Annotated in this window: 100 protein-coding genes, 3 tRNA genes and 1 riboswitch (2 of these 104 running past the window's edge); of the genes, 61 read left to right on the forward strand and 42 right to left on the reverse strand. The window is 55.7% G+C overall.

Going from position 1 to position 115,343, the window contains the following annotated elements; translation table 11 throughout:
- The 5 genes from tatC to ACZ5FM_RS05450 form a co-directional block, all read left to right on the forward strand.
- On the forward strand, positions 1 to 656 hold the 3' portion of the coding sequence (tatC, locus tag ACZ5FM_RS05430) for a twin-arginine translocase subunit TatC (protein WP_250982700.1). It extends 157 nt beyond the left edge of the window; 656 of the gene's 813 nt are visible here — the last part of the coding sequence; its start codon lies beyond the left edge, outside the window; the stop codon is at positions 654 to 656.
- Between the two features lie 98 nt (positions 657 to 754).
- The gene (gene serS, locus ACZ5FM_RS05435) at positions 755 to 2,038 is read left to right on the forward strand and encodes a serine--tRNA ligase (protein WP_250982699.1); all 1,284 of its coding nucleotides are present in this window, start codon (positions 755 to 757) and stop codon (positions 2,036 to 2,038) included.
- A 21-nt stretch (positions 2,039 to 2,059) separates the two neighbouring features.
- Positions 2,060 to 2,836, forward strand: a complete 777-nt coding sequence (gene surE / locus ACZ5FM_RS05440) for a 5'/3'-nucleotidase SurE (RefSeq protein WP_250982698.1) — start codon at positions 2,060 to 2,062, stop codon at positions 2,834 to 2,836.
- An 8-nt stretch (positions 2,837 to 2,844) separates the two neighbouring features.
- Complete coding sequence (locus ACZ5FM_RS05445; RefSeq protein ID WP_409515557.1) at positions 2,845 to 3,486, forward strand: protein-L-isoaspartate(D-aspartate) O-methyltransferase; 642 nt, start codon at positions 2,845 to 2,847, stop codon at positions 3,484 to 3,486.
- A gap of 276 nt (positions 3,487 to 3,762) precedes the next feature.
- A complete protein-coding gene (locus ACZ5FM_RS05450) occupies positions 3,763 to 5,367 on the forward strand; it encodes a peptidoglycan DD-metalloendopeptidase family protein (RefSeq protein ID WP_464039921.1) in 1,605 nt (534 codons plus the stop codon).
- Between the two features lie 93 nt (positions 5,368 to 5,460).
- On the opposite strand, the gene mobA is transcribed toward ACZ5FM_RS05450, so the two are convergent.
- From mobA to moaA, 4 genes are all read right to left on the reverse strand, one after another.
- A complete protein-coding gene (gene mobA, locus ACZ5FM_RS05455; RefSeq protein WP_464039922.1) occupies positions 5,461 to 6,081 on the reverse strand; it encodes a molybdenum cofactor guanylyltransferase MobA in 621 nt (206 codons plus the stop codon).
- The gene (locus tag ACZ5FM_RS05460; protein ID WP_464039923.1) at positions 6,074 to 7,303 is read right to left on the reverse strand and encodes a multidrug effflux MFS transporter; all 1,230 of its coding nucleotides are present in this window, start codon (positions 7,301 to 7,303) and stop codon (positions 6,074 to 6,076) included. Before ACZ5FM_RS05460 ends, mobA begins: the two co-directional genes overlap by 8 nt.
- Before the next feature lie 79 nt (positions 7,304 to 7,382).
- Entirely contained in the window at positions 7,383 to 8,273 is an 891-nt protein-coding gene (locus tag ACZ5FM_RS05465; protein ID WP_259144990.1) for a DMT family transporter, read from the reverse strand.
- A 147-nt stretch (positions 8,274 to 8,420) separates the two neighbouring features.
- Positions 8,421 to 9,410, reverse strand: coding sequence for a GTP 3',8-cyclase MoaA (gene moaA / locus ACZ5FM_RS05470; protein WP_464040422.1), 990 nt, complete (start codon positions 9,408 to 9,410; stop codon positions 8,421 to 8,423).
- A gap of 210 nt (positions 9,411 to 9,620) precedes the next feature.
- Here moaA and ACZ5FM_RS05475 point away from each other — a divergent pair, with 210 nt between their 5' ends.
- From ACZ5FM_RS05475 to ACZ5FM_RS05485, 3 genes are all read left to right on the forward strand, one after another.
- On the forward strand, positions 9,621 to 9,989 hold the full coding sequence (locus ACZ5FM_RS05475) for a gamma-butyrobetaine hydroxylase family protein (protein ID WP_464039924.1): 369 nt from the start codon (positions 9,621 to 9,623) through the stop codon (positions 9,987 to 9,989).
- Positions 9,990 to 10,112: 123 nt separating this feature from the next.
- Complete coding sequence (locus ACZ5FM_RS05480) at positions 10,113 to 11,927, forward strand: monovalent cation:proton antiporter-2 (CPA2) family protein (protein WP_275640991.1); 1,815 nt, start codon at positions 10,113 to 10,115, stop codon at positions 11,925 to 11,927.
- A gap of 65 nt (positions 11,928 to 11,992) precedes the next feature.
- On the forward strand, positions 11,993 to 12,601 hold the full coding sequence (locus ACZ5FM_RS05485; RefSeq protein WP_250982693.1) for a pyridoxamine 5'-phosphate oxidase family protein: 609 nt from the start codon (positions 11,993 to 11,995) through the stop codon (positions 12,599 to 12,601).
- Between the two features lie 118 nt (positions 12,602 to 12,719).
- On the opposite strand, the gene ACZ5FM_RS05490 is transcribed toward ACZ5FM_RS05485, so the two are convergent.
- Positions 12,720 to 13,787 carry a GGDEF domain-containing protein gene (locus tag ACZ5FM_RS05490; protein ID WP_250982692.1) on the reverse strand — a complete coding sequence of 356 codons (1,068 nt, stop codon included), beginning with the start codon at positions 13,785 to 13,787 and terminating at the stop codon, positions 12,720 to 12,722.
- A gap of 339 nt (positions 13,788 to 14,126) precedes the next feature.
- Positions 14,127 to 15,518, reverse strand: a complete 1,392-nt coding sequence (fumC, locus tag ACZ5FM_RS05495) for a class II fumarate hydratase (RefSeq protein ID WP_250982691.1) — start codon at positions 15,516 to 15,518, stop codon at positions 14,127 to 14,129.
- A 481-nt stretch (positions 15,519 to 15,999) separates the two neighbouring features.
- Here fumC and ACZ5FM_RS05500 point away from each other — a divergent pair, with 481 nt between their 5' ends.
- On the forward strand, positions 16,000 to 17,868 hold the full coding sequence (locus tag ACZ5FM_RS05500) for a L,D-transpeptidase family protein (RefSeq protein WP_464040423.1): 1,869 nt from the start codon (positions 16,000 to 16,002) through the stop codon (positions 17,866 to 17,868).
- A 75-nt stretch (positions 17,869 to 17,943) separates the two neighbouring features.
- Here the strand turns inward: ACZ5FM_RS05500 and ACZ5FM_RS05505 are convergent, their stop codons facing one another.
- On the reverse strand, positions 17,944 to 18,633 hold the full coding sequence (locus ACZ5FM_RS05505) for an HAD family hydrolase (RefSeq protein ID WP_464039925.1): 690 nt from the start codon (positions 18,631 to 18,633) through the stop codon (positions 17,944 to 17,946).
- 184 nt (positions 18,634 to 18,817) lie between these two features.
- On the opposite strand from ACZ5FM_RS05505, the gene rpiA reads away from it, so the two are divergent.
- From rpiA to ACZ5FM_RS05525, 4 genes are all read left to right on the forward strand, one after another.
- Positions 18,818 to 19,516 carry a ribose-5-phosphate isomerase RpiA gene (gene rpiA / locus ACZ5FM_RS05510; protein ID WP_192487695.1) on the forward strand — a complete coding sequence of 233 codons (699 nt, stop codon included), beginning with the start codon at positions 18,818 to 18,820 and terminating at the stop codon, positions 19,514 to 19,516.
- Positions 19,517 to 19,532: 16 nt separating this feature from the next.
- Complete coding sequence (locus ACZ5FM_RS05515; protein ID WP_192487696.1) at positions 19,533 to 20,093, forward strand: DUF2059 domain-containing protein; 561 nt, start codon at positions 19,533 to 19,535, stop codon at positions 20,091 to 20,093.
- A 136-nt stretch (positions 20,094 to 20,229) separates the two neighbouring features.
- Positions 20,230 to 21,618 (forward strand): glutathione-disulfide reductase, encoded by a 1,389-nt coding sequence (gene gor, locus ACZ5FM_RS05520; RefSeq protein ID WP_464039926.1) that lies wholly within the window; start codon positions 20,230 to 20,232, stop codon positions 21,616 to 21,618.
- A gap of 166 nt (positions 21,619 to 21,784) precedes the next feature.
- Complete coding sequence (locus ACZ5FM_RS05525) at positions 21,785 to 23,161, forward strand: class II 3-deoxy-7-phosphoheptulonate synthase (protein WP_192487698.1); 1,377 nt, start codon at positions 21,785 to 21,787, stop codon at positions 23,159 to 23,161.
- Between the two features lie 91 nt (positions 23,162 to 23,252).
- Here the strand turns inward: ACZ5FM_RS05525 and ACZ5FM_RS05530 are convergent, their stop codons facing one another.
- The 5 genes from ACZ5FM_RS05530 to sfsA form a co-directional block, all read right to left on the reverse strand.
- Positions 23,253 to 24,986, reverse strand: a complete 1,734-nt coding sequence (locus ACZ5FM_RS05530; RefSeq protein ID WP_464039927.1) for a TadG family pilus assembly protein — start codon at positions 24,984 to 24,986, stop codon at positions 23,253 to 23,255.
- Entirely contained in the window at positions 24,987 to 25,409 is a 423-nt protein-coding gene (locus tag ACZ5FM_RS05535) for a TadE family protein (protein ID WP_464039928.1), read from the reverse strand. It abuts the gene before it with no gap.
- 159 nt (positions 25,410 to 25,568) lie between these two features.
- A complete protein-coding gene (gene radC / locus ACZ5FM_RS05540) occupies positions 25,569 to 26,411 on the reverse strand; it encodes a RadC family protein (protein WP_464039929.1) in 843 nt (280 codons plus the stop codon).
- 3 nt (positions 26,412 to 26,414) lie between these two features.
- The gene (gene map, locus ACZ5FM_RS05545) at positions 26,415 to 27,251 is read right to left on the reverse strand and encodes a type I methionyl aminopeptidase (RefSeq protein WP_192487702.1); all 837 of its coding nucleotides are present in this window, start codon (positions 27,249 to 27,251) and stop codon (positions 26,415 to 26,417) included.
- A gap of 31 nt (positions 27,252 to 27,282) precedes the next feature.
- On the reverse strand, positions 27,283 to 28,005 hold the full coding sequence (sfsA, locus tag ACZ5FM_RS05550; protein ID WP_464039931.1) for a DNA/RNA nuclease SfsA: 723 nt from the start codon (positions 28,003 to 28,005) through the stop codon (positions 27,283 to 27,285).
- A gap of 218 nt (positions 28,006 to 28,223) precedes the next feature.
- Between sfsA and ACZ5FM_RS05555 the strand changes: the two genes are divergently transcribed.
- The gene (locus ACZ5FM_RS05555; RefSeq protein WP_250982682.1) at positions 28,224 to 28,625 is read left to right on the forward strand and encodes a hypothetical protein; all 402 of its coding nucleotides are present in this window, start codon (positions 28,224 to 28,226) and stop codon (positions 28,623 to 28,625) included.
- A gap of 384 nt (positions 28,626 to 29,009) precedes the next feature.
- Here the strand turns inward: ACZ5FM_RS05555 and fnrN are convergent, their stop codons facing one another.
- The gene (gene fnrN, locus ACZ5FM_RS05560; RefSeq protein WP_192487705.1) at positions 29,010 to 29,735 is read right to left on the reverse strand and encodes a transcriptional regulator FnrN; all 726 of its coding nucleotides are present in this window, start codon (positions 29,733 to 29,735) and stop codon (positions 29,010 to 29,012) included.
- A gap of 197 nt (positions 29,736 to 29,932) precedes the next feature.
- Between fnrN and hemN the strand changes: the two genes are divergently transcribed.
- The 9 genes from hemN (at position 29,933) to ACZ5FM_RS05605 (ending at position 39,324) form a co-directional block, all read left to right on the forward strand.
- The gene (gene hemN / locus ACZ5FM_RS05565) at positions 29,933 to 31,282 is read left to right on the forward strand and encodes an oxygen-independent coproporphyrinogen III oxidase (RefSeq protein WP_464039932.1); all 1,350 of its coding nucleotides are present in this window, start codon (positions 29,933 to 29,935) and stop codon (positions 31,280 to 31,282) included.
- A 118-nt stretch (positions 31,283 to 31,400) separates the two neighbouring features.
- Positions 31,401 to 31,685 carry an acyl carrier protein gene (locus ACZ5FM_RS05570; protein WP_192487707.1) on the forward strand — a complete coding sequence of 95 codons (285 nt, stop codon included), beginning with the start codon at positions 31,401 to 31,403 and terminating at the stop codon, positions 31,683 to 31,685.
- Between the two features lie 108 nt (positions 31,686 to 31,793).
- Positions 31,794 to 32,270 carry a 3-hydroxyacyl-ACP dehydratase FabZ family protein gene (locus tag ACZ5FM_RS05575; RefSeq protein ID WP_192487708.1) on the forward strand — a complete coding sequence of 159 codons (477 nt, stop codon included), beginning with the start codon at positions 31,794 to 31,796 and terminating at the stop codon, positions 32,268 to 32,270.
- A gap of 185 nt (positions 32,271 to 32,455) precedes the next feature.
- Complete coding sequence (locus ACZ5FM_RS05580; protein WP_464039933.1) at positions 32,456 to 33,652, forward strand: beta-ketoacyl-ACP synthase; 1,197 nt, start codon at positions 32,456 to 32,458, stop codon at positions 33,650 to 33,652.
- A 12-nt stretch (positions 33,653 to 33,664) separates the two neighbouring features.
- The gene (locus tag ACZ5FM_RS05585; RefSeq protein WP_250982678.1) at positions 33,665 to 34,951 is read left to right on the forward strand and encodes a beta-ketoacyl-ACP synthase; all 1,287 of its coding nucleotides are present in this window, start codon (positions 33,665 to 33,667) and stop codon (positions 34,949 to 34,951) included.
- Between the two features lie 150 nt (positions 34,952 to 35,101).
- Positions 35,102 to 36,130: a zinc-binding dehydrogenase gene (locus ACZ5FM_RS05590; RefSeq protein WP_464039934.1), complete on the forward strand. Its 1,029-nt coding sequence runs from the start codon at positions 35,102 to 35,104 to the stop codon at positions 36,128 to 36,130.
- 5 nt (positions 36,131 to 36,135) lie between these two features.
- Positions 36,136 to 37,065, forward strand: a complete 930-nt coding sequence (locus tag ACZ5FM_RS05595; RefSeq protein WP_312945935.1) for a lipid A biosynthesis lauroyl acyltransferase — start codon at positions 36,136 to 36,138, stop codon at positions 37,063 to 37,065.
- Positions 37,066 to 37,323: 258 nt separating this feature from the next.
- Entirely contained in the window at positions 37,324 to 37,998 is a 675-nt protein-coding gene (locus ACZ5FM_RS05600) for a PAS domain-containing protein (protein ID WP_259144966.1), read from the forward strand.
- Between the two features lie 639 nt (positions 37,999 to 38,637).
- On the forward strand, positions 38,638 to 39,324 hold the full coding sequence (locus ACZ5FM_RS05605; protein WP_259144964.1) for a PAS domain-containing protein: 687 nt from the start codon (positions 38,638 to 38,640) through the stop codon (positions 39,322 to 39,324).
- A 63-nt stretch (positions 39,325 to 39,387) separates the two neighbouring features.
- On the opposite strand, the gene ACZ5FM_RS05610 is transcribed toward ACZ5FM_RS05605, so the two are convergent.
- A complete protein-coding gene (locus ACZ5FM_RS05610) occupies positions 39,388 to 40,188 on the reverse strand; it encodes a TSUP family transporter (protein WP_312943932.1) in 801 nt (266 codons plus the stop codon).
- 173 nt (positions 40,189 to 40,361) lie between these two features.
- On the opposite strand from ACZ5FM_RS05610, the gene ACZ5FM_RS05615 reads away from it, so the two are divergent.
- The 5 genes from ACZ5FM_RS05615 (at position 40,362) to recJ (ending at position 46,904) form a co-directional block, all read left to right on the forward strand.
- Positions 40,362 to 41,321 (forward strand): nucleoside hydrolase, encoded by a 960-nt coding sequence (locus ACZ5FM_RS05615; protein ID WP_464039935.1) that lies wholly within the window; start codon positions 40,362 to 40,364, stop codon positions 41,319 to 41,321.
- Positions 41,322 to 41,683: 362 nt separating this feature from the next.
- The gene (locus ACZ5FM_RS05620; RefSeq protein ID WP_192487893.1) at positions 41,684 to 42,904 is read left to right on the forward strand and encodes an LL-diaminopimelate aminotransferase; all 1,221 of its coding nucleotides are present in this window, start codon (positions 41,684 to 41,686) and stop codon (positions 42,902 to 42,904) included.
- A 71-nt stretch (positions 42,905 to 42,975) separates the two neighbouring features.
- Positions 42,976 to 44,295 (forward strand): homoserine dehydrogenase, encoded by a 1,320-nt coding sequence (locus ACZ5FM_RS05625; protein ID WP_464039936.1) that lies wholly within the window; start codon positions 42,976 to 42,978, stop codon positions 44,293 to 44,295.
- 239 nt (positions 44,296 to 44,534) lie between these two features.
- Positions 44,535 to 44,738 carry a hypothetical protein gene (locus tag ACZ5FM_RS05630; RefSeq protein ID WP_250982671.1) on the forward strand — a complete coding sequence of 68 codons (204 nt, stop codon included), beginning with the start codon at positions 44,535 to 44,537 and terminating at the stop codon, positions 44,736 to 44,738.
- Between the two features lie 363 nt (positions 44,739 to 45,101).
- Positions 45,102 to 46,904 carry a single-stranded-DNA-specific exonuclease RecJ gene (recJ, locus tag ACZ5FM_RS05635; protein ID WP_464039937.1) on the forward strand — a complete coding sequence of 601 codons (1,803 nt, stop codon included), beginning with the start codon at positions 45,102 to 45,104 and terminating at the stop codon, positions 46,902 to 46,904.
- A 71-nt stretch (positions 46,905 to 46,975) separates the two neighbouring features.
- Here the strand turns inward: recJ and ACZ5FM_RS05640 are convergent, their stop codons facing one another.
- The 7 genes from ACZ5FM_RS05640 to ACZ5FM_RS05670 form a co-directional block, all read right to left on the reverse strand.
- Positions 46,976 to 48,034, reverse strand: a complete 1,059-nt coding sequence (locus tag ACZ5FM_RS05640) for an outer membrane protein assembly factor BamB family protein (RefSeq protein ID WP_464039939.1) — start codon at positions 48,032 to 48,034, stop codon at positions 46,976 to 46,978.
- Between the two features lie 189 nt (positions 48,035 to 48,223).
- A tRNA-Glu gene (locus tag ACZ5FM_RS05645) sits at positions 48,224 to 48,298 on the reverse strand.
- A 223-nt stretch (positions 48,299 to 48,521) separates the two neighbouring features.
- Positions 48,522 to 48,596, reverse strand: a tRNA-Glu gene (locus ACZ5FM_RS05650).
- Positions 48,597 to 48,833: 237 nt separating this feature from the next.
- On the reverse strand, positions 48,834 to 49,607 hold the full coding sequence (locus tag ACZ5FM_RS05655) for an amino acid ABC transporter ATP-binding protein (protein WP_275641007.1): 774 nt from the start codon (positions 49,605 to 49,607) through the stop codon (positions 48,834 to 48,836).
- A gap of 11 nt (positions 49,608 to 49,618) precedes the next feature.
- Positions 49,619 to 50,776 carry an amino acid ABC transporter permease gene (locus ACZ5FM_RS05660; protein ID WP_312943939.1) on the reverse strand — a complete coding sequence of 386 codons (1,158 nt, stop codon included), beginning with the start codon at positions 50,774 to 50,776 and terminating at the stop codon, positions 49,619 to 49,621.
- A 4-nt stretch (positions 50,777 to 50,780) separates the two neighbouring features.
- On the reverse strand, positions 50,781 to 51,974 hold the full coding sequence (locus tag ACZ5FM_RS05665; protein ID WP_464039940.1) for an amino acid ABC transporter permease: 1,194 nt from the start codon (positions 51,972 to 51,974) through the stop codon (positions 50,781 to 50,783).
- Between the two features lie 87 nt (positions 51,975 to 52,061).
- Positions 52,062 to 53,087: an amino acid ABC transporter substrate-binding protein gene (locus ACZ5FM_RS05670; protein WP_464039941.1), complete on the reverse strand. Its 1,026-nt coding sequence runs from the start codon at positions 53,085 to 53,087 to the stop codon at positions 52,062 to 52,064.
- Between the two features lie 336 nt (positions 53,088 to 53,423).
- On the opposite strand from ACZ5FM_RS05670, the gene ACZ5FM_RS05675 reads away from it, so the two are divergent.
- A complete protein-coding gene (locus ACZ5FM_RS05675; RefSeq protein ID WP_464039942.1) occupies positions 53,424 to 54,611 on the forward strand; it encodes a cystathionine beta-lyase in 1,188 nt (395 codons plus the stop codon).
- Between the two features lie 91 nt (positions 54,612 to 54,702).
- Here the strand turns inward: ACZ5FM_RS05675 and ACZ5FM_RS05680 are convergent, their stop codons facing one another.
- Both ACZ5FM_RS05680 and ACZ5FM_RS05685 read right to left on the reverse strand, forming a co-directional pair.
- Positions 54,703 to 55,869, reverse strand: a complete 1,167-nt coding sequence (locus ACZ5FM_RS05680) for an FAD-dependent monooxygenase (RefSeq protein WP_464039944.1) — start codon at positions 55,867 to 55,869, stop codon at positions 54,703 to 54,705.
- A gap of 31 nt (positions 55,870 to 55,900) precedes the next feature.
- Positions 55,901 to 56,149, reverse strand: a complete 249-nt coding sequence (locus ACZ5FM_RS05685; protein WP_192487726.1) for a zinc-finger domain-containing protein — start codon at positions 56,147 to 56,149, stop codon at positions 55,901 to 55,903.
- 152 nt (positions 56,150 to 56,301) lie between these two features.
- Here ACZ5FM_RS05685 and ACZ5FM_RS05690 point away from each other — a divergent pair, with 152 nt between their 5' ends.
- The 3 genes from ACZ5FM_RS05690 to ACZ5FM_RS05700 all read left to right on the forward strand — a co-directional run bounded on the left by ACZ5FM_RS05690 (position 56,302) and on the right by ACZ5FM_RS05700 (position 58,458).
- Entirely contained in the window at positions 56,302 to 57,090 is a 789-nt protein-coding gene (locus tag ACZ5FM_RS05690) for an alpha/beta fold hydrolase (RefSeq protein ID WP_464039945.1), read from the forward strand.
- Between the two features lie 209 nt (positions 57,091 to 57,299).
- Positions 57,300 to 58,124, forward strand: a complete 825-nt coding sequence (cysE, locus tag ACZ5FM_RS05695) for a serine O-acetyltransferase (protein WP_250982662.1) — start codon at positions 57,300 to 57,302, stop codon at positions 58,122 to 58,124.
- A 130-nt stretch (positions 58,125 to 58,254) separates the two neighbouring features.
- Positions 58,255 to 58,458: a DUF3126 family protein gene (locus ACZ5FM_RS05700; RefSeq protein WP_192487729.1), complete on the forward strand. Its 204-nt coding sequence runs from the start codon at positions 58,255 to 58,257 to the stop codon at positions 58,456 to 58,458.
- Between the two features lie 94 nt (positions 58,459 to 58,552).
- Here the strand turns inward: ACZ5FM_RS05700 and ACZ5FM_RS05705 are convergent, their stop codons facing one another.
- A complete protein-coding gene (locus ACZ5FM_RS05705; RefSeq protein ID WP_259144954.1) occupies positions 58,553 to 59,425 on the reverse strand; it encodes an ATP-binding protein in 873 nt (290 codons plus the stop codon).
- A gap of 207 nt (positions 59,426 to 59,632) precedes the next feature.
- Between ACZ5FM_RS05705 and yajC the strand changes: the two genes are divergently transcribed.
- The 5 genes from yajC (at position 59,633) to ACZ5FM_RS05730 (ending at position 64,449) form a co-directional block, all read left to right on the forward strand.
- Positions 59,633 to 59,980 carry a preprotein translocase subunit YajC gene (yajC, locus tag ACZ5FM_RS05710; RefSeq protein ID WP_192487731.1) on the forward strand — a complete coding sequence of 116 codons (348 nt, stop codon included), beginning with the start codon at positions 59,633 to 59,635 and terminating at the stop codon, positions 59,978 to 59,980.
- Between the two features lie 58 nt (positions 59,981 to 60,038).
- A complete protein-coding gene (secDF, locus tag ACZ5FM_RS05715; RefSeq protein ID WP_250982660.1) occupies positions 60,039 to 62,591 on the forward strand; it encodes a protein translocase subunit SecDF in 2,553 nt (850 codons plus the stop codon).
- Positions 62,592 to 62,601: 10 nt separating this feature from the next.
- On the forward strand, positions 62,602 to 62,991 hold the full coding sequence (locus ACZ5FM_RS05720; protein ID WP_192487733.1) for an Mth938-like domain-containing protein: 390 nt from the start codon (positions 62,602 to 62,604) through the stop codon (positions 62,989 to 62,991).
- A 71-nt stretch (positions 62,992 to 63,062) separates the two neighbouring features.
- A complete protein-coding gene (locus ACZ5FM_RS05725; RefSeq protein ID WP_464040424.1) occupies positions 63,063 to 63,872 on the forward strand; it encodes a phytoene/squalene synthase family protein in 810 nt (269 codons plus the stop codon).
- A gap of 82 nt (positions 63,873 to 63,954) precedes the next feature.
- On the forward strand, positions 63,955 to 64,449 hold the full coding sequence (locus ACZ5FM_RS05730) for a hypothetical protein (protein ID WP_246787657.1): 495 nt from the start codon (positions 63,955 to 63,957) through the stop codon (positions 64,447 to 64,449).
- Between the two features lie 21 nt (positions 64,450 to 64,470).
- Here the strand turns inward: ACZ5FM_RS05730 and trmFO are convergent, their stop codons facing one another.
- From trmFO to ACZ5FM_RS05745, 3 genes are all read right to left on the reverse strand, one after another.
- Positions 64,471 to 65,922 carry a methylenetetrahydrofolate--tRNA-(uracil(54)-C(5))-methyltransferase (FADH(2)-oxidizing) TrmFO gene (gene trmFO / locus ACZ5FM_RS05735; protein WP_464039946.1) on the reverse strand — a complete coding sequence of 484 codons (1,452 nt, stop codon included), beginning with the start codon at positions 65,920 to 65,922 and terminating at the stop codon, positions 64,471 to 64,473.
- A gap of 279 nt (positions 65,923 to 66,201) precedes the next feature.
- Complete coding sequence (locus tag ACZ5FM_RS05740) at positions 66,202 to 66,345, reverse strand: DUF1127 domain-containing protein (protein ID WP_192487735.1); 144 nt, start codon at positions 66,343 to 66,345, stop codon at positions 66,202 to 66,204.
- Positions 66,346 to 66,651: 306 nt separating this feature from the next.
- Entirely contained in the window at positions 66,652 to 66,798 is a 147-nt protein-coding gene (locus ACZ5FM_RS05745; protein ID WP_192487896.1) for a DUF1127 domain-containing protein, read from the reverse strand.
- A 780-nt stretch (positions 66,799 to 67,578) separates the two neighbouring features.
- Here ACZ5FM_RS05745 and ACZ5FM_RS05750 point away from each other — a divergent pair.
- From ACZ5FM_RS05750 to ACZ5FM_RS05760, 3 genes are all read left to right on the forward strand, one after another.
- Positions 67,579 to 67,663 (forward strand) — tRNA-Leu (locus ACZ5FM_RS05750).
- 189 nt (positions 67,664 to 67,852) lie between these two features.
- Positions 67,853 to 69,274 (forward strand): trigger factor, encoded by a 1,422-nt coding sequence (gene tig / locus ACZ5FM_RS05755; RefSeq protein WP_192487736.1) that lies wholly within the window; start codon positions 67,853 to 67,855, stop codon positions 69,272 to 69,274.
- Between the two features lie 474 nt (positions 69,275 to 69,748).
- Entirely contained in the window at positions 69,749 to 70,381 is a 633-nt protein-coding gene (locus ACZ5FM_RS05760) for a hypothetical protein (protein ID WP_464040425.1), read from the forward strand.
- A gap of 20 nt (positions 70,382 to 70,401) precedes the next feature.
- On the opposite strand, the gene sthA is transcribed toward ACZ5FM_RS05760, so the two are convergent.
- From sthA to ACZ5FM_RS05775, 3 genes are all read right to left on the reverse strand, one after another.
- On the reverse strand, positions 70,402 to 71,808 hold the full coding sequence (gene sthA, locus ACZ5FM_RS05765; RefSeq protein ID WP_250982656.1) for a Si-specific NAD(P)(+) transhydrogenase: 1,407 nt from the start codon (positions 71,806 to 71,808) through the stop codon (positions 70,402 to 70,404).
- Between the two features lie 292 nt (positions 71,809 to 72,100).
- Positions 72,101 to 72,637: a DUF1003 domain-containing protein gene (locus tag ACZ5FM_RS05770; RefSeq protein ID WP_250982655.1), complete on the reverse strand. Its 537-nt coding sequence runs from the start codon at positions 72,635 to 72,637 to the stop codon at positions 72,101 to 72,103.
- 66 nt (positions 72,638 to 72,703) lie between these two features.
- A complete protein-coding gene (locus tag ACZ5FM_RS05775) occupies positions 72,704 to 74,671 on the reverse strand; it encodes an LTA synthase family protein (RefSeq protein WP_464039947.1) in 1,968 nt (655 codons plus the stop codon).
- 198 nt (positions 74,672 to 74,869) lie between these two features.
- Here ACZ5FM_RS05775 and ACZ5FM_RS05780 point away from each other — a divergent pair, with 198 nt between their 5' ends.
- Positions 74,870 to 76,549, forward strand: a complete 1,680-nt coding sequence (locus ACZ5FM_RS05780; RefSeq protein WP_464039948.1) for an NAD+ synthase — start codon at positions 74,870 to 74,872, stop codon at positions 76,547 to 76,549.
- A gap of 137 nt (positions 76,550 to 76,686) precedes the next feature.
- Here ACZ5FM_RS05780 and ACZ5FM_RS05785 read toward each other — a convergent pair whose 3' ends face one another.
- A complete protein-coding gene (locus ACZ5FM_RS05785; protein ID WP_464039949.1) occupies positions 76,687 to 77,064 on the reverse strand; it encodes a glyoxalase superfamily protein in 378 nt (125 codons plus the stop codon).
- Between the two features lie 182 nt (positions 77,065 to 77,246).
- On the opposite strand from ACZ5FM_RS05785, the gene ACZ5FM_RS05790 reads away from it, so the two are divergent.
- The gene (locus ACZ5FM_RS05790; protein WP_464039950.1) at positions 77,247 to 78,077 is read left to right on the forward strand and encodes a TolB family protein; all 831 of its coding nucleotides are present in this window, start codon (positions 77,247 to 77,249) and stop codon (positions 78,075 to 78,077) included.
- Between the two features lie 40 nt (positions 78,078 to 78,117).
- Positions 78,118 to 78,302, forward strand: a riboswitch (cobalamin riboswitch).
- 79 nt (positions 78,303 to 78,381) lie between these two features.
- Positions 78,382 to 79,068 carry a 5,6-dimethylbenzimidazole synthase gene (gene bluB / locus ACZ5FM_RS05795; RefSeq protein ID WP_464039951.1) on the forward strand — a complete coding sequence of 229 codons (687 nt, stop codon included), beginning with the start codon at positions 78,382 to 78,384 and terminating at the stop codon, positions 79,066 to 79,068.
- Positions 79,069 to 79,102: 34 nt separating this feature from the next.
- Here the strand turns inward: bluB and ACZ5FM_RS05800 are convergent, their stop codons facing one another.
- Positions 79,103 to 80,185, reverse strand: coding sequence for a DUF2865 domain-containing protein (locus ACZ5FM_RS05800; protein ID WP_464039952.1), 1,083 nt, complete (start codon positions 80,183 to 80,185; stop codon positions 79,103 to 79,105).
- 178 nt (positions 80,186 to 80,363) lie between these two features.
- On the reverse strand, positions 80,364 to 82,673 hold the full coding sequence (locus ACZ5FM_RS05805) for an NADP-dependent malic enzyme (protein WP_192487744.1): 2,310 nt from the start codon (positions 82,671 to 82,673) through the stop codon (positions 80,364 to 80,366).
- Between the two features lie 199 nt (positions 82,674 to 82,872).
- On the opposite strand from ACZ5FM_RS05805, the gene ACZ5FM_RS05810 reads away from it, so the two are divergent.
- Positions 82,873 to 83,703: a UDP-2,3-diacylglucosamine diphosphatase gene (locus ACZ5FM_RS05810; RefSeq protein WP_192487745.1), complete on the forward strand. Its 831-nt coding sequence runs from the start codon at positions 82,873 to 82,875 to the stop codon at positions 83,701 to 83,703.
- A gap of 97 nt (positions 83,704 to 83,800) precedes the next feature.
- Here the strand turns inward: ACZ5FM_RS05810 and ACZ5FM_RS05815 are convergent, their stop codons facing one another.
- On the reverse strand, positions 83,801 to 84,181 hold the full coding sequence (locus ACZ5FM_RS05815) for a winged helix-turn-helix transcriptional regulator (protein WP_464040426.1): 381 nt from the start codon (positions 84,179 to 84,181) through the stop codon (positions 83,801 to 83,803).
- Between the two features lie 152 nt (positions 84,182 to 84,333).
- Here ACZ5FM_RS05815 and ACZ5FM_RS05820 point away from each other — a divergent pair, with 152 nt between their 5' ends.
- Positions 84,334 to 84,729, forward strand: coding sequence for a DoxX family protein (locus ACZ5FM_RS05820; RefSeq protein ID WP_464039953.1), 396 nt, complete (start codon positions 84,334 to 84,336; stop codon positions 84,727 to 84,729).
- A gap of 25 nt (positions 84,730 to 84,754) precedes the next feature.
- Complete coding sequence (locus ACZ5FM_RS05825) at positions 84,755 to 85,498, forward strand: SDR family NAD(P)-dependent oxidoreductase (protein WP_464039955.1); 744 nt, start codon at positions 84,755 to 84,757, stop codon at positions 85,496 to 85,498.
- Between the two features lie 40 nt (positions 85,499 to 85,538).
- Here the strand turns inward: ACZ5FM_RS05825 and dgcA are convergent, their stop codons facing one another.
- Positions 85,539 to 86,522, reverse strand: a complete 984-nt coding sequence (gene dgcA, locus ACZ5FM_RS05830) for an N-acetyl-D-Glu racemase DgcA (protein ID WP_464039956.1) — start codon at positions 86,520 to 86,522, stop codon at positions 85,539 to 85,541.
- Between the two features lie 141 nt (positions 86,523 to 86,663).
- Here dgcA and ACZ5FM_RS05835 point away from each other — a divergent pair, with 141 nt between their 5' ends.
- The 4 genes from ACZ5FM_RS05835 (at position 86,664) to ACZ5FM_RS05850 (ending at position 90,713) form a co-directional block, all read left to right on the forward strand.
- Complete coding sequence (locus ACZ5FM_RS05835) at positions 86,664 to 87,827, forward strand: MlaE family lipid ABC transporter permease subunit (RefSeq protein WP_464039957.1); 1,164 nt, start codon at positions 86,664 to 86,666, stop codon at positions 87,825 to 87,827.
- A gap of 4 nt (positions 87,828 to 87,831) precedes the next feature.
- Complete coding sequence (locus ACZ5FM_RS05840) at positions 87,832 to 88,686, forward strand: ABC transporter ATP-binding protein (protein ID WP_192487750.1); 855 nt, start codon at positions 87,832 to 87,834, stop codon at positions 88,684 to 88,686.
- Between the two features lie 8 nt (positions 88,687 to 88,694).
- Positions 88,695 to 90,065 carry an MlaD family protein gene (locus ACZ5FM_RS05845; protein ID WP_464039958.1) on the forward strand — a complete coding sequence of 457 codons (1,371 nt, stop codon included), beginning with the start codon at positions 88,695 to 88,697 and terminating at the stop codon, positions 90,063 to 90,065.
- Positions 90,066 to 90,164: 99 nt separating this feature from the next.
- Positions 90,165 to 90,713 (forward strand): ABC-type transport auxiliary lipoprotein family protein, encoded by a 549-nt coding sequence (locus ACZ5FM_RS05850; RefSeq protein WP_250983226.1) that lies wholly within the window; start codon positions 90,165 to 90,167, stop codon positions 90,711 to 90,713.
- Positions 90,714 to 90,739: 26 nt separating this feature from the next.
- On the opposite strand, the gene ACZ5FM_RS05855 is transcribed toward ACZ5FM_RS05850, so the two are convergent.
- The gene (locus ACZ5FM_RS05855) at positions 90,740 to 91,111 is read right to left on the reverse strand and encodes an Hpt domain-containing protein (RefSeq protein ID WP_250982645.1); all 372 of its coding nucleotides are present in this window, start codon (positions 91,109 to 91,111) and stop codon (positions 90,740 to 90,742) included.
- 468 nt (positions 91,112 to 91,579) lie between these two features.
- On the opposite strand from ACZ5FM_RS05855, the gene ACZ5FM_RS05860 reads away from it, so the two are divergent.
- Both ACZ5FM_RS05860 and ACZ5FM_RS05865 read left to right on the forward strand, forming a co-directional pair.
- On the forward strand, positions 91,580 to 98,062 hold the full coding sequence (locus ACZ5FM_RS05860; protein WP_464039959.1) for an apolipoprotein A-IV repeat region-like domain-containing protein: 6,483 nt from the start codon (positions 91,580 to 91,582) through the stop codon (positions 98,060 to 98,062).
- Between the two features lie 191 nt (positions 98,063 to 98,253).
- On the forward strand, positions 98,254 to 98,574 hold the full coding sequence (locus ACZ5FM_RS05865; RefSeq protein WP_192487755.1) for a 2Fe-2S iron-sulfur cluster-binding protein: 321 nt from the start codon (positions 98,254 to 98,256) through the stop codon (positions 98,572 to 98,574).
- Between the two features lie 837 nt (positions 98,575 to 99,411).
- Here ACZ5FM_RS05865 and ACZ5FM_RS05870 read toward each other — a convergent pair.
- The gene (locus tag ACZ5FM_RS05870) at positions 99,412 to 100,032 is read right to left on the reverse strand and encodes a DUF922 domain-containing Zn-dependent protease (RefSeq protein WP_441296634.1); all 621 of its coding nucleotides are present in this window, start codon (positions 100,030 to 100,032) and stop codon (positions 99,412 to 99,414) included.
- A gap of 104 nt (positions 100,033 to 100,136) precedes the next feature.
- Here ACZ5FM_RS05870 and folP point away from each other — a divergent pair, with 104 nt between their 5' ends.
- Genes folP through folK form a run of 3 tightly spaced genes read left to right on the forward strand, consistent with a single transcriptional unit; the run spans position 100,137 to position 101,873 of the window.
- Positions 100,137 to 101,003 (forward strand): dihydropteroate synthase, encoded by an 867-nt coding sequence (gene folP / locus ACZ5FM_RS05875; RefSeq protein ID WP_464040427.1) that lies wholly within the window; start codon positions 100,137 to 100,139, stop codon positions 101,001 to 101,003.
- The gene (folB, locus tag ACZ5FM_RS05880) at positions 101,000 to 101,365 is read left to right on the forward strand and encodes a dihydroneopterin aldolase (RefSeq protein WP_464039960.1); all 366 of its coding nucleotides are present in this window, start codon (positions 101,000 to 101,002) and stop codon (positions 101,363 to 101,365) included. Before folP ends, folB begins: the two co-directional genes overlap by 4 nt.
- Complete coding sequence (folK, locus tag ACZ5FM_RS05885; protein ID WP_464039961.1) at positions 101,358 to 101,873, forward strand: 2-amino-4-hydroxy-6-hydroxymethyldihydropteridine diphosphokinase; 516 nt, start codon at positions 101,358 to 101,360, stop codon at positions 101,871 to 101,873. Before folB ends, folK begins: the two co-directional genes overlap by 8 nt.
- Positions 101,874 to 101,897: 24 nt before the next feature.
- On the opposite strand, the gene ACZ5FM_RS05890 is transcribed toward folK, so the two are convergent.
- The 4 genes from ACZ5FM_RS05890 to ACZ5FM_RS05905 form a co-directional block, all read right to left on the reverse strand.
- Complete coding sequence (locus ACZ5FM_RS05890; RefSeq protein ID WP_464039962.1) at positions 101,898 to 102,452, reverse strand: hypothetical protein; 555 nt, start codon at positions 102,450 to 102,452, stop codon at positions 101,898 to 101,900.
- 167 nt (positions 102,453 to 102,619) lie between these two features.
- Positions 102,620 to 103,681 (reverse strand): YcjF family protein, encoded by a 1,062-nt coding sequence (locus ACZ5FM_RS05895; RefSeq protein WP_464039963.1) that lies wholly within the window; start codon positions 103,679 to 103,681, stop codon positions 102,620 to 102,622.
- Positions 103,678 to 105,141 carry a YcjX family GTP-binding protein gene (locus ACZ5FM_RS05900; protein ID WP_464039964.1) on the reverse strand — a complete coding sequence of 488 codons (1,464 nt, stop codon included), beginning with the start codon at positions 105,139 to 105,141 and terminating at the stop codon, positions 103,678 to 103,680. The genes ACZ5FM_RS05895 and ACZ5FM_RS05900 overlap by 4 nt, the downstream gene beginning before the upstream one ends.
- A 111-nt stretch (positions 105,142 to 105,252) precedes the next feature.
- Positions 105,253 to 105,777 carry a SixA phosphatase family protein gene (locus ACZ5FM_RS05905; RefSeq protein ID WP_246787659.1) on the reverse strand — a complete coding sequence of 175 codons (525 nt, stop codon included), beginning with the start codon at positions 105,775 to 105,777 and terminating at the stop codon, positions 105,253 to 105,255.
- A gap of 245 nt (positions 105,778 to 106,022) precedes the next feature.
- Between ACZ5FM_RS05905 and dksA the strand changes: the two genes are divergently transcribed.
- Positions 106,023 to 106,442, forward strand: coding sequence for an RNA polymerase-binding protein DksA (dksA, locus tag ACZ5FM_RS05910; protein WP_192487762.1), 420 nt, complete (start codon positions 106,023 to 106,025; stop codon positions 106,440 to 106,442).
- A gap of 101 nt (positions 106,443 to 106,543) precedes the next feature.
- Here dksA and ACZ5FM_RS05915 read toward each other — a convergent pair whose 3' ends face one another.
- Complete coding sequence (locus ACZ5FM_RS05915; protein WP_464040428.1) at positions 106,544 to 107,890, reverse strand: flagellar biosynthetic protein FliO; 1,347 nt, start codon at positions 107,888 to 107,890, stop codon at positions 106,544 to 106,546.
- 320 nt (positions 107,891 to 108,210) lie between these two features.
- Between ACZ5FM_RS05915 and cckA the strand changes: the two genes are divergently transcribed.
- From cckA to ACZ5FM_RS05940, 5 genes are all read left to right on the forward strand, one after another.
- The gene (gene cckA, locus ACZ5FM_RS05920) at positions 108,211 to 110,817 is read left to right on the forward strand and encodes a cell cycle histidine kinase CckA (protein ID WP_464039966.1); all 2,607 of its coding nucleotides are present in this window, start codon (positions 108,211 to 108,213) and stop codon (positions 110,815 to 110,817) included.
- A 69-nt stretch (positions 110,818 to 110,886) separates the two neighbouring features.
- On the forward strand, positions 110,887 to 111,606 hold the full coding sequence (locus ACZ5FM_RS05925) for a helix-turn-helix transcriptional regulator (protein WP_464039967.1): 720 nt from the start codon (positions 110,887 to 110,889) through the stop codon (positions 111,604 to 111,606).
- A gap of 177 nt (positions 111,607 to 111,783) precedes the next feature.
- The gene (gene clpS, locus ACZ5FM_RS05930; protein ID WP_250982636.1) at positions 111,784 to 112,140 is read left to right on the forward strand and encodes an ATP-dependent Clp protease adapter ClpS; all 357 of its coding nucleotides are present in this window, start codon (positions 111,784 to 111,786) and stop codon (positions 112,138 to 112,140) included.
- Positions 112,141 to 112,150: 10 nt separating this feature from the next.
- Positions 112,151 to 114,652: an ATP-dependent Clp protease ATP-binding subunit ClpA gene (gene clpA, locus ACZ5FM_RS05935; RefSeq protein WP_464039968.1), complete on the forward strand. Its 2,502-nt coding sequence runs from the start codon at positions 112,151 to 112,153 to the stop codon at positions 114,650 to 114,652.
- Between the two features lie 134 nt (positions 114,653 to 114,786).
- Positions 114,787 to 115,343, forward strand: the 5' portion of a protein-coding gene (locus ACZ5FM_RS05940; RefSeq protein ID WP_464039969.1) for an AzlC family ABC transporter permease. 199 nt of this gene lie beyond the right edge of the window; only the first 557 of its 756 coding nucleotides appear in the window; the start codon lies at positions 114,787 to 114,789; the stop codon falls past the right edge of the window.

Here is a 115,343-nt window from a genome sequence, read left to right on the forward strand (position 1 = left end):
AGTGGGCAGTGACCTGGGCAGGACTTGACCTTTCCAAGGCAGAACTCATCTACACCGCCCCGCAGGAATTCTTCTTCACCCAGGTGAAGGTGGCGATGTTCGGCGCGATTGTTATCGCGTTTCCGGTTATTGCCTCGCAGCTCTACAAGTTTGTGGCGCCCGGCCTCTACAAGAATGAGCGCGCGGCATTCCTGCCATTCCTCATTGCATCGCCGATCCTGTTTCTGATCGGTGCAGCGCTCGTCTATTTCTTCTTCACGCCCATGGTCATGTGGTTCTTCCTTGCCATGCAGCAGTTGCCGGAAGAGGGCGAAGTTGCCATTTCTCTGATGCCGAAAGTGTCGGAATATCTCAGCCTGATCATGACGCTGGTGTTGTCGTTCGGTCTGGTGTTCCAGCTTCCTGTCGTTACCACGCTTCTGGCCCGCGTTGGTCTGCTCACCAGCCAGACGCTCAAGGACAAGCGCAAATTCGCCATCGTGATTGCCTTTGTCGTGGCCGCCGTTCTTACGCCGCCCGATCCGCTTTCCCAGATCGGTCTTGCGCTGCCTGCGATCATTCTCTACGAGATTTCCATATACTTGGCTCGACTCGTGGAGAAGAAGCGGGAGGCGGAAAATGCAGGCAGGGAGCTCGAAGCCTCCGAAGACGCCTGACGTTTTGTCCGGCATGCTATTTTTCATGAGCCGGGCTTCAAGCCCGGCTTTTGCTTTTTTGAAGTAACCGCAGGCAAACCGAACAGTCTGGAACGACAATGCTCGATATTAAATGGATACGCGAAAACCCCGAAGCTCTGGATGCCGCCTTGGCAAAGCGCGGCGCGGAGCCTCTTTCTTCCGGTTTGATAGTGCTTGATGAAAAGCGCCGTGCCGTTATTCAGAAACTTCAGGAAATGCAGTCCCGTCGTAATGCCGCCTCCAAAGAGATTGGCGCAGCCATGGGGCAGAAGAACTTCGAGCTTGCTGAAAAGCTGAAAGCCGAAGTTGCCGAGCTGAAAGAAACCATGCCACAGGCAGAAGAAGAGGACCGCCAGATCACGGCAGAACTCAACGACGCCCTGTCGCGCATTCCCAATATTCCCTTTGATGACGTTCCTGTCGGCAAGGACGAACACGACAACATCGTTGCGCGTGTGGTTGGCCAGAAGCCAGGCTGGAACCATGAGGCGAAAGAACACTTCGATATCGGTGAAGCGCTTGGCTACATGGATTTCGAACGCGCTGCCAAATTGTCCGGCGCCCGCTTTACTGTTCTGACCAGCCAGATTGCACGATTGGAACGGGCGCTTGGCCAGTTCATGATCGACCTGCATACAGGCGAGCACGGTTACACCGAAGTGTCGTCGCCTCTGCTTGTGCGCGATGACGCAATGTTCGGAACCGGTCAGTTGCCGAAGTTCTCCGAGGACCTGTTCAAGACCACGGATGGCCGCTGGTTGATCCCGACGGCTGAAGTCACGTTGACCAACCTGGTGTCGGGCGAAATTCTCGATCAGGAAAAGCTGCCGCTGCGCTTTACGGCGCTGACGCCATCCTTCCGGTCGGAAGCCGGTTCTGCCGGTCGTGACACCCGTGGCATGCTGCGCCAGCACCAGTTCTGGAAGTGCGAGCTGGTTTCGATCACCGATGCGGAAAGCGCTGTGGAAGAGCACGAGCGCATGACGGCCTGCGCTGAAGAAGTGCTGAAGCGTCTTGGTCTGCATTTCCGCACCATGACATTGTGCACCGGCGACATGGGCTTTAGCGCACGCAAGACCTATGACCTTGAAGTGTGGCTGCCGGGCCAGAACGCTTACCGCGAAATCTCGTCCTGCTCGGTGTGTGGTGATTTCCAGGGTCGCCGTATGAACGCCCGTTACCGGGGCAAGGAAGACAAGGCGACGAAGTTCGTTCACACGCTGAACGGTTCCGGCACAGCTGTTGGCCGCTGCCTGATTGCCGTTCTCGAGAACTACCTGAACGAAGACGGCTCTGTCACAATTCCAGACGTGCTGCTGCCATATATGGGCGGTCTGACCAAGATCGAAAAAGCAGCCTGATACTGCCGAAAGGGTATATGAATGCGCATTCTTCTGACCAATGATGATGGTATCCACGCCGAAGGGCTGGCTGTGCTTGAGCGCATTGCGCGCAAGCTCTCCGACGATGTGTGGATTGTCGCACCGGAAACGGATCAGAGTGGTTTGGCGCATTCATTGACGCTTTCCGAGCCGCTGCGTCTGCGCAAGGTTTCCGACAAGCATTTTGCCCTGCGCGGTACGCCAACCGATTGCGTCATCATGGGCATTCGCGAAGTGTTGCCCGGCAAACCTGATCTGGTGCTGTCGGGTGTAAACTCCGGCGCCAACATGGCTGACGACGTGACCTATTCCGGCACCATCGCCGGCGCCATCGAAGGCACGCTGCAGGGCGTGCGTTCATTTGCGCTGAGCCAGGCCTATGCTCACACCGATGACGGTGACCGCATCGTGCCGTGGGAAGTTGCAGAAACCTATGCACCTGACCTGATCAAGAAGCTGATCGATGTCGACCTGCCGGATGGCACCTTCCTTAATCTCAACTTCCCCAACTGCGCGCCGAAAGACGTGCAGGGCGTGACCGTGACCGATCAGGGCAAGCTGGACTTCGGTCTGACCGTTGAAGAGCGCAAGGATGGCCGTGGCCTTCCTTATTACTGGCTGCGTTTTGGCGAGCGTCTGGGCACGTTCCGCGAAGGCACCGATATTCATGCCGTCAAGAACGGCAAGATCTCTGTAACGCCTCTTAAACTCGACCTGACAGATTATACGGTCAAGGATCGTGTTGCCCAGGCGCTTGGTTTTGGAGTTGCAGATTGAAATCGCCAATGATCGAAAAAGAGGGGTTTGCTGCTCTGGTCCTGCGTCTTCGGGCCGAGGGCATCTCCGATATCGATCTGTTGACGGCAGTCGAGCAGACACCACGCTCGCAATTCGTACCATCGCAATTTGCCGACGATGCCTATTCCACCCGAACTATCCCGATTGATTGCGGATCGTTCATGGAAGGCGCCGATATGGCGGTTAAAATGCTGGCCCGTCTTCAGGTGAAGCCGGGGCAGCGTGTACTGGAAATCGGAACGGGCAGCGGTTTTACCGCCGCCGTTCTTGGCCGCATGGCAGAACGTGTCGTCTCTATTGATCGTTACAGGACCCTGGTTCAGAGCGCCCAGAAGCGTATGGAAGGCCTTGGCCTTCGTAATGTCGTGACCCGCCTTGCCGATGGCAGCAATGGTCTGACAGGCGAGGGCACCTTTGACCGTATTCTGATTACGGCAGCCTTTACCACCTTTCCACGCTTCATGGCCGAACAGCTCGTTTCCGGCGGCGTTTTGATTGCGCCGCTGATGGTGGATGACGAGCGTTGCGTGATGATGCGTTTGTCAAAAACCGGCAGCCGTTTTGAGCGCGAGGATATGTTCGAAGCGCCTTATTTGCCGCTTATCCCGCATATGGCGCGCCATATCTGATTTTTTCTGTCGCAATTGCTGTTTTTTAAGGCTTTGAATTCAAACAAGGAATTCAGACTTCGCCTTGCTTTTTGCCATGTCTTAATTGTCATGGTTATCGAATTGTCAAAAAAACTGCGCGGAATTTAAGCGTCTTAACCGCGTAGTAATACTAACGCGCTTTAATCATATCCATAGACGCATGGTTTTTCCGTTCTCGGGAAATGGGCCTTGCAAGAAATGAGTTTGCGCCGAGGCAGTCAGTTTCGGCGGGTTGGCGTCAGTGTAGATCGAGTCATGCGTATGAAGAATTCGCCCAAAATCGGAAAATCAGTCGCAAGAGTTTTGGTTGCAATCTCGCTGGCAGGCGTGGTTACGGGCTGTAGCTCGGATGCCACCCGGTTCAGCGGTCTGTTTTCCAATGAAACGGATACGATGACCACTGCATCAATCCCTTCCAGAAACGGTGCAGGTGCCTACGGTCAGGCACCGATCCCGATGGGCGATGTCAATGGTTCATCGATGGCATCAGCTCAGCCTGCCTACGGTAACAACAATCAGAATTATAACCAGCCATACCAGAACAACTCTGGTAATTACGGCTCGGTGCAAAGTTCCAGCGCACGGGTGGCCTCTTCGCCATCGACGATCCAGCGCTCGGAACTGACAGCTCCATCCGCAGGCAACACGCTTCGCGAACCGCAGTCGCGTAATCAGGCGATGGCACAGCCATTCCCGTCGGCCAACCCGCAGCCTGCCGCACCGGCGGTTGTTGCGCAGGCTCCGGCTGCACCGCGTGCTGTTGACCAGCTTTCCACCGCGTCAACCAAGCCGTCTTCAAATGGCTGGAATGCGCAGGGTGGCCCAAGTGTGACGCTGCGCCAGGGTGAAACCATTGCGACGCTGTCCAAGCGTTATGGTGTGCCTGAAAAGGAAATCCTCAAGGCCAATGGACTGACGACGGCTTCTGCCGCGGCACCTGGCCAATCGATCACCATTCCAACCTTCGGCACGCCACGTAATGCAGCCAAGGCCGCTGCGGACAACGTAAATCTCGCCAATGACGGCAACCTGCCGGCACCAACCCGCCAGAACGATCAGAACCTTGCTGTTCTGCCGTCGGCTGCTGCTGCCCGCGACAAGGCATCCGGCGAAGCTGCAAAGCTGACACCTCCAGGTGGCAAGCCTCTGCCGCCAACCGGTGGCTACAAGGTGCAGCCAGGTGACAGCCTTGCCAAGATTGCCAAGGCAAATGGTGTCAGCGTTGCTGCTTTGAAGGCTGCAAATGGCCTGTCGAATGAGAACATTCGTATCGGCCAGACGCTTCAGATGCCGTCTGCCAACACCGACAATGTGAAAACTGCGTCGATCACGCCGAAGGAAACACCAGTACAGCCGGAAGCGCCTGCAAAGACTGAAAGCGCGGTTAAGTCGCCTGAGCCTTACAAGGCGCCGGTCGCCACTTCGACAGTCGGCGAGATCGAGAAGAAGTCCGACGTGGCATCGATTGCTCCGGCCGCAACAGGCATCGGCAAATACCGCTGGCCGGTTCGTGGCGCCGTCATCTCCGGCTTCGGTGAAAACGTCGATGGCAATCGTAACGACGGTATCGATATCTCGGTTCCCGAGGGTACGGCGATCAAGGCCGCTGAAAACGGCGTGGTTATCTACTCCGGTAACGGTCTGAAGCAGCTCGGCAACACGGTTCTGGTTCGTCACGACGATGGCAAGGTGACTGTTTACGGCCACGCTTCCGCCCTCAACGTACAGCGCGGCCAGAAGGTGCAGCGCGGCGATACAATTGCGACATCGGGCATGAGCGGCAGCGCGAAACGCCCACAGGTTCACTTCGAAGTGCGCAAGGATGCGACGCCGGTGAACCCATCAGGATACCTTGAGTAGGTAGTGCGTCTCAGGGAAGAAAAAGCCGGGCTTTAGCCCGGCTTTTTTGTGTTTATAGGCATGTTCCTTGGCGCCGATTTAGGCGCATTTACTTCAGTCCAGCGTATCCAGAAATGCCTGCGCAATGGAAAGCTCGTCCGGCGTGTTGATGTTGAAAAACGGATCAATCGACGCGGTGACGCTTTCAATCTTGGGAAATGAAATGCCAAGCGTTGCATGGCGGCCAAGAAAGTTACGGATACGACGGTTTTCATCCACCGCCAGCCATTGCTCAAGATCATCGGCAATGGCGACTGGCCACAGACCGAACACCGGATGCACCTGACCGGCAGATGCGGCAATGATGACCGTGCTGTCGTCGGTCATGTAAGACCGCAGTTGGGCTTCCAGAGTGTCGGGAAAGAACGGACTGTCGGCCGGTACTGTCAGCATGTGGCTGGCGTCCGGTGCCACGGTCGCCATGTGGCGCAGTCCAGCCAGAACGCCTGCCAGCGGCCCGGCATGGCCCAGTTTGGTATCAGGCACCACAGGAAGGCCAAACTCGTCTGCCCAGTCATGGGGTGCGTTCAGCGCAAGGTATGAGACTTGCGGGCGAATGCGCTCGATGACATGCGAGAGCAGGGGGCTGTCGCCCAGTTGCTTGAGCGCCTTGTTGCTGCCCATGCGGCGGGAAAGGCCGCCAGCGAGAATGAGGCCGGGAAGATTTTTATGCATTGTCGTCTCGTTGTGACAGGCTGGCTTCCTGCCGTTCGGCTTTGCGCGTGAAGTATGTTGCGTAAAGGGCGAGAAGCCCGGTTGCAACCATCATGAACAGCAGCGGCTGTGTGCCGGAGGTTGGCGATAGCAGCGAGGTTGCGATAACAGACAGCGCAGCACCACCGCCAATCGTTAGCGCACCACCGAGACCGGAGGCAGAACCCGCCAGATGCGGTTTTACGCTGACCATGCCGGCATTGGAACTTGGCAAGGTCACGCCATTGCCAACACCGATCAGCGCCAGCGGCATGAAGAAGGCGTAAGGGCTGTGCAGGCCCGTATTGGCAAGGACGATGGCGATGACAATTCCGGTCATGGCGATGAGATTGCCGGACACCATCATGCGGATGATACCGATGTCACTGGCATAACGGCCGGAGATGAAGTTGCCGAGCATATAGCCCGCCGCCATGAAGAAGAATTGCACACCCAGCATCGCCGGTGTCAGGCCGTAAAGTGTGCTGCCAATGAATGGCGCACCACCGAGAAACGAAAAGAACAGACCGGACGAAAATGTCGAGGTCAGCGCGTATCCCCAAAACAGCCGTGATTTGAGAAGTTCAGGCCAGGCCTTGAACTGTGCCGAAAAACTGGTCGACTTCTGGCGGTTGGTTTCACCAAGATCAAAATAGACAAGCACGATCACCAGCATCGTCAGGCCCATCAACAGCAGGAAACTTGCCTGCCAGCCGCCGATATCATTCAGGACACCACCAATCATCGGGCCAACCATCGGCACGACAGACATGCCCATCGTCACGTAACCGATCATCGAGGCGGCCTGATTGGCCGGCACCATGTCGCGCACCACGGCTCTGGCCAGCACGAAACATGTCGCGACACTGGCCTGCGCAAAACGCGCCACCATGAACACACCGACATTGGGCGCCAGAAAACAGACCAGCGTTGCAATGCACATGATGCACAGGCTGACCAGCATCACCGGCCGTCTGCCAAACAGGTCAGACAGCGGGCCGACAACCAGCTGCACGCAGGCTGTTGCGGCGAGATAACCCGAGATCGACAGCTGCATGACGGCATATTGTGTCTCGAAATGCGCGGCCATGGCCGGCAGCGAGGGCAGAAACACGTTCATGCTGAGGGCAGAAAGCCCGGCCACCATAACCAGCGTGAAAATATGTGGCGGTGTTTTTCTGTTCAGAAAACCTACGTCAGTCAATTCATTACTCCTGACGCGTCACCGCCCTCAACGGTTGCGGATAGGGCTGGTTTGCGTCATTCCGGCATAACGGGGATTTTCAGGAATCCTTGGCCGATTTCATCAGATAGCGTCGTCTCTCGCGATAGAACGTGTAAATGCCGGATGCAATGACAATCGCTGCACCGATCAAGGTCCAGATGTCGGGTTTTTCCTGAAAAACCAGAATGCCAATCATCAGCGCCCACAGCAGGCTGGTGTAGCGGAACGGCGCGACGAAGGAGATTTCGCCCGAGCGCATGGCGAAGATCACCGTCTGGTAGCCGGAGAGCACCAGGATGGACGCGACGGCAAGATGGCCGATGACACTCCATTCCATCGGCTGCCAGCCACCCATCGGCACGATCAGCAATGCGCCAAACGCCGTATTGGCAGTTGCGGTAAACATGCTGATGGTCAGCGACGGTACGTCGGCATACATGCGCCGCGTCACCAGATCACGACAGGCCGTGACGAACACGGATGCAATTGCCAGCAATGCACCGGTGGTAAAACCTTCCGACCCCGGCCGAATGATAATCAATACACCGGCAAAACCGATACCAATAGCAACCCAGCGCCGCCAGCCCACCGGCTCGCCCAGAAAAAGTGCAGCCCCCAGCGTCACCACCAGTGGCAAGGACTGCATGATTGAGGAAATGCTGGCAAATTCCACTTGGCCGAGTGCGGTCAGAAACAGGACCGTGGCGGTAATCTCACTAACTGTCCGCAACAGCACTAGTGGTCGAAACAGTGTTTTGATGGGCCTCAGGGCGCCAAAATATTTGGCGAGCGCGATAATCATCACTGTGGTCATCACGCCGCGTACGAACATGATCTGGCCGGTATTCATGAATGGGGTGACGGATTTCACCAATGCATCGTTGATGGTGAAGCTGGCCATGGCAAGTGCCATGAACATCGCGCCTCGGGTATTTTCCGTCATTGCCATTACAGTAGAGCCTCTCCCGCCCGAATCCCCTCGGACACGGGCCAGTAGTAGCCAATCGATCATGGCTGTGCGAGGTCAGCGAGGCGGGAAAACGTCTGGTTGTGGTGACGAATTAAATAAGCAATATACAATGCGCGAGCGACGTGCTCAGCCGCCGGTAACACTCATGTGGCGGGCGACAGCTGGGCGCTTGTGTGTGCGGTCAATGATGAAGTCATGCCCCTTCGGTTTGCGCAGGATTGCCTCGTCAATGGCATTGGACAGCAGGCCATCATCCTCGCTGGCGCGAAGTGCGGTGCGCAGGTCTGCGGCATCGTTCTGGCCAAGGCACATGTAAAGTGTGCCGGTGCAGGTCAGACGCACGCGGTTGCAGCTTTCACAGAAATTATGAGTCAGCGGCGTGATGAACCCCAGACGGCCGCCGGTCTCTGTAACTTTGAAATACCGGGCAGGACCGCCGGTTTTGTAGGCAATGTCTGACAGCGTGAACTGTTCTTCCAGCTGCGTGCGCAGTTGCGACAGCGGCAGATAACGGTCGGTGCGATCTTCCTCGATCTCACCCATCGGCATGGTTTCAATGACGGTGAGGTCCATGCCGCGTCCATGCGCAAAACGCATCATCTCGGGAATTTCAAACTCGTTGAAATCCTTCAATGCAACCGCATTGAGCTTGATCTGCAGACCAGCCTTCTGGGCGGCATCAATGCCTTCCATGACCTTGGAGAAATCACCCCAGCGCGTAATCTGTTTGAACTTGACCGGGTCCAGCGTATCAAGCGACACATTGATGCGGCGCACGCCACAGTCGTAAAGTTCGTCGGCATTGCGTGCCAACTGCGACCCATTGGTGGTCAGCGTCAGCTCGTCAAGCGTGCCGGCATAGACATGGCGGCCGAGATTGCGCACCAGTTCCATGATATTCTTGCGCACCAGCGGTTCGCCGCCGGTCAGGCGCAGCTTACGCACACCCTTTTGAATGAAGGCGGAACAGAGCCGGTTCAGCTCCTCCAGCGTTAATAGGTCTTTCTTGGGCAGGAAGGTCATGTGTTCCGACATGCAATAGGTGCAGCGGAAATCGCAGCGATCTGTCACCGACACACGCAAATAGGTGACCGCACGCCCAAAAGGATCGATCATGGGTTCTGAATTTGGTGTCAGGGCTTCGGTTTTTCCGACCGGTCCCAAAAAGCTGTTCAACGTGCCAACTCCTGCTTCGAACACATGTTCAATGTGATACTGTTTCAGGCCAAGCCAAGGTGTTCGTTGCGCGTGTTTTATCTAGAGACTTGCTTATAACGAAACAAGACCATAACTGTGAAACACTACAAGACATTAGGGAAATGAACAATGAGTGATCCTTGGCCCACCGAATTGAAGGTCTCACAGGATCGCCATCTGCTGTCTGTTACCTTCGATGACGGTGCGCAGTATAAAATCCCGGCGGAAGTGATGCGGGTTCTGTCGCCTTCGGCAGAAGTGCAGGGGCATGGCCCCGGGCAGAAGGTAACGGTGCCTGGCAAACGCAATGTTGCCATTCGCAATATGGTCGCCGCTGGAAATTATGCTGTTCGCGTCGTTTTTGACGATGGTCATGACAGCGGTATCTTTACGTGGAAATATCTGCTGGAACTCGGTCGTGATGGTGACAAGCTGTTCGCGGCTTACGAGGCTGACTTGGCAGAAAAAGGACTGAGCCGCGAGCCGCGCCGCCGTTAAGGCTGCAGGTGGCAAACGGCAGATACTGATTATTCCTTTCATACGAGGGCGCTTGAACCGACCGGTTCTGATCAGAAGCGCTCCAGACGTCATTTATACATATACGCACAGGTGAGGTGAACTTTGGCGGTTGAAGCAAACGGCAATGATTTGTTGCAGGTGGTGGTGCTGTTGAGCGCAGGCGTCGTTGCCGCCCCGTTGTTCAAAAAAATCGGTTTGGGCTCCGTGCTTGGTTATCTGGCCGCCGGTCTTGTCGTTGGTCCCTTTGGGTTTGGGTTCTTTTCGGATTCGCAGGCCATCCTGCATATCGCCGAACTTGGCGTCGTAATGTTCCTGTTCGTCATCGGGCTTGAAATGCAGCCGTCGCGGCTGTGGTCGATGCGCAAGGACATTTTTGGTCTTGGGGCATTTCAGGTGCTGGCCTGTATGGCCGGCCTGACGGTCATTGGCGTCAGTCTTGGTTATCCCGCCATTCCGTCTTTCGTGGCTGGGACCGGCTTCGTGCTGACCTCTACTGCCATTGTGATGCAGATGCTGCAGGAACGCGGCAGCATGTCGACGCTGAAAGGCCAGCGCATCATCTCCATCCTGCTGTTTGAAGATCTGGCGATTGTGCCACTTTTGGCGCTGGTGGTGTTTCTCGGCAGCGGCGGCGAAGAAGTCACCGCATCGCAGAGATGGCTGTCGATTGGAATTGGCCTTGCAGCCATCGCAGCATTGATTGTTGCCGGTCGTTATCTGCTCAATCCGTTTTTCCGCCTACTCGCCGCCTCCGGTGCACGGGAAGTCATGACTGCCGCTGCCCTTCTGGTGGTGCTGGGATCTGCTTTGTTAATGCAGATGAGCGGGCTTTCCATGGCCATGGGTGCATTTCTGGCCGGTGTGCTGCTGTCGGAATCGTCATTCCGCCACCAGCTGGAGGCCGATATCGAACCCTTCCGTGGTATCCTGCTTGGCCTGTTCTTCCTGGCTGTCGGCATGGCAATTGACCTGACCGTCATCGCCCAGAATTGGAAGATCGTCGTTGCCAGCGTGATCGGCTACATGGTGCTGAAGTCCGTCATCATCTACGGCGTGGCGCGTATTCTCGGCACCTGCAAACGTGAAAGCCTCGAGCGTGCGGTGCTGATGGCGCAGGGCGGCGAATTTGCCTTTGTGCTCTACGCCGCCGCCATTGCTGCCGGCATCTTCAACCGCGAAGAAAATGCGCTGTTGACCGCAACCATCATCATTTCGATGATCCTGACACCGCTGATGGTGATTTTGCATGATCGTCTGGTTCCTGCTGCCGTGCCAGATACCCATGATCTGGACCTGCCGGAAAATGTCGAAGGCACGGTGCTGTTGATCGGCTTTGGCCGTTTTGGCCAGATTGTCAGCCAGCCCTTGCTGGCGCGCGGTTACACGCTGTCGCTGATTGACCGTGATCCGGAATTTATCCGGGAAGCCGCCGAGTTCGGTTTCAAGGTCTATTACGGTGATGGTTCACGCTCTGAAATCCTGCATGCTGGCGGTGCTGCCACCGCCAAGGCTGTACTGATCTGCGTGGACGACAAGGAAGCGGCCATCCGCATTGCTGAGATCGTCAAGCACGAATTCCCGCTGGTGCCGGTGCTGGCGCGTGCCTTTGACCGCGCCCACGCTATCGATCTGTTAAATGCCGGTGTTGATTACCAGATCCGCGAGACGCTGGAATCGGCACTGAACTTCAGTGAAGAAGTGCTGAACGTGCTCGGTGAAGACATGGAAGTCGCAGCACGGCTGGTCGAAGAATTCCGCGATGTTGACCAGGAACGCTTCGCGCTTGAAGTTGTCGGCGGCATCTACGCTGGCCGCTCGCTGGTGCGTGGCAATGCCCAGCCGGCTGACCTTGTTGCAGCAAGAACGGCAAAGAAACGTGCGCAGCAGGAAAGCGCCAGTGCAGAGGCGAGGAGATGACGGTTTACCGTCATTCTCCTGTCATGTGACGGTGCTTTCACACATGCATGAAAAGGTGAGGACAGATGAGTATCATACAGTCGGTTGAAGAATTGCAGGCCATTTATAATGGCGTTTCAGAAGCGTCGGTCGCCAAGGTCACGGAACGATTGACCGCCGAATACCGGCTGATGATCGAAACCTCGCCCTTTGTCGCTCTGGCAACCGTTGGTCCTGAGGGCATGGACTGTTCGCCGCGTGGCGACCGCGGCGGTGTCGTGCGGGTTGCCGATGACAAGACGGTGCTGTTGCCCGACTGGCGCGGTAACAACCGTATCGATTCCCTTCTCAATGTGGTTCGTGACCCGCGCGTCGCGCTGATGTTCCTGATCCCCGGTTCCAACACCACCATGCGCATCAATGGCAAGGGGCAGGTGTCGATTGATCCGGCATTGCTGGAAAGCTTCGTGATGGATGGCAAACATCCACGCACCGTTTTGGTCGTGAGCATTGATGAGGTGTATTTCCAGTGCGCCAGAGCCTTGATGCGCTCGGAACTGTGGAACCCGGAGCACTTTGTAGACCCGGCGACATTGCCGACACCCGGTACCTTGCTGAAGGCTGCCAAGGCAGACTTTGACAAGGACACCTATGACAGCACATGGGCTGCTCGTGCGGCCGTCACCATGTGGTGATGCGCCGTTTGCGGCGGACAGGACAACAGCCTGATCAATAAGACGACGACCAATAAAAAGAGCCTGTCATGCTTGGGACATGACAGGCTCTTTTCATTCTGGATGTTGGTGCTGGTTACTACTTGTAGATCAACCAGTTCTTGCCAACGTAATTCTTCTGCATGCCTTCTTCAAAGAAAACGCTGCGGTTACGCCCGGTTTCCTTGGCATGGTAAAGTGCGGTGTCAGACTGTGCGTAGAGCTCGCCAGGACCAGAGGCTTGCGAGCCCATGGCGTAGCCGATCGAGATATTCACAGGGCCGTAATCCGTGCCCGAGCGCGAGTTGCGGAACGGTGTATTTTCCAGCGACAAGCGAATGCGTTCGCAGATCGTCATCACCTCATCGACATTGTTGCCTTCAAGGATGATTGCGAATTCTTCACCGCCGGTGCGGGCCACAAACACGTCCTTGCGAACATTGGAGCGGATAAGATTGCCGACGGTCGCGAGAATCTTGTCGCCAACCGGATGACCATAGGTATCGTTGATCCGCTTGAAGTGGTCGATGTCGAGCAACACGAGCGATGTCAGATGAAGGCCAATGGAACTGTCGAACAGGGAAGACAGCTTTTCATCAAAAGCGCGGCGGTTGGAAAGGCGGGTCAGCGAATCCGTATTGGCGATACGCTTGTATTCGTCCAGTTCCTGACGAACCTGGTTCATCTCTTCGGAATGGCGGCTGACGCTCTGTGCAGTCTTTTCACCATGGGCCGCGGTATTGCCGGTTGCATCCTGCAATACTTTGATCACGCTGCCGACAATATTGTTGCTGGTGATATTCTTGTTGGAAATACGCGCAACAGTTTCGACCAGCAGCTTGCTGTAGTTTTCCATTGAATTCTGTTCATGCTGCAAAAGCGAGAGCAGGGATTCCAGCTCAGAGCGAACCTTGTCATGCGCAGTTTCAATGATACGGCCGTGATTATGGTCAAAATACTGGTCGCCCAGCGCGTCGAGTTCCTCCTGCGTCGCCTTGCTGCCAAGGGCAGCCAGCTCGCGGGTGAGGGCAGGGTTAGAGCCAATATAGGCTTCATAAAATAGACTGTAATTGCGGGGTATAGGTGCCACGCCCATGCTGCGCATGGCATAGGTAATCTGACCGGCAATATCAGGAACCTGCGCCTTGGGCGTGGTTACTGTGCTCATCAAAGTCTCCAAATAATTCTAGGCTTAAATCATGCTAAATATTAGCACCCAATTTCTTTTGGAATATTTAATTTTGGTGATGTGTTCTATTATTTCGAAAATGATGATGTAAGTATAGTCGCAATTTAAGTTGCTGTTTTTATATTACTTTTGAGGTCATCAACCGAAGATTGTTTTTGCTTTAGCATTTTTCTTGTATAATTTTTTGCCATTGATTTTTCTTGGGTTAGTTTTGGGCATCAATGGTTTTTGCAATAACTCTAATACGTTGACGAAAATTGCCAAATAAAAAACGGCCCCGTTCCCGGAGCCGTTCGATGTATATCTTGTTCACTCGACTTACTTCGGGCCGATCATCTCTTCTGGACGAACATACTGATCAAACTCTTCGTTGGTCAGGTAACCGCCGCCGACAGCCTCTTCACGCAGCGTCGTGCCGTTCTTGTGTGCGGTCTTGGCAATCTTGGCGCAGGCGTCGTAACCCAGCTTGCTGTTGAGAGCAGTGACCAGCATCAGGGAGTTTTCAACGCCCTTGCGGATGTTGTCTTCGCGCGCTTCGATGCCAACAACGCAGTTGTCGGTGAAGGATACGGCAGCGTCGCCCAAAAGCTGGACGGACTGCAGGAAGTTGTACGCCATCATCGGGTTGTAGACGTTCAGTTCGAAGTGACCCTGGCTGCCTGCGAACGTAATGGCGGCCTGGTTGCCGAAGATATGCGCGCAAACCTGCGTCAATGCTTCAGACTGTGTCGGGTTGACCTTGCCTGGCATGATCGACGAGCCAGGCTCGTTTTCTGGCAGCGACAACTCGCCAAGGCCGGCGCGTGGGCCAGAGCCGAGGAAACGGATGTCGTTGGCAATCTTGAACAGGGCAGCAGCGGCAGCATTGATGGCGCCGTGCGAGAAGACCATGGAGTCGTGCGCTGCAAGCGCTTCAAACTTGTTAGGGGCGGTGACGAAGTCGAGACCGGTGATGGAAGCGATTTCTTCGGCAACCTTTTCAGCAAAGCCGACTGGTGCGTTAAGGCCGGTGCCGACGGCGGTGCCGCCCTGTGCCAGTTCGCAAAGGCCGGGCAGGGTCAGTTCAATGCGCTTGATGGCAGAAGCAACCTGTGCGGCGTAACCGGAAAATTCCTGGCCAAGCGTCAGCGGGGTGGCGTCCTGCGTGTGCGTGCGGCCAATCTTGATGATGTGGGCGAAATCCTTCGCCTTCTTGTCCAGTGCTGCATGCAGGTGCTTGAGGCTTGGCAGAAGGTGGTGAACGATCTCTTCGGCGCAGGCAATGTGCATGGCCGTCGGGTAGGTGTCGTTGGACGACTGGCTCATATTGACGTGATCGTTCGGGTGAACAGGCTTCTTGGAGCCCATCTCGCCGCCCAGCATTTCGATGGCGCGGTTGGAGATCACTTCATTGGCATTCATGTTGGACTGGGTGCCGGAACCGGTCTGCCAGACAACCAGCGGGAAGTGGTCGTTCAGCTTGCCGTCGATAACTTCCTGCGCTGCCTTGACGATGGTGTCGCCAACGGAGCTGTCCAGGCGGCCAAGTGCCATGTTGGCGCGGGCTGCGGCCTGCTTGACGATGCCCAGTGCACGAACAACCGAAAGCGGCTGCTTTTCCCAGCCAATCTTGAAGTTTCCAAGCGAACGCTGTGCCTGTGCGCCCCAATATCTGTCGCTTGCGACGTCGATCGGGCCAAATGTATCGGTTTCCGTGCGGGTGGCTGTCATCGGTCCTGCCTCTTAATGCTCAAATCCTCCGGCAAAACGGCACTTTTGCACGCCTTGCGCGCGCAGACATATAGAGCCATCCGCCCAGCATGGAAAGCCCATATGACCCTATCTTGAGTGTAACAATGGGGTTTGTCGAAAATCGAATATTCCGCGCCGTGGCATATCCGTCACATGGCGAATTTGCGTAAAAATCGCAGCAGTGCTGAGTTCATGATGTTTGTTATTTTATGTATAAGCCATCAAAAATAAAGGAAAATTTAACCATTTAATCCAACCCTGCAGGGAGTGCTGACGATGGTGCTTCCGTAACGGAAAGTTGAGGTGCTCGATGCCCCGCACTGTCGTCCGTTTTCTTTTCAAAAAACCGGTAATCGGTTAGACAGTCATTAAATAAATACAGGCGGAATCAGCTGCATTCCCGCCTTATGGTGTGAGGACGAAATTGCATACAGGATCTGGAAAAACATCGGCTGCGTTCATGCTGGCAGCCGGGCTTGCGTTCTCGGTAGCCATGCCTTCATCTGCTGGTGCTGTCACGCTGCTTGATCTCTTGCGCGGTGGTCCGGGCAAGCAGGGCGCACGTGAGCAGCAGGCGCTGCCCGGTGTTGTCACAGGCAACGGAAGCAGTGCTCGTGTCACAAATGATGCCGATCCTGAGCCGCTGCCGCGTATCGCTGGTCCGCGTTATTACACCTATAAGGCTGACGCGACCCAAACGGTGAAAACCACCGGTTTTGGCCAGGCCGACAATGAGGCGCGTTTCCTTGACAATGCCAAGGTCACCGCACCGGTTGATGTCGCCAAGGCGCTGGAAGCCTATTACGGTGCTGGCGGCAAAACGCTGTGGGTCACCAATGGCGAAGTCAATGAAAAGGCCAATGCCGTTCTCGAGTTCTTCGCAAGTGTTTCGGCAAGCGGTCTTGATCCGGCCGACTACATCATTTCCGTTCCTGCCAGCGACGTCACCGCCAGCATCAGCGAAACACCGGCAACAGCACCGGAAGAGCCGGTGCAGCAGCAGGTGAGCAGCACAAACGACGCTTACCAGCGCGCCTTGATGCAGTTTGAACTGTCGCTGTCGGCAAAGGTCCTGACCTATGTGCAGGACAATATGCGTGGCCGCATTGATCCAAATAAACTGTCCGGCTACCATGATTTCAAGCGCAAGACCGTCAATCTGGCGCCGGTCCTGAAGCTCTCGCGTCTCAGCACCGACATCACGGCCTATCTGCGCAGCCGCGAACCATCAAACCCGGAATACCTGTCGCTGAAGGCGGAACTGGCTGCACTGCGCGAGCAGGACGGCAACGAGCATGAGCGTATCGTTCTCTCCGACAACCTGCTGCTCAAGCCCGGCAACACCAATGCCGAGCTCGCCAGTGTCGTGAAGGCAATCCAGCACCGTTCGTCGGAAACCCTGAAACAGCAGCATTCCGAAACCTTCACCACCTACCAGCAGACCCCGGAATACACGCCGGAACTGGTGGAACTGGTCAAGGCCTTCCAGGGCGAACACGGCCTGAAGGCTGACGGCGTTATTGGCCGTGCAACGGTTCGCGCCATGATCGGCGACAGCAACGAAGCCAAGATCAACAAGGTCGTGGTGGCGATGGAGCAGGTGCGTTGGCTGCCGGCTGACCTCGGCCAGCGTTACGTCTTCATCAACCAGCCTGCCTTCATGGCCTATTACCACAATGAAGGTAAGGAAGAGTTCGGCATGAAGGTGGTTGTTGGCTCCAAGGCCAACCAGACCTATTTCTTCCAGGACCAGATCCAGACGGTAGAATTCAACCCTTATTGGGGCGTTCCGCAGTCGATCATCGTCAACGAAATGCTGCCGAAGCTGCGCAATGACCCATCCTACCTGGACCGCCTCGGTTATCAGGTTGAGGTTGGCGGCAAGCCGGTTTCGTCTTCCAGCGTCAACTGGTACGGCTCTACCAATGCCATTGCGGTTCGCCAGCCGCCGAGCAGTGACAATGCTTTGGGTGATCTGAAGATCCTGTTCCCGAATGCGCACGCCATCTACATGCATGACACGCCGGCCAAGAGCTTCTTCTCGCGCGACATGCGTGCGCTGAGCCACGGCTGTATTCGTCTGGTTGATCCGCGTCGCATGGCTGCGGCCGTGATGGGTGTTGGCATCAGCGAGATCGACCAGCAGATCGCATCCGGCAAGAATCGTGCGGTTCAGGTGCCGGTTAAAATTCCTGTTTACGTCTCCTATTTCACTGCATGGCCGAACAAGGATGGCAAGGTCGAGTTCTTCGACGACGTCTATGACCGTGACAGCTACGTCATGAAGGCTTTCGGCGTAACCAGCAAGGCACGCGGATCGTCGGTCTGAGACGACATCATCCAAAACAAAAGCGCCCGAAAGGGCGCTTTTTTTATGCGATAAATTCTAAGGCTCGGCTCGAGATCAGGCCGCCTTTGCGCGGTCGGAAATCAACTGTAGCAACAGTTCCGGTGTCAGTTTGTCAAACGAGCTGATCACGTAGGATGGGTCCAGCTGTTCAACCGGTATGTCGGTGTAACCGAAGGTCACGCCGATGGATGGAACGCCAGCGTTTTTGGCGGCCATGATATCGTTGACGCTGTCACCGATCATGACGCAATTGTCCAGACGACCCTTGGCAAGTTCCACGGTGCCGATGATATGGGCGGCATCGGGCTTGCGCACCGCAAAGGTGTCACCGCAGGTGATGGTCGGGAAATACTGGGTCAGATTCAACTGTTCCAGCAGTGGCATTGTCAGCACGGCCGTTTTGTTGGTGCAGACGGCGAGCTCGAAACCGGCGTCCTTCAGACGCAGCAGCGCCTCGATAATGCCGGGGTAGGGTTTGCTGTCACCGGGAATGTTCTGCTTGTAATAATCGATGAAGCGCAAAAACAGCTCTTCCAGCCGTTCGTCGGACAGCGGCTGTTCGCGCAGCGCATAGGCGCGCTTGATCATGGTTTTAGCGCCCTGGCCAACGAGATGCATGAGATCTTCGTAGGTCACAGGGGCAAGATTGTCTTCGGCGATTGTGCTGTTGAGGCTGGTGACGAGATCGGGTGCAGTATCGATCAAGGTTCCGTCGAGGTCGAAAATGGCAAGTGGCGCAGTCAAAGGCGTTCTCTATGGCTGGGATTGAATGTCATGGGGCTCACAATTCTGTGCAGCAGCCTAAGCAATGCCATGGGCATTTGCAATAAACTGCTGTCATCCGTGGTCTGTTCGCGCATAAGGGCTTTCGTTTGGCAAGCGAGGCGTGTAAACAGCACGCGAAGAAAACGACTGGAGATTTTGGCATATGGATGCCCGCCAGATGAAGATTAAAGCCGCCGAGGCTGCCTTGTCCTATGTTGAGGATGGTATGCGGCTCGGTATTGGCACTGGTTCGACAGCCGAAGAATTTGTCCGTTTGCTGGCCGAAAAGGTCGCGGGCGGTTTGAAAGTGCAGGGGGTCCCAACCTCCGAACGGACCGCGCGTCTGTGTGTAGAACTTGGCATTCCCTTGAAATCGCTTGAAGAATTGCCGCAGCTTGATCTGACCATTGATGGTGCGGATGAGGTGGATGGCAACCTTAGCCTGATCAAGGGCGGCGGCGGCGCATTGCTGCGTGAAAAGATCGTTGCAGCGGCATCGTCGCGCATGATCGTCATTGCTGACGAAAGCAAGGTTGTCGAAACGCTTGGCGCATTCCCGTTGCCAATCGAGATCAATGCCTTTGGACTTGCCTCTACACGTATTGCGATTGAGGCACTGGCATCGCGCCTCGGTCTGACGGGTGAGCTAAAATTGCGTGGAACAGAGGATGGTCCGTTCACGACTGACGGCGGCCACCTTATTTTTGACGCATCATTTGGGCGTATTCCTGATTCAGAAACGCTGGCGAACCAACTCAATGCGATTCCCGGTGTTGTGGAACACGGACTTTTCATCAATATGGCGTCGCTTGCCATTATTGCCGGCCCTGGCGGGGCACGTGCAATGCAAGCAAGAATATAACAGGAGCAAATATTTCATGATCAGAATAGCGGGACTGGGCCGCGCTGCCGCTGCTTCGATCCTTTTTTCAGGTCTCGTTTTCGGCTCTGCCGTACGGGCGCAGGAAATTTCGGAAGAGCACATCACTGCGGCTAAGCAGGCCATTGCAACGCTTGGCGTTACCGAGCGCTTCGATGCCATTCTGCCGGGCCTTGCCGAGCGTTTGAAGGCTCAGCTCATCCAGGCTTCGCCAAATGTTCAGGACGCGATCAGCCAGACGGTTGATGAAACTGCGCTGGCGCTGGCGCCACGTCGTGCCGACCTCGAGCGTGAAGCTGCTGCGACCTACGCAAAGACCTTCTCGATTGACGAGTTGAAGGCTATCAGCGCGTTCTACAACAGCGAAGCTGGCAAGAAGCTCCTGAAAGACGGACCGATTGCAACACGTGAACTGTTGAAGGCTGCTGACATCTGGGCATCCGGCATCAACCGCGATCTCAGCGAAAAGAGCATGGCTGAACTTCAGAAGGTTGCCGGTGCCGATCTCGCACCACTGCCAGCCGAAGGCGCTGCCCCGGCTGAAGCACCGAAGCCTTGATCTTCAGTTTTTCGTGAATTCATTAGCCCGGCCTCATGGCCGGGCTTTTCATTTGGTGTGTTGAATACCTATATCAGCAGCACACAGACGCAAGGATACCGGGGCCGTTTATCGGGTATCTTCACAGGGGTATATTATGACAGCTTATGACTATGACCTTTTCGTTATCGGTGGTGGTTCCGGTGGCGTGCGCAGCGCGCGCGTAGCTTCTTCGCTTGGTAAACGTGTCGCTATTGCCGAAGAATATCGTTACGGCGGAACCTGCGTCATCAGAGGCTGTGTTCCCAAGAAGCTCTTTGTTTATGCCTCGCAATTCCCTGAGCATTTTGAAGATGCCGCCGGTTTCGGCTGGACTGTCGGCGAACGTAGCTTTGACTGGAAAAAGCTCGTTGCCGCCAAGGATCAGGAAATCACCCGTCTCGAAGGCCTGTATCGCAAGGGTCTGGAAAACGCCAAGGCTGACATTTACGACAGCCGTGCCGAGCTGGTGGATGCCCATACCGTCAAGCTGGTGAAGACCGGTCAGACCTTCACGGCTGAACGCATTGTCATTGCCGTGGGTGGTACGCCCAATGAGCACAAGGCACTCAAAGGCCATGAGCTGACGATTTCCTCCAACGAGGCTTTTGATCTTGAAACGCTGCCGCGTTCCATCCTGATTGCTGGTGGCGGTTACATCGCTGTTGAATTTGCCAATATCTTCCACGGTCTTGGTGTGGAAACGACGCTGATCTATCGCGGCAAGGAAATCCTGTCGCGCTTCGATCTCGACATGCGCCGTGGCCTGCATGAGGCAATGGAAGCCAAGGGCATCCGCATCATTTGCTCTGACGTTATCGAGGAAGTGTCCAAGGCACCGGACGGTGGTCTTATCGCCCGCACCCTCAACAACGGCACGCTGTCGGTCGATACCGTCATGCTGGCACTGGGACGTGACCCCAATACCAAGGGTCTTGGCCTTGAAGCGGCAGGCGTGGCGTTGGACAAGCGCGGTGCGATTGTCGTGGACGAATATTCGCGTACCAACGTGCCAGGCATCTTTGCACTGGGTGACGTCACCGACCGGGTACAGCTGACGCCAGTGGCTATCCATGAAGCGATGTGCTTCATCGAAACCGAGTTCAAGAACAATCCGACCAAGCCGGATCATGATCTCATTGCCACCGCCGTGTTCTCGCAGCCGGAAATCGGTACGGTTGGTCTTTCGGAAGAAGAGGCGGCCTCCCGCTATCAGGAACTGGAAGTCTACCGCGCGCAGTTCCGCCCGATGAAGGCTACATTGTCCGGTCGCTCCGAGAAGACGATCATGAAGCTGATTGTCAATGCTGAGGACCGCAAGGTTGTTGGCGTTCACATTCTTGGCCACGAAGCTGGTGAAATGGCGCAGCTGCTTGGCATCACCCTCAAGGCCGGTTGCACGAAGGATGACTTCGACAACACCATGGCGGTGCATCCGACAGCGGCCGAAGAGCTGGTGACGATGTATTCACCGAGCTACCGGATCCGGAACGGCGAACGCGTCTGAATTCGGTTTTTCTGATATAATCGATTTACGGCCCCATCCGGGGCCGAAATGGTACTGATTGATGCAATGGCGACCTATGCAAGGGCGTCCGACAGGTTTATAAGCCGCCTCTATTTTGGCGAGGACGGCTTCCCGCATTGTGCGGGAAAGGAAACAGGTGAGTAAAATGGCACAGAATTGGAACCCGGCGAGCTGGCGACACAAGCCTATACAGCAGGTGCCTGATTATCCGGATCAGGACGCATTGCATGCAACTGAAGCCAAACTCGCAAAGTATCCGCCACTCGTTTTTGCTGGTGAAGCACGCCGTTTGACGCGCTCGCTGGCCAATGTTGCCAATGGCGACGGCTTCCTGCTTCAGGGCGGTGACTGTGCGGAAAGCTTTGCCGAGCACGGCGCTGATACCATCCGCGACTTTTTCCGCGCCTTTCTGCAGATGGCCGTTGTGCTGACCTATGGCGCGCAGCTGCCTGTCGTAAAGGTTGGCCGTATTGCCGGTCAGTTTGCCAAGCCACGCTCATCGAATGTCGAAGTGCTGGATGGCGTGACGCTGCCAAGCTACCGCGGTGACATCATCAACGGTATCGAATTCAATGAAGAGTCCCGCGTTCCGGACCCTGAGCGTCAGGTCATGGCATACCGCCAGTCGGCTGCAACGCTCAACCTGCTGCGCGCCTTCGCCATGGGTGGTTATGCCAACCTGGAAAACGTGCATCAGTGGATGCTCGGCTTCATCAAGGACAGCCCGCAGGGCGACCGTTACCGCAAGCTTGCGGATCGTATCTCTGAAACCATGGACTTCATGAAGGCCATCGGCATTTCGGCAGAAAACAATCCAAGCCTGCGCGAAACAGATTTCTTCACCAGCCACGAAGCTCTGCTTCTCGGTTACGAAGAAGCGCTGACACGCGTCGATTCCACATCGGGCGACTGGTATGCAACATCCGGTCACATGATCTGGATTGGCGACCGTACGCGCCAGCCGGACCATGCGCATGTTGAATACTGCCGTGGCATCAAGAACCCGATCGGCCTGAAGTGCGGTCCGTCCATGACGGCAGACGGCCTTCTGGAACTGATCGACATTCTGAACCCTGCCAACGAGGCCGGTCGCCTGACGCTGATCTGCCGCTTCGGTTATGACAAGGTTGCCGACCATCTACCGCGCCTCATCCGCGCCGTAGAGCGGGAAGGGCGCAAGGTTGTATGGTCGTGCGATCCGATGCATGGCAACACGATCACGCTCAACAGCTACAAGACGCGTCCATTCGAGCGTGTTCTGTCGGAAGTGGAAAGCTTCTTCCAGATCCACCGCGCAGAAGGCACGCATCCGGGCGGCATCCACGTTGAAATGACCGGCAATGACGTAACGGAATGCACAGGCGGCGCACGTGCCGTAACGGCAGACTCGCTGTCTGACCGTTACCACACTCATTGCGACCCGCGCCTGAACGCAGACCAGGCCCTGGAACTGGCTTTCCTTCTTGCCGAGCGCATGAAGGGTGGCCGCGACGAAAAGCGTCTCGCTGTCGCAAACGCCTGATCTGGACTGTAAGGTCTGACATAAAGAAAGCCGTCGGAGAAATCCGGCGGCTTTTTAGTTGGCTGTAGGAGAGTTCAGCAGAGGAGGAGAATTACTGCACGAGGGCAGGTTGCATGCAGCGCACATCCGTGACGCGTACATCAGCTTCACCGATCTTGATACCGAGTACCAGCAGCGTGTTGTAGAGCACGGTGTCGAGTGGTTTGGTAACCAGTGACAGGGTGTCTGCCAACGCTGATGTGACAAGGGTCGGTGTTCCCAGTGTCAGGAACAGAACTTTGATATCAAGATCGAGATTTTTAAGTAGCGACTGGATCAGCGACGTCGCCGTATCCTTGGTCGAGACATTCTTGACGGTGCCTTGTGTTATGTCCGCCTGCGAGAAGGTGACTTTGGTTTTGGTCATGTTGGAGGCGGTGATCTGCGCCTTGCCAAGGATTTTCAACAATGCTGAATCCACCACCGCAGCCTGCACGACGCGCGGCGTTTTGCCAAAATTGTTGAATGCCGATGTATCGACATCGCCAAGCGCAATATCGGCGGCACCCGGCACCACGTCGACGTCAACCGTGCCCTGACCGCCACCGGTGCAGCGAATGGCGGCAAGACGTGCTTCGGACTGCGCTAGATCGATATAGATTGGCACGCGCACCCGAAGACCGGCAATAGCGCTCAAGCCATCCACCGCCACTTCGACGGCCAGACGTGTCTGCGCAGTACGAACGATGGTTCCCTGTCCACCCACTGCCAGAGCCGGGGTGCCAACCGGCGCCTCGCCGATGGCCAGCTTGATCTTGGTTGAGGCAAGACCGGGAATGCCGGCGCCGAGGTCGACGGCAATCTGCTGGCTACCATTGGCGGCAATGGCCGAGGCGTTGAGAAGGTCAAAGACGCTGGCCATGACCTTCAGATTGTCGCCGGCACCAATCAGCTGCTCCTGCACGGGGCCAAGATTGAGGACTTGCGCCAGTTTCAGGGTCAGCTGGGTTTTGTTGGCGGCACGTTCCAGTGTCTTCAACACCGTGGCAACTGCCGGTTTGACGCCGGTGGTCTTGCCCAGCACACTCAACAATTTACCGTAGGTAATGTCGGTGTTCAGCAGGTCCTTATATGTACCTGCCGTTAGGTTAAGGTCGAGCGCCAGGGCATTGAGAACCTGCAAGGCATTGATGTCTGCATCGATCAGCGCGTTGTAATCCATGACATTCAGATTGACGGTCGTGCCGAGCAATCCGCCGAGAATCGCATTGAGCAGACCGTTATTGACACTGGTCAGCCGTGAACCGATCGAAAAGGCTGCCAACTGGTTGCCTGACGCCGTGCCGCTTGCCGAAATGGTCGGAGCACTGGCAAAGGCACCGGCAAAAAAGATCTCGCCTTTTTCGGTAATCGTCACCTTCAGCGCATTGGTCGGTGTCGCATTGGGCACGAAACGCTGGCCAACCGCGATATTGGGATCAGGCTCGTAGCGACCTTTGATCACTTCGGCATAACCATTGGCACTGGTAAATGGCTTTTGCGGATCAAAGGGCACAACGCCATTGGCGGTGATCAGGCCCGCCGGGCTGACGACGCCAAGATTAAGGTTGTTCAGCTTGAAATATTGAGCGACGGATTGCTCCGGATTGTTGATATCTGCGACACCGGATATCGCCGCGAGATCGGCGGCCTGCTGGGCTTGACGTTTCTGGACGGTCAGATAACCATAGTCCACGCCCAGCGCCAGAATGCCGATGAGAATAGGGGAAGTCAGTGCTGCCGTCAGCGCAATATTGCCGGATGTGTCGCCGCAGAAGCGACGGACGATCTTCTCAAGATACCACATTCAGACTCCTCCGATCCTGATCGTGGAAAATCGCTTGATGCTTTTTTCCGGCAGGGCATATGTATAAAGGTTCCAGATCGGCAGACCCCGGGCATCATACTCGATGGTCACAGTGAACTGGTTGGGATTGGACGGATCGCTTGCAACGGCAACGGTAAAGGCGTTCTTGTCGAGGAAAGCGTAGTTCAACGTGCTTTTCTTGACGAAATCCGTTGCCAGTGTTTCCCGTTCTTTTGTATTGAGCCCTGCAACAGCGGTGCGTGCAGCATCCGCCGCCACTTGCTGAACGGCATAGGCAGCCGTCAGGTAAATGCCGTATGCGATCAAACTTAGCAGGATGAGGATGAACATCGGGGCGATGATTGCAAACTCGACTGCCGATGCGCCTGATTTATCGGGCAGCACACTACGTATTGAATGCATGATGCGTCCTGTTTTTCGTTTTATTATTATATTCGAATATACTGACGCTTATGTGTTAAAGAATCGTTGATGCGCGAGCGGGCAGCAACCTGCGCGGGAAGCGCTGAATAGTTTTGTTTTTACAGTGTCTTGGAAAAGGGCAGCGAACACACGCTGACGTTAGATAAGGCCCATGCCCTTGAAGCTGATATGACCATCCTTGCCGATGATGATGTGGTCATGCACCGTAATGCCGAGCGGCTTTGCCGCCTCGATAATTGTGCGGGTCATGTCGATGTCGGCGCGGGACGGTGCGGGGTCACCACTGGGGTGATTATGCGCGAGGATCAAGGCGGTTGCCGACAGTTCCAACGCCCGTTTGATGACCTCACGCGTATAGACGGGCGTATGGTCAACCGTGCCTGTTCCCTGTACCTCATCGGCAATCAGCACATTGCGCTTGTCGAGAAACAGAATTCGGAATTGCTCGCGTGTCTCGTGCGCCATGGCGGCATGGCAATATTCGACCACTGCCGACCAGGAGCTTAAAATCTGCTTGTTGCGGATTTCGCTTTTCAGCGTGCGGTGGCCAATGGTCGAGATCAGCTTGATATCCAGCGCCACTGTCTCGCCAATGCCATTGACCTCCTGCAGCAGTGCCGCAGGTGCGCCAAACACGCCGCTTAATGTGCCAAACCGGGCAAGCAATGCCTTAGCAATCGGTTTGGTGTCCTTGCGCGGGATCAGCCTAAACAGCAGCAGTTCAAGGATTTCATAATCGGCAAGGGAGGTGTCGCCATTGTCGCGGTAGCGGCTGCGCAGCCGGTCTCGGTGGCCGTGATAATGATGGTCGACAGATGGGTCGGCCTTGGCTGGCGCTTTCGGTGTTCTCCCTGTCGCTTCGGGTATGCCGAAGAAAACACGTTCGTCGGCTTCCGTCAGGGAAAGGTCCAGACTTTCCTGCCCGGCAGAGGTTGAGGCAAGTGCTTCATGTTCTGCTGCTCGGGCAGGGTCTCTGGCCATGGATCAAGCCTTGAGCGGAGCAAGGCCTGGGCGGTCGAGGCCACCAGGCGACAGCGTGAAGATTTCACAGCCGGTCGCGGTCACTCCAACGGCATGTTCATATTGTGCGGTCAAGGAGCGGTCGCGGGTGACGGCCGTCCAGCCATCGGCCAGCACTTTGACATGCGGCTTGCCCAGATTGATCATCGGCTCGATGGTGAAGATCATGCCTTCACGCATTTCCGGACCTTCATGCGCTTCGCCATAGTGCAGGATGTTCGGCGTGTCGTGGAACAGCTTGCCAACCCCATGGCCGCAGAAATCGCGGACGACGGAGCAACGTGCCGCTTCCGCATGTGCCTGAATGGCGGCACCGATTGCGCCGGTGCGCGCGCCCGGACGGACAGCCGCGATACCCAGCATCAGGCATTCATGGGTCACTTCCAGCAGGCGCTCGGCAGCGCGCTTGATTTCACCCACCGGGTACATGCGACTGGAATCACCATGCCATCCATCGACGATATAGGTCACGTCGATATTGACGATGTCGCCATCGCGCAGCGGCTTTTCATTGGGAATGCCGTGGCAGACGACATGGTTGATCGATGTGCAGACCGACTTGGTGTAACCGCGATAATTGAGTGTGGCGGGCAGGGCGCCATGGTCCATGCCGAACTCGAACACAAAACGGTCGATCGTATCGGTGGCAACACCCGGTTTGACGATACTGGCAAGTTCATCGAGGCAGCGTGCAGTCAGCTGGCAGGCCTTTCGCATGCCCGCAAAATCCTCTGCATTATACAGCCGGATCGCCCCAGTATTCTTGAGTGGCGCAGAGGCTGCGTCGATATAGGTCACCATTGTCCGCTTTTCCTGTCGTTTTCTATACTGTTCATAAAACAGCAAGGCAGTGTTCGTCTATCGCAACCACCCCATCGACTGCAATTTCCAGCGGTGAAACACGACATTTTACCGCATAGGCTTCAACACCCTGCCGAATGGCGAGGTTGAAAGCCGCAGCGTAAACCGGATCTAGGTCAGAGCAAATCCGAAACTGGTCGCAGTCGTCGCGCTGGATCAGGTAGAGCATGACGGCACGGTGACCGGCCGTTACCATGTTGCCAAGCTCCTGAAGGTGTTTGGTGCCGCGCAGTGTGGCGGTATCTGGAAACTCCGCCAGACCGGGCTGACGCATGAAATGCACGTTCTTCACCTCGACATAGGCATCTGCACGGCCATCCGCTGACAGCAGGAAGTCGATTCGTGAGTTCTGGCCGTATTTCTGCTCGCGCCGCAATGTGTCGTAACCGGAGAGGGGGGCAATCACGCCGTTGCGGATTGCTTCTTCCGCCAGCCGATTCGGCATACCGGTGTTAATGCCGACGATTGTGCCGTCGGCTTCCACCAGTTCCAGCATATAGGCGTATTTCCGGGTGGGGCTGACGTTGTGTTGCGATAGCCATATGCGTGATCCGGGCTCGGTCAGGCCGCGCATCGAACCGGTATTGGGGCAGGAGCCGGTGATAAATGTACCATCTTCGAGTTCCGCGTCGAACAGGAAGCGTTTGTAGCGGCTGACAAGACGGGCGGGGACAAGGGGTGTGCTGAAAATCATGCGGCATATCTGGGCGTTTGGACATGAGGTTACAAGCCGATGCGTGACCCAGCTGTAGCCAAAGCAGCGATGAAGAATTGCTCCACAATATTTATAATCTTTGTATTTGCACATGCCAGGCGAAAACGAATACAAGTTGAGCCGCAGAGCCTGAATGATGAGCTGGCTGGCAAAGTGAAGAAGTTTTATCCTGCGGGATAATTGCCGGGACAAGATCGATGAAAAACAGTTTGATGATTGTCAAAGCAGGAACGCGACTGGTCCCCGGTGCTTTTGTTGCTGTGTTGCTGGCAGGTTGCACGACGCCACAGCCGGTCGATACCACTGCCTCTTTTAATACCCGCCCGGTTGCGCAGGTTGTTGGCCCGCAGCCGGTAAGTTCCCAGCCTGCGGTCAAGCAAGACACCGGCACGTACCCAACCTTCTCAAAGCCACTGACTTCGGCTGCCGACCAGATGTCCGACACTGAGGCCATGGAACTGCAAAAGCGTCTTTCGTCGCTGGCATCTGCCCGCAAGGCTGGCCGGGTCAGTGAGGCTGACTATCGCCGCCAGTTGCAGGAACTGCAAAACCTTGCCACGCATCACGGTGAGGATGCACAGGCGCAGATCGCGCAGTAATCCCTGTCCAAATTTTCTTGATATGATGGCGCCTTCACGGAATTCTCCGGGGCGCCATTTTTATGTTTAACCGGGGTTTAAAACGCCATCTGCGTTTTTACGTTTTGGCTTAATCGTTGAATTACTTGGTTTTTTAACGGCAAATCATGGTTTGCACGTTACAGTTCTCCCATGTCAATCAGGCCCTTCAGCAAGGCTTGAAGGGCGCTTGTCGCCGCCGGATCAGTGGCTGCGGTTTCTTGGGGACTGGGGAATGAAATTCGTTATCGCGGTGGTGCTGGCTTACGGAATCCTGTTTTCCGCAAGCGAAGCAAAGGCACCCTCTTTATTTATGATGCATAATTCGGCCGGAGTTTCGAGTTGGCAAATTCCGGGCCGGATTGCTCAGTCGTTGCCTGCCGCGTAGTTCAGGCGGTCGAGATCGCCCACGGTGACGTGACGATTGTTCTCGATGTGAATGACACCTTCCTTGCGCAGCTTGGTCATCTGACGGCTGACGGTCTCTATGGTAAGACCGAGGAAATCGGCGATATCGGCGCGTGACAAGGGCAGGTCGAAACTGGACTTGTCCTCATTTTCCGGATCGATATGGGTGGCAATCAGGTAGAGGAAGCTTGCGACCTTCTCCTGCGCAGACTTGCGACCTAGCGTCAGCATCCAGTCACGCGCTTCATCCAGTTCCTTCAGGGATTGGTCGTAAAGCTTGTGCTCCATCTGCGGTGACTGGTTGAGAATGCGGTCCACCACATTGCGCGGGAAGATACAGATGTTGACATCCGTCGCCGCCTCAACCGTTGTGTTGCTTTCACCGACAAAGGGCCGGCCAAGGAAGTCCGGTGCAAATTGCAATCCGACAATCTGCTGACGACCGTCAGACATCATCTTGGACAGCTTCACGACGCCGTTGAGAATATTGGCGTAAGTGGAAATAGATTCGCCCTGGCCAATCAGCTCATTGCCCGCCTCAAGCTTGCGTCGGCTGGAATGTTTGCTGAGTTCCATCAGCTGCGCAGGGCTCAGGGAGCTGCACACCCCGCCATGGCGGGCCTCGCAGGAGCGACAGACAACTGGCTCTTCCGAGTTATGAATGTTCTTAAGCAGCGTATCCATGAGGCAATATCCGATAGTTGCGGTAAAGTGCCGAAAAATCGGCACAAATTTACCCTTCCCAGTTTCTTGACGAAGCCGAATGTCCCCCTACGACTATCTTTGCGGAATGTACGCCTTGATTTGATCGAAGTCAAAGTTGCAAACTGTCGCAGACGCTACTTTCGGGTTATGTTTAGAATGGCCAAGGTAGAAATTGCATGTCGGAAAAGCTTCTCGAAAAATATTCCGGCGCGGTTCCGCGTTACACGAGTTACCCTACTGCACCCCACTTCCACGAGGGGGTCAGCTGCGGCATTTATGCGCAATGGCTGGGCAAATTGGGCGATAGCGACAATTTGTCATTGTATTTGCACATACCTTATTGCGATCGCCTGTGCTGGTTCTGCGCCTGTCACACCAAGCACACGCTGAAATATGAGCCGATTGCCAGCTACCTCACGTCACTGAAGCTTGAAATCGCAGCTGTCGGTCAGCGCATATCACGCGATGCCAGGGTAACGGCCGTGCATTTTGGTGGCGGTTCGCCAACCATGTTGAAGCCTGAAGATATGATTGATCTGATGGACTGTCTTCGCGCGGCGTTCAATTTTGCCGAGAACGCCGAAATCAGCGTGGAGATGGACCCCAACGATCTCGATGAGCCGCGATATGATGCGCTGGCCGCCATCGGCATGACCAGAGCAAGTCTTGGCGTGCAGGACTTCGACCCCAAGGTGCAGAAAACCATCAACCGCATTCAGACCTTCGAGCAGACGCGCTCGGTGGTGGAGGCGGTGCGGGCGAGGGGTGTACGTTCAGTCAATTGCGATATTCTTTACGGCTTGCCCTACCAGTCGCTCGACACACTGGCGGAAACCGTCAGATCAATCATCTCGCTGGATCCGGACCGCATTGCACTGTTTGGTTATGCCCATGTTCCATGGATGAAAAAACACCAGACCATGATCCCTGACGAAGCACTGCCTGATATTGTCGAGCGGTACCGGCAAATGACACTGGCTGGTGACATGCTGGTGGCGGCTGGTTATGTGGCAATCGGCATCGACCATTTTGCAAAGCCGGTCGATAGTCTGGCCGTTGCCTGTTCGAAGGGTGACCTCAAGCGCAATTTCCAGGGTTATACCGATGATTGTGCCACGGCGCTGATCGGTCTTGGTGCATCTTCGATCGGCAAGCTGCCACAGGGGTATGTGCAGAACATGCCGGCGACCGGTGAATATCAGCGCATGGCGGAAACCGACGGCCTGTGCGTTGTGCGCGGTATTGAACTCAGTGACGATGACCGGGTCCGCGCCTGGGTCATTGAGCGCATTATGTGTGATTTCGCCTTCGATTTTGCCGAACTGGAGCGTGAATTCGGCTGGGATCCATCTGGTATTGTTGCCGAAGCAAAACTGTTTGCGGCACAAAACAGCGATGGTATTGCGCAGATTAAAGGTCAGGTCTTCTCACTCACAGAGGCGGGAAAACCCTTTGCGCGCACGGTCGCTGCGGTGTTCGATAGTTACTTATCCACTGGAAAAGGTCGCCATTCGGTTGCTGTTTAAGCAACACATTGACAGCAAATTACACGTTCTTTGCTGGTACCCATTGGCTTTTCAACTTGATTTGCCTATGTGGTGCGTCTGATAAGCGTTATTTGAAGACAAAAGACAGACAAGGATTATGGGCGTGACAGCTACATTTGACAAGGTTGCCGACATCATCGCCGACACCAGCGAAATTGACCGGGAAACCATTACGCCGGAGAGCCACACAATCGACGATCTGGGCATCGACAGCCTTGATTTCCTCGACATCGTATTTGCGATCGACAAGGAATTCGGCATCAAGATCCCGCTCGAGCAGTGGACCCAGGAAGTCAACGAAGGCAAGGTAACGACAGAAGAATACTTCGTGTTGAAAAACCTCTGCGCCAAGATCGACGAACTGAAGGCCGCCAAGGGCTGATCTGTTCCGGCATCCGCAATTTTGTGGACCGCTGAGTGAGTTGAATATTGGTTTATATCCCTCACGCCGGAACCGGCGGGAGGGATTGTTTTATTAAGCGGAGGGCAAATGCTTCTCGAATATTTCCAGATGATCGACCACATCGAGTCTGTCGATAAAACGGCGCGCATATTGAAGGCGCGCTCAGTTGTGCCGGCAAAAAGCCCGGTTTTTGAAGGTCATTTTCCCGGAATGCCGCTTGTTCCCGGTGTTTTGCTGATTGAAACCATGGCGCAAGCCTCCGGCATGCTGGTTCTCAGCCTGACCGATTTTGCTGCCATGCCGTTTTTGATGACGGTTGACGGCGCCAAAATGCGCACTTTCGTGGAGCCGGAAGCGGTTCTGGATATCGAAGCGTTTCTGGAACATGAAGGTTCCGGTTTTGCTGTGACCAAGGCTAAGATCACCTCTGGTGGCAAGAAGGTCTGTGACGCGCAGCTGAAACTGCGCACCATGCCGTTCAGCGATATTCCGCTTGGTCCAATCGTCAAGAAACGCGCAGAAGAAGTGGGCCTGATGGCTGCTCTGGCCGCCTCTGAAGGTTGAAAAACGCGCTATCAGCCGGTTCGACCGGTGAATAAACAAGGTTTTGAAGGCCTCGTTCGGGCCTTCGCCATTGCCAAGTCGTTTTGTGCGGATTATTCGGCAAGCATGTAATGCCGCAAGCTGGCGCAAACGCATGAACAGCGGACGCGAACCGCGGTGGGTCCTGCAACCGCAGAGGATGACGTATGAGCAAATCTGACAATGATGTGGTGATAACAGGTGTTGGTATCGTGACCTGTCACGGTGTCGGTACTGAAGCGCATATCGCTTTGCTTTCCGCAAGTGTAGCGCCGGAAACGATTGTCGAGAGCGAGAAGTTCAAACCTTACCCGGTTCACCCTCTGCCAGAAATCGACTGGTCTACGCAGATCGGACGCAAGGATCAGCGCCAGATGGAAAACTGGCAGCGCATTGGCGTGTTTGCCGCAGGTCTTGCGCTGGATGATTCCGGTTTCAAGGAAGATGCTGACGCCTGCGCCACCATGGACATGATCGTAGCTGCCGGGGGCGGGGAACGTGACATCAACGTTGATACGCTGATCGTTGATGAAGCCTTGAAGCGCAACGACCGCGAAATTCTTCTCAATGAAAAGCTGACGACAGAATTGCGCCCGACGCTGTTCCTTGCCCAGCTTTCCAACCTGATGGCTGGCAATATTTCCATCGTGCACAAGGTCACCGGTTCGTCGCGTACCTTCATGGGCGAAGAAGCAGCCGGTATTTCTGCCGTCGAAACAGCCTTCCACCGCATCCGTTCGGGTGAATCGAGCCATGCGCTGGTTGGTGGTGCTTTCTCGGCCGAACGTCCTGACATGATTTTGTTGTTTGAAGCCATCAATGCCCACGCCCAGGGTGACTGGCAGCCATTGTGGTCGCGCGGCACTGATAATGGTGGTGGCATGATCACCGGTTCGGTTGGCGCATTCCTTGTTCTGGAATCGCGCAAACACGCCGTTGACCGTGGTGCAAAGATTTATGCCCGCATCGACGCGATCGAAGGTGACCGCGGCAACCGCGACGACGCCAAGATGGAAAAGCGCCTTGAGCGCCTGCTGTCTCCAGCCGGTGGCGCGACCGATACGCTTGTCCTGTCGGGCGCCAGCGGTTTCCATGACGTGACGAAGCGCGAAAAGGCTCTGCTGGAAAAGGCACTGCCAAACGCTGTTATCCGTGGTTACAGCGGTGTAACCGGCCACGCACTAGAAGCGCAGTTCCCGCTCGGCCTGGCACTCGGTGCGCTTGCGATTGAAAGCGGCGCAAAGCTGCCAGCCTTTGATGGCGCACAGGAAAAGCCGATGTCGACAAGCGCCAACACGGCAGTGGTTACAACCGTCGGCCACGTGCGTGGCGAAGGTGTCGCCGTTTTGTCCCGTGATGTTTGAGGAGTAAAAAAGATGGCATCATCCAGCTTCAAGGATCATCTCGGACGCCCAATCGTTGCCGTGACCGGCATGGGCATCATCACCTCGCTCGGACAGGGGCTTGAGGACAACTGGTCTGCATTGACATCAGGCAAATCAGGCATTCACAACATCACACGTTTTCCTACCGACGGTCTGTCGACCAAGATCAGCGGAACCGTTGATTTTATCGAAATTCCGGTGCCGAACTCGGTCGAGCGTTCTTACGCCTTTGCCCGCGAAACCACCATTGAGGCGCTGGCGCAGGCCGGTCTTTCGGGTGATTTCGGTGGCCCGCTGTTTTTGGCAGCACCGCCAATCGAACCGGAATGGAGCGCGCGCTTCGAACTGGCCGATCGTTCGCCACCGGCTGACCAGCCCGGCGATGCCTATAACCGATTCCTCGCGGCCATGCGCCAGCGTCCGGATGCCGCGTTTCAGGAAGCTGCCCTTTTCGGTGCCATTTCCGAGCGTCTGGCCGACCGGTTTGGCACACGTGGCCTGCCGGTAACGCTGTCCACGGCCTGTGCATCTGGCGCCACCGCCATTCAGTTGGGCGTTGAAGCCATTCGTCAGGGTCGTACAGACCGTGCGCTGACGGTTGCGACCGATGGTTCGGTCAGCGCCGAGGCGCTGATCCGCTTCTCGCTGCTGTCAGCCCTTTCCACGCAGAACGACCCGCCGGAAAAAGCGTCAAAGCCATTCAGCAAGGACCGTGATGGTTTCGTGATTGCTGAAGGTGCGGCAACACTGGTGCTGGAATCGCTCGAATCTGCCGTTGCACGCGGCGCCAAGGTTCTCGGCATCATCAAGGGCGCCGGTGAAAAGGCCGACAGCTTCCACCGCACACGCTCCTCGCCAGATGGCGCACCTGCTATTGCAACCATTCGTGCGGCTCTCTCTGATGCCGGTATCGCGCCAGAGGGCATTGGTTACATCAATGCACACGGCACTTCGACGCCGGAAAACGACAAGATGGAATATGGTGCGATGCTGGCCGTGTTCGGTGAAGGCCTGAAGGACATTCCATTGTCGTCCAACAAGTCGATGATCGGTCACACGCTGACGGCAGCCGGTGCGGTTGAGGCGGTGTTCTCGCTGCAGACCATGCTGACCGGCACCTTGCCGCCAACCATCAACTACACCAATCCCGACCCGGCCATCGCGCTCGACGTCGTGCCAAATGTGAAGCGGGAAGCGCAGGTCAGTGCCGTGCTGTCCAACTCCTTCGGCTTCGGCGGACAGAACGCAAGCCTTGTCATGACACGGGAACCGGCTTAATCGGTTTCCCAACGGCACCGGCCCGCATGACTGAACAGGTTCATGGGGTCGGATGTAGATATTCAAAAAGGGTGAGCGTCCCTTGTGTGTCATGTCAGACGCGCGGGCGCTCTCAAGCAAACAAAACGCCTCCGGGCGAAGGACTCTATCATGCGCGCCTTGCAACTCGTTGATGACCGTAAACTTGAAAGAGTGGAACTGCCGGAACCGGAAGCACCAGCACCAGGTGAAGTAACGCTTCGGGTCAAGGCTGTTGCGCTGAACCACATCGATGTCTGGGGCTGGCGCGGCATGGCATTTGCCAAGCGCAAGATGCCACTGACGATCGGCGCGGAAGCCTCAGGTGTTGTTGAGGCCATTGGTCCGGGCGTATCCAACGTTCTGCCAGGCCAGCTGGTGTCTATCTATGGCGCACGCATCTGTGGTCTGTGCAAGCCATGCCGTGAGGGCAGGGATAACCTGTGCGAACACGTTTCCGGCGTGCACGGTTTCCACCTTGATGGTTTTGCGCAGGAAAAAATCAACATTCCAGCTCGCCAGCTGGTACCTGCGCCACACGGTGTTGACGCTGTTGCTGCCGCACTCGCTCCGGTGACCTTCGGTACAGTTGAACATATGCTGTTTGACAATGCCAAGCTTGAGTCGGGCGAAACGATCCTGATCCATGCCGGCGGGTCCGGCATTGGTTCGGCTGCCATTCAGCTGGCCAAGAAAATGGGTTGCACCGTTATCACCACGGTTGGTTCCGACGACAAGATCGAACGTGCCAAGGCCCTGGGTGCCGACCACGTCATCAACTACCGTACCGACCGCTTCGAAGGCGTTGTGCGCAAGCTGACCAAGAAAAAGGGCGTTGACGTTGTGTTCGAACACGTCGGCAAGGACACATGGGCCGGTTCCATGTTCTCGCTGAAGCGTGGCGGCCGTCTGGTGACCTGCGGTTCGACGTCGGGTGTTTCGACCGACATCAACCTGATGATGCTGTTCCAGCAGCAGCTTAAGCTGCTCGGCTCCTTCGGTTGCCGTATGGAAAATATGGCCAATGCCATGCAGAAAATGGCGCGCGGCATCGTACACCCCGTTATCGACACCGAAGTGACCTTTGACGATATTGACCGTGCGTTGGAGCGCATGGAAACCCGTCAGGTATTCGGTAAAATCGTTCTCAGAATGGATTGATGCCCGTGAAGATGCTTGTGACGCGCATCGTCTTGGCGCTGATGCATTTTCGGCAATGGCTGATTGCGCAATTTGCGTTTGGCCTGCTGAATTTCCTGAAGCTGTTCCCGGCTGATCCGGCCATGCGTTTTGCGGAACGTTTTGCCAGGTGGGTTGGCCCCAAGACCAAGCGTCACAAGCTGATGCTCTATAATCTGGAGCGCGCATTCCCTGAGAAGTCGCAGCAGGAACGTCTCGATATCGCCATGGACAGTTGGGCCAATATGGGCCGTCTGGCGGCGGAATATGTATTTCTGGACCGGTTGTTCGACTTTGATCCGGAAAACACCACGCCAGGCCGCATTGAGGTCGAAGGTATCCCGATCTTCCTCGACCTGCGTGATAATCCGCGACCCTTCATCGTGTTTACCGCCCATACCGGCAATTTCGAACTTCTGCCGGTGGCAGGCTCTGCCTTCGGCCTGATGGTCACTGTACTGTTTCGCCCACCGAACAATCCTTACATCGCCGACAAGGTATTCAACTTCCGTCGTGCGCGTATGGGCGATCTTGTTCCCTCGCATGCCGGTTCATCTTTCGCGCTAGCGCGCCAGTTGGAACGGGGCGGTGGCGTTGGCGTGCTGGTTGACCAGAAGTTCAACAAGGGTCTGTCGACGCAGTTCTTCGACCTTGACGTGAAAACCAACCCGCTGGTTGCCAAGCTGGTTCGCCAGTTCAATTGTGAGGTCTATCCAGCCCGTTGCATCCGTTTGCCCGACAACCGCTACCGCCTGGAAATCGAGCCAAAGATAACGATCCCGGTCGATGAGAAGGGCAATGTCGATGTGGCCGGCACGGCCCAGTTGTTGAACGACAAGGTTGAAAGCTGGGTGCGGGAACATCCGGGCCAGTGGCTCTGGTACCACGACCGTTGGAACATCAAATCCAAGCTTTGAAATACCTATCGGCTCTCGAAAATCACGAAACCTTGGCACCAGCTTCAGAATATATAAAACCCGTGGATTTCGGCGGTTAACCACACCAAGAGTAGCGGTTTGTAAACGCTTCTGTTTTTGTGATATTAGTCGGTCATGGGTTTGAATGTTTTGGTTGATAGGTCTCAAGCATGTCCTGATCTCTGTGGAGGGACTGTGATTTCGGAGGTTCATCGATAATTGCATGCGGATTGCGATAATCTTCTCGGGAGAGTTGCGTTGAAGACTTTGGTTGAGCGGTTCTGGCAACAATATGCACGACTGAGACATGCGGTCGAAACCAACGACGCGACCGCCGTGGAGGCCCTCGATCGTGAGCTTGATCCGATCCTTGAAGCGATCATCCACAAGGAAACCCGAAACCCTGATGAGATCCGGATCCAGTTCCAGTTCGCAATTGATTTGCTGAACGAGGAGGCTGAGGATTTTGCTGGTGTCCAGCGCAACACAGAGTTGCTGAAAACTCTGGTAAACCGCTACATCGGCAAGGGTTATTCCCCCAACGACAAGGACGGCAAAGAGCACACCGTGCTGGATGAGGCATGGTTTGACGAGCAGTCCGACCGCATCATCGTGGTGTCTACGGATTACCGCATCTTCTATTGCAATGCTGCCAATGCCAGCCGCTATTCGCTGTCTGTCGCCGATATGCTCGGCAAGCACATTGCGGAGTTTGTCGGTCTGCACCGCTTCCAGCATGGCCTGAAGGAAAAGCTGGTTCAGTGCTTCCAGGGTGAGGCAACGCAGTTTACCTACGCGGAAGATAATGATGGTCGCACCATCGTCGTTTCGCTTGGTCTCACACCTTGCTACTCGTCATCAGGCACGCTTCTCGGTGCGATGATTGTTCTGCAGGAAGCAGCCGATCGCCGCAGACGTTCCGGCGCTGCCTGAAACATTTCTTTGATTATTCCTGACCGCAATTGCTGCAACCGACACCGGTCGCCGTGCGGTCAGCGTGTTGCTTCCGGACATTGAACTGATTCACAATTTGCCACACTTGTTTCATTATGAGACAGGTGAGGGCGGCTGTATGCCGATCTGGAATCCCCAATTCGGACAAATTCCCACATATTGATTTGTCTAAATTCTGTTTCAAAATTGCGACACTTTGGGTGCTTTCCAGTCAGTGATGATTTGTTTTTTGAAGTATCGGAAATTTATTTATTTAAAATTTTCACGTAAATCATGTCCTGTATTTTGAAATAAAGTAGAAAACAAATATCATTTTTTATGTTGATGCCTGTTTCGTCTGTTTTTGATTTTCATTGCGTATTGTTTTTGATTTTTCTGAATTATCCAGAGTGAGTTTCAGTAATATATTTAAGAAATAATATTGTTTGCTGTGTTTTTGCTTTTGCTAAATTCAAAAATTCTAATTCAGTCGTCATTTGACTGATTGAATGTGAGGGGTCGTCATGTTAGTGCCTTCCAGCAAAGAATGTGCGGGCATTTGACCATTCTCGCACACGGACATCCGTCGCATGTTTTCACCGCAGCGCGGATATCTGGCAGACCATTTTGGAGACTGGCATGTTGGGGCTTTTCGAAGCGTTTTCGACAAAATGTTTGCAATTGCAGCAGGCCGTATCTGCCGGACATGACGAACTGGTCCGGGCTCTCGACCGTGAGTTGGACCCGCTCATCGGCATCATCCTGTCCTACAAAGCGGAAAATGCCTATGAAATGCACATGCAGATGCAGTTTCTGGCGGCGCTGATCCGTGAAGATGCGGATGATCCGTCAAGCGTGCTGCGCCATTCTGCTGCCATGTCGATGCTGATCGACCGTTATTTCGCCGACAGCACCATGCAGGCTGAAGACGCTCGCCCCGCCATTGTCGAGACAAGAGCAAAACAGCAGGTCTATCCTGATATGCTGTTCAGCGAAGTTGTGCTGGATCTGCTGCCAGACCGGGTGGTGGTGATTACCACCGACTGCCGTTTTCTCTACGCCAACAAGCGTTATTCGAAATATTTCAACAGAACGCCACTATCTCTGATCGGCTCATCGATTTCAGAGTTGGTCGGCAGCGAATATTTTGAGATGAAGATCAAGCCGCGCCTTGATCGTTGTTTCGAGGGGGAAAGCCTTGATTATACCCATGAGCCGTGGGGGCAGGGCGAACGGATGGCCCGTTATCGTATGACGCCGCTTCGTTGTGCTGACCACCGCATTGCAGGTGCCATCGTTGTCATGCAAGACTTGCATGAGGCCTGAGGCACGGCAGTGCGCCGTGCCATTGTCTGGCTGGTTGATGGTCCCGCGACCAGCACCTTGTTTTCAGAAGCCGAAGACTGCCGTCATCCGCTCCCAGAGCGCTGGGTCGACCTGACCAATAATCAACCGTGCCGCCATGGCAAGGCAGGAGATGATCAGCAGCGGACGGATCAGCTTTGCGCCATTTTTCATGGCGAAGTGCGAACCAAGCTGCGCGCCAATGAACTGGCCGATGCCCATGACAAAACCGATTTTCCACAACACTGCACCGCTGATCGTGAACACGATGAAGCTGCCGACATTGGAACCGAAGTTCAAAAGCTTGGTGTGAGCTGTGGCTTTCAGCATGCCGTAACCGGCCAATGACACGAAGGCCAGCATGAAGAACGATCCGGTACCGGGACCAAAAATGCCATCATAAAAACCGATCAGCGGCACGACCGTGCAGCCGAACATAAAGGATGAAATGCGTCTGTGGCGGTCCTGATCGCTCAGCTGCTGTTTGAACGCAAAATAAAGCGCAATGCCAACCAGCAGGAACGGCATGATAAAACGCAACACTTCGGCCGGTACAAAGGCGGCTGCAATGGCGCCGAATACACCGCCCACCATCGACAAAAGCGCCATCGGCAATTGGCTTTTCAGGTCCACCAGACCGCGCTTGGTATAGGCGTAAGTGGCAGAAGCCGAACCGAACTGTGACTGCAGCTTGTTGGTGCCCAGCGCCTCAAGCGGTGGAATGCCCATGATCAGCATGGCCGGAATGGTAATCAGCCCGCCGCCGCCAGCAATGGAATCGATAAAGCCGGCAACAATGGCGACAACAAACAAGGTGGAAAGCAGGTGCAACGTGACGTCGGTCAAGGTGAGAATTCCGGGAGGGGCAAAAGATGACAGCGTTATTGTCACTGAAGCCGATGCTTGGCAAACGCTATTTCAGGTCACGTTAGGGATTGCGGATGCGCCGCTTATGATTAATGTGCCCGCACCCGGCGGCACATCAGCCGGCATAAAAAGATTTTGCGGAGCATACTGAAATGCATAAGGTGATATTTGATACGGATCCCGGCGTCGATGACGCAATGGCCCTGCTTTTCCTTCACAGGCACCCGGAGATCGATCTGATAGGCATCACCACGGTTTTCGGGAATGCGCCGATTGAGATCACGACGCGCAACGCGCTTTTCCTAAAGCAACAATGGGGCATTTCCGCACCAGTCGCCAAGGGTGCCAATGTGACGTTTGATCCGTCCCGTCCCGAGGGACATTGGCCAACCTTCATCCACGGTGAAAATGGTCTGGGCGACATCGATATCCCCGAGACCATCCACCTGCCGGTTGATCCGCGTCCGGCCCACCACTTCCTGATCGAAACGGTGAAGGCCAATCCGGGCGAGGTGACAATCATTGCGGTTGGCCGCATGACCAACCTCGCACTGGCATTGCGCGAAGATCCGGATTTTGCCGCACTGGTGAAAGATGTCATCATCATGGGTGGTGCATTCGACATTAACGGCAACGTATCGCCAGCCGCCGAAGCCAATATCCATGGCGACCCGGAAGCGGCCGATCTGGTGTTTACCGCACCCTGGCGCGTCACCATCGTTGGTCTGGATGTCACGACCAAGACCGTGATGACCTCCAAATTCATGGATGGCATGGCAAAAGCAGGCGGCAAGCCGGTGCAACTGCTGTCAGACCTGTCGCAGTTCTATATCGAGTTCTACAAGGAACGCACCGGCGACGGCATGGTCGTGCATGACAGCTGCGCCTGCGTTTATCTGGTGGCGCCGGAACTGTTTGAGACACGCAGCGGCCCGGTTCGCGTGGTATGCGGTGGTCTGGCCGATGGTGCGACCATCCAGAAACCGGATGGTCGTGGTTTCCCGCCAGGCTACTGGGATGGTCATCCAAGCCAGCTCGTTTGCACCGATATCAAGCCGGATGCGGTGCTTTCGCTCATCCGTTCTGTCATCGTGGACGGCAAGCACGCCTGATTGTCAGGCCGATTGCAGCAAAATGGCCGGTTTCCGGCCATGGTTGCCTTGCATTCAAACCAAAACTGGCGTTAAGCAAAAACGTGTTTACGCATCACTGCGTCGGATCGGCTGCCGTAAAAAAAGCTTATATCCGACACATCCATGCGCCACTTCATCTCAATGCAGATGACGATGTCCGGCGACATGGGATGGAGTGATCAGGCTGGCGCCAATTGACCGGTTAAATCGTTAGGATTTTCCGATCTTTGCGCTACAATACCAGAATCTGCAGGATGTGTTCGTGTCGGCAGGTTACTGTAATAAAAACGAACTTTCGCAAATGCGCCGGGCAGTGCTGGCGCATTTTCATGAGGAAGAAAATGGAAGAGTTTCACAAGGTCAAGCGTCTGCCGCAATACGTATTCGAACAGGTAAACCGTTTGAAAGCGAGCGCACGAGCGGGTGGCGCGGATATTATTGACCTTGGCATGGGAAACCCGGATCTTCCGACCCCGAAAGCGATCGTCGACAAGCTGTGTGAGGTCGTTCAGGACCCACGCACCCACCGCTATTCCTCGTCCAAGGGCATTCCCGGTCTTCGCAAGGCGCAGGCCGCCTATTACGCCCGTCGTTTTGGCGTAAAGCTCAACCCCGATACCCAGGTTGTTGCAACACTCGGCTCCAAGGAAGGTTTCGCCAACATGGCGCAGGCAATCACTGCACCGGGCGACGTTATTCTCTGCCCGAACCCGACCTATCCGATCCATGCTTTCGGATTCTTGATGGCTGGCGGTGTGATCCGCTCCATGAATGTCGAGCCGGATGAGACATTCTTTGGCCCGCTGGAGCGCGCTGTGCGCCACTCCATTCCAAAGCCATTGGCGCTGATCATCAACTACCCGTCCAACCCGACGGCGCATGTTGCGTCGCTTGATTTCTACAAGGATATCATCGCATTCGCCAAGAAGCATGACATCATCGTGCTGTCGGATCTGGCCTATTCGGAAATCTACTTCGACGAAAACAACCCACCACCATCGGTGCTGCAGGTTCCAGGTGCCATGGATGTGGCCGTTGAGTTCACCTCCATGTCCAAGACCTTCTCAATGCCCGGCTGGCGCATGGGCTTTGCGGTCGGTAACGAGCGTCTGATCTCGGCTTTGACCCGTGTAAAGTCCTATCTGGACTACGGCGCTTTCACGCCGATCCAGGTTGCCGCCACCCACGCGCTGAACGGCGATGGCTCCGATATTGCCGAAGTGCGCAATGTCTACCGCCGCCGCCGCGACGTTATGGTTGATACCTTCGGCAAGGCTGGTTTTGAGGTGCCACCACCGGCCGCCACCATGTTTGCATGGGCAAAAATTCCAGAAAAGTTCCGTCATCTCGGTTCGCTCGAGTTTTCCAAGCTGCTCGTCGAAAAGGCCGATATTGCGGTTGCTCCGGGTGTTGGCTTCGGCGAAATGGGCGATGACTATGTTCGTCTGGCTCTCGTTGAAAACGAACACCGCATTCGTCAGGCTGCGCGCAACTTGAAGCGCTTCCTGTCCACAGCTGATGAAACGATGCATAACGTCGTTTCTCTGAACGCTCACCGTTAATAACGGGGGCAACTCCCTGGGTGGCCGGTCCCGGCCACCTGTTATTACCAAAACAAATCAGGATTATACCAATGGCAGATTCATTGAGAATCGGCATAGCGGGGCTCGGCACTATCGGCTCGTCGCTTGTGCGCATCATCCAGCAGAGAAGCAACGAGCTTGCGATTACCTGCGGACGCGCGATTGAGATTATTGCCGTCAGCGCGCGCGACCGTTCGCGCGACCGTGGCATTGATCTCACCGGTATTACCTGGTTTGACACACCCGAGCAGATGGCAGCCGAAGCTGAGATCGATGTGTTCGTTGAACTGGTTGGCGGTGCATCTGGCCCTGCCAAGGCAGCAGTCAGAACAGCGCTTGCCCGCGGTCTCCACGTGGTGACAGCCAACAAGGCATTGCTTGCCAAGCACGGTGTGGAGCTGGCAACCACGGCAGAAGAGAAGGGCGTTCTCCTGAACTTCGAAGCTGCGGTGGCCGGTGGTATTCCGGTTATCAAGGCACTGCGTGAATCCCTGACCGGCAACCACGTGTCCCGGATCTACGGTATCATGAACGGTACCTGCAATTACATCCTGACCAAGATGGAGAAGGAAGGCCTGTCCTTTGAGACGTGCCTGAAGGAAGCGCAGCGTCTTGGTTACGCTGAAGCGGACCCAGCCTTTGACATCGAGGGCAATGACACCGCTCACAAGCTTGCCATTTTGACGACGCTGGCATTCGGCAACAAGATTGCAGCTGACGACATCTATCTCGAAGGTATCACAAATATCTCGATTGAAGATATCCATGCCGCTGCCGATCTCGGTTACCGCATCAAGCTGCTCGGCGTTGCACAGATGACTGAGTCAGGCATTGAACAGCGCGTTCACCCAACCATGGTGCCGCTGGATTCCGTGATTGCGCAGGTGGATGGCGTGACCAACGCTGTCGCCATCGAATCCGACATCCTCGGTGAATTGCTGATGGTTGGCCCCGGCGCCGGTGGTAATGCAACGGCATCTGCCGTTCTCGGCGATATCGCCGACATCGCCAAGAGCCGTCCTGGCATTCAGCAGGTTCCAGTCCTTGGCCGTCCGGCCAAGTCGCTGGAAAAGTACCGTCGCGCCAAGATGAAGAAACACGAAGGCGGTTACTTCATCCGCCTGACTGTCGCTGACCGCGCCGGCGTGTTTGCCAGCATCGCGACAAGCATGGCTGAAAATGGCATTTCGCTGGAATCGATCGTGCAGCGCTCGCGCGCCCAGACGCCGGATGCCCCGCAGACAATCGTGCTGGTGACCCACGCAACGATGGAAGATGCCGTTCGCAAGGCCGTCGCCTCCATCAAGAGCCAGGCTTACCTGACGGATGAACCGCAGGTCATCCGAATCGAGCGCACAAAGGCTGCCTGATTCGCGCCGCATTTCGGTTTTCGCACCGAATTTCGGTTCCATTTTGACATTATCGATGCCCTGCCGCTGGTTATGACCACGGCGGGGCATTCGCTTTTACAAAATGTGACTGCCATAAGCCCCGATAGCCGCCTTTGAGTACTCTATTTTGCTTACTCAGTAAGGAGTAAGGCTGGTCAAGGGCGTTAAGTGACAGTACCATGACATCAACTGAAATCACCAAGCGAGGGAGGCGCGTCGTGAGTTCAATTGTACTGTTCAAGGATATTGGTCCTGTCGAAAAGGCAGAGGTTCATCCTCTGCCAAACTTTTCGAACGACAATTTTGCCCTGTGTGAAAATGATGAAAGTTTCGCCCGACGTAACTGGGCGGTACTGACCATTCTGCTGTCCGTCGTGGCCAGCAGCGTCGGAGCCTTGGCTCTGCCGATTGTTCTGGGCTGATTTGACACGATAACAGCCACCATGTCTGAGGAGGGTGGTGGCTGTTGTGACGGTCTGGAAACTGCATGCTTTCCGGACTTATCCTAAAGCGGCGCACATCCATGATGTGCGTTGTTTTGGCTGGCGTAAAACGCCATGCCACGGCTTTGAATGTGACCAGCTTTGCAGCGCAAGCCTTGTCGTAAAGGCCGTTCGTGCATTTTGGTGATGCCATGCTTTAGGGCAGGTCATGTGTCCCAACAAAGTTTTCGGCCGCTCTTGCTCTTGAAACTCCCGCACGACAGAATAAATGCTCGTCTTTAAGACACGAAAGCTGTTTAACCGCTTTCATCATGTGTTGAGTTTGGCAGAGCAGGATAGTGAATGACGGAACCGGTCGATACCGTGCCACGTGCGTTTCTGGGTGTGGAGCGATCGGTCAGCGACCAGCGCTGGGTGTCACGGCTTGATCAGGCCGGGCAGAACCGCGCCCTCGCCATGGCGCAGCTTCACGGTATGCCAGAACTGATCGCCCGTGTGCTGGCCGGGCGTGGCGTTGCCGTTGATGAGGCACTGGAATTTCTCGACCCAACCATCCGTAACCTGATGCCCGATCCGCACACGCTGACGGATTGTGAACTGGCCGCCAATCGTCTGGCCGCCGCCATCGAGAAAAACGAAAAGATAGCCATCTTCGGTGACTATGACGTTGATGGCGCATCGTCGGCTGCCTTGATGTACCGCTTCCTCAATCATTTCGGGCTTGAGCCGGAAATCTATATTCCCGATCGTATTTTTGAAGGTTATGGCCCAAACCCCGCAGCCATGCAGCAACTGGCCGCCAATGGCGCCACGCTGATAGTGACGGTGGATTGTGGCTCCACCAGCCATGAATCGCTGCTGGCCGCCAAGCAGGCCGGCACCGATGTCGTCGTCATCGACCACCATCAGGTCGGCGAAACGCTGCCGCCTTGCGTGGCGCTGGTAAACCCCAACCGCCAGGACGATCTCTCAGGTCAGGGCCATCTCTGTGCCGCCGGCGTGGTGTTTCTGGTTCTGGTGGCAACGCTGCGGGTGATGAAGGACAAAAAGGACCGCCGCGCTTTCACGCTCGACCTTCTGTCCTTCCTCGATATCGTGGCACTGGCGACAGTTTGTGACGTCGTACCATTGAAGGGGCTGAACCGCGCCTATGTGGTCAAAGGTCTGGTTGCGGCCCGCCACATGAACAATGCCGGTCTGGCGGCGCTGTTTAAGATCGCAGGCCTCGGCGGGCCGGTAACACCTTATCATTTCGGTTTTCTGATTGGTCCGCGCATCAACGCTGGCGGCCGGATTGGCGACGCCGCACTCGGCAGCCGCCTGTTGACCATTGATGACCCATCGGGTGCTGAAGTCATCGCGGCAAAGCTCGATGAACTGAACCGTGAACGCCAGGCGATGGAAACCGTGATGCTGGCCGAGGCGGAAGCCGAAGCACTTGCCGAATATGGTGACGGTTCCGGGGCAGGGGTTATTGTCACCGCCCGGAAGAACTGGCACCCCGGCATTGTCGGGCTGCTGGCATCACGCCTTAAAGACCGCTTCCGCCGCCCAGCCTTTGCCATTGCCTTTGATGCAAACGGCAAGGGCACCGGTTCCGGCCGCTCGATCAATGGCTTTGACCTTGGCCGCATGGTGCGGGCTGCCGTCGACAATGGCCTTCTGGTCAAGGGTGGCGGCCATGCCATGGCGGCCGGCCTGACAGTGGAGCGCAGCGCGCTTGGCAAGCTTAGAACCTTCTTTGAAGAAAGCGCCTCCAAGGCCATCGCATCGTTGGTCGAAAACAGTGCGCTCAAGATCGATGGTGCCATTGGTGCCTCTGGTGCGACGCTGGATTTGATCGATCGACTGGAAGCCGCTGGTCCCTATGGTTCGGGCCATTCACAGCCGATTTTTGCTATTCCGGCCCACCGCCTGAAAGATGCCCGCACCGTGGGTGCCAATCACGTCAAGATAACGTTGGAAGCACTGGATGGCAGCCGGCTGGACGGTATTGCCTTCAGGGCGGCAGATGCGCCGCTCGGCCAACTGCTGCTGAACGGCAGAGGCCGCTCCGTGCATGTGGCGGGAACATTGGGTGCAGAACAATGGCAGGGTCAGCGCCGGGTGCAGATCCGCGTGCTGGACGCGGCAATCGCCAACTGATGCAACAAGCTGCTTGAAGGCTAAGCAAGCCTGTGATGCCGCAAACGACCGCCCAGCAGTTCTGAAAATGCTCAGTTTTGGTAGAGTTCAACGGTGCGACCGGTAGCAACCGCTAGCAGGTTGTTTTCTGCGGCCAATCCGCCGCCTTTGCATTTGCCATCACCCACACCAAAAGTCGGCGTGGTGATTGTGCCGTCAATATCCATGCCGACAATCTGCCCCTTGTCATCAAGCACGAAAATTTGTCCTTGATGATACAGCGGCTGGCCGACGATCTCGCCTTGTAACGGTTGGCTCCAGGCCGCCTCGAGTTGCGGCTTTTTGAACAGCAACCCCTTCTTTTCCAGCGACGCAACACGGATCGTGCTGTTGTCGTCACCAGCAATGATGCGATTGCCGACAACCAGTGGACCTGATGTGATCGCCGTGCCATCAGGAATGGCCAGAGAGGCCTTCAGGCTGCCATTGGCAGGGTCGTAGAGGTGGATGGCATTGCGGGCGCCCCAGACTAGCAGGCCGTCCACAATGGCGGCATTGAAGTGATATTGATCTGCTGTCGTTGACCACAAGCTGTTGCCTGACTGCTGGTCGATGCACAGCAGATGCACGGTCGATTCTCCGAACTTGGCACCGGAGACAATTGCCGTATGGAAGATCTTGCCGTCATGCGCCAGAAACCGGTAGGCGTGACCTCCGGTGTCATGGGACCAGAGGACGTCGCCGGTCGCTTTATCAAGACACCAGGTCTTCTGGCTGCCGCCACCTGTTTCGGCAATAAAGATACGATCCCCGCTCAGAACAGGCACATTGACATTGCGGGTGCCAAAGGCGCTGGTCCACAACGTGCTGCCATCAGGCGCATAGGCGTGGACAGCGCCAGCGAAGCTGGCAACATAGATATTGCCATTTTCATCAATCAGCGGTTCTGTCGCGACATGGTCGATCGTGTGTCGCCACAGCTCACGGCCGTCGGTCTTTGAAAGGGCGATGACACTGCTCTCGAAGAAACTCTTTTTGTCGTAATGAAAAATGCCGACAACCTGGTCCTTGCCAATAACAGGCGTGCGGGCCGAGACATTGCGCTCCTTGGGCAGCGTATAATTCCAAATCATCGTCCAACCGGTGTTCATGGCCAAACCTTCTGGATGAAAATGGTTCGATGGCGTCAAAGGGAAATAGCAACAAAGCGCAAGGTTGTGTACCCGTTAAAACCACGCTGAGGGCAGGGTATGGCTTGCGCATGTCAGCGCACGGCAAAACGAACAAGCGACGTTGTCGCTGTGGCGTTTTTTATCATGATGTAGGGGAGAGAAGCACAGTGGTACGCCCTAGGGGAGTCGAACCCCTCTTTTCAGAATGAAAATCTGACGTCCTAACCGATAGACGAAGGGCGCGTACGCTGTGTTGGCGCCCTTATAGTCAGAGGTTTGATTTCCCGCAAGCACCAAATTGCATTTTTTTGCGTTTCGGCTGTGGAAAAATGCATTTTTTTCCAGTTGGCCTTTTAGGTGAGGGGATTGCTGTAAATATCTGAAAATGTCGGCATAAATCGACATGCAGAAAGATCGTTCCCGAGGCGGGAATGATGCAGTTTTTCAATTTTGGGGAGGATCACAGTGGTACGCCCTAGGGGAGTCGAACCCCTCTTTTCAGAATGAAAATCTGACGTCCTAACCGATAGACGAAGGGCGCATACGCTGTGTTGGCGCCCTTATAATCAGAGGTTTTATTTCCTGCAAGCGCCAATTTTCGTTTTTTGCAAAAAAATGACAATGCAGATGATTTTATTGTGCGAGTTTTGCAATTGTTGTTTTAAATCAGTGGCTTGTTTTTTTTCTGTCGCTCTGCGGTGACATTTAGTCGGGTATGTATAACGGCCATCTGCGCAAAAAAAATGGGGCCGAAGCCCCATTTTTTCGTTTTCGATTCCTAGTGAAGAATCTGGCTGAGGAACAATTTTGTTCGCTCGTGCTGCGGATTGTCGAAAAACTCCTGCGGGGAGTTTTCTTCGACGATCTGGCCCTGGTCCATGAAGATAACCCGGTTTGCCACCTGGCGTGCAAAACCCATTTCGTGGGTCACGCACAGCATGGTCATGCCTTCTTCGGCAAGGCCCACCATTGTATCGAGAACTTCCTTCACCATTTCCGGATCGAGCGCCGATGTCGGCTCATCGAACAGCAGGATTTTTGGCTTCATGCACAGCGAGCGGGCAATCGCCACGCGCTGTTGCTGACCGCCGGAAAGCTGGCCCGGATATTTGTGAGCCTGTTCAGGAATCTTCACGCGTTCCAGGAAGTGCATGGCAATCGCTTCAGCTTCCTTCTTTGGGGTCTTGCGAACCCAGATCGGTGCCAGCGTGCAGTTTTCAAGGATTGTCAGGTGAGGGAACAGGTTGAAGTGCTGGAACACCATGCCCACTTCGCGACGAACCTCATCGATCTTCTTCAGATCGTTGGTCAGTTCGATTCCATCCACCACAATGCTGCCCGACTGGTGTTCTTCCAGACGGTTGATGCAGCGGATCATCGTCGACTTGCCCGAGCCCGAAGGCCCGGCAATGACGATACGCTCACCGCGCATGACCTTGAGGTTGATATCGCGAAGCACGTGGAAATCGCCATACCACTTGTTCATGCCAACGATTTCGATAGCGACATCGGTATCAGAAACCGTCATTTTTTGTGTTTGGGGTCCTGCCATGAGTGTTTCCCTTATCTTTTATGTCCGGTGTCGAGGTGTCTTTCCATAAAGGCAGAGTAACGCGACATGCCGAAGCAGAATATCCAGAAGATGAAGCCTGCGAAAATCAGGCCGGTCAATGGTGTTACCGGGGTAATCCACGTCGCATCGCGGAAATTGAGCTGCACAATACCCAGCAGGTCGAACATGCCAATGATCGATACCAGCGAGGTGTCCTTGAACAGGCCAATGAACGTGTTGACGATGCCGGGAATAACCAGCTTGATTGCCTGCGGCAGAATGATCAACCGCGTGGTCTGCCAGTAGCCGAGGCCGAGTGAATCGGCACCTTCAAACTGGCCTTTTGGAATGGCCTGCAAACCACCGCGAATAACTTCCGCCATGTAGGCAGATGCAAACAGCGCAACGCCGACGAGTGCACGCAGGAAGTTGTCGATTGTCCATCCGGTTGGCAAAAACAGCGGCAGCATGACGTTTGCCATGAACAGAACGGTGATCAGCGGCACGCCACGGATGATTTCGATGAAACCGACGCACAATGTCTTGATGGCAGGCATTTTCGATTTTCTGCCAAGTGCCAACAGAATGCCGAGCGGCAGTGACACCGCAATGCCGACGAAGGACAAAATGAGCGTGACCATCAGGCCACCCCAAAGAGGTGTGTCTACGCGCTGCAGGCCGAAAGCACCGCCATGCAGAAGGTAGAAGGCAACCACTGGGAAGATGATGAACATCAGGACGGCGTTCAGTGTCTTGCCAGGGATCTTTGGAATGAGCAGCGGCACCAGCAATGCAATGAGCATGACTGTTACCAGCAGCGGACGCCATCTCTCATCGAGCGGATAACGGCCGAACATGAACTGCGCAAAACGGTCCTCGACAAATGCCCAGCAGGCACCTGTCCAGCCTTCCGGCTGAATCCCGCCCTGGACGACGGTGGCACACACGGAACGGTCAGAGCCGACCCATGATGCCTTGATGAACAACCAGTCGATGGCCGGTGGTACGATAGCCAGGATGATGGCGACCGCAATCAGCGTCAAAATCACGTCTTTGGGGCCGGAGAACAGATTCTTCCGCAGCCATGCAACGGCGCTTTTTTCGTCCTTTGGGGGAGGTGCCGCGCCAACCATGGCGGTGCGGACATATTGTACGTTTCTTGTGCTCATGAGCTTATCTCTCCACCAATGCCATCTTGGCGTTGAACCAGTTCATGAAGAGCGATGTGATGATGCTGATCGACAGATAGACAATCATCCAGATCGACACGACTTCGACGGCCTGACCGGTCTGGTTCAGGGTCGTTCCGCCTGTGGACACCAGATCGGGATAACCGATGGCGACACCCAGCGAAGAGTTCTTCGTGAGGTTGAGATATTGGCTGGTAAGCGGCGGAATGATGATGCGCATGGCCTGCGGCACAACGATAAGACGGGTGGTCTTGCTGGATTTCATGCCAAGCGCGGTCGATGCTTCCGTCTGTCCCTTCGGAACGCCGCGAATACCGGAACGGATGGTTTCGGCAATGAAGGCGGCGGTATAAAAGGAGAGGGCCAGATAAAGCGCGAAAAACTCCGGCAGAACAGTGCTGCCACCCCTGATGTTGAAGCCACCGGCAACAGGTACGTCGAAAGTCAGCGGCGCACCGGCAACCAGAAACGCCAATAGCGGCAGCCCAATCAGGATACCGAGGCCCGCACGGAAGATCGGGAAGGTCTGTCCGGTTTTCATCTGGCGTTTTGTCGCCCATTTGGACAAGGCCACAACGGCAATGATCGCAACCGGAATGGAGATTGCAAAGATCAGCGAACCTTCGCCCCAAACAGGTCTTGGAATAGAAAGACCACGGTTGTTGAGGAAGATGCCAAACGGCAGATCGTAGGAATCTCTGACATTGGGAAGCAGGCGCAAGACGCCCGTGTACCAGAAGAAGATAACCAGAAGCGGCGGGATATTGCGGAACACCTCGACGTAAACCGTGCAAATCTTGGCGATCAGCCAGTTGTTGGACAGGCGCCCGACACCGACGATGAAACCAATGATTGTTGCGGTGATAATACCGGTTATCGCAACGACTAGGGTGTTGAGGAAGCCGACGATCAGCGCCCGGCCATAGGTGGAATCGCTGGAATAAGCGATCAGCGTGTCACCGATGTCAAAACCAGCGCGGCTATTCAGAAAGCCGTAGCCAGACGCCGTGTTGGAACGCGCGAGGTTGGTCGCCACGTTGTTGGCAATAAACCACACGACGGCAACGAAGATGATGATGGTGACGATTTGAAAGAAGATTGAACGGACGAACGGATCATAAAGGAGTGAACCGGAGGATCTGTTGCCGGAAGACGCAATTGTAGCGTTATCTGCCATGTTTGCCCTATCCCCATGTGGCCATGTTGGCCATCTTGTTATTGTAAAAGGCAAGGCGGGTTTAAGCCGCCTTGCCGTTGACGAGGATTAGCGAATTGGTGGTGCGTACTGCAGGCCACCCTTGGTCCAAAGGGCATTCAGACCACGCTGGATTTTCAGCGGAGAAGATTCACCGAGATTGGCCTCGAAGATTTCACCGTAGTTACCCAGTGCCTTGACGATGTTGTAGGCCCAGTCATTGGTCAGGCCAAGGTCGGTACCAATCTTCGAATCGGTTTCCGTGCCAAGGAAACGCTTGATATCCGGATTGGTGGTGCTTGCCTTGATTTCATCGATATTGGCTTTGGTGATGCCGAATTCTTCAGCCTGAACCAGCGCGTAATGGCTCCAGGAAACGATATCGAACCACTGGTCGTCACCCTGACGAACGGCTGGTCCAAGTGGTTCCTTGGAAATGATTTCAGGCAGAACAAGGTGGTCATCCGGGTTTGGAAGTCCGAGACGAACGGAATACAGACCGGACTGGTCGGTGGTGTAAACGTCGCAACGGCCAGCGGCGTAAGCAGCGTTCACTTCTTCGAACTTTTCAAACACGACTGGCTTGTATTCGAGGTTGTTGGCCTTGAAGTAGTCAGCAAGGTTAAGTTCTGTGGTCGTACCGGACTGTACGCAAACGGCTGCACCGGAAAGTTCGAGTGCCGATTTTACGTTGAGGCTCTTAGGAACCATGAAGCCCTGGCCGTCGTAATAGTTGACGGTACGGAAGTTGAAGCCAAGTGCGGTGTCGCGGCTGATGGTCCAGGTGGTGTTACGGAACAGAACGTCGCCTTCACCGGACTGCAGAGCCGGGAAACGTGTCTGACCTGTTGTTGGTGTAAACTTCACCTTTGTTGGGTCGTTAAAGACCGCAACTGCCACAGCGCGGCAGAAATCAATGTCGAAACCTGTCCAGTTACCGCTGGCATCCGGGGAAGCAAAACCCGGAAGACCTGTGTTCACGACGCATTGTACAAAGCCCTTTGCCTTTACGTCATCCAGTGTTGCGGCCGAAGCCACCGAACCTGCACCCAGCGCAGCTGTGCCGATAATGGCTGACAGAATTGCCTTTTTCATATTTTCCCAACCTTTGTTTATTATTTAATCGATTTAGAAAGGGCGAATACAATTATTTCTTTATATTTCTCCCCTTCCGCATCACCTCCCGGTGCGCACATGCATCACAATCATTATTGCCTTCATGGTCAAGTCTTGGGAGAAATAAAATTGCCTAAAAAAGAGATTTTTCAGTTTGATGACTGTGAATGAAGCAATTGTATAAATTATAGGCGGCGAGTGGGCAAAAATATCGCGTTGCAACCGCCATCTTTAAAACGTTTCTTCTGAGGGTTGACCTGTTCGCTGCGGGCTAGCATGTTCGCTTCACATCTATCAGTGAGTGTTTATCCCGAAATGAAAAATAAAGATCTTCTGCTTTCCGGTGCGGGCGACAATACGCGTCTGGCTCATCTGGGAAATGACCCAACCGATTATTATGGCTTCGTAAATCCGCCTGTCGTACGCGCTTCGACCGTGCTTTTCCCTGACGCGCAGGCCATGGCAGACGGCAAGCAGAAATACACGTACGGTACACATGGCACACCGACCACGGATGCGCTTTGTGAAGCAATCAACGAGCTGGATGGCGCAGCCGGAACTATCCTTCTGCCATCGGGGCTGGCTGCGATCACCATCCCGTTTCTTGCCTATCTGTCGCCCGGCGACCACGCGCTGATCGTTGATTCGGTCTATTTCCCGACCCGTCGTTTCTGCAACACGATGCTCAAACGCATGGGTGTCGAGATCGATTACTATGATCCGCTGGTTGGCGCTGGCATCGAAGCCCTGATCAAGCCAAATACCAAGCTGGTGCATTTGGAAGCGCCAGGTTCCAACACCTTTGAAATGCAGGAAGTGTCGGTCATTTCGGCCATTGCCCACAAGCATGGCTGCGTCGTTACGATGGACAATACCTGGGCGACACCGCTGTATTTCAAGCCGCTAGACCACGGCGTTGATATCACCATGCAGGCGGCGACCAAGTATCCGTCTGGCCATTCCGACCTGCTGATGGGCTTCGTGTCTGCCAACAAGGAGCATTGGGATACGCTCAACGAAGCCAACATGTTGCTTGGCCTGTGTGCGGCACCGGATGATTCCTACCAGATGCTACGCGGCCTGCGCACCATGGGCGTGCGCCTTGAGCGCCACCAGCAGAGCGCACTTGCCATTGCGGAATGGCTTGAGGGCAGGGACGATGTGGGCCGTGTGCTGCATCCGGCCCTGCCAAGCTTCCCCGGCCACGACATCTGGAAACGTGACTTCAAGGGCGCAAGCGGCGTGTTCTCCTTCGTGCTGAAGGCTGGTGCCGATGAATTCAAGGCCAAGTCACACGCATTCCTCAATGCGCTGAAACTGTTCGGTCTTGGTTATTCCTGGGGTGGTTATGAAAGCCTGGCCGTTCCGGTCGGTCTGTCGGACCGCGTTGTGGCCAAGGCACCTGAGGGCGGTTCGGTTATCCGTCTGCAGATCGGTCTCGAAGACGTAGCTGATATCCGCAAGGATCTTGAAGCCGGTTTCAAGGCGGCAAGCGACGTGTGAATTCACGACCTTCGTAAGTTTAAAGAGCGCCGCCATCACTGGTGGCGCTTTTTTATTCTGAGGGCCGCAGAAAAACGCCCCGCTGCCTCAATCACCCCTTGGCGTGGTAGCCATAAAGCCAGTCAAGGTCTGCCGCAAAAGATTGCGCGGGACGGACGGCAAACAGCAGGTCACGTCCCAGTTTAAACGGGCCGCTGGCATGGTAGGCAAACCGGTTCATCTGCGCCCGCTTGCGTGCCTTGTTGATGCGCGGTACGCGCAGGCTTTCAAACGCCGCCAATCCCTGAGGCAGCGTTGCCGCTGACATCACCTGACCGGCAAGTTCAAAAGCATCCTCGATGGCCATCGCCGCACCCTGGGCCGCAAATGGCATCATCGCATGGGCGGAATCGCCAATCAGCACGGTGTTCTGGCCATTGTGCCAGCAACCTTCGCTCAACTGATAGAGAGGCCAGAAATTGCCGTTCTCGGTCTTGGTCAGCAATTCACGAATGGACGGGTGCCAGTCGCGGAACTGCTCAAAAAGCATTTCTTTCTGGTGACCGGTTGATTCTGCCTTCCATGTCTGGCCCGGATCGGCACCGATGGAAATCGCCACGACGTTGAAGGCGGAAACCTCTTTTAGCGGATAGGCGACAATGTGCCCCTTAGGACCGAGGAACGCCTTGACCGACTGCTTTTGCAGGAATGACGGCGCGACATCGTCATGGATTGTAAACCGCCATGCCACATTGCCCGAAAAGCTGGGTGAGGGGCTTTCTGGCACGGAGTAGCGGGCGCTCGACCAGACGCCATCTGCGCCGATGATCAGATCATGATCGGCAAAAGTGATGGCGGAGATATCTGCCTTGCGCACGGTTTCAATGCGTTTGCCCAGATGCAGATGACAAAGCGGATTTTTCAACACCGCACCCAGAAGCGCCTGCTGCAGGGTGGAGCGGTGCAGAACTCCGTAAGGTGCCCCCCAGCGCGCACGCGCCAATTGGCGCATAGGCAATGACATCAGGGTTTTCAGGGATTGGCCGGAGGTCAGGTCGATGGTTTCAGGTTCGACCCACAGCGGCTCGATATTGGCCAGAACATCCAGCTCGGACAAGATGCGAGAAGCATTGGGGGATATTTGCAGCCCGGCGCCCACCTCCGTCAGGTGATGGGCCTGTTCGATGATATGCGAACTTACGCCGTGCCGGGCAAAAGAAAGAGCGGCGGTCAAACCGGCAATGCCGGCACCGACAATAGCGACAGATTTTACGGGCATAAATGCACCGATCAGAAAGAGAGGAAAGCGGTCAGGCTGCCTTCACATGAAAAACACAGCCCGGTGGATTTGTCTGCTCGGCCTTGAGCGTTGGGTTGTAACGGAAAAGGGTCGAGCAATAGGAACAGACCTTTTCGTTGTCATCGCCCATATCGATGAAAATATGCGGATGATCGAAAGGAACGGAAGCGCCCGTGCACATGAATTCCTTGACACCGATTTCGATCATCGGGTGACCGCCATCGTTCTGGAAGTGAGGAATAGTGTGATGACCGGCCATGCGGATCTCCAAATGCTTTATGTAGATTGAACCTTGACTGCTTTGGCATGACATCTAGCGATAAATGAAGTCAACCTCCACAGAAATCGAAACATATCAGGGTTCAACCTTCAGGATTCATGACATAAGGTCGGCCAAAAAGGATGTCTTTGATGAATCTCAATACCCCCGATTTTTCTTTTTATCAGCGCGATGGCCTGAAGCTGGCCTATTTCGATGAGGGCGACCCGGCGGGCGAACCGGTTCTGCTCATCCACGGCTTTGCATCGACAGCCAGTGTGAACTGGGTGCATCCCGGCTGGTTGAAGACATTGGGAACCGCCGGTTACCGGGTGATTGCCATTGATAATCGTGGCCACGGCCAAAGCGATAAACCGCATGATACCGGGGCCTATTACCCGCCAATCATGGCGGAAGACGCCATTGGCCTGCTCAACCATCTTGGTATTTCCGAGGCCCATATCATGGGGTACTCCATGGGCGCGCGTATCTCCGCCTTTCTGGCGCTGGCCCACCCGGAGCGCGTGCGCTCGCTGGTGTTTGGTGGCCTTGGCATCAATCTCTGCAATGGTGTTGGCGATTGGGACCCGATTGCCGAGGCGCTTCTGGCCCCTTCGCTTGACGGCATTACCCATGAGCGTGGCCGCATGTTCCGCATGTTTGCCGACCAGACCAAAAGCGACCGCCTTGCGCTCGCCGCCTGTATTGCCACCAACCGCATTCTGGTCAGCCGCGAAGATGCTGCCCGGATCGACATGCCCTGTCTGATAGCTGTGGGAACCAAGGATGATATTGCCGGTTCACCACAGGAACTGGCCGACATCATGCCCAATGCCACCGCACTCGACATTCCCGGTCGCGATCATATGCTGGCGGTGGGTGACAGGGTGTTCAAGGCCGCTGTGCTGGAGTTTTACGCCGGTCTTTCCAACAATGCCTGAGCGGTCATGACCCTGATATTGTCCCGGATTTATGGTCAGATGAAATGACTTTAAGGCGCCGCTATGCCGCTTGCCGGGCACGCCGCGCCTTAAAAGTAGAAATGTTATGCTGGAGACGCGTCGATGGCTTGATATGCCATTGCGCTCACCCATTTCTATCCGAAACATTTTTCGGTATAAGAAATGTTCTAAGGTAAAAGGAGACCATTATGGTCGTGCGCAATGAAGTTCGCCAACTTGAACAGGTGGCCGTTGTCGATCCCATTTGGGGCAGCCTTCTGAACGAAGCACGCAGTGCCGCTTCGCAGGACCCATTGCTGGCTGCATTTTTCTATTCGACAGTGCTCAACCATCCTTCGCTCGAAGCGTCCGTCATTTACCGCATATGTGAGCTCCTTGATCACCCTGACATGCAGGCTGTTTTGCTGCGCCAGACCTTTGATGAAATGTTGAAGGACTGGCCGGAGTGGGGCACCATTCTGCGCGTTGATATTCAGGCGGTTTATGACCGCGATCCGGCTTGCACGCGCTTCATGGAGCCGGTGCTATATTTCAAGGGTTTCCACGCCATCCAGACGCACCGTCTGGCCCACTGGCTGCTGAAGAAGGGCCGCAAGGATTTTGCGCTTTATCTGCAAAGCCGTGCCTCCGTGGTCTTCCAGACCGACATCAACCCGGCCGCACAAATTGGCCGTGGGATATTCCTTGACCATGCCACCGGTCTGGTGGTCGGTGAAACCGCCGTCATCGGTGATAATGTCTCCATTCTGCATGGTGTCACGCTGGGTGGTACCGGCAAGGAAGGCGCAGACCGCCACCCGAAAATCCGCAGCGGCGTGATGATCGGCGCTGGCGCAAAAATCCTCGGCAATATCGAAATTGGCAGCTGCTCACGCATTGCTGCCGGTTCTGTTGTGCTGAAGCCGGTGCCGCCAAAAAGCACCGTGGCAGGCGTGCCAGCCAGGGTGATAGGAGAGGCCGGGTGTACCGAGCCATCGCGTATAATGGACCAGGTCATCGGCGCGGATATCTGATCCGCGTGTCTGCAATCACAGGTGCAACTGACGTGCATTTTTGATGCGCAAGAACACTTTTTGCGGACTTTACTTTGACCTTTGTCCCATGCCACAAGCGGCGCAAAGCGAACTGCACAGGAGATAGAGTGTGAAAACCGAAGAGATCAAAAAGCTCGACGCTTATTTCAAGCGCACCTTCAATCCGGAGATGGCGGTCAAGGCCCGTCCTCGTAAGGATGACTCGGCTGAAGTCTATCTCGGCGAAGAGTTTCTGGGCGTTGTCTATGTCGACGATGAAGATGGCGATCTGTCCTATAACTTCTCGATGGCCATTCTCGACGTCGATCTCTGATTGAGATTTGCACCATCTGTTGGGTGCCCAATAAAAAACCTCCGGTCATGCCGGAGGTTTTTTCGTTTCGGGGTATGGCTGCTGCGAACTCGGATTATTTCGTCAGCGGTTTTCTCAACCGTCCGGCCAGATCCTGAATATATTGCCAGGCAACACGGCCGGAACGACCGCCACGGGTGGTTGCCCATTCCAGTGCTTCTGCCTTCAATGTGTCCTCGTCGATGCCAAGTTCGAAATGTTCGGCGTAGGAATTGATCATCGTCAGATAGTCTTCCTGACTGCACTTGTGGAAACCAAGCCAAAGGCCAAAACGGTCCGACAGCGACACCTTTTCCTCAACCGCTTCGCCCGGATTGATGGCCGTGGACTGCTCGTTTTCCATCATGTTGCGTGGCAACAGGTGGCGGCGGTTGGATGTGGCGTAGAACAGCACATTGTCCGGACGGCCCTCAATGCCACCATCCAGCGCTGCCTTAAGCGACTTGTAGGCGGTGTCGTCATGGTCAAAGGACAGGTCGTCACAGAACACGATGATGCGGTGATCCTGATCCTTCATCAGGCTCATCAGCGCGGGCAGGGTAGAAATGTCTTCCCTGTGCACCTCAACCAGCTTCAGGGAAACGCCGGTTGCGTTGCGCACATCTTCGTGAACAGCTTTGACCAGCGAGGACTTGCCCATGCCGCGCGCACCCCACAAAAGTACGTTGTTGGCGGGAAAACCTTCGGCAAAGCGCAGTGTATTTTCATGCAGGATGTCGCGTACATGGTCGACACCGCGGATCAGCTGCAAAGCAATACGGTTGGGGCGCGGTACCGGCTGCAACGACTTGTTTTCTGCAGACCATACGAAACAGTCTGCCGCACTCCAGTCGTTCTTGGCGGGTGCTGGGCCCGCCAGCCGCTCGACAGCATCGGTAAGCCGGCGAATTTCGTTGAGGAGGAGAGCAGTCGTCTGATCTTGGGTCATTATAGGTCTCACGCTGTTTAATGCAGGCGTTTTAAGGGGATATTAAGGTTCGGTAGCATGGCGTTTCGATGCTCGAAAGGTTATGAGGTGCTGAATCGGTACGCAGCATGACCCATGTCTGTTGCATTCGTGGCGATCACAACTATATTCCGGCGGCTTGAAGCCGGGTGGGCGGAATTGTTTGCCCGTGAATATGAGGAGTTTTATATGTTAGTTACTGAAGCCTTTGCCCAGGATGGAGCTGCTGCTGCTACGGGGTTCGGTTCCGGCCTCGAAATGCTGTTCCTGTTCGCACCGCTGATGGTCGTCTGGTATTTCTTCCTCATCCGCCCGCAGCGCGCGCAGATGAAAAAGCGTCAGGAAACACTGACTGCTATTCGTCGTGGCGACCAGGTTGTTCTCGGTGGCGGCATCACCGGCAAGGTGACCAAGGTTATCGACGATGCTGAAATTGAAGTCGAAATCGCTGAAGGCGTGAAGATCCGTGCACTGCGCACCTACATCGCTGAAGTTCGGGTCAAGGGTGAGCCGGTTAAAACCGAAACCGCTTCCTGATTTTTGACGCAGAGGGAAGGCGATACCGCCTCCCGACACCAACCTGGTCGAGACCTCTATGCTTTATTTTTCCCGTTGGAAAACCGTTTTTATCTGGCTTTCAGTCGCGATAAGCGCGTTTATTGCTTCCTCTAACCTGTTTTCCGAAGAACAGCTGCAGGGCATGCCCTCATGGTATTCGCACAACAAGGTTACACTTGGTCTCGATTTGCAGGGTGGTTCTCACATCATGCTCAAGATCGAGCGTTCCGACATTGTCAAGGAACGTCTTGAGACGATTGTGGGGGATGTTCGCACGCAGCTGCGTGACAAGAACGTTCGTTATTCCGGCCTTTCCGGCACTGGCCAGATTGTTCAGGTACGCATCACCGATCCGGCGCAGATTGACGCCGCAAAGGAAGCCTTGCGTGACCTGACCTTGCCTGTGTCTGCCGGCACGCTGGTCGGTGGCTCCGTCACCGAAGTCAGCATGAGCGATGATGGCAACGGCCTTCTGCGCCTGAACCTGACGGATGACGGCATCAACTACCGTCTGTCGTCGGCTGTGTCGCAGTCGATCGAAGTGGTCCGTCGCCGCGTTGACGAACTGGGCACCACAGAGCCTCTGATCCAGCGTCAGGGCGATGACCGCATTATCGTTCAGGTTCCTGGTCTCCAGGATCCGCAGCGTCTGAAGTCGCTGCTCAACCAGACCGCCAAGCTCTCCTTCCACATGGTTGATACAACCATGCCAATTCAGGAGGCGATGAACGGCCGTCCGCCTGCAACATCGCAGGTCATGTATTCGAATGATGATCCGCCAGTTCCGTACCTCATTGAACGTCGTGCGCTTGTTTCGGGTGAAAACCTTGTCGATGCGCAGGCCAGCTTTAACCAGCAGAACAATGAGCCTGTCGTAACCTTCCGTTTTGACAGCCGTGGCGCACAGCGTTTCGCGCAGGCAACCCAGCAGAATGTTGGCCGTCCGTTTGCCATCGTGCTTGACGATCAGGTCATTTCCGCACCTGTGATCCGCGAACCGATCATCGGTGGCTCCGGCCAGATTTCGGGTAACTTCTCGGTACAGGGTGCCAACGATCTTGCCGTGCTGCTGCGCGCCGGTGCCTTGCCTGCAACGCTGACTGTTGTGGAAGAGCGCACCGTTGGTCCAAGCCTCGGTGCAGACTCCATCAATGCCGGTCTTTACGCCAGTGCCATCGGTGCCGTCGGCGTTCTGATCTTCATGGTGGTGTTCTACGGCTTCTTTGGTCTGCTCGCCAACATTGCTCTGATCGTCAACGTCGTCATGCTGCTGGCCCTTCTCAGTATTATCGGATCGACGCTCACCCTACCGGGTATAGCGGGTATCGTGTTGACTATCGGTATGGCGGTGGACTCCAACGTTCTGATCTATGAGCGAATAAGAGAAGAAGTCAGAAGCGGAAAACCGCTTATCCAGTCTCTCGACCAAGGCTTTACGCGCGCTTTCGCGACCATTATCGACGCCAACCTGACGACCCTGATTGTTGCTGGCGTTCTGTTCTACATGGGTACCGGCCCGGTCCGCGGCTTTGCCGTCACGCTCGGTATCGGTATCATCACCACCGTCTTCACCGCCTACACGCTGACCGCATGGATGTTTGGCGTGTGGGTCCGTCGTTCGCGTCCAAAACACCTGCCAAAGGGTGTGCGTACGGGCATCTTCGACGGACGTGACTATCCGTTCATGGCCATTCGTCGCTACATTTTCATGTTTACGACCGTTTTGCTCATCGTCTGCGTTGGCGGCTTCGTGACCAAGGGTCTGAACCTCGGCATCGACTTCCAGGGCGGCTCGATCATCGAAATCAAGGCCAAGCAGGGTGAGGCGGATCTCGCTGATATCCGTGACCGCCTGAACGAGCTTAACCTCGGTGAAATCCAGGCGCAGGGCTTTGGCTCGCCACAGGACGCTCTCATTCGTATCCAGGCGCAGGAAGGCGGCGAAAATGCCGAACAGTCTGCCATCACCCTGGTTCGTGGTGCGCTTGAGGACAATTACGACTTCCGTCGTGTTGAAGTGGTGGGACCTGCCGTCTCCGGCGACCTGACCTTCACCTCAACGATCGGTATCCTGATCGCCATGTTCGCAACCATGATCTATATCTGGGTGCGGTTCGAATGGCAGTTCGCGCTGGGCGCCATCATATCGATGGCCCACGACGTGATATTGACCATCGGCATGTTCGTGTACTTCGGGCTGGAATTCAACCTCACCAGTATCGCGGCGGTGTTGACCATCATGGGTTACTCACTGAACGATACGGTGGTTATTTATGACCGAATTCGCGAAAACCTCCGGCGTTATAAAAAGATGCCGCTACCGGTGCTGATCGATGCGTCGCTGAACCAGACATTGTCCAGAACGATCCTGACCGGTCTGACTGTTCTTCTGGCACTGGCTTCGCTCTACCTGTTCGGTGGTGAGGTTATCCGCTCCTTCACCTTTGCCATGTTGTTCGGTGTTCTTATCGGTGTGTTCTCATCGGTTTACATTGCTGCACCGATCCTCATCCTCTTCAACCTTCGCCCAGATTCGAAGGCCGACGAGGAGAGCGATGGCAAGGCAACCGCCGTCACTGGCAAGGCCTAGGGGCTGAACCATGGCAGGTGGCATTGAAATACGCCCGGCCCATTTTCCCGGCCGGGCCCCCATAGATGCTTATGGCAATGGCGGTTTCCGCTTTGCCGAGATGTCACACCGCGGTTCGCTGCTGTGCCTGCCATCCGGCATCCACGGGTGGAATGCCACCGACCCGAAAAACCTGACGGTGGACCTGTTCGAAAAAGTTTTCGAGCAGGCCGCCGAAATCGAGTTCCTGCTTTTGGGAACCGGTGAGGGGATGCTGCTTCTGCCGAAAGAGCTGAGAGCAGCATTTCGTGAAGCCGGCATTTCCGTTGACAGCATGAGCACCGGCGCTGCCGTCAGAACCTATAATATCATGTTGTCCGAAGACCGGGCTGTCGCTGCCGCATTCATCGCGGTGGACTGACAACGAGACTGTCCGGCAATGGGGAGCATTCTGGCGTGAGCACTCAGGATACAGGCGCAATCTGCCTTAACATGTTGCGGGATCTCGACCGTGACAGATATCTGGCATGTCTGTTGTCGCCCGAAGACAAGCGCCCGGCACTGGCCGCCCTTTATGCCTTCAATGCCGAAATTGCCCGTATCCGTGATGCTGTAAGAGAGCCGCTGCCGGGCGAGGTGCGCATGCAGTGGTGGCGCGATCTCCTGGAAGGCAACGCGCATGGCGACAGCCAGGCAAACCCGGTTGCCGCCGGCCTTATGGACTGCGTGGAGAAATACCGCCTGCCGCGTCCAACGCTGATCAACCTGCTCGAAGCGCGTATCTTTGATCTCTACGACGACCCGTTTGAAGACCGCAATGCGCTTGAGGGATATGCCGGTGAAACGGCGTCCGCGATCATTCAGCTGGCAAGCCTCATTCTCGATCCGCAGGCCGCGGTCGGCATTGCCGATGCTGCAGGCCATGCAGGTGTGGCGCAGGCCATGGCTGGCATGATGCTGCTGGCACCACTGCATCGCCGTCGCGGGCAGGTCTATATCCCCGTTGATATTCTCTCAGCCACCGGTCTTAACCGCGAGGCATTCCTTGCTGGTGAAGACAAGGACCGCATTACTGCGGCCATTGATATCTTCTGTGCAATTGCACTTGATCATCTCGGCCATGCCCGCAAGACCAAAGTCGATGCGGCCTGTTTCCCCGCCTACCTGCCAGTGGCCATGACCGAGACTGTATTGAAGAAGGCAAAGAAGGCTGGCGCCTCTCTCTTTGAGGATGACATTCAGCCGTCTCTGGTGCGTCGCCAATGGCTGATGACCAAATCTGTTTTCCTGAAGCGTTTTTGACAGACGGTAAAATTCGCACAAGCCTCGCAGTGTAGGAACATCTCGCTGCAGTCGGGCGTTTGTCCTGAAAAGGAGAAATAGAATGAATTTGATCGTCGGGGCCATACTTGGCGCTGTGCTTGTCGTTCTGGGGTACTACATCACCCGGATGCGTCGTGCCACGGATGATGACAACAGTCATGATACGGGCCAAGCGATCATTGATTTCTCGCGGGCATTCCCCACCGAAGCAATCAGAAGTCTGCACATGACGAAAAACGGCAAAGCTGTTTTCGTCCGGCTTCATGACAACAAGGCCGGCTTCATGCGCAACATGGGTTCGCACTATGCCTGCATGCTGATTGCACCGGGTTCATTGCGCATTGAACATTTGCCGACAGGCGATGGTTTTGCCATCCAGTTTGCCGATGCTCCCAAGCATAGCGGCGAGTTCCGCTTCCCGTCGGCCAGTGAAGCGGCTGATGTTTCCTTGTGGCTGCTCGGCAGCTTTGTCGAAGAGGAAAAGAAACATCCGATTGAAGAGGATGCCGCACCGGCCATCAGGCACGACACGGCAGAACCTTCTCCATCCGTATAATTTAGCTGTTTTGAGACGCGGTTACTCTGCCGCGTCCACTTCCGGCGCTGGTGCAAACACCGGCGGTTCGACGCCCAGCCACTCGGCGCAGTCGTGCAGTGCTCTTGCGGCCATCAACTGACGCTTCATGATCGTCTTGTCCTTGCCTCTAAAGCGCTTGACGCCTTCAGGCTTGACGATCGAACCCGGTTCCAGTTCAGGGAACAGGCCGAAATTGACATTCATTGGCTGGAACGAACGTTTGCCCGGCTCATCGTCGGATGCCAGATGGCCGCCGGTGATGTGGTTGAGCAGAGAGCCAAGTGCCGTGGTTGCCGGTGGCAGGCTCGGGGTCTCGCCCTTGCGTTCCGCAGCAGTAAAGCGGCCAACCAGAAGACCGATCGAGGCGCTTTCCACATACCCTTCACAGCCGGTGATCTGACCGGCAAAACGCAGACCCGGACGGGATTTTAGCGTCAGAGACGGGTCAAGCAGGCGCGGGGAATCGATATAGGTGTTGCGGTGCAGACCGCCCAGACGAGCAAACTCGGCATTCTCAAGGCCGGGGATCATGCGGAACACTTCCGCCTGCGCGCCATATTTCAGCTTGGTCTGGAAACCGACCATATTGTAGAGCGTGCCGAGCGCATTGTCCTGACGCAACTGCACAACGGCATAGGCCTTGACTGTCGGGTTATGGGCGTTGGTCAGGCCCATCGGTTTCATCGGGCCGTGACGCAGGGTCTCGCGGCCGCGTTCAGCCATGATTTCAATTGGCAGGCAGCCATCGAAATAAGGCGTGCCTTCCCATTCCTTGAAACCAACCGTATCGCCCGCGATCAGCGCATCGATAAAGGCATGGTACTGCTCTTCATTCATCGGGCAGTTGATATAGTCCTTGCCCGTGCCGCCAGGTCCAACCTTGTCGTAACGCGACTGGTACCAGCAGATATCCATGTTGATGCTGTCGCGGTGCACGATCGGTGCAATGGCGTCAAAAAAGGCAAGGGCGTCTTCGCCGGTTTCAGCCTGAATGGCAGCGGCCAGATCGGGCGATGTCAGCGGACCGGTGGCAATGATCGCCAGATCCCATTCCTTCGGCGGCAGGCCACTAATTTCCTCGCGCACGATGGTGATCAGCGGATGCGCTTCAAGCTCTTTGGTGACCGCTTCGGCAAAGCCATCGCGGTCAACCGCCAATGCGCCACCGGCCGGAACCTGATTCTTGTCGGCACAGGACATGATGAGCGAGCCGGCCAGGCGCATTTCCGCATGGATGACACCAACCGCATTTGCTGTCGCATCATCGGAACGGAAGGAGTTGGAGCAAACCAGTTCTGCGAGGCTGTCACCCTTGTGAGCATCCGTGCCGCGCACGCCGCGCATCTCATGCAGGATAACAGGAACTCCGCTCTGGGCGATCTGCCAAGCAGCTTCCGAACCGGCAAGTCCGCCACCGATGACGTGAATGGGAGAATATTTGTTATCTTGCATCACATACTCACAAAACACCGCTCAAACATTGTCGCGGGTAAAGCCTTCATTGGGGGATTATTTGAAAAAGCTCCCAAGAGTTTTTGAGTATCGCATCTCTCTTTTGACAGTGCGCTTATCCAGCAACCTTGTTTGATGAGCATTTGCCCATTGCACTATCATGGGGAGGGCAGGCTTCCAATAGGAAGCACAAAAAGAAAACGGCGCCAGATGGCGCCGTATCCTTTAGGTTTTCCGTCAAGGGTCCGCTGGGGAGGTCATCCAGCGAGCGCGCTTTGATTAACGGAAAGAGCGTGCAGCAACGTTGCGAATGTCGTGGCGGGTAAGGCCAATGTCATTCAGTGCCTGGTTGGAAAGACCACCAAGTTCGTTAAGTGTACGACGGTAGCTGATCCAGTTTTTTGCAATGCGAATCGGGTTCATGGGTGTTTCCTCAAACTTTTGATCTTGTGACCGGGGCAGAGGTTTCTGCTCTCTCGGTGTTGAGGGTCTTATATATACAACTTGCTATGTTGTGGAGTGCATTAAATAGGCGACTGCCATGCAAATGTGCAGTGAGTTGGCTAAGAAAGCGGCCGTGCCTGTTATTTAGGCTGCGATGTCTGCCTATTGGGCATGATGCAGACAAAAGAAAAAGGCCGCAAGCTTTTTCAAGCTTCGGCCTTTTTAAGTGCTATTCGACAGAACCTCTTGGGATGGTTTGCCGACTAGCGAAGACAGTGGCTAGTATTAGTAGCCAACTGCTGTGCGTGCTACGCGGCGGATGTCGCCACGGCCAATGCCCAGGTCGTTCAGTTCGCGGTCGGTCATGCGAGCGAGTTCTGTAACGGTCTGTCTGTACTTGCGCCAGTTGTTAAGCGAACGAGTGATGTTCATGATCGTGATCCTCTTGATCTCTGTTGTGGTGCTCTGCAGTGTTTTTTGCTGCACCCGTTTTCTGAAGCTGAATATAGCGATTTCAGCGAAAACAAACAGAAACAAGAATAGATGACACCTATGCACCAAATGCACAGCTAGGGCGTATTGCGACCCGTTTTGGTGAAATAAGAAGCTTATTTTTGATGCAGAAGCGATTTGAAGCGGCATTTTGGGGTGATTTTCACCAGCGGTGCGCCGTGAATGCTTAGCAAAACGTAAATTTAAATCGATCTGGAAGCGCCGATACAGCTGTTTAAGTGCCAGATGGCGGAGGTGTGGCAAATAGATGGCAGACATGTGTCGAGTGCATGCCTTTTGGGATGAGGCAGATATCCTCAATGCATCGTTGTGTATATTGCGCCCTGATGGCTTGAGTTGGGTAGTTTGCGAGGGTTTGGCGCATTGAAGTGCGGGTAGGGGCGGCTGCGGGTGGTCGGACGGTTCTGTCTGTTTCGGCGTATATATAATGAGTCGCAACACGTCTTGTCATGCGAGGGCCAACAGGATGCTCCATGTGTCGCAATCGGCAGGAAATGTCTGTTAGCTGGCTTAAAAGATGTGTGACCCTGCTGCGATCATTCTCTATTTATGCCGGGAATGGTGGGATATTGCAGATAGCTGCTGGATGACGACGAATAACTGTCATTTTTCCTTTGAACTCCTGAAAACGGATGATATAGAGACGCGCGCTCCGGAAGGCCTCATGTGCCAGATGTTGTTTATGCAGGATTCAAGAGCGCGGGTATGGCGGAATTGGTAGACGCACCAGATTTAGGTTCTGGCGACGAGAGTTGTGGGGGTTCGAGTCCCTCTACCCGCACCATCTGAATCGCTTAAGAAGAATGTGTGAAGCTTTTTGCTTCGCCGCTTCTTTGGCTCAAGCGCAGTTTTTGCTCGGCAAAAAGTTTGTGCATGAAGTATATATAGCCACGTCCGGTTTTAGTTTCCGGCGTCGTGCTCAAAGTAACCAACGGCTGTCTGAGCACTGCCGCCATGATGTGAAGGTACGAAAATGCAGGTTATCGAAACGCTCGCTGAAGGGCTGAAGCGCGAAATCAAAGTAGTTATTCCGGCTGACGACATGAAGTCTCGCCTCAATGAGCGTCTTGCTGACGCCAAGGACAAAGTCCGTCTGAACGGCTTCCGTCCGGGCAAGGTTCCTGCTGCACACCTGAAGAAGGTATACGGCAAGTCGATCATGGCTGAGCTGGTCAACGACCTGATCCGTCAGAAGCCTTCTGAAATCCTGACCGGCCGTGGTGAAAAGTCTGCAACGCAGCCTTCCATCGCGATGACCGAAGACGAAGCAGAAGCCGACAAGATCCTGAACGGCGAAGCTGATCTCGAATTCACACTGACCTACGAAGTCATTCCTGCCATTGAGCTGAAGTCCAACGACGGCATCAAGGTTACCCGCGAAGTTGTTGAAGTCTCTGAAGACGAAGTCAACGAGCAGATCCTCAAGGTTGCTGAGAGTGCCCGCTCTTACGAAACCAAGAAGGGCAAGGCTGCTGACGGCGACCGCGTGACCATGAACTACCTCGGCAAGGTCGACGGCGTTGCTTTTGACGGCGGCGCGGCTGAAGATGCTGAACTGGTTCTCGGTTCTGGCCGTTTCATTCCTGGCTTCGAAGACCAGCTCGTTGGCGTCAAGGCTGGCGACGAAAAGACCATCACCGTTACGTTCCCTGCTGATTACCCAGCTGCAAACCTTGCTGGCAAGGAAGCTGCCTTTGACATCACCGTCAAGGAAGTTGCTGCCGCTGCTGCTGTTGAAATCAACGACGAACTGGCTTCCAAGCTCGGTCTCGAATCGGCTGAAAAGCTGAAAGAAATCGTTCGCGGCCAGATCGAAAGCCAGTACAGCAACGTAACCCGCCAGAAGGTAAAGCGTCAGATCCTTGACCAGCTGGACGAAATGTACAAGTTCGACACACCAGCTGGCCTGGTTGATGCCGAGTTCGACAACATCTGGCGCCAGATCAACACCGATCTCGCACAGTCCGGCAAGACCTTTGCTGACGAAGACACCACGGAAGAAGAAGCACGCGAAGAATACCGCAAGCTTGCTGAGCGCCGCGTTCGTCTCGGCCTCGTTCTCTCCGAAATCGGCGAGAAGGCAAATGTTGAAGTGAGCGAAGAAGAAATGCAGCGCGCGCTGTTCCAGCAGCTGCAGCAGTTCCCTGGCCAGCAGAAGGAAATCCTTGATTTCTTCCGCAACACTCCAGGCGCTTCCGCTTCGCTGCGCGCTCCAATCTTCGAAGAGAAGGTTATCGACAAGCTGCTCGGCGAAATCTCGGTAACGGACAAGACCGTTTCCAAGGAAGAGCTGCTGGCTGACGATGCTGAAGAAGCATCAGAGACCAAGAAGAAGGCTCCGGCAAAGAAGAAGGCTGCTCCTAAGAAGAAGGCAGCTGAAGGCGACGCCGAGTAATCCTTTTCATCCATCGGATGACGAATTTAAAAAGGCCGTAGCACCCGCTGCGGCCTTTTTCTTTTGCCACAACAGGAAAATTGCCACTTTCCCCTGTAGTTTCGACTATTCGCAATTGCAAAAATATCACGCTGCATAGCAAACAAAAATGTGAACGCCTTTCACTCTTGTTCATCTCCCGTTCATCTGGCACCCTTGGGTCATCGTTATCGAGTCACGTCTGAGAGATGTGGGTGAGGGATGACGTACTGCCAATAGTCGGCGGTTGGCGAAGGTCTGCTCGTCGCAGCATGGCTTTTGCGTGTGGTGCCGGATGCGTTCCGCACTCAGTAGCGTCGATGTGAACCAGATATGGTTCGTTGTGGGTCGATGCCAATATTCAACGGGTTTTGCGTCATGGCACTGCGTGAAGACGCATGTCTGGCGCCCTGAGGTGATGAGGGCAGACTGATGTTTGCAAAAAGCAGCCAGCGTATGTGTCTGGCAATTGTCATGCTGGTTCTTTCTCCGTCCCTGTCATTGGCAGATGAGCGTGGATTGATCTGGAACCCGGTGAAAAACTCCGACCGGTCCTACACGACACGCATTGGTGCCAGGTTGCCGACCGACACGCCGATTCGTGGCGGGCTGGAAATGGGCGTGAACGCGTCCAAGGGTGGCGCGATCGTTGATTCCCCGGTGCGCCTGTGGGGCAATCTCACGCTGTTGTCAGAGAATCTGCCTGGTGTGTCGATGGCGCGTGATATCGGCGTTTTGATGAATGCGCTGACCGGTTCGGGCAGCGTTACCGTGACATCCTCGCAAAAGCGCATCGTCACGCCGGAGTTGGACGTGGAAACCAACAGGAACTTTACTGTGCGCTATGATGGTTCTGCCCGCCAATGGGGTGGAGTGAATGTGTCGCAATCGCTGCGATTGACGCGTTCGGAAACCGGGACCAGCTTCGTGCTGACCGGCAATAGCAAGGATACGTTTTCTGAATTCAGTTCGGATGTGGCGCTTGAGCAGCGTCTGGGTGACAATATCACCGTAACCGGAACGCTGAGGCAGGGTTATGAAGATCACTTTCGCCCGGCCATCAGTGCCCGTTACAAAATCAGTTGGTAGTGACGTAAGGCGAGAGCGCCTCACGTTTCTTTTTTCAGTTCGCCCATACGGTTCCATGCGTCGAGGCCGGCAATCTTGTAGGCTTCGGCAAGGGTAGGGTAGTTGAAGGTATTTTCGACGAAATATTCGACGGTGCCTTTGAGGTTGAGAACCGCCTGGCCGATATGCACCAGCTCGGTCGCACCTTCACCGACAATATGAACGCCAAGCAGGCGGCGTGTCTTCAGCGAGAAGATCATTTTCAACAGGCCGGTATCGAGACCCATGATATGGCCGCGCGATGTTTCGCGGAAATGCGCAATGCCGCATTCATAGGGAATGCCACGTTCTGTGACTTCCTCTTCGGTCAGGCCGCAGGTAGAAATTTCTGGAACGGCGTAGATGCCGTAAGGGAAAAACTGCGGTGGTTCGCTGGTCGGTGCACCAACCGCGTGGCGCGCGGCAATACGGCCCTGTTCCATTGAGGTTGATGCGAGGCTTGGGAAACCGATCACGTCACCGGCCGCATAGATGTTAGGAACCGAGGTCTGGAATGTCTCAGGGTCCACCTTCAGGCGGCCGCGACTGTCAGCCTCAAGGCCGCAGGCGGCAAGGTTCAACGTGTCAGTTGCGCCAACACGACCCGCAGCAAACAGCACGGTTTCCGCCTGCAGAACACGGCCGCTGCCCAGTGTGACCTTGCACTTGCCGTTTTCTTCGCGTTCGATCTTTTCCGCCTTCTGGCCGAAGATCAGCTTCATGTTGCGGTCGCGCAACTGGTAGGCGAAGTCTTCGACAATTTCCTTGTCGATGAATTCAAGCATGGTGTCACGCGGTTCAACCACGGTCACCTGGGTGTCGAGCGCACTGAAGATCGTGGCATATTCAATGCCGATAACACCGGCACCAATCACGATCATCGAGCGGGGCAGTTCCTTGATTTCAAGGATTTCGTCGCTGTCGAGAATGGCGTCATGGTCAAAGGGCACATGCGGCGGACGGTAGGGCCGAGTGCCGATGGCCAGCAGAATCGAGGTGCCAGTGACTTTCTGCACTTCGCCATCACTCTTCACGACCTCGAGCGTGTTGGCATCAATGAAGGTTGCCATGCCGCGCAGGTGCTGCACACGGTTTCTGGCAAACTGATGCTCCAGGACTTCGACTTCATGGTCGAGTGTGATGAGAAGACGGCGGCGAAGATCTTCGGCGTTGATTTCCTGTTTGACACGGTATGAGCGGCCATAAAAACCGCGCTCACGCCAGCCTGTCAGGTTCAAGGCTGTCTCACGAAGCGTCTTGGAAGGAATGGTGCCAGTGTGCACCGAAACGCCGCCAACGCGTGAACCTTTTTCGATAACCAGAACTTTCTTTTCCAGTTTTGCTGCCTGAATGGCGGCGCGACGTCCTGCCGGGCCACTACCGACAACGATGAGATCGTATTGATTCATGCAAAGCCTCGAAACGATGAACTTCTAAAGATAACGGTATTCCCGTTTAATGAATGGCTTCCGGTGGAGATGTCATGATGCCATCCGCGTCAGGCGATAAACCGAATCCGCCTGCCATTGCTGCGCCAACAGTGCACTGCAACAATTGCCTGCGTCAATCTGTAGCGTAGGAGTCTGACGGATTCGTAACTGAATGGCTGCTTTGTGAAAATAAATATCGTGGCGTTACAAACCGCTAGGGAGGTGGACGGCATCATTCGGAGACACTTGCGAACTGCCCGCTTATGGCCACTTACGGTTTCTGCAGGTTTGACAGCTGTTCACGAATGCCCGCCATGTCTTCACGCAACGCTGCCAGTTCCGCCAGCACCTTCATGTCGATTTTCTGGTGCAGGGCAAACACTTCCAGCTCGGCCTTCAGGTTGACCTCATAATCCTTGGCCGCCTCAAACCGGTCACGGGTCGTCTGGCGGTTTTGCGACATCATGATGATCGGTGCCTGAATGGCCGCCAGCATCGACAGGATGAGATTGAGGAACACGAAGGGGTAGGGGTCAAAGGCATCCGAGGTCAATACGATGACGTTGATCACAGCCCAGGCAATCAGGAAGGCGAGAAAGGTGAGGATGAAGCCCCATGATCCGCCCACTCGAGCGATCGAGTCGGCCAGACGTTCCCCGAAGGATGTTTCGGCTGAGAAGGCCGCATTGGTGTCCGTACTGACAAATTCCCGGTTTTTCGCGATTTCGAGAACACGCTTCTCGACATCTCCAATGTCTTTTTTGGAGCTTTTGAAACGCGAAACAATGGCTTCATGAATATGGGACACAGTATCTCTCCGTCATGGGAACCTGCTGGAGGCTGACGAAGAGATAAGCGTTTGCCGGGTGTTCGTTCAACTGCTTTCGGCGGTTGTCCGTGTTTCGCCCCAGCTATCTGCATTGTTCAGCCAGTCAAAGCCGGGGAAGAAACGCGATTTGCCGTATTTCTCGCCAAACATCATGTCGTATTGCAACAGACGGTAGTCCCTGATGATGTCGGGTATCGACTGGGAGGAGATCGACCAGTCGGCAATACCGTTATCCTTGGCATCCACCAGCATGTGACGGTCCACAACCGGGTATTGCTTCTGCACACGGCCAAGCATGCCGGTGTAGAAAGGATCATCCATGCCGGCAGTTTTCAGCACGTGGTACGGCAACATGGCAGGGCTGATAGAGCCGATGTTTTTGCGTGTACCTGACTTGGACGACCACACTACCAGAGGTGTTTCATGTTCGCGCTTCATCACCTCAAGAGGTGCACGGCGTGTCGCCACCATGCCCGGCATATAACCGCTTTCGACATAGACCTGACCCATCGGTGGCAGGTGATCGCCAAAGGTCACGATGATGGTTTCGCGGTTGCGTTTCTTGGCCCAGTCAATCAGGCGCGCAATGCTTTTGTCGGACTCATTCACGCCTTGCGCATACGTCGCCAGCGCGTCTTCGGCACCGGGCGAAAGATTGCCCTTGCCATCAACGCGAATGGAATTGTTGGCGTAACGGTTAGCCTCATAGGGGCCATGGCCCTGCAGCGTCACCGCAAACAGGAACAGCGGGTTCTGCGCGTTATCGGCCGTGCTCATGATCTGCTCGAACAGCGCCTCGTCAGAGGCGAAGATGCCGCGCTTTTCCATGGTCGGCATGTTTTCTTCCGAGCGGAACTCTTCAAAGCCAAACGACTTATAGACCTCCTTGCGGTTCCAGAACCATTCCTGGAACGGGTGCATGGCAATGGCCGAATAACCCTCAGCGCGGAAGAAGGTCGCCAGCGAAGGAACAGGCCCACGTATATATTGCTGGTATGGAATACTGCCATAGGGCAGGAAGGCGTTGGAGAAGCCGGTCAGCGCTTCAAATTCCACATTGGCCGTCATGCCGCCAAATTCCGGCGAAAACACATTGCCGGACTGGGTGGCGCGAATGGTCGGCATCGGGTCTGGCGTCAGCGAGACGTTGGAGAGCTTGCGCGGATCCCACAGCGACTCGTTCATGATGACGATAACGTCAGGTCTTTTGCTGTTATTGATGGCAAAGGCCGAACCGTCGGCATAGATATCGGCAATATTGTCAGCATTATAGGTGTCTGGTGCCGAGACATTGGCCATCGGAATGTTGAAGGTAAAGGCCATGACAAAACCGTTATGGCGATAGTTTTCCTTCTGGTCCCACATCATCGGAATAATGTTCAGGCGATCGCGGATCCAGGAATATTGCGAATATTCCATCAGGGAACCGAGACCGGCCAGAACCGGAACGGCAAGCGCCAGGCGCCACAGACGGCCGGTGAGTGGCAGCGCAGGCGACGCCTTGTAGATGAAGCGGGCTGCAAAAACGATGGCAACAATGGCAATGGCCAGACCGGCAAACACACCGACCGCTGCCAGCGGCCGTGCCTGCAACATGGCGGGCAGCAACTGGAAAATCTGCCGGCCAAACAGCATGTCGGAGGGGTAGAGCGGGTCAGAGAGGTAGAACTGCTTCTGGCTGGAAATGAGGGCCGGGATGAGCAGTGCCGGTACCGCAATGATAAACGACTGGTAGTGGCGGCCAAACAGCGCGTCGAGGGCAATCATCGCCAAAAAGACCGCAGCAACCGTGGTCATGCCGGGCCGTGCGGTCGAGGTCAAAAATGTGCCGACATCGGTCAGCGTGCCGCGGGCAATCCATTCCAGGAGAACGACCAGAAGCAGCGCGCCAAGCAGCGTATTCACCACGAAAACCGCTTCGCCCAGCAGCATCGTTATGCGCTTGATACTTCTTGTTGAAAGGGCAAAAGCAGCCCTCTCGGTTTCCTCGATCTCGGGAACCGATTTACTCAATGTCGTCACTCCGGCGGTATGGTCACAGAATCATGAAAAGATCTGTCGTCAATTTGTCATGTAACTGTCACATAAGTTTCATGAACGCGACATGAACTGTTGAAAATGCACAGTGTTTCGGGATGAAATTTACGTGACCGCGCCTGTGCTTCTCATCACTGATTGCGGAGTAAGACGCCACACGTTAAATGGTTATGTATGAGCGACTTACACACCACACCGAATACTCTTCGAATTGCTATCGGGCAGTTCAATCCAACGGTTGGCGACGTGGCGGGCAACCTCGCCAAGGCGCGTGAGGCAAGGGCAGATGCGGCCAACCAGGGTGCCGACCTTCTGCTTCTGACCGAGCTGTTTATTTCAGGTTATCCGCCGGAAGATCTGGTCTTGAAGCCGGCGTTTCTCAACGCCTGCCTGAAGGCGGTTGAAGATCTGGCGGCAGACACCGCCGATGGCGGTCCCGGCGTCATTGTCGGTTTCCCCAGACAGGGTGAACTTGGCCGCCACAACTCGGTCGCCGTGCTGGACGGCGGCAAGATATTGATGCTGCGCGACAAGATCGACCTACCGAACTACGGCGAGTTTGACGAAAAGCGTGTATTCGTGGCCGGCGAAATGCCCGGTCCCGTCAATTTCCGTGGTGTCAGGCTCGGTATCCCGATTTGCGAAGAAATCTGGAACGACATGGGCGTGTGCGAAACGCTGGCCGAAACCGGTGCTGAATTGCTGCTGGTGCCCAACGGTTCGCCCTACTATCGCGGAAAGGTGGAAGTGCGCCATCAGGTGGCGCTGCGCCAAGTTATAGAAACCAACCTGCCGCTGATTTTTGCAAACCAGCTTGGCGGGCAGGACGAATTGGTATTCGACGGCGCAAGTTTTGCACTGAATGCCGACAAGAGTCTGGCATTTCAGATGAGCCAGTTTGAGGCGACACTTGCCGTCACCGACTGGAAGCGCACCGAAAACGGCTGGCACTGCCACAGCGGCCCGATGTCGAAAATCCCCGAGGGCGAGGAAGCGGATTACCGCGCCTGCCTGTTGGGCTTCCGCGACTACGTCAACAAGAACGGCTTCAAGAGCGTCGTGCTTGGCCTGTCCGGTGGTATCGATTCCGCCATTTGCGCAGCGATTGCGGTCGATGCGCTGGGTGAAGAGCGTGTTCGCTGCATCATGCTGCCATACCGCTATACGTCGGATGAATCGCTGAAAGACGCTGCCGATTGCGCCAAGGCGCTGGGCTGCCGTTACGACATTGTGCCGATTGTCGAACCGGTGGAAGGTTTCCTGTCGTCGCTTGCCGAACTGTTTGAGGGCACCGAAGAGGGCATTACCGAAGAAAACCTGCAAAGCCGCACGCGTGGCACCATCCTGATGGCGGTGTCCAACAAGTTTGGCTCCATGGTGGTGACGACCGGCAACAAGTCCGAGATGTCGGTGGGCTACGCCACGCTTTATGGCGACATGAATGGCGGCTTCAACCCGATCAAGGACCTCTACAAGATGCAGGTCTACGCCATTTCGAAATGGCGTAACGAACATGTGCCGCCAACCGCGCTTGGTCCGTCCGGTGAGGTGATACCGGCGAACATCCTTTCCAAGGCGCCATCGGCCGAACTGCGTCCAAACCAGACTGACCAGGATTCACTGCCACCATATCCGGTGCTGGATGATATCCTAGAATGCCTGGTGGAGCAGGAAATGTCGGTGGATGACATTGTGGCGCGCGGCCATGACGTCACGACCGTACACCGCATCGAGCATCTGCTTTATCTTGCGGAATACAAGCGCCGCCAGTCTGCGCCGGGTGTGAAGATTACCAAGAAGAACTTCGGGCGTGATCGCCGTTACCCGATCACCAACCGGTTCAGAGATCGGTAGAGATAAGAGCGGCGCGGATCAAACCGCGCCGTTTTTGTATGCTGTGTTGCCGTGTATGGCTGCAACACGACTCTCGTCGTCTCTATGCTTGTCACAGAGATCCAGCGGAGCGCGTCGGCGCGACATCATTCCCGTCCCTAAATCACCTGACCGACATCGATGCGGTTGCCATCCGGGTCTTCAAAAACAAAGGCGCGCAGGCCGTAATCCTTGTCCTGCAGACCCTTGATGATGCGCAGGCCATGTTGTTTGCACAGCGTATGCAGGGCATCGACGTCACTCACCATCATGTGAGCAACGTTGAAGGGGGCTGCCTTGTGTGACGGCTGCAGGATCAGATGCAGCTCGGCATTGCCCTGTTTCAGGATCATGAAACCGACGGGATTGCCGTTTTCAAAGACCTTGGTGAAGCCGAGAACACCGACATAGAAGTCATGGGCCTTTTGAATGTCCTTGACGGGAAGCATGGCGGCAATCCGGCCAATACGGATGCCTTGATCGGCGATGGAATTCATCGCAGAACCTCGAACCTGGGAGAAACGGGGCAGGGTAAACGGACGGTGCCGAAACGCTGCTGTTCTCCTTATTTGAATTTGCAGGACGGTGCCTGCGGCACTAGGATCATTATGTGAAGGTGTCGGGCGAGGCAAATGAAATGTCCGCTCAATCCTGTTGATGAGCAATCCCGGGAGGATGCGTGCGCAGTTCCATCGAAATCTACAACATCCGCACCCGTCAGATGCGTGTGGTCTGGCAGACCGAGGCGCTGTTTGAGGCGCCCAACTGGTCGCCGGATGGTCAATATCTGCTGCTCAATGCCGATGGGCTGATCTATCGCTTGTCGCTTTCGGGTGATCCGACACCGCTCAAGGTGGACACCGGTTTTGCGACCCTGTGCAATAACGACCATGGCATTTCGCCTGACGGTTCGCTTTATGCCATTTCCGACAAGGTGGAGTTTGGCAAGAGCGCAATCTACCTGCTGCCGTCGTCCGGCGGCACGCCAAGGCTGATGACGCACAATTTGCCATCCTATTGGCATGGCTGGTCACCGGATGGAAAATCATTCACTTACTGCGGCATTCGTGATCAGGTTTTTGATATATATTCCATGGACATAGAGAGCGAAGTTGAATCACGTCTTACGCATGGTGAGGGCCGTAATGACGGGCCGGATTACTCCGCCGATGGCCAGTGGATCTATTTCAATTCCAGCCGCACCGGGCTGATGCAGATATGGCGTGTGAATACTGATGGCTCATCCGTCGAGCGCGTAACCGACAGTAATTTTGGAGACTGGTTTCCACATCCGTCGCCATCAGGCGACAAGGTGGTGTTCGTGTCCTACGACGCCGATGTCTTTGACCATCCCCGTGACCTCGATGTGCGGGTGCGGTTGATGGATACCGATGGCGGCAATGTCGAGACGCTGTTTGAACTGTTTGGCGGGCAGGGCACCATGAACTCGCCCAACTGGTCTCCTGATGGCGATGAGTTCGCCTATGTCAGGTATTTCCCGGCGACCTGACGCCACATGCACGCGTGCTTGCATTTGCGCGATGTAGCGGACATAAGCACTGCCGTCAGGTGCCTGCACGACGTGCGGGAGAATCGGGAATCCGGTGCAAGACCGGAGCGTGCCCAACGCTGTAAGGCGGACATCTGCTGCACCAATCGCCACTGGATGTTCCGGGAAGGCGGCAGCGGAAGGACGATGCCAAGCCAGAAGACCGGCCCGACATCATAGACCAGCCCGTATGGACGGCGGGATGGTTGTTTGCCTGGTGGGTTCTGCGGGATCTGCCGGCGATAGGCATTGTTGGGGATTAACGATGCAGGACGATCCGTTTTCTGAAGCCCGCCACGCGGCCGGGGCTTTTTCCTGTGATGACAAGGCAGCCGTTTACCGGGCCATTGAGACGCGCCGTGATGTGCGCAATGAGTTTGAAAGCCATCCATTGCCGGATGATCTGGTGCAGCGGCTGCTGGCTGCCGCTCACGCCGCGCCCTCGGTCGGTTTCATGCAGCCGTGGAACTTCACACTGATCAGGGATCAGACGGTGCGTGATGCCGCCTGGCAGGCTTTCGCCCGTGCCAGTGAGGAGGCGGCGCTGCTGTTCGAAGATGACAGGCAGAGCCTTTATCGTAGCCTCAAGCTCGAGGGCATTCGAACCGCGCCCCTCAGCATCTGCGTGACCTGCGATCCGACCCGTGGTGGCACTGTTGTTCTGGGACGCACCCACAATCCACGTATGGATGTCTATTCCACGGTCTGCGCCATCCAAAACCTATGGCTTGCAGCCCGTGCCGAAGGGGTGGGCGTCGGTTGGGTCAGTATCTTCCATGATGCAGACATACGCCGCATTCTCGGCATACCCGACCATATCGAAATCGTTGCCTGGTTATGTCTGGGTTTTGTGACCGAACTCTACCGAGAGCCGGAACTGGCCGTGAAGGGCTGGGCCAAAAGACTGCCGCTGGAAGATCTGGTGTTCCACGATCGGTGGGGCCGTCGCTAAATCTATTGGCGCGTGTGAGGAAAGGCGTCGTGCATCACTGCTGCTGCGGTTGTGCACCTTGCAGAGCCGGATTGTGCAGATCGATCCGGCTGGTTTCCTCGGGCAGAAATTGTGGTCCGACGACCCGAACTTTGCTATCTTTGGGATCATAGTCGCGCTCGGCAGGAGCTGCGGCAACCGGTTGTTCTGCCTGCTTCTTTTCGCCATTCGGCGTCTTGATATCGGTAACGCCGGAATAGGGTTCTGCGGGTTTTGACTGGTTGGCCTCTTCCTGTTTTTTCATCTGGTCGAAATAAGACGCCATGTTGCAGCCGCAGGACGGCGAGCGGGTGTCTGCTGACGTGTTGCGATAGGCAAAGGCGGTCGGCAGATCCTTGTATGGTTTGCCGGTCTCGGCAGAAACCATGTCCGCACTCTCCTGACCTTGCAGGGAGTGGTAATAAAGCTCGGTCTCAGAACCGGGGCACATTTGCTCACAGGTCGCGGCCTGACGGCGAAAATCAAGCGGTGAGGCATTGGACGAAATCGGGAAGAACGCGCCGTCGCACGTGCGTACGCACAGGGTTCTAAGGCCGCCCTGCATTGGCGGTGTGAACACCGGCTGGCGGTTCGGGTCCACCTCGATCATGCCGGGTGGGGCAAATTCCTGGGTCTGATCATTCGGGCTAGCGGCCGCAGACTGCGGGCGCTCGTCAAAGCAGCCATTGGCATCAAGTGCTGCCATGACACGGTCGCGGTCAACGCCGCGATTACGTTGCTGCGCTATCATCTGGTCGCGGCTGACAAGCAGTTCGTCACGCTCCGCCTCGGCGTCATAAAGCGCATCTTCAATCTGGTCGCACAGCTGGGCATTTTCACCACCGTAAACGACAATGCTGCCGCTCGAGCAGCCATAGGCCCTCAGATCATTGCGGATTTTGCGGATGATGATGTTCTGGCGGGTCAAGGCGCTGGCAAAATGGCGCACTTCGGCAGTGTTGCCAATAATCTGGGCCGGTGCGCGCAATTCCTGACGCAGGTCATCACACACCGAGGCGGCAAAGGACACGGCAGGAAAGCTACCGATCAATACCGGCAAAAACAGCATTGTAAAATTGCGCAGTTTCAAAGCTGTCACCTGTATGTTCCGCTTCCGATGTGGTTGCGTTTTCGGCTTCGCGTCTGCGGACATCCAAACAAAAAGGATGGAAAAAGATATGCCGCAAGCGCCTCATTCATCAGATTGTTATCATATAAATGAGGCAGTTGCGGCAATCGGCAATTCAAAACTGCGTTAACGCAGCTTTAGGGCACCATTACGGATGCGAGGCTTCCACGACAGCCAGGGCTGCCATGTTGACCACGCCGCGCGATGTCACGGTTGGCGACAGAATATGTGCGGGCAGGGCGGTGCCGAGCAGGATCGGGCCAACATGCAGCGCATCCGTCATGGTGCGGACCAGACCGAGCGAAATATTCGCCGCGTCAAGGTTCGGGAACACCAGCAGGTTTGCTTCGCCAGACAACGTGCTGTCAGGCATCGCACGCTTGCGCAGGCTTTCCGTCAGGGCAGAACCACCCTGCATTTCGCCGTCGACTTCGAGATCTGGTGCGGTGTCACGAACGATCTGCAAGGCGTCACGCATCTTGCGGGCGCTTTCCGAATCACGCGAACCGAAGTTGGAGTGGCTGATCAGCGCGGCCTTTGGCGTAATACCAAAGCGGCGGATTTCCTGAGCGGCCAGAATGGTGCTTTCAGCAACTTCTTCTGCGGTTGGATTGTAGGTCACAAACGTATCGGTGAAGAAGGTTGCGCCACGCTGCGAGATGATCAGGCTGAGGCCCGAGAATGCACGCACGTCCTTTTTCTTGCCAATGATCTGGTTGACGTCACGCAGGTGACGGTCAAAACGGCCTTCAAGACCGCAGATCAGCGCGTCTGCTTCACCACGCTTGACCGACAGCGCACCAATAACGGTGGTGTTGGTACGAACGATGGTGCGGGCAGCTTCCGGGTTGATACCCATGCGTCCAACCAGCGCGAAGTAATCATCGACATATTCGCGGTAACGTGGATCGTCTTCCGGATTGACCACGGCAAAGTCCGCATGTGGACGAATGCGCAGACCGAAACGCTTGAGGCGGGATTCGATGATCTGTGGACGACCAATCAGGATCGGTACGCCGGTGCCTTCTTCCAGCAGAACCTGGGCTGCACGCAGCACGCGCTCGTCTTCACCTTCCGAGAAGATGATGCGCTTCTTCTCAGCCGATTTCGCAGCGGCAAAGATTGGCTTCATCACAAAGCCGGAGCGCCAGACGAAACGGTTCAACTGGTCTAGATAGGCGTCGAAATCGGTGATCGGACGCGATGCAACGCCGCTGGCTGCCGCCGCACGGGCAACGGCCGGTGCAATGCGCAGGATAAGGCGCGGGTCGAATGGCGATGGAATGAGGTAGGTCGGTCCAAACAGCGGCGTGTCACCGGAATAGGCTTTCGCAGCCACTTCCGAGATTTCTTCACGCGCCAGTTCGGCAATTGCCTTGACGGCCGCCATCTTCATTTCTTCGTTGATAGTGGTTGCACCACAATCCAGCGCGCCGCGGAAAATGTATGGGAAGCAGAGAACGTTGTTCACCTGGTTCGGGAAGTCGGAACGGCCGGTGCAGATCATCGCATCAGGACGGGCTGCACGCGCAACTTCCGGCATGATTTCCGGGTTCGGGTTGGCAAGCGCCAGAATAAGCGGCTTTTCAGCCATCTGTACGAGAAGTTCAGGCTTCAGGACGCCAGCCGCCGACAGGCCGAGGAAGACATCTGCGCCATCGATGGATTCGGCCAGAACGCGCTTGTCGCTCTTCTGGGCGTAGATTTCTTTCCACTCGTCCATCAGGGTATTGCGGCCGTCATAAACGAGGCCTTCAATGTCGTGAACCCAGATGTTTTCCTTCTTGGCGCCCAGCGACACAAGCAGGTTAAGGCAGGCAAGAGCTGCCGCACCGGCGCCTGACGTGACGATCTTGACATTGCCAAGCGACTTGCCGGCCAGTTCCAGACCGTTCATCACGGCGGCAGCCACGATGATCGCGGTGCCATGCTGGTCGTCATGGAAGACAGGAATGTTCATCTTTTCGCGCAGTTGGCGCTCTACTTCGAAACATTCAGGCGCCTTGATGTCTTCAAGGTTGATGCCGCCAAAGGTCGGCTCCAGCGCCGAGATGGTCGAGACCATGTCGTTGATGCCGGGCGCGTCAATTTCGATGTCGAAAACGTCGATGCCGGCGAATTTCTTGAACAGGACGGCTTTACCTTCCATCACTGGCTTGGAGGCCAGCGGACCGATATTGCCGAGGCCAAGAACAGCCGTGCCGTTGGAGATAACCGCCACCAGATTGGCGCGTGCCGTATATTCGGCGGCTGTTTCCGGGTTTTCGTGAATGGCAAGGCAAGGTGCCGCAACACCCGGCGAATAGGCCAGTGCCAGGTCGCGCTGGTTGCCGAGCGGCTTGGTCGGTTGAATTTCAAGTTTGCCGGGGCGCGGATAGCGGTGGAAAAACAGCGCCTGTTCGTCCAGGTCAGCACTTGCTGGTTTTGGTTGAGTTTTGTTTTTATCCTGCGAATTCATTCCTGCACCGCTTTTTTCAAATGTTTTCGTTGGGCTTCTGAATACATCAATCAGCCCCATGGTACAGCCGTTATTTGATTGATTCGTGTCAAAATGAGTGTGGGTGAAGAGGGTTTTGCGGCAGAAAATAGTCCTTTGTCATGATGCTGAAACACGACTCTGGTTCTGGAGTATGTAGTTTGATTGCCAAGACAGGGGGATGAATTCCGTGGCCCGGCAAATGGAAACCAGACATTTCAGAACCTTATTTATCTCGGACGTGCACCTTGGCTCCAAGGCTGCCAAAACCGACTACCTCCTAGATTTCTTGCGTCATCATGATGCTGACACAATTATTCTGGTGGGAGACATCATTGACGGCTGGCGTTTGCGCCGCAACTGGTACTGGCCGCAAGGCTGCAATGATGTTGTACAGAAACTGCTGCGCAAGGCGCGCAAGGGTGCCCGTATCATCTATATTCCCGGCAACCATGATGAGTTCCTCAGAGAGTTTCCCGGGTCGCACTTCGGCGGTATCGAAGTCGCCGAACGCATGGTGCATGAAGCGGCAGACGGCAAGAAATACCTGATCATCCACGGCGATGAGTTTGACGTGGTCGTGCGCAATGCCCGTCTGCTCGCTTACCTCGGTGACTGGGCCTATGACGCAGCAATTGCCATCAATGTGATATTGGCAGCCGTTCGTCGCCGTATCGGCCTGCCATACTGGTCGTTCTCGGCCTGGGCAAAGCTGCAGGTCAAACATGCCGTCAACTTCATTGGCGAGTTCCAGCGCGTTGTGGTGGACGAAGCCAAGCGTAACGATGTGGACGGCGTTATCTGTGGTCATATCCACCACGCCGTGATCAGCGAGATGGACGGTATCCGTTACATCAATACTGGTGACTGGGTGGAAAGCTGTACGGCAATTGCCGAAAATGAAGATGGCAGCTTTGAACTGATCACCTGGATGCAGGCTGAAGAAAACCCTGAAAACATCGAGCAGGAAGAGCAGATCGCTCTGCCGCCGTTCCCGATGCGCGCCGCCTGACGTGACAGAGTGACAAGCGCCTCTCTGGGGCGTGCATTTCATCTGAGGCCGTCATCTGAAAAATAGCGGTTGCCTCCAGTGTTTGGCGGCAACCCAACTACTTTTTCGGCGTTACTTTGCGTCCACGTGCCACTTTTTCCGGGACGCTTTTTCCATATTCATTCCACCAGGCCGTCAACGCTTCCATTGTCGGACCGAGGCCTCTGGCTTTCGCAGTTATCTCGTACTCCACGCGAGGCGGGACCTCGGCATAGACCGTGCGGGAAACCAAACCGTCCAACTCAAGTTCCCGCAATTGGGCGGTCAACATATGCTGGGTGATGCCAGGAATGGCTTTGCGCAGCTCGTTGAAGCGATAAATGCGCCGGTTGAGAAGCCACATGATTTCGAGTTTCCATTTACCCGAAAGCAACGCGAATGCACGCCGCATTTCTTCGTGCATATTTGTGCCGTCCGGCTCATTAGTCTGGTCTTCCATACTTACCACGCGAAATTCATCCTACTTGCGAAGATTCATCTAATACCACATTTTCAATGCGAACACCGGATAATCAGCAGTCGCTAATCCGGGACACTGAAAATCTTGAATGGAGCAATCTGCCGAAGTCATTCGGCGGCAAGGGATATCTCATGTCTGAATTCTATATTTACTGGGCCGCAACGACCCTGCTGGTCGCGCTCTATCTGGCCTCTGCCATAACCTATGTCGCAAAGACCGAATGGGTCCGGCAGACAATTGCCGGGTTCGGTTACCCAACCTATCTCGTCCATATTTTGACGGTCGTGAAGCTCGCCGCTGTCGTGGCTATCTTGTCCCGCTTCAATGTTGGCGTGAGCGATCTGGCCTATGCCGGGATGCTGTTTCACCTTCTACTGTCCGGGCTGGCCCATATCGGGGTTCGAAAGCCCGCAGGTGCTCTGCCTGCCATCATAGGTCTGGCGCTGCTTGCCGCATCCTTCACCACCCAGAACGCCGGGCGCGATGTTCCATCACCCTATGCCTTGGCGCAGGCGCAGGCACACTAACCCCCCACCTGGAAAGGAAATCAAAATGGGAAAACTGACTGGAAAAATTGCCATCGTTGCAGGCGCTGGCAGAGGAATAGGACGAGCGACGGCAGAACTTTTCGCCGCTGAGGGCGCAAAAGTGGCTGTGCTGTCGCTTACGCCTGCAAATGTAAATGCGGTGGTCGACAGCATTCAAGCCAAGGGTGGTACGGCGCTCGGCCTGACGTGTGACTTGAGTGACGGCGACCAGATTACTGAAGCCGTCGCCAAAGTCGTGCGGACATTTGGCGGTATCGACATTCTCGTGAATGTGGCCTTCGACCCATCTGCGGTTAACTCGCCGATCCTCGATTTGCAAGTCGACCAGTTGCAACGCAATTTCGATATGGGACCGATAGCGTATCTGCGGACCATGCAGGCCTGTTACCTACATCTGAAACGATCGGGCGAGGGACGCGTGATAAATTTCGCATCGCTGGCTGGTGTTTTGGGCATGTCGCCTTACGGGCCGTATAACATGGCCAAGGAGGCCGTTCGTGCACTCACCAGGTCTGCGGCGCGCGAATGGGGACCGGACAATATTACGGTCAACAACCTTCTTCCTGTCGCCGACACCTGGGGTGCTGCACAGAATGCTCCAGCGCCAACCAATGCACTTGGTCGTCACGGCTCGCCGGAAAATGATATCGCTCCCGTTGCGTTGTTCCTTGCCAGCAGCGATTCGAAATTCATTACCGGTTCAAGTCTGACGCCGGACGGCGGTCAAATCATCGATAGCGCAAGATAAGACACGTCGGCGTGCTGTATCGACAGCACGCCAATTTCTATCAGCCCCACAGTGACCGTTCTGGTGGATGCACCAGCGAACCGTCATAGGTGAGAGCAGGGTCGCGATCTCTGGCCAGCAACAACGGGCCGTCGAGATCGGCATATTCGGTACCCTGTGCCAACAGCACGGCAGGCGCCATGGCCAGTGACGTTCCAACCATGCAGCCGACCATGATGGTGTAACCCAACCGGATGGCTTCCTGCTTCATAGCTAGCGCTTCCGTCAAGCCGCCCGTCTTGTCCAGCTTGATGTTGATGGCGTCATAGCGGTTGCGCAGGGTTTCGAGATCGGCGGTCGAGTGAACGCTTTCATCGGCGCAGATCTGCACCTGCCGGTGGATGCGCGCCAGGATTTCGTCCTTGCCAGCGGGCAGGGGCTGTTCGATCAGTGACACATTGAGCGCGGCTGCAACGGCAAGATGGTGCTCAATATTGTCGTCGGTCCAGCCTTCATTGGCATCGACAATGATCCGACTGTCTGGGGCCGCCTGCCGCACGGCCCGCATGCGGTTTTCATCGTCATCGGTGCCAAGTTTGATCTTGAGCAGTGGGCGGTGTGCATTGGCGGCTGAGTTGCGCGCCATGGTCTCGGCATCACCAAGCGAAATTGTATAGGCGGTGACCAGTGGCACGGCCGGTTCATGCAGGATCTGTGAGGCAACACTCAGGCCGGAGCGTTTTGCCTCATAGTCCCAGAGCGCGCAATCGACGGCGTTACGGGCGGCACCCGGCTTCATCACATGTTGCAGCTCCAGCCGATCCAGCCCTTGAGAGACGGCGTCAGCCATCTTCTCGATATCGGCAATCACGCCCTCGATGCTTTCGCCGTAGCGCTTATAGGGCACACATTCGCCAACACCGGAAAAGGCGCCGTCGCCAATGGTGCATGTCACGACGTCCGCCTCGGTTTTGCTACCGCGTGAAATCGTGAAGCTGCCGGCTATGGGAAAGGATTCTGCTATCACCTGAAGTTGCGCGGACATGAGTTACACTTCGATATTGTGCGGAAATCGTGCGTAAAATCAAAAAACTCGCGAAATCCGGCCTGTTGCGATGGCTTGTCATCTTGTGAAAAGATATGAATCGATAGATTCGATGGCAAAGCTGCACGCGTATAGGAAAAGATGCAAGCTCGCGATAACAACACGGACGCCCATCAGGCGAGCATTGCTTCGGATGAAAGCTCCGCAGGCGGGCCTGTGCGTTTTTCGCTGAGCGGTGATTGGCGCAACGACACGATCACTGGCGTTCTCAAGGAAATTTCCCAGCCCGGCCAAAACAAACAGTCCGGCAGTGTCGAGATCGACCTGTCCGGTATTGGCCGTGTCGATACGGCTGGCGCCTGGATCATCCAGAAGTTTCGCAATGAACTGAACGCCAACGGCGCCGAGGTCAGCTTTACCGGTGGCAACACCCGCGTCGAGGAACTGGTCGAAGCGCTGCCGAGCGAGGCGGGGCCGCCAGCCGATGCCGCGCCGCGCAAAAGTCTTGTTCAACGCGTTTTTGAGCCTGTTGGCCGCAATGTTGTACAGGCGGGCGGCGATTTTCTGGCTGGCATGTATATTCTCGGCTCGGCCGTGCGTGGCGCGCAGATGAAGCTTGGACGGGGGACTGGTGTGTCTCCAGCCGCCATCATCAACCAGATTGATCATATGGGCGTGCGCGCCGTGCCAATCATTGTGCTGATGTCGTTTCTGATTGGTGCGATCATTGCGCAGCAGGGCGCGTTCCAGCTTCGTTATTTTGGCGCGGAAGTGTTCGTGGTCGATCTGGTCGGCATTCTGCAGCTGCGCGAAATCGGCGTGCTGTTGACGGCGATCATGATTGCCGGTCGCTCCGGTAGTGCGATCACCGCCGAAATCGGCTCGATGAAGATGCGTGAAGAAATCGACGCGCTGAAGGTCATCGGTCTCAACCCGGTCGGCGTGCTGATTTTCCCGCGCCTTGTTGCGCTGACGATTGCCCTGCCGCTTTTGACCATTCTTGCCAACTTCGCAGCGCTGTTTGGTGCAGCCGTCGTGGCATTGATCTATTCCGGCATCACGTTTGAAGTGTTCCTGTCGCGTCTGCACGCGGCTGTTGAGATGTCGACCATCGCGTCGGGCATGATCAAGGCGCCGTTCATGGCGCTGATCATCGGTATTGTCGCCGCAGTGGAAGGCATGAAGGTGGGGGGCAGCGCAGAATCGCTTGGCCAGCACGTCACGTCTTCGGTTGTTAAATCCATCTTCGTCGTCATCCTCGTAGACGGGCTTTTTGCCATCTTCTACGCGGCGATTGATTTTTAAGGGGATGGCCGTGGCAGACAACACCGACGTCAAGAAAATCGACATCCAGAAAAACGACAGCAAAAAACAGGACCGCGAAGTCGTTCTCTCCGTGGAGGGACTGACGGTTGGTTTTGGCGATAAGTTGATCCTCGATAATCTCGACCTTGATGTCTACAGAGGCGAAATTCTCGGTTTCGTCGGCGCGTCCGGTGCCGGCAAGTCGGTACTGATGCGCACCGTGCTGCGACTTTTGCCGCGCCGTTCCGGCAGCATCAAGATTTTGGGCACCGATTACGACACGGCCAATGAAGAAGAGCGCATGGCGCTCGACACACGACTTGGAGTGCTGTTCCAGCAGGGCGCGCTGTTTTCCGGCCTGACGGTCAAGGAAAACATCCAGCTGCCGATGCGCGAATATCTCGATCTGCCCAAATCGCTGATGGATGAGCTGGCGCGCCTGAAGATCGATATGGTCGGTCTGAAGCCGGATGCCGCTGATAAATATCCATCTGAATTGTCGGGCGGCATGATCAAACGTGCGGCTCTTGCTCGGGCACTGGCGCTTGATCCTGATCTGGTGTTTCTGGATGAACCGACCTCGGGTCTTGATCCGATCGGTGCTGCAGAATTCGATAACCTTATTGCAAAACTGCGTGATACGTTGGGTTTGACCGTTTACATGGTGACCCACGACCTCGACAGTCTGTTTTCCGTCTGTGACCGTATTGCCGTTCTCGGCAACAAGAAGGTCTTGGTTGAAGGTACACTTGAGGATATGTTCGCCTGCGACGATCCTTGGGTTCAATCATACTTCAAGGGCAAGAGAGCCAGAGCGGTTGTGTCTCCGAATAACGTGCATGAAAATTCGATGGAGTAACAAAAGCTATGGAAACCAAGGCAAATTACACCATCGTCGGTATTTTCACGCTGATCGTTGTCGCGGCAGCCTTCGGCTTTGTCTACTGGATGGCCGAGTTTGGACGCGGCGGCCCGATGGCCCAGCTGATCGTGCGCATTCCCGGTTCCGCCAACGGTCTGTCCGTCGGCTCTCCTGTGCGCTTTAACGGTATTCCCGTCGGTACGGTGCGTGGCCTATCGATCGATTCCGACGACCCGCAATATTCCATCGCTTTCACTGAAATTCAGGCACAGGCACCTGTGTTCACCAGCACACGCGCCGTTCTGGAAATTCAGGGCCTGACGGGTGCCGCCTATATCGAGCTGTCCGGCGGCCGCAAAACCGACGAACGTATCTTGCAAAAGGCGTTTGAAACCGGACTTCCGGCCGAACTGACGGCCGATCTGTCAAGTGTGACCAACCTTCTGGCAACCGCCGACAAGATATTGACCCGCGCCGACAATGCGATCGGTGAATTGCAGGGTTTTGTGCAGGACGCGCGGGGTCCGTTGACCCAGACGGTGCGCAATGCCGAGAAATTTTCCACTGCGCTGGCTGATAACTCCGATGGTATCGACAAATTCCTGGAAAGCATGAGCTCGCTGTCCGTCACCGTAAAGTCGGTGTCGGGACGTCTCGAAAGCACGCTTGCTGCCGTGGAAGATCTGGTGCGTGCCGTTGATGCCAAGAAGGTCGACACTATTCTCGCCAATGCCGAAAAGGTCAGCGGCGATGTCGCCAGAGCTTCAGGCAACGTCGATGATCTCATGGCGAGTGTGAAACGTACCGCCGAAAGCTTTGAGAAAACCGGTGATGACGCGCAGGTCGTGTTGAAACGGGCAGACACGCTGCTGGCTGCGGTGGATCCGGCCAAGGTTGGCACTGCGGTTGATGATATTTCTGTGGCGACCAAGGATGCACGCAGCGCGATTGCCTCCTTCAAGGGCGTGGCTGACGATGTTGACAAGCGCCGTGACCAGATTGATCGCACCATTGCTGACTTCCAGGAAATGGCCGGCAAGCTGAATGCCGCCTCCAACCGCGTTGACGGAATTCTTATAAAAGTCGACAACTTGCTTGGAACCGATGACGCCAATTCGCTGTTTGTGAAGGCGCGTGAAACTCTGGCATCGTTCAAAGCCGTGGCGGATAACCTGAATGCGCGTGTTGGTCCTATCGCCGATAATCTGGCACGGTTTTCCGGTGCAGGTCTGCGAGACGTTCAAGCGCTCATTGGAGACACCCGTCGGACGGTCGATCAGTTGAATAATACGATTATGAACTTCGACCGTAATCCGCAAAGGTTGCTTTTTGGCGGTAAAACCGTCAAGCAGTATGATGGAAGAACACGGCGTTGATAATGATTCCGTACAAGGTGGCAAAGGGGTAATGTGAATATGGCTGTTGCAATACGCCCTGCGACTATCCGTGCGGTACTGGCATTTCCCTTTGTTCTTATGTCGTTGAGCGCTTGCGGCACTGCTGCCAAGAACGATACATTCGACCTTTCCGCGTCATCTTTGGCATCGACCGAAGGCCGTTCGCTAAAGAACCGCCAGATTCTGGTGCCGGAGCCAACCGCGCTGAAAACGCTCGACAGCGAAAATATCGTTGTTCGCCTGTCCTCATCTGAGGTTCAGTATCTGGCAAGCTCGCAGTGGAGCGATCGCCTGCCAAAGCTGGTGCAGTCCAAGCTGGTTGAAGCCTTTGAAAACACCGGCAAGCTGGGTGGCGTTGGCCGTCCGGGGCAGGGCCTGGCCATCGACTATCAGGTCGTGACCGATATCCGTTCGTTTGAAATCGATACCAAGGGCGGCAATGTCGCGGTGGTGGAAATTTCGGTCAAGATTCTCAATGACCGTAACGGCACCATCAAGGCGCAGGAGTCGTTCAGGGCTGAAACGCGGTCTTCCGGCACCACAAATGCTGCCTTCGTAAAATCACTGGATGGCGCATTTGCCGCCGTATCGCGCCAGATTGTTGACTGGACGCTGAAGTCTCTCTGATAAAACGATCAGGCTCTGTCTCTCGGTTAAGAGCGGCAGAGCTTGAGAATGAAGTTTTCCGCTTCAATGACCGAGCTTGTCACCTGCGCAAACAGATTGCTGTCAGCAGGATTACTTTCCAGATCCCTCGCCGCAGTCGATACACGAAATGCACCGACCGCATCCGCCGAACCTTTCAGGCGGTGGGCCAGTGCGACGATCTTGGCATGATCGGCGTCAGCCAGTTCATGCAGGATGACACGCGTGTTGCGGGCAAAAAGCTGGAGGATTTCGATTTCGAGATCTTTGTCACCCATGGTCTGTTTTGCCAGGTGGGCGAGGTCGACGGGTTTGGAATTGGCCGCAAAACTGGATGAAAAATTATCCGGCATACTAAATGCCATACTTGCCGCTGCCATGATGGGTTTCCCATTTTGTTATATTCTGTGCCGGATTTACGCACATGACAGTGTGGTATCTTCCTAAAATGCGGCACAAAGCGGGCTGATTTTTTTAGATATGGTTAATTTATGTTAAATCGATATGAAACAAGAGCTTGCTGATTAAGATGTGATTTAAAAACTGTTAACAAGGGCGGTCATTCCCTGATGGCGGCAAATGCGTTAATTGTTTCAAGGGCGTAAATGTGCCACTACGATACTGCTATGGTGCGTGCGCTCAGGCCGGAACTTTATGAAATGACACAATGATGTTATTTTCGTTCCGTGAATGAGGGGTGCGCCATAGGGGGTGCATAGTAATGAGCGGGACATATTCTACCGTGTAAGGGTAGGGTTTCCTGTAGGCATGATGCCTCGGACGGTCTTAGGCGGCTGACTGATCGAGGTTATATCTGGCCGGGCGTATTAGTAACGAGGCGTAACCGCATGGCGAATAACAAGTTCAGTGACTCGATCGACGAGACTGCTTTTCAGGCGCTGGAGGATGCCCTCCAGAGTGGCAAATCTGAAGCAGATGCACAGCCTCGGAGACGATCGACGCCAAAGTCCTCGGAGGCTAAAGTGCCCGACACGTCCAGAAAGCCGGTAGCAGACCCTGCGCCGCGTACTGCCGCTGAACAGAACAGAGCATCGGGGCTTGAAGCCGCCAATGACGGTTCCAAGCGCAATCCGGTTGCTCTTTTGAAGTCGCTGGAAAGCACATCCATCACATCTGCCATCCGCAACGCTACAATCCTCTCGATTGTCTGGGCGCTGTGCGGCCTGGCACTCGGTCAGGCCATCTACGGCAACCTGATCTGGGAAGCCGGCTCATTGGCCGAACTGTTTGCCATTCCGGGCATCATGGCCGTGTTTGTCGGCATTGTTGTTCCTGTCATTCTTTTCTACGCCTTTGCCATCATGATGGCGCGTGCCCGCGACCTGCGTAACGCGGCCCGTTCGATGGCAGAAGTTGCCCTTCGTCTGGCAGAGCCGGAAACCGTTGCCGCTGATCGCATCATGTCGGTAGGGCAGGCGGTTCGCCGTGAAGTCTCCGCCATGAATGAGGGCATCGAGCGCACCATTGCCCGTGCGACAGAGCTGGAAACGCTCGTTCATTCCGAAGTGAATGCACTTGAGCGCAGCTATGCCGACAATGAACTGCGTGTTCGCAGCCTGGTGAGCGAATTGTCGTCGGAGCGTGACGCTATCGTCAACCACGCCGAGCGCATCCGTGCATCGATCATCGGTGCGCAGGACGAGATCAAGGAAGAACTGTCGCTGGCTGGCGAAGAGCTGTCTATCCGTCTGGCAACAACCGGTGAAGCCTTTGCTTCGATGATCGACACCCGTTCGGCTGCTCTGCTTGAGAAGTCGCGTGTGACGACCGAAGCCATGGGCAGCCTGATTGCCGCCAAGACCGACAATCTGCTCAAGGCGCTGCACACATCCGGCACCAGCCTTGCCAATGAATTCGACATGCGCCTGCACAACCTCACCTCGACCATGTCGGACCGGGGCGGTGTGTTGCTGGAGCAGTTTGCGACGCAGGCTTCGACACTGGATGCCGGCGCTGAAAAGCTCAATTCCGCAATTGAAGAGCGCACACGTCTTCTCAATGAAGTGCTGACATCGCGCACCAAGGAATTGTCCGATAATCTCAACCGTGGCGAAGAGGCGATTGCCGGTTCGCTGGATACCGTTCTCAACAAGCTGGGTGAAACCCTTGACGAGCGCGGCCTGTCGTTCCGCAAGAGCCTGCAGTCCACGGCTGACGACGCAATCATGGATCTCGATCTGCGTTCGGGTCTGTTTGAAGAGCGCCTTCAGGCAACGGTTGGTCAGGTCAACTCGGCCTTTGACGAGCGCGTTGCAGAATTTGCCAGCGCGTTTGATCGTCGCGCCGGTTCGCTCGACAGCAAGCTTATGGAAAGCCTTGCCCGGATCAATGAAGCTGTTGCCGGCGGTTCCGATGCCATCGACGGTATCTTGAGCTCCAGCATTGATCGTCTCGGCTCTGCCCTGACAGACCAGTCCTTCGCTCTGGCGACGGCACTCGGCACCGGTCAGGAAATGCTCGAAAACGCTCTTGATGAGCGTAGCCGCGAACTGACCAATGCCGTTGCATCGCGCACCCAGGAAATCACCACGGCGCTTGGCGATACGCATGAACGTATCGACAGCATCATGGCAGAGCGCAGCGGTGCATTGTTCAATGCCCTGTCTGCCAGCCAGAACCGTTTTGACGAAACGCTTGCACACCGCTCCGAATCCATCACCAACTCGCTGTCTGGCGCTCCAGAGCGCATGGCTGAAATTCTCGATGCCAAGGCCGCAGAAATTACCAATGCTGTTGCCGATATCGAACAGCGTCTTGCTGCTGCTCTCGAAGGTCGCTCCACAGCCATTGCCGAGACACTGGAAGAGAAGGCCAACTACATCACCAGCGCAGTTGCCGGTGTTGAAGAGCGCCTGTCCAACACGCTGGATGATGCTTCCATGGCGATTTCGCTGTCGCTGGAAAGCCGCACCTCGTTCCTCGCGGATACCGTGTCTGATGCCCAGCAGCGCATTGCCTCGACACTGGATGGTGCTTCGTCTTCGATGACCAACGCTCTGGAAAGCCGCACGGCCTACCTGACCGAAGCGGTTGCCGACGCCGAACAGCGCCTGTCCAACAAGCTGGACGACGCATCCATGTCGATGCAGCTGTCGCTGGAAAACCGTACATCCTTCCTGGCCGACACCGTCTCGGATGCCGAACAGCGCCTTGCCTCGACACTGGATAGCGCCTCGACTTCGATCACCAGTGCGCTGGAAAGCCGCACGGCTCACCTCACGGATGCCGTCACGGATGTTGAACAGCGTCTGGCCAGCACGCTTGAGGGTGCATCGTCTTCGATCACCAACACGCTGGAAAGCCGCGCGGCTTACCTGACCGACGCCGTTTCGGATGTCGAACAGCGTCTGGCCAACAAGCTTGATGACGCCTCCATGTCGATCGCCATGTCGCTGGAAACCCGCACATCGATCTTTGCAGAGACGGTATCTGACGCTGAACAGCGCATTGCCAGCACGCTGGATGGCGCGTCGTCGTCGATTTCCACGGCGCTGGATAACAAGACGACCTACCTCGAAAACGCGGTTGCCGGTGTCGAACACCGCCTGACGTCGTCGCTCGAGCAGACGTCTTCGGCAATCCTCGGTTCTCTGGAAGAGCGCGCCGCTGTCATCTCCGGTTCGGTCATCAACGTCGAGCAGCGTCTTGCCGACACGCTCGAGGGATCTTCGGCCAATATTTCCGGCATGCTGTCCGGCAAGGTCAACGAGATCAGCAATGTTGTCACCGGCATTGAACATCGCCTGGTCAACACGCTCGACGACAAGTCGGCTGTTATTGCTGAAACACTCGGCCGTAACGCTGCTCATATCGAAAACACCGTCGGTTCTGCGGCCCACCTCATCGACAGCAAGGTCAGCGATGCTGCCTACCTGATCGAAAACAGCGTGACGGGTGCAGCCAACCGTATCGAAAACGCCATCGACGGCGGCACCGACAAGTTTGCCGGCACGCTGGAAACTGGTGTCTCGCGTCTCGAGCACAGCCTCACCGCGTCGCACGAGCAGATCAAGAACACCTTCGAGAAGCGTCACGCCGATATCGAGCAGACTTTGACCTCTGCCGGCGACAAGCTGAACGAGATGTTGTCCGATCAGGCCGTATCCATCGGCACCAGCGTTGCGTCGAGCACCGGCATGCTGGAAATGTCTCTGGAAGGTCAGCAGGAAGCCCTGCAGCGCGTTATCGCCTCCAGCAGCGCCGATCTTGAAGCAAGACTGCGCAACGGCATTGGTGAAATCGCTGGCAAGATCAGCGATGCGGCAGGGGACATCAGCACTGCTGCAGACAGCCTGTCTTCGCGCATCGACCAGTCGGTCAGCGGCGTTGCTGGCCAGCTCGGTGAAACCGAAGCCCGTCTTGGCCAGTCGCTTGACGGCTTCCAGCACCGCATCAAGACAGACCTGCACAATGTCAGCGCAACGATTGATGAGGCCAATGCCCGCATCTCCGAGACGCTCGGCACACGGTCGCAGGAATTCGTCAGCGCCGGCAGCGAAGTTGCCGATCGCATTTCGTCGACCATCGACGAGCGCCTTGGCACCATGGACCGCGCGCTGAACATCGGTCTTGAAAACGTCAACCGCACCATCGGAGAAAAGGCCACAGGCCTTGCCATGACACTGCGTGAAGCCGTGACTTCGGCCACCCAGAGCATGGACGGTGAAGCACTGCGGTCTGCTGAACTTTTGGCCAGAACCGGCAGCGAGTTTGCCTCGACCCTGCGTGACACGGTTTCCACCACCACCCAGAACATGGATGGCGAAGCCCAGCGCTCGGCAGAACTGCTGGCCAGAACCGGTAGCGAGTTTGCCTCGACCCTGCGTGACACGGTCTCGACCGCCACCCAGGACATCGGTGGCGAAGCCCAGCGCTCGGCAGAACTTCTGGCCAGAACCGGTAGCGAGTTTGCCTCGACCCTGCGTGACACGGTCTCTGCCGCCACGCAGAACATCGACGGCGAAGCGCAGCGCTCGGCAGAACTTCTGGCCAGAACCGGTAGCGAGTTTGCCTCGACCCTGCGTGACACGGTCTCTGCCGCCACGCAGAACATCGACGGCGAAGCGCAGCGCTCGGCAGAACTGCTGGCCAGAACCAGCAGCGACTTTGCCCAGCAGGTGCAGGCTCGTAATGCTGAGTTCACACAGGCCATCGAAAACCGGTCTGGCGATATCATCAACCGTATTTCGGATGCGCAGAACCGCTTGTCCTCGCAGGCTGCTGCCGTTGCCCAGACCTTCTCCGAAGCTGGCAATGTCATCGTCAACAAGGTTGCCGAAGCAGAAACCGTGGTCCGTTCGCAGGCCGACACCATTGCCCAGAGCCTGTCGCAGGTTGAGGCAGCACTTGGTGCCCGTGGCGACTCCATCCGCACGACGCTGGATGAGCGCACCCGCGAACTGAACTCGATGCTGGCCAGCCGTTCGGCAGAACTGTCGCGCCTGATCGAAGAAAAGGCCCGTCCGGTCGTCGACCAATATGCCAATATCGGTCAGGAAGCTGCCCACCGCATCGCAACGGCTGCCCGTGAGGGTGTTGAAACCCTGTCGGCCACCAATGCAGAAATCGTCAACCGCGTTGAACAGACGGTTGGTGATCTCAATGCTGCGGTCAGCAAGGCCTCGGTAGACTTCAACGCAGCCGACCAGTCGCTCGGTCAGACGGCAAACCGTTTTGCCGAAACCGCCTCGCAGGCTGCCGACATGGTATCCAGCTCCAGCCGTCTGCTAGAAGGAAAGATCGACCGTCTGTCGAACATTTCCGGCCAGACACTGTCGCAGGTTGCCGGTATCGTTGGCCGCTTCGAAGAGCACTCCAAGATGCTGTCGCAGGCATCCGATCTGCTTGGCGCGGCCCAGTCCAGCCTGGTTGGCACACTGGAAGAGCGTCAGGATACCCTGCGCAGCCTGGCCGTAAGTCTGGTCAAGCGCTCCGAAGACATTGAAGCCACCATGCGCAACGTTGTTTCTTCCGTTGAGGGAACAATGGGCCATGCGGAAGAACGTGCAGCCAATGTTGCCGGTACGCTGAAAGAAAACCTGTCGTCTTCGTTCTCTGAAGTTGGCAAGGCTCTGGATGAGACCGAACAGCGTGCCCAGTCTGCCGCTGCCAATATGCGCAACGCTCTGATCTCTGCCGGTCAGGAAGCAAACCGTTCCATCGAAACGACACTTGCGGACGCTCGCAAGTATTCGGACGAACTGGCCGACCGTGTTCGCACAGGCGTCCAGTCCTCACTGGCCGACGTCGACAGCATCCTTGGCAGCGCTACGGAGAAGTCCACGGCTGCTGCTGCAAACGTCCGTGAAACGCTGCGTCTGGCAGTCGAAGAGGCGGTAACCCGCTTCTCCGGCGCAACCGACGAAATTCGTCGCTCCAGCCAGGACATTCGCAAGGAACTGGATTCGACCCGTGCAGAACTGAAGCGTGGTGCTTTCGATCTGCCGGAAGAAGCCAAGGAAAGCGCGGCCGCCATGCGTCGCGCCGTGGCAGAACAGATCAAGGCGCTGCAGGACATTTCGCAGCTGGTAGGCCGCTCGGCCACCCAGATGGAAATCTCCCACGCACGCCCTGCAGCCCCGCAGCCGGCTCCACAGGCACCACAGCAGGCCGCCCCACAGGTTGAGCGTCGTGTTGCAGAACCTGCACCACAGCCAGCTGTCGCGGCTCCTGTAGCGCGTGCACCTCAGCCACAGACCCCGGCGCAGGTGCTGGGCACCTCTGCTGGCCTGCGTGGCAGCCTGCCATTGGAAACCGCAAAGCCGCAGGTCCAGACAACCACCATCTCTGACCAGGCCGTACAGCGTGGTGAGGGCAGTGGCTGGATCAGCGATCTGCTGCGTGGTGCATCACGTGACCCGAATGCGCAGCAGGCAACCGCTGCTGTCCGTCAGCCGGCAACACGTCCGGCTGCTGAAACAGCACCAAGCCAGGCATCGCGCAACACCGACAACCGCAATCCGCGTCACATGGTGGAATCGCTCAATTCCCTGTCTGTCGATATTGCCCGTGCAATTGACCACGATGCATCGGTAGACCTGTGGCGCCGTTACCAGCGCGGTGAGCGCGACGTGTTCACCAGACGCCTCTACACGCTGAAGGGTCAGCAGACCTTTGATGAAATCAAGCGCAAGTATGAGCGTGAATCGGAGTTCAGAACTGCGGTTGACCGTTACATCGCTGACTTCGAAAAGCTGCTGGCCGACGTTGCCAAAACAGACCGTGACCGCACTGTAACACAGTCCTACCTCACGTCTGACACCGGCAAGGTCTACACGATGCTGGCCCACGCCGCCGGTCGTTTCAATTGATCAGGCCAGAGCGTCCAACAGCACAGGATTTGAAAACCGCCCCATCCGGGGCGGTTTTTGTTTGTGCAGGGGGTAAAATCCTCAAGCCTTGGGCGTTCCAACGCAAAGGAATGCCCCATCGATGTTGCCATTTGGGTCTTGGCTTTCTATGTGTGGAACAAACGATAACCCGCAATTTCTGGATTTCTGACATGACAAAACTGACAATCGTTGCTTTCGACGGCGCGGCCATTGACCTTGATGTTGCAGACGGTTCCACCGTTATGGAAAATGCCGTGCGCAATTCTGTTCCTGGAATTGACGCCGAATGTGGCGGTGCCTGCGCCTGTGCTACCTGTCATGTCTATGTCGATGATGAATGGGCCGAACGTGTCGGCCCGCCAGAAGCGATGGAAGAGGACATGCTGGACTTTGCATTCGACGTGCGTCCAACCTCGCGTCTGTCCTGTCAGATCAAGATGAGCGCCGAACTGGATGGCCTCATCGTACACGTGCCTGAGCGTCAGGGCTGATATTGCCAGCTGCCGGCACCCGTTACAGGCACCATCTGCCAACAGACGCACCGGTCATTTTCCGAATTCGGTTTCGGCCAAAAAAAGCCTCGCTCTCCGCATGAAGAGCGAGGCCAGGCGGGCATGCCGCCACGAGGCGAGGGAGGATGACACCTGTGGTTCTATGGACACGCCAGGGAACTCAAACGCTGCTAACAACTTGGAAATTTGCCGAACGGATGGGTATCGCATAACCACATGTTGGCGCGACCCTAATCCATTGAAATCTGAAGTCTTTCCCACTCCGTATTTAAGTTTTTTATAATTAAAAACACTGATTCGCCACGCCAAGAAATCAATCATAAAAGCGTGGGATCAACCTTAGGTGAGCAGGGTTGGCCGGGCGGCCTTGACGGCCATCGCCGGGCCAAATCACGAGAAAACATCACGTAACGGAAGTTTGTTGCCGAACGCACATTGATGCAGCCGCGCGGTGCCAGCGGTTAGTTGGGCTGTCAAAGCGCCAAGGGAGGCGTCATAAGCAATGTTTTGGCATGGCAGGGCCAAACCTCGCCAGCGTCATCCTCGCCCTTGAGGCGGGGATCCAGGCCATTTGCACATGCGCTGCGCGTTCGGATGTTCGGGAATGTGTGAGGTCGAACAATGGACGAAAGTGTCCTCCACAAACGATCCTCATGCCTTGTGCTTGCTGTGGGCAGCCAGCGGAGCGCGTCTGCGCGACAAAAGAGTCTGTTCGGCCAAAGGTCTTGGGCTGACTGGACAGGGCACAGGTATTAGGGATGGATGAGGCGCGGCCCGCGGAAAAACAGCCCAACCGTTCAAGGGCAAACCGTCGCTTTAGTTCTCACGTGCCTTGAGACGGTGGCTGAGCAGGCGCATCATGCGTGCATCGAAGTTCTTGCTTTCGATACGGTCAAAACGCTGCTGGTCGCTGTCATGTTCGGCCATGACCTTCTGCGTTGTGTCAGCCACTTGCGCTTGCAGTGCTTCACAGGTCTTTTGCGGGCGAAGACCTTTCAATCTTTTTTCCAGTATCCGGCCATAGCTGCGCGAAATCTCGGCGTGGCGTTCTTCATGCCGTTTGATATCGGCCGACAGCGTGTCCCAGATCAGCGCCAGATCGGCGCTGGTGCGTGCACGGTTTTTCCAGCGCGGCAGCAATATCTTGGTGTGCAGGGTGACCTTCACTTCGCCGATATTGCAGCGGCCGTCTTTTTCCACATAGGTCAGCTCACCGCCGAATTTGATTTCGGTGGCGCCGGGATGTCTGGCACCGGTGGATTGTGTCAGTGGGCCGCGATTGGACAGTTCACGGTCGAGATCTGCCGCAGTTTTGCCCCCGATCTGGAAGTAGGAGATCGATTTCTGAAACTGGGTTTCCGCCTGTGTTGAATGCGTGAATGCAAACAGAAAAGCAGATGCGGCAACTGCACGCATGAGACCGGGTATAAAATTCATGTGCCAGACTGCCGGTTGAACTCGTGAAACGATTGCTGCATAGGCGGAGGTGATACAATACAAATTGGCGTGACTCTTTGTAATATCGAAAGGTCCTGACTGTGGTGATAACAGCCAACAACAAGGTGTGGCAAGCCGCTCATGGCCGAAGCCTGAAACTGGATAGGCGTGGCCGTATTATGGCCATCGTCAATGCTACGCCGGATTCCTTCTCCGATGGTGGCCAATTCAACACAGTGGATGCCGCCTTCAGTCATGCCATGACCTGCCTGTCGCAGGGGGCCGACATCATCGATATCGGTGGCGAATCCACCCGTCCGGATGCCAGTGTCGTCGGTGCTGCAGAAGAGCAGGACAGGGTGCTGCCGCTGATTGAAAAGCTGGCACAAGAAACCGATGCACTGCTGTCCATCGATACTTACCGGGCTGAAACGGCTCGCCTTGCCGTTGCGGCCGGTGCCCATATCATCAATGATGTCTGGGGGCTGCAGAAGGATCCTGATATGGCCTCAGTGGTCGCGGAGACCGGCGCCGGTGTCTGCATCATGCACACAGGACGTGAGCGCCAGAAGCTGGCTGACGTGATTGATGACCAGATTCATTTTCTGAAACAATCGCTACAATCCGCTGAAAAGGCAGGCATAAACCGCGATGCCATCGTGCTGGACCCCGGTTTTGGTTTTGCCAAGAACACGCAGAAGAATATGGCGCTGATGGCAAGGTTTGGTGAGTTGCATGCTCTCGGTCTGCCGATTCTGGCCGGCACATCGCGCAAACGTTTTATTGGCGCTGTCACCGGGCGGGAGGTCGCCAGCGACCGCGACGCCGGTACCGCCGCCACCACCGCCTTGCTGCGCATGGCAGGCGCCGTGGTGTTTCGCGTTCACAATGTTGCCGTCAACCGTGACGCGCTGGCGATGGCAGATGCAATGCTTGCTGTGCGCAAGGTCCAATCAGGAGAAGAAGAATGAGCCGCTACACAATCCTTTTGAAAAATTGCTCCTTCTTTGCGCGCCATGGTGTGCTTGATCAGGAAGAGGCGCTGGGTCAGCGGTTCTTCGTCGATGCGGAAATGGAGGTCGAGGCTGGCGATGCGCTGGAGACCGACAATATCGACAACACCGTCGATTATGGCGTGGCCTTTGCCGTCATCGAAAAGATCGTCATTGGCAGGCGCCGTTATCTCATCGAGGCGCTGGCCAATGATATCGCGTCTGCGCTACGCCAGCGTTACCCGCAGATCGTGCGCGTCAACATCACGGTGCGCAAACCGTCAGCGCCGGTTCCCGGCATTCTCGACTATGCGCAGGTTAGTGTAGAACAACATGCCTGACATGGAATGGACCATTGCAGCCCTTGGGCTAGGCGGCAATATCGGTGACCCGCAAGCCAGTATGGCACAGGCGCTGAAACTGATTGACGAGGACGCCGATTGTGGTGTGCTGGCCGTGTCGAAACTTTATCGCACACCGCCATGGGGCAAAACCGATCAGGCCGATTTTTACAATTGTTGTGCGCTAGTCAAAACACGCTTGCAGCCGCTGGCGCTTCTTGATCGTTGTCTTGAGATAGAGCGCGGCATGAAACGTGTGCGTATTGAGCGCTGGGGGCCGCGCACCATCGATATCGATGTGTTGACCTATGGCGATGTGACGCTGCAATCGGAGCGGATTGAAATTCCACATCCACGCATGACCGAGCGCGCCTTCGTTATGGTGCCGCTTGCCGATATTGCCGCTGGTATGGTGATAAAGGGCAGAGCCGTGTCGCAGTGGCTGTCCGGTCATAGTGCTGAGGGCATTGTCGAGGCAAATAAAAACCCGCTCTGGTGGCGGGTTTAAAGGGGTCGTCAGAATTGGTTCGGCTTATTTCTTGATAGAGCCGACAGCAATCTGGTCAATGTCGCGTGCCAGTGTCAGGCCGATAACTGGAACCATCTGGTCTGCTACCTTCACCGAAATGGTGATGTTCATGGAATTGCCGTTCTGTACGCGGGCAACCATGGCACCGTTCAACTTGGAGCGGTTGATGCCAACCACAACCTTGTCGCCGGAAACCTGACCGGACACAATGTCCAGACCCTTGCCTTCAGCGCCGTCAAGGAACTTGCCGGTGTAGCCATTGCCGCTGCGGGTAATGGTGGCCGACATAGGCTGCTTGAACACGCCAACGCGGCAGGTGCCGCCCAGCTTGATACCGGTTTCCTTGCCGTCAGCAGGTTCGCCCACCAAGTCACAGGTAAATTTGGTGCCTTTGTATTTGCCGGCAACAATCTCGCCCGGACCCTTCCAGGAGCCGGCAACGGACGAGAAGAAAACGTCGTCAGCGGAGGCTGCATTGGCAGCGCTCGGCGTCATTGAAAATGCAAACGGCACAACAGCGGCAAATCCGCACACGACCGAAAAGAAGCGCGAATACATGATACTTTCCTTGGCGAAAATGCCTCGATTTGATGGGGCTAATGTATTGCGGGAATGGTTAATGTTTGGTTTATTTCGGGTGAGGAATTGACAGGTTGGTAAGTTTTGAAGCGCCTTTTAGCGCCTTCAACCCTGTGTAGGCAGGGGTGTAATTTACACCTTCTGCTTCAGGACTGACCCTTCAGATCAGGCCGCAAATCCGAGATGAAATCGCTGATGCCGGGCCGTTTCAGGGCGCGGAATGGCAGCGGGCGACACAAATCCATGGCGGCAATACCGATGCGGGCGGTCATCAGCCCGTTGATCATGCCTTCACCGAGCCGGGCCGAGAGTTTGGAGGCCAGACCATGGCCCAGAACCTGTTGCGCCAGCCCGTCACCGACAGCAATTGAGCCGGTGACAGCCAGATGGGCAATGACATCCCGCAGCAGGCGCATCATGCCAATCGAGCCGGGGCGGCCGCCATAAAGCTCGGCCATGGAACGGACAAGCCGCACCACTTCAAACAACACATAGGCCAAGTCGACAATGGCGCGCGGGCTGACGGCGGTAACGATCGACACGCGCTTGGAGGCGTTGAGAATAAGCGCACGCGCCTGCCGGTCGATGGGTGTCAGCAATTCGCGCTCGGCAAAATCCAGCAGATGCGGACCGTCGATAATATCGTCCTGCGTTGCCTTCAGCGCAGCGCGGCCCTTGGCTGTTTCGGCGCGGTGCGACAGGATGTTTTCGAGTTTGGCAACAACGGCTTTCGCAGCGGTTGCCTTGCGCTCCAGCGCGGCCTGTTCAGCCTCGACTTTGAGCGATTGCACGGCGTTAAGCCGCCATATGCCTGCCACCTCGCGCGCCACGATCACCAGCAGTGCCAGGACGGCAATCGCCACGGCGGTTATGGCGGTGTAACCCAACCAGTCGGCGCGGGTGAACAAATCACGGATCAGCTGGTCGGCCCACAGGCCAAGCGCCAGCGACAACAGGAAACCGAACGCGCCGATTGCCAGCTTGCCGAAGGAAAACCGGTGCGGGCGCGGTTCGGCAACCGGCGGCGCAAGGCCCGCATCCACGCCACCCAGAAACGGATCGTCCTCGTCAGGTGTTATGGCAACTTCGCCGGCAAAGGCCTGCGGCAGACGACGCACTGGCGGCGGCTGCTGTTTTTCCGTGTCGAGAGAAAATGCCTCGGGGCGTCGTTTGCCTGGTGTCGGGCCATCATTGTTGGAATTGGTCATGCGAGCCTGTCTCCGAAAAGGAACTGCATGGCACGGTCAAGCCGGATATGGGGTACCGAGAGCTTGATGCCACCGCTAGTTTCTTCGATTTGCGGCGGCCGGAACCGCACAAAATTGATGTCGGGCATGCCGTCGCTATTGTCGGCGGCAAATAGCGGTTCGGGATTTTCCGGCAGGTCACCGGGAAAGATTGCCGTGGCGCGGTTGCCGTCGAATATTTCGCCATTGATGCTTTCACCTGACATCGGCGTGCCGACGATCACCGGCAGGGTGTGGCCATCCTGCTTGACCGATGCCTCACGCGTTGCGCGCACCGAGGCCAGCGCCATCACGTCAATGCCGGCACCGCTCATGCCAATGCGGGTAATGGCGCGGTCCACCAGTCGGCGCGTCAGGCTTTCCAGCCGGTCATGGCTTTCATGGTGCAGATGGTCGGCCTTGGTGGCAGCCACCAGAACCTTGTCGATGCGCCGCCCCAGAAGCGACGACAGCAGCGTATTGGTGCCGGGACGGAAGCAGGCCAGCACGTCGCCCAGCGCCCGTTCCAGGTCGTGCAACGCTTCCTGACCACGATTGACGGCCTGTAGCGCATCAATCAGCACGATCTGGCGGTCAAGGCGGGCAAAGTGTTCACGGAAGAACGGTTTCACCACGATGTTTTTATAAGCGTCGTAACGCCGCTCCATCATGGCGCGCAGTGAGCCCTTGGGGGCTTTTTCATCTGTCAGGCCCGGCAGCGGCGCAAAAGTCAGGGCAGGTGATCCCTCAAGATCGCCTGGCATCAGGAAACGGCCCGGTGGCAGGGTAGATAGCGACCGCTCATCGGATTTGCAGGCGCGCAGATAGCCGCTGAAATGTTCTGCCAGTTTCTTGGCTGTCATTTCATCGGCCGGTGCATTGACGTCGAGAGTGGCGGCATACTCCAGCCAGTCACGGGCCAGCTCTGCCCGCACGCCGGTTCCGGCCAATTCGACAGTCTCATTGCTGAACGTGTTGTAGTCGCGTTCTAGCAACGGCAGGTCCAGCAGCCATTCGCCGGGATAGTCGATAATGTCGATCGACAACTGGCCGGGCGACAACCAGCGACCCCAGCCGCTGGCGCTCTGGTAATCAATTGTAATGCGAAGCTCGGAAATGGCGCGGGTCGAATCAGGCCAGCTGCGGTCGCGCACCAGCGCCTGGATGTGGTCTTCGTACTGAAAGCGTGGAATGGCGTCGTCAGGCTGTGGTTCCAGCCGGATGGAGGACACACGGCCTGATCGCACCGGTTCAAACAGCGGCAGGCGGCCGCCATTCAGCAGATTATGCACCAGCGAGGAGATAAAAACCGTCTTGCCGGCACGCGAAAGGCCGGTCACGCCGAGCCGCAATGTGGGATGCGTCAAGGAACTTGCCCGGTCATAAAGATTGTCAAATGCGATCAGCGCGCCGTCTGTTATCGATGAAAGCGATGGGGGCAAGAGCAATTATCCCATTAAAATTAGAAATTTCTCCACAAATATAAGAAGGATTGGTGCTTAAAAAAGTGGCTGGAAAACAGAAATATACCGGGCCGACGGCGGCCGCGGCTTTTATGGCGCAATAAAATCTACAACTTTCCACTTCAGCGGCGATGCCTCGTCGCTGGCATCACAACTGAGCACGGCAAGGCCGGCGGTGGGGAAACCTGACGGTAAATGGCTGTGGAAATCATCTTCCCCGACCAGTGATTCCAGGAGGTCGGCAATAGTTGGATTATGGCCGATCAACATCACCGATTGACTTTCGCTTTGTGAGGAAATCAGGTCGAGATACGTTTGTTCGCTGGCATTATACATTTCATCAATGAAGGTAATCTCCGGCTCACCTGGCAGCGAACGGCGGATCGCATCGCTTGTCTGGCGGCAGCGTACAGCCGTTGAGCACAGGATGACCTGCGGGCGATAACCCTTGTCAGCCGCCTTGTCCGCAACGATTTCCGCTTCCGCATAACCTCTGTCATCAAGCGTTCTGTCGAAATCTCCCTGACCCGGATTTGCCATGCCGGAATGAGCGTGACGAAGCAGATAGACACGGTTGAGGGAAGTAGAGTGCAGCGCCATCTGTTGAGATTCCATTCTGTAAAATTCCGGTTTTTGAAGAATAGACTGCTTTGCCTCAAGTGTCCTCAAGGAATACGCGAATGCAATCAGTGTTTTGACGCTGGCTATTCACGGATTGTAAAAGGGATTAAAAAATGGACATTTAGCTGATTTTTGTGACAACTTTAAAAATGCCTTAAAACCTCTCAGAAGGCTTGAATCACCATAGGTCCTTGGAGTATACACCGCCGCATAAGAGATGTTCTTCGAGGAGAATCGCGTTGAGTGAGAAGATCGATCTTAGTGACTATGTGCTCTCTGAGAATGATGAGTTCATGAATGCCAATCAGCGCGCGTACTTTCGTGCGAAACTGATTGGTTGGAAAAATGACATCCTTCGCGAAGCAAAAGAGACCCTTGGTCATCTCGCGGAAGAAAGTGCAAACCATCCTGACATTGCTGATCGCGCCTCTTCGGAAACAGACCGCGCCATCGAACTGAGAGCAAGAGACAGGCAGCGCAAGCTTATTTCCAAAATCGATGCTGCCTTGCAGCGTATTGACGAGGGAACCTACGGTTACTGTGAAGAAACCGGTGAGCCTATTGGCTTGAAACGGCTTGATGCCCGCCCAATCGCAACGCTTTCAATCGAAGCTCAGGAACGCCATGAACGTCGCGAGAAAGTTTATCGCGACGAGTGATCTCAAACGGTGAAAGCCGGATGAGTTTCAACTGACCAATAAAAAAGGCGCGTTTTACGCGCCTTTTTTCATGTCTGCTGGTGGCCGATTGTGGCCCGTTATTACCGATCGCGTGTCACGGACATTTCGCCGAAGATGCGCGCCATTTCCTTCTGGATCTCGTTTTCGGTCGAGGCGCCGGAAATTGGCGGGGCAGAAGGATCACGGCGTGGTTGCTGCTGTGTGCTGGCAACCTGCGCAAAACCTTGCTCGGCAGCAGGAGCGCTCTTGGCGATTTCCGCCTCCAGGAACGTTTCAAAGTCGCTGCTTAGAGCCTCGTTCGACAAAGTTGGCTCGGGGGCAGGTGCGACTGGCTTGATGGGCGGTTCAACAGTTTCGCGGTTTGGCAGAACCCGATTGCGGGCCGATTCCAGTATATCGCCGGCATTGATCTCATCGAGCGTATAGGGCGACGTCTGCAGGATCGGTGGAGGCTCGACCGCTGTTGTGACAGCTGCTGGCTTGATCGGCGGCACGACATCGGGTGGTGTTGCAACGGCGGCAGCCACGGGGGCTGCGGCAACCACCACTGGCGGTCTGTCGATGACCGACGGTGCAATAGGGCCAGCAACCGGTGGAGCAGCCGGAGATGGCGCAGCTTGGTTGGCAGACTGGGTAATTGGCGACTGGACTGCAGATACGGGCGGCGCGCTGGCAGGCGCAACAACGGGTGGCTCCTGGCGGAATGGGCGTGGCGCCTCGGACGCAGGTTCAACCGATGGTGCCGGTCTTGCGACGGATGGTTCCCTGGTCACGGATGGCGTTGCTACTGTCGGAGCAACAGCAGGGGCGGCCGGCGTGATGATCGGCGGCACCACAGGTGGTGGTGTGATGACAGGTGCAGGCGCTGAAGCCGGTGCAGAGGAAACGACCGGTGGCGGCGTGATCACGGGTGCCGGAGCCGGAGTAGGCGCAGGCGGCACGACCGGTGCGGACACAGGGGCAGGGGTCACGATTGGCGCGGCCTTGACCGGCTGCTCATGGGTCACTTCACGGGTCTGCGAAATCGTGCGCGGGGTCTCGCGCTTCTCAACCTGCTCTTGCCGCTCATCATCATAAGGTGAGCTGGACAGAAGGTTGTTACGCTGATCGACCGGCGTCAGAACCGGAATGGCGCCAATGCCGCTTTCAATGACGATATCGGTCGGGCCACCAATCATCACAAGATGTTCGACATTGTCCCGGCGTACCAGAACCAGCCGGCGGCGCGCATCGACAGCTGCCGCATCCAGCACCTGCAAGCGTGGCTGGCGATTTCTGCCACCACGAATGAAGGGGGAAGAGCCGCCGCGCCGCTTTATCAGCCACAGGACGATAGCAAGACCGATTAATGCAACGCCAACACCGACGACAGCAATAATGAGATTGTTTCCGTACGAGCCGAGGGCCTCGTTCACCATATCCATGATAGTTGCGTCTTTCTAAAATTCGAAAGCGGACAAATCCTTATAAACGGATGTTACATTATCCGCTAAGTTGCTCAAAAAGACGATTTTTTTAAGTCGCTGACAAGATTTTATCGCTGTTGTCCCGGATTATATCTAACCTGCGGAGCAAATCATTCCGTATACACGCACTAATCTGTGGTGATTTCCTTCAATTTCTTGATGGTTTGATGGTGGTTATGTCGCAGCATAGCTTTTGGCTGGCTGGTTAACTTGCTACAAGGGCAAGAGGTGGGCGATTCCGTGTGTTTCACGGAAATGAGCTGCAAGAATACGAGGTTGAGATGACACGGGTGGGCCAGGCCAGCGAAAATGACGACCTGCCATTGATGGACAGGCAAGCCCGTTCAGGAACGGTTGTACGAATACTTTTCCTGGCGGTCATTCTGGTGGCCGCCGCGGTGGCCTTCGTCTATTTCAAGGATTCTCTCGAAAACGAGATCGTGCTCGGCATTCTTGGCGTGCTCGCCATGGTCGGCATATTTTTCCTGGTGTCGTCGATCATCGGTTTTATCGAGGTCATGCCGCAGTCGCGGTCCGACGTGCTGGCAAGACGCTTCCTGGCAAGCCACCCCGATGGCATTATCGTCACCGATCCCAAGGGCCGCATCGTTTATGCCAACAGCGCCTATTGCCAGATGACCGGCGCGGTCAAGGCCATGGATATCCAGAGCCTTGAGACGCTGCTGTCGCGCAATCGCGAATCGACCGAAGCACTGTACCGGCTGATCAACAAACTGCGCGAAGGTCAGAGCGGCCACGAAGAATTCCGGCTGCTGAAATCGATCGGTGATGGCACGACCTCATCCGGCCCGCATTGGTACCGCCTGAAAGCCCGTCTGTTGATCGAAGCCAGTGGCGATGCGTTGCACGTGTTCCAGATCATCGACATCACCGCCGAGCGTGAAGATCAGGAAAGATTTTTCCGCGAGCTGCAAAATGCCATCGATTATCTCGACCACGCACCATCAGGTTTCTTCTCGGCCGGTAAAAAGGGTGAGATTATCTACCTCAACGCCACGCTGGCCGAATGGCTGGGTATCGACCTTGCCCAGTTTGCGCCGGGTTCAATGACCGTGTCCGATATTGTGGCGGGCGAGGGCATGGCTTTGCTGCAATCGGTCAAGCCGTCGGCTGGCCAGTCACGCACCGAAACGGTTGATCTGGACATGCGCAAGGCCAATGGCCAGAGCGTGCCGGTTCGCCTCGTTCACAAGGTTGCCGCTGCCCGCGATGGTTCTATCGGCGAAAGCCGCACCATCGTGCTGATGCGCACCAATGTCGAAAGCGATGATCGTTCGGCCTCAGCCATGCGCTTCACCCGCTTTTTCAACAATACGCCAATGGCTATTGCCTCGCTGGACGGGCAGGGCCGCATTCTGCGCACCAATGCGCCGTTCCTCAAACTATTCTCGTCGGTGGTCAGTCGTGATGATGTTGACCGCGGCATTCCGTTCGAGAAGGTCATCCACGACAATGAAAAGGGTCATCTGGCGCATGCGCTGGAAGCAGCCCGTGACCGCCAGGGCGATATTGCACCCTTTGATTCCCGCCATCCGGGCGAAGAGGGCCGCCATTTCCGCTATTACGTGAATGCGGTTATCGACCAGAATGAGGAGGCGCCTGAAGAGGTCGCCATCGTTTATGCCATCGAAGTGACTGAGCAAAAAGCGCTCGAAACCCAGATGGCACAGACCCAGAAGATGAACGCAGTCGGTACGCTGGCCGGTGGCATCGCGCACGACTTCAACAACGTGCTGACCGCCATCCTGCTGTCGTCTGACCATCTTTTGTTGCAGGCGCGTCCAGCCGACGCCTCCTTTGCCGACCTGATGGAAATCAAGCGCAACGCCAACCGTGCAGCCGTGCTGGTGCGCCAGTTGCTGGCTTTCTCGCGCAAGCAGACCATGCGTCCAGCCGTGTTGAACATGACCGATGTCGTCGGTGACCTGCGCATGTTGGTCGACCGGCTGATTTCCGGCACCAATGTCAAGCTGGAGGTCGACTACGGCCGTGACCTGTGGTCGGTCAAAACCGACCTGTCGCAGTTCGAACAGGTGCTGATCAACCTGTGCGTCAATGCGCGTGATGCCATGCCAAGCGGCGGTACCATTCGCATCAAGACGCGCAATGTCAGCACTGAAGATGCTGCCGCGCTGAACCGGCCAGACATTCCAATCGAAGAACTGGTGATGATTGAAGTGTCCGATACCGGCACCGGTATTGCGCCTGAAATCATGGACAAGATTTTCGAGCCGTTTTTCACCACCAAGGATGTTGGCAAGGGTACCGGTCTTGGCCTGTCGATGGTCTATGGCATCGTCAAACAATCCGGCGGTTACATCTACCCCGAATCGGAAGTGGGCAAGGGCACGGCATTCCGCATCTTCCTGCCACGCCACATCGTCGAGGTTGTTGCCGTTGATCCTGAAGTCGCCGCTGCCGCTGGCGATAAAAAACTACTCGGCGCAGCACCAGCCGCAGCCGCCAAGAATGACGATGTTGACTTGACCGGCAAGTCTGCCGTCGTTCTTCTGGTGGAAGACGAAGAGGCGGTTCGCCGTGGTGGAAAGCGTATGCTGGAAACCCGTGGTTACACGGTGCACGAGGCCGGTTCGGGCATCGAGGCGCTGGATGTGATGGAAGAGCTGGAAGGCAAGGTTGATATCGTCGTCTCCGACGTTGTCATGCCGGAAATGGATGGCCCGTCGCTGCTGCGTGAACTGCGCAAGAACTATCCAGACATGAAGTTCATCTTTGTGTCCGGTTACGCAGAAGACGCCTTTGCCAAGAACCTGCCTGAGGATGCCAAGTTCGGCTTCCTGCCCAAACCGTTCTCCTTGAAACAGCTGGCCGTTGCGGTTCGTGAAATGCTTGATAATGAAGGGTGATCTCCTTCTTCTCTCTCTTGGCGTCCAGACAAGGCCGGGCGCATTCACGGCGACAGGCCGCGTGATGTCTTGACGATAGGCAGCACTGACTGGGCAGATATCGTACTGAGAACCAACCGGGTATCGTCAGTTGAACAGGCCGCGAAGGTGCTTTCCGACGTACAGTGGCTGTTCGGTTTCCGCGCCTATTATGTGTTCGACCGACCGAAGGCGAGCGGCTTGGGCTTTGAAGAATCGCACCGCTTTTCCAATTTGACGGATCTGTTTCTGTCACGGTTGAAGGCAACCGTGCCTGACTTCGAAGACAAGATCTTCATCGATTCCCTGTCGCGGCTCATGCCTGTGCCGTGGTTTATGGAGGAATACAGCAAGCGCGCCATGTTGAGCGATGCGGCCGTTAAGCTGTTTACGGAATCACGGCTGACAATGGGCGTGAATTTTCCAGGCTTTGGCTTATGGGACAAGATTCGTATCGTCGGCTTTGCTGGCGCTCGAAAAAGGCCGGAACGTGACGAGCTTGATCAACTTAATTTGTTGATGATCCAGATGCATGAACGCCTGTCTTTGGTGTTCAGGCCGCAGGACAACACTGAAACCACGATGACATCTCTGGAAAAGCAGGTGCTTCATGCAGTCTCTGAAGGAAATCGTGTGGCGCATGTGGCCGGAAATCTTGGTCTTTCCACACGCACAGTTCAATATCTGATGAATTCCATTTGCCGAAAGCTGGATGCTTCTTCGGTAGAACATGCCGTTGCCAGTGCCTTGCGGCAGGGGCTTATCTACTGAAATACCGAACTTTATGCCCTTTGCGATGGTGTTCGTAAAACTGCAAGTAAATTCATTTGATTTTACGGTTGCGTCAAAGGGGCTTAAAATCGCAATCTGAACACTTAAATAAGTGGGGAAGGGATTTGATTTCCGATATGATCTCCCCACCGGAATTGATTTGGAGAATGATGAAACATGATCGCTAAGCCGATCTACATGCAGGGTGAAGGTGACAATGATGGTGAAGGCGGTACCAACCGCGGAACATCGGTTATCACCCGCACTAAGCCCAAAACCAAAAAACCAAATCTCTACCGGGTTTTGCTTTTGAACGACGACTATACGCCAATGGAATTCGTGATCCATATTCTGGAGCGCTTTTTCCAGAAAGACCGCGAAGCGGCAACGCGTATCATGTTGCACGTCCATCAGCATGGGGTCGGTGAATGTGGTGTCTTTACATATGAAGTCGCCGAGACGAAAGTAAGTCAGGTCATGGATTTCGCCCGACAGCATCAGCATCCGCTGCAATGCGTCATGGAAAAGAAATGAGGATCGCAACGTGCCAACTTTTTCCCCAAGTCTTGAGAAGGCGCTGCATCAGGCATTGACCTTTGCCAACGAGCGTCATCATGAATATGCAACTCTTGAACACCTGCTTCTGGCACTGATCGACGATGCAGACGCAGCAGCCGTTATGGGTGCGTGCAACGTCAATCTGGACGTTCTGCGCAAGACCGTCGGCGACTATATCGATAATGAACTGTCCAACCTCGTCACGGGTTATGATGAGGATTCCAAACCGACATCCGGTTTCCAGCGCGTCATCCAGCGTGCGGTCATTCACGTCCAGTCGTCTGGCCGGGAAGAGGTAACAGGCGCCAACGTGCTTGTTGCGATCTTTGCCGAGCGTGAAAGCCACGCCGCTTACTTCCTGCAGGAGCAGGAGATGACCCGTTACGACGCGGTCAACTACATCTCGCACGGTATCGGCAAACGTCCGGGTACGTCCCAGACCAGAACACCGCGTGGGTCCGAAGACGGCGAACCGGAAAACAAGGCTCCGCGCAGTGACGAGGATGCCGGCCCGAAAAAGCAGCAGGACGCCTTGAAGGCTTACTGCGTCAACCTCAATGAAAAGGCCAAGGTCGGCAAGATCGATCCGCTGATCGGCCGCCACGAAGAGGTCAACAGGACCATTCAGATCCTGTGCCGTCGCTCCAAGAACAACCCGCTTTATGTGGGTGATCCTGGTGTCGGTAAAACGGCGATTGCCGAAGGTCTGGCCAAGCGTATCGTGGAAGGCAAGGTGCCGGAAGCACTGCGCAACGACACGATCTTCTCGCTCGACATGGGCACGCTTCTTGCGGGCACACGCTATCGCGGTGACTTTGAGGAACGTTTGAAGCAGGTCGTCAAGGAACTCGAAGAGTTTCCTGGTGCGGTGCTGTTCATCGATGAAATCCACACGGTTATCGGTGCTGGTGCGACCTCCGGCGGCGCAATGGATGCTTCAAACCTGTTGAAGCCAGCCTTGTCCTCCGGTTCCATCCGCTGCATCGGTTCGACGACCTACAAGGAATATCGCCAGTTCTTCGAAAAGGACCGGGCCTTGGTTCGTCGCTTCCAGAAGATCGACGTCAATGAGCCATCGATCGATGATGCCATCGAGATCATGAAGGGCCTCAAGCCATATTTCGAAGATTACCATCATCTTCGTTATACCAATGAAGCCATCAAGGCGGCGGTTGAGCTGTCGGCACGTTACATTTCCGACCGCAAGCTGCCGGATAAGGCAATTGATGTCATCGATGAAACCGGTGCCGCACAGATGTTGCTGCCAGCGTCGCGTCGTCGCAAGCTGATCACCGAAAAGGAGATTGAGGTTACGATTGCCACCATGGCCCGTATTCCGGCTAAAACCGTTTCCAAGGACGACGAGATGGTTCTCGCCAACCTTGAAAAGGAACTGCTGTCGGTCGTTTACGGTCAGGATACGGCGATTGAAGCTCTGTCCACAGCCATCAAGCTGGCCCGTGCGGGCTTGCGCGAACCCAACAAGCCAATCGGCTCCTATGTCTTCTCCGGCCCGACGGGCGTGGGCAAGACCGAGGTTGCCAAACAGCTTGCTGCGTCGCTCGGGGTCGAGATGCTGCGCTTCGACATGTCGGAATATATGGAACGTCACACCGTTTCGCGGTTGCTTGGCGCACCTCCCGGCTATGTCGGTTTCGACCAGGGCGGTCTGTTGACCGATGGCGTTGATCAGCATCCGCATTGCGTCGTGCTGCTGGACGAAATCGAAAAGGCCCATCCGGATATCTACAACATTCTGTTGCAGGTTATGGACCACGGCTCGCTGACCGACCACAACGGCAAGAAGATCGACTTCCGCAACGTCATTCTGATCATGACGACCAATGCGGGCGCATCGGAAATGGCCAAGTCGGCAATCGGTTTCGGTTCGTCCAAGCGTTCGGGCGAGGATGAAGAGGCATTGAACCGCCTGTTCACACCGGAATTCCGCAACCGTCTGGATGCGATCATTCCGTTCTCGCCGCTGCCAACCACCGTTATCCACCGCGTGGTTCAGAAGTTCGTTATGCAGCTGGAAAGCCAGCTTTCCGAGCGTAACGTGACTTTCGACCTGCATGAGGATGCGATTGCCTGGCTTGCAGAGCGTGGTTACGACGAAAAGATGGGCGCACGTCCGCTCAGCCGCGTCATTCAGGAACATATCAAGAAGCCTCTGGCCAATGAGATCCTGTTCGGCAAGCTGAAAAAGGGCGGTGTCGTTACCGTGACCGTCGGCAAGAAGGAAGATGGCAAGGACGGTCTGGTTCTGGAATCTCATCCAGAAACTGCACCGGTCAAGCCAAAGCCGGAAGCCGAGTTGAAAGCTGCCAAGGCAGCCAAGACAAAGGTCAAGGCTGCCAACAAAACGGCCAAGGCCGAGCAGGCAGAAGCCGAGGTTCTGGTCGTGGACGAGCCGGAAAAGGCAAAGTCTGAAACCAAGGCACCACGCAAGGCCAATACGGTGCCGAAGGTGCCAAAGAAGAAATAAGCGACAGCTTGTAATCAACGAAGTGCCGGGTAAAACCCGGCACTTTTTATATGTGCCCGGCACTGTTCACAAAACATTCGGGCCACCATTTTTTGACCTGCGCGCAGCAGGTTGTGATCCATGAAAGCGTGACAATGTCTGCGGAAGTAAATCAGGGTACGCATGCCCTGTGGTTTGCCAAGGGAATGAAGGGGATATTCTCCTTGCCCGCCATGATCCTCATGGCGTCCTTCATTGGCTTTAGCGCCTTTGCCCTGGAATCCGGTTTTACCCGTGAACAGGCTGTGTTCATGACTTTCACCGTCTGGGCTCTGCCAGCCAAGATGATCCTGATCGGTTCGATGCTCGGTGGCGCCAATCTGGCGGCATGTTTCCTGGCGGTGACATTGTCTTCCGTGCGCATGATGCCGATGGTCGCCTCCATCGTGCCGGACCTGAAAACCTCACGCACACCCACCTGGCTTTTGCTGTTTCTGTCGCATTTCGTGGCAATTACCGCCTGGGTGTTCACCACCCAGAACATCAATTCCGTGCCGCGTCCGTTTCGTGTGTCATGGTTTGCCGGTTTTGCCATCACGCTGACACTGGTCAATACGATGATCGTGGCGGTGTCCTTCGGCATCGTTGCGTCCTTTCCACCGCTGGTGGCGGGCGTGCTGTTTTTCATGACGCCGGTCTACTTCGTGGCCTC

Source organism: Agrobacterium sp. 5Ca50, assembly GCF_055381905.1.

What these genes read in the sequence shown, in the direction of transcription:
- serS (WP_250982699.1), top strand. Translation starts at nt 755, where the DNA reads ATGCTCGATATTAAATGGATACGCGAAAACCCCGAAGCTCTGGATGCC.
- surE (WP_250982698.1), top strand. Translation starts at nt 2,060, where the DNA reads ATGCGCATTCTTCTGACCAATGATGATGGTATCCACGCCGAAGGGCTG.
- ACZ5FM_RS05445 (WP_409515557.1), top strand. Translation starts at nt 2,845, where the DNA reads ATGATCGAAAAAGAGGGGTTTGCTGCTCTGGTCCTGCGTCTTCGGGCC.
- ACZ5FM_RS05450 (WP_464039921.1), top strand. Translation starts at nt 3,763, where the DNA reads ATGCGTATGAAGAATTCGCCCAAAATCGGAAAATCAGTCGCAAGAGTT.
- mobA (WP_464039922.1), bottom strand. Translation starts at nt 6,081, where the DNA reads ATGCATAAAAATCTTCCCGGCCTCATTCTCGCTGGCGGCCTTTCCCGC.
- ACZ5FM_RS05465 (WP_259144990.1), bottom strand. Translation starts at nt 8,273, where the DNA reads ATGGCAATGACGGAAAATACCCGAGGCGCGATGTTCATGGCACTTGCC.
- moaA (WP_464040422.1), bottom strand. Translation starts at nt 9,410, where the DNA reads ATGATCGATCCTTTTGGGCGTGCGGTCACCTATTTGCGTGTGTCGGTG.
- ACZ5FM_RS05475 (WP_464039924.1), top strand. Translation starts at nt 9,621, where the DNA reads ATGAGTGATCCTTGGCCCACCGAATTGAAGGTCTCACAGGATCGCCAT.
- ACZ5FM_RS05485 (WP_250982693.1), top strand. Translation starts at nt 11,993, where the DNA reads ATGAGTATCATACAGTCGGTTGAAGAATTGCAGGCCATTTATAATGGC.
- ACZ5FM_RS05490 (WP_250982692.1), bottom strand. Translation starts at nt 13,787, where the DNA reads ATGAGCACAGTAACCACGCCCAAGGCGCAGGTTCCTGATATTGCCGGT.
- fumC (WP_250982691.1), bottom strand. Translation starts at nt 15,518, where the DNA reads ATGACAGCCACCCGCACGGAAACCGATACATTTGGCCCGATCGACGTC.
- ACZ5FM_RS05500 (WP_464040423.1), top strand. Translation starts at nt 16,000, where the DNA reads ATGCTGGCAGCCGGGCTTGCGTTCTCGGTAGCCATGCCTTCATCTGCT.
- rpiA (WP_192487695.1), top strand. Translation starts at nt 18,818, where the DNA reads ATGGATGCCCGCCAGATGAAGATTAAAGCCGCCGAGGCTGCCTTGTCC.
- ACZ5FM_RS05515 (WP_192487696.1), top strand. Translation starts at nt 19,533, where the DNA reads ATGATCAGAATAGCGGGACTGGGCCGCGCTGCCGCTGCTTCGATCCTT.
- gor (WP_464039926.1), top strand. Translation starts at nt 20,230, where the DNA reads ATGACAGCTTATGACTATGACCTTTTCGTTATCGGTGGTGGTTCCGGT.
- ACZ5FM_RS05525 (WP_192487698.1), top strand. Translation starts at nt 21,785, where the DNA reads ATGGCACAGAATTGGAACCCGGCGAGCTGGCGACACAAGCCTATACAG.
- ACZ5FM_RS05530 (WP_464039927.1), bottom strand. Translation starts at nt 24,986, where the DNA reads ATGTGGTATCTTGAGAAGATCGTCCGTCGCTTCTGCGGCGACACATCC.
- ACZ5FM_RS05535 (WP_464039928.1), bottom strand. Translation starts at nt 25,409, where the DNA reads ATGCATTCAATACGTAGTGTGCTGCCCGATAAATCAGGCGCATCGGCA.
- radC (WP_464039929.1), bottom strand. Translation starts at nt 26,411, where the DNA reads ATGGCCAGAGACCCTGCCCGAGCAGCAGAACATGAAGCACTTGCCTCA.
- map (WP_192487702.1), bottom strand. Translation starts at nt 27,251, where the DNA reads ATGGTGACCTATATCGACGCAGCCTCTGCGCCACTCAAGAATACTGGG.
- sfsA (WP_464039931.1), bottom strand. Translation starts at nt 28,005, where the DNA reads ATGATTTTCAGCACACCCCTTGTCCCCGCCCGTCTTGTCAGCCGCTAC.
- ACZ5FM_RS05555 (WP_250982682.1), top strand. Translation starts at nt 28,224, where the DNA reads ATGAAAAACAGTTTGATGATTGTCAAAGCAGGAACGCGACTGGTCCCC.
- fnrN (WP_192487705.1), bottom strand. Translation starts at nt 29,735, where the DNA reads ATGGATACGCTGCTTAAGAACATTCATAACTCGGAAGAGCCAGTTGTC.
- hemN (WP_464039932.1), top strand. Translation starts at nt 29,933, where the DNA reads ATGTCGGAAAAGCTTCTCGAAAAATATTCCGGCGCGGTTCCGCGTTAC.
- ACZ5FM_RS05570 (WP_192487707.1), top strand. Translation starts at nt 31,401, where the DNA reads ATGGGCGTGACAGCTACATTTGACAAGGTTGCCGACATCATCGCCGAC.
- ACZ5FM_RS05575 (WP_192487708.1), top strand. Translation starts at nt 31,794, where the DNA reads ATGCTTCTCGAATATTTCCAGATGATCGACCACATCGAGTCTGTCGAT.
- ACZ5FM_RS05580 (WP_464039933.1), top strand. Translation starts at nt 32,456, where the DNA reads ATGAGCAAATCTGACAATGATGTGGTGATAACAGGTGTTGGTATCGTG.
- ACZ5FM_RS05585 (WP_250982678.1), top strand. Translation starts at nt 33,665, where the DNA reads ATGGCATCATCCAGCTTCAAGGATCATCTCGGACGCCCAATCGTTGCC.
- ACZ5FM_RS05590 (WP_464039934.1), top strand. Translation starts at nt 35,102, where the DNA reads ATGCGCGCCTTGCAACTCGTTGATGACCGTAAACTTGAAAGAGTGGAA.
- ACZ5FM_RS05605 (WP_259144964.1), top strand. Translation starts at nt 38,638, where the DNA reads ATGTTGGGGCTTTTCGAAGCGTTTTCGACAAAATGTTTGCAATTGCAG.
- ACZ5FM_RS05615 (WP_464039935.1), top strand. Translation starts at nt 40,362, where the DNA reads ATGCATAAGGTGATATTTGATACGGATCCCGGCGTCGATGACGCAATG.
- ACZ5FM_RS05620 (WP_192487893.1), top strand. Translation starts at nt 41,684, where the DNA reads ATGGAAGAGTTTCACAAGGTCAAGCGTCTGCCGCAATACGTATTCGAA.
- ACZ5FM_RS05625 (WP_464039936.1), top strand. Translation starts at nt 42,976, where the DNA reads ATGGCAGATTCATTGAGAATCGGCATAGCGGGGCTCGGCACTATCGGC.
- recJ (WP_464039937.1), top strand. Translation starts at nt 45,102, where the DNA reads ATGACGGAACCGGTCGATACCGTGCCACGTGCGTTTCTGGGTGTGGAG.
- ACZ5FM_RS05640 (WP_464039939.1), bottom strand. Translation starts at nt 48,034, where the DNA reads ATGAACACCGGTTGGACGATGATTTGGAATTATACGCTGCCCAAGGAG.
- ACZ5FM_RS05655 (WP_275641007.1), bottom strand. Translation starts at nt 49,607, where the DNA reads ATGGCAGGACCCCAAACACAAAAAATGACGGTTTCTGATACCGATGTC.
- ACZ5FM_RS05660 (WP_312943939.1), bottom strand. Translation starts at nt 50,776, where the DNA reads ATGAGCACAAGAAACGTACAATATGTCCGCACCGCCATGGTTGGCGCG.
- ACZ5FM_RS05665 (WP_464039940.1), bottom strand. Translation starts at nt 51,974, where the DNA reads ATGGCAGATAACGCTACAATTGCGTCTTCCGGCAACAGATCCTCCGGT.
- ACZ5FM_RS05670 (WP_464039941.1), bottom strand. Translation starts at nt 53,087, where the DNA reads ATGAAAAAGGCAATTCTGTCAGCCATTATCGGCACAGCTGCGCTGGGT.
- ACZ5FM_RS05675 (WP_464039942.1), top strand. Translation starts at nt 53,424, where the DNA reads ATGAAAAATAAAGATCTTCTGCTTTCCGGTGCGGGCGACAATACGCGT.
- ACZ5FM_RS05680 (WP_464039944.1), bottom strand. Translation starts at nt 55,869, where the DNA reads ATGCCCGTAAAATCTGTCGCTATTGTCGGTGCCGGCATTGCCGGTTTG.
- ACZ5FM_RS05685 (WP_192487726.1), bottom strand. Translation starts at nt 56,149, where the DNA reads ATGGCCGGTCATCACACTATTCCTCACTTCCAGAACGATGGCGGTCAC.
- ACZ5FM_RS05690 (WP_464039945.1), top strand. Translation starts at nt 56,302, where the DNA reads ATGAATCTCAATACCCCCGATTTTTCTTTTTATCAGCGCGATGGCCTG.
- cysE (WP_250982662.1), top strand. Translation starts at nt 57,300, where the DNA reads ATGGTCGTGCGCAATGAAGTTCGCCAACTTGAACAGGTGGCCGTTGTC.
- ACZ5FM_RS05705 (WP_259144954.1), bottom strand. Translation starts at nt 59,425, where the DNA reads ATGACCCAAGATCAGACGACTGCTCTCCTCCTCAACGAAATTCGCCGG.
- yajC (WP_192487731.1), top strand. Translation starts at nt 59,633, where the DNA reads ATGTTAGTTACTGAAGCCTTTGCCCAGGATGGAGCTGCTGCTGCTACG.
- secDF (WP_250982660.1), top strand. Translation starts at nt 60,039, where the DNA reads ATGCTTTATTTTTCCCGTTGGAAAACCGTTTTTATCTGGCTTTCAGTC.
- ACZ5FM_RS05720 (WP_192487733.1), top strand. Translation starts at nt 62,602, where the DNA reads ATGGCAGGTGGCATTGAAATACGCCCGGCCCATTTTCCCGGCCGGGCC.
- ACZ5FM_RS05725 (WP_464040424.1), top strand. Translation starts at nt 63,063, where the DNA reads ATGTTGCGGGATCTCGACCGTGACAGATATCTGGCATGTCTGTTGTCG.
- ACZ5FM_RS05730 (WP_246787657.1), top strand. Translation starts at nt 63,955, where the DNA reads ATGAATTTGATCGTCGGGGCCATACTTGGCGCTGTGCTTGTCGTTCTG.
- trmFO (WP_464039946.1), bottom strand. Translation starts at nt 65,922, where the DNA reads ATGCAAGATAACAAATATTCTCCCATTCACGTCATCGGTGGCGGACTT.
- ACZ5FM_RS05740 (WP_192487735.1), bottom strand. Translation starts at nt 66,345, where the DNA reads ATGAACCCGATTCGCATTGCAAAAAACTGGATCAGCTACCGTCGTACA.
- ACZ5FM_RS05745 (WP_192487896.1), bottom strand. Translation starts at nt 66,798, where the DNA reads ATGAACATCACTCGTTCGCTTAACAACTGGCGCAAGTACAGACAGACC.
- tig (WP_192487736.1), top strand. Translation starts at nt 67,853, where the DNA reads ATGCAGGTTATCGAAACGCTCGCTGAAGGGCTGAAGCGCGAAATCAAA.
- ACZ5FM_RS05760 (WP_464040425.1), top strand. Translation starts at nt 69,749, where the DNA reads ATGTGTCTGGCAATTGTCATGCTGGTTCTTTCTCCGTCCCTGTCATTG.
- sthA (WP_250982656.1), bottom strand. Translation starts at nt 71,808, where the DNA reads ATGAATCAATACGATCTCATCGTTGTCGGTAGTGGCCCGGCAGGACGT.
- ACZ5FM_RS05780 (WP_464039948.1), top strand. Translation starts at nt 74,870, where the DNA reads ATGAGCGACTTACACACCACACCGAATACTCTTCGAATTGCTATCGGG.
- ACZ5FM_RS05785 (WP_464039949.1), bottom strand. Translation starts at nt 77,064, where the DNA reads ATGAATTCCATCGCCGATCAAGGCATCCGTATTGGCCGGATTGCCGCC.
- bluB (WP_464039951.1), top strand. Translation starts at nt 78,382, where the DNA reads ATGCAGGACGATCCGTTTTCTGAAGCCCGCCACGCGGCCGGGGCTTTT.
- ACZ5FM_RS05805 (WP_192487744.1), bottom strand. Translation starts at nt 82,673, where the DNA reads ATGAATTCGCAGGATAAAAACAAAACTCAACCAAAACCAGCAAGTGCT.
- ACZ5FM_RS05810 (WP_192487745.1), top strand. Translation starts at nt 82,873, where the DNA reads ATGAATTCCGTGGCCCGGCAAATGGAAACCAGACATTTCAGAACCTTA.
- ACZ5FM_RS05815 (WP_464040426.1), bottom strand. Translation starts at nt 84,181, where the DNA reads ATGGAAGACCAGACTAATGAGCCGGACGGCACAAATATGCACGAAGAA.
- ACZ5FM_RS05820 (WP_464039953.1), top strand. Translation starts at nt 84,334, where the DNA reads ATGTCTGAATTCTATATTTACTGGGCCGCAACGACCCTGCTGGTCGCG.
- ACZ5FM_RS05825 (WP_464039955.1), top strand. Translation starts at nt 84,755, where the DNA reads ATGGGAAAACTGACTGGAAAAATTGCCATCGTTGCAGGCGCTGGCAGA.
- dgcA (WP_464039956.1), bottom strand. Translation starts at nt 86,522, where the DNA reads ATGTCCGCGCAACTTCAGGTGATAGCAGAATCCTTTCCCATAGCCGGC.
- ACZ5FM_RS05835 (WP_464039957.1), top strand. Translation starts at nt 86,664, where the DNA reads ATGCAAGCTCGCGATAACAACACGGACGCCCATCAGGCGAGCATTGCT.
- ACZ5FM_RS05840 (WP_192487750.1), top strand. Translation starts at nt 87,832, where the DNA reads ATGGCCGTGGCAGACAACACCGACGTCAAGAAAATCGACATCCAGAAA.
- ACZ5FM_RS05845 (WP_464039958.1), top strand. Translation starts at nt 88,695, where the DNA reads ATGGAAACCAAGGCAAATTACACCATCGTCGGTATTTTCACGCTGATC.
- ACZ5FM_RS05850 (WP_250983226.1), top strand. Translation starts at nt 90,165, where the DNA reads ATGTCGTTGAGCGCTTGCGGCACTGCTGCCAAGAACGATACATTCGAC.
- ACZ5FM_RS05855 (WP_250982645.1), bottom strand. Translation starts at nt 91,111, where the DNA reads ATGGCAGCGGCAAGTATGGCATTTAGTATGCCGGATAATTTTTCATCC.
- ACZ5FM_RS05860 (WP_464039959.1), top strand. Translation starts at nt 91,580, where the DNA reads ATGGCGAATAACAAGTTCAGTGACTCGATCGACGAGACTGCTTTTCAG.
- ACZ5FM_RS05865 (WP_192487755.1), top strand. Translation starts at nt 98,254, where the DNA reads ATGACAAAACTGACAATCGTTGCTTTCGACGGCGCGGCCATTGACCTT.
- ACZ5FM_RS05870 (WP_441296634.1), bottom strand. Translation starts at nt 100,032, where the DNA reads ATGAATTTTATACCCGGTCTCATGCGTGCAGTTGCCGCATCTGCTTTT.
- folB (WP_464039960.1), top strand. Translation starts at nt 101,000, where the DNA reads ATGAGCCGCTACACAATCCTTTTGAAAAATTGCTCCTTCTTTGCGCGC.
- folK (WP_464039961.1), top strand. Translation starts at nt 101,358, where the DNA reads ATGCCTGACATGGAATGGACCATTGCAGCCCTTGGGCTAGGCGGCAAT.
- ACZ5FM_RS05890 (WP_464039962.1), bottom strand. Translation starts at nt 102,452, where the DNA reads ATGTATTCGCGCTTCTTTTCGGTCGTGTGCGGATTTGCCGCTGTTGTG.
- ACZ5FM_RS05895 (WP_464039963.1), bottom strand. Translation starts at nt 103,681, where the DNA reads ATGACCAATTCCAACAATGATGGCCCGACACCAGGCAAACGACGCCCC.
- ACZ5FM_RS05905 (WP_246787659.1), bottom strand. Translation starts at nt 105,777, where the DNA reads ATGGAATCTCAACAGATGGCGCTGCACTCTACTTCCCTCAACCGTGTC.
- cckA (WP_464039966.1), top strand. Translation starts at nt 108,211, where the DNA reads ATGACACGGGTGGGCCAGGCCAGCGAAAATGACGACCTGCCATTGATG.
- clpS (WP_250982636.1), top strand. Translation starts at nt 111,784, where the DNA reads ATGATCGCTAAGCCGATCTACATGCAGGGTGAAGGTGACAATGATGGT.